Here is a 112,284-nt window from a genome sequence, read left to right as displayed (position 1 = left end):
CTCAAGGAACGGACGCTTCCTTTGTACTCACCCTCTCGGGCTTTCCTCCGGGCGCTTCCCTTCGGTATTTCGTGTTTCCAACCCTACCAGATCCGTTTTCCGTTCCGTTTCCGGTTCGGATTTCATTTCTGGTGGCCGTTGGAGGGCCTTTGCCTTTCGGCTGATCCGACTTTATCAGAAGTTTTCCGCCGGACTTACCGGCTTCGGATTCCGATTGATCGGGGTGGCTTCTCGTAATCGATGAAATTCGAGAAGCAGGCAGATGTTAACTGCCGCCACTGGACTCTGTCCAGCTCTAGGCAACTGTTCGAATCTACCTCCCCGGTCCTGCCGTGTCAACGGCTTTTCCGGGGCGAGAAGGAGACTAGCAGGCCTGGAGGGTCGAACGCACATCACGCTGCGAGTGGGACAGCGGCGCTGCGTTCGTGCTGGTCAACGTCGCCCGTCTCGCCCGCGCGCGCTGCTCTGCCGCCCAGCACGTAGACGTACGCGAGGAAGGTCAGCTCGGCGCCGACTCCGATCGCGATGCGGCCCCAGGTGGGGAGGCCGGAGGGGGTGACGAAGCCTTCGATGGCTCCCGAGACGAAGAGGACCAGGGCCAGGCCGATGGCCATGCCCAGGGCTGAGCGGCCTTCCTCCGCCAGGGCCGTGCGGCGGGTGCGGGGGCCCGGATCGATGACTGTCCAGCCGAGCCGCAGTCCTGTACCGGCGGCTACGAAGACGGCCGTCAGCTCCAGGAGGCCGTGGGGCAGGACGAGGCCCAGGAAGGTGTCGAGGCGGCCGGCGGACGACATCAGGCCGATGCCGACGCCGAGGTTGAGCATGTTCTGGAACAGGATCCAGACGACCGGGAAGCAGAGGAAAGCGCCCAGGACGAGGCACATCGCGGCGGCCTGGGCGTTGTTCGTCCAGACCTGGGCGGCGAAGGAGGCCGCCGGGTGGCTGGAGTAGTACGTCTCGTACTCGCCGCCCGGACGTGTCATCTCGCGGAGGTCGCCGGGGGCCGCGATCGAGGACTGGACCTCGGGGTGGGTGGCGATCCACCAGCCGATGACAGCGGCCAGGATCGTCGAGAGCAGGGCGGTGGGGATCCACCAGCGGCGGGAGCGGTAGACCGCCGCCGGGAAGCCGCGGGTCAGGAAGTGCGTCACGTCCCGCCAGGAGGCGCGGCGGGTGCCCGTGACGGCGCTCCGCGCGCGGGCCACCAGGTGCGTGAGGCGGCCGGTGAGCTGCGGGTCCGGGGAGCTGGACTGGATCAGGGAGAGATGGGTGGCGGTGCGCTGGTAGAGGGCGACGAGTTCGTCGGCCTCGGCGCCGGTGAGGCGGCGCCCGCGGCGCAGCAGGGCGTCCAGGCGGTCCCATTCGGCCCGGTGGGCGGAGACGAAGACGTCGAGGTCCATCGGATGGCTGCTCCTCGTACTGCGGCGCGGGATTGTTCAGCTTGGCAGACTGGCCACTCCTACGGCAGTGCGGGGAAGGGCGGCGGGCGTGAGTGAACTGGTGACAGGTGAGGCGGTGGCGTTGGAGCTGCGCCCCGCGAAGCTGCCGAGCCGGTCGCTCGCCGTGCTGATCGACCTGGCCGTGGCGTGGACGGTCTATCTCCTGGTGACCATCGGGGTTCTCGCCTCGACGGCCTCCCTGGACGACGCCGCCATCGCCGCCGTCGCGGTCGCCGGTTTCGTACTGATCCTGGTCGGCGGGCCCATCGCGGTGGAGACGCTCAGCCATGGGCGCTCGCTCGGGAAGCTCGCGTGCGGGCTGCGGGTGGTGCGGGACGACGGGGGGCCGATCCGGTTCCGGCACGCGTTGGTGCGCGGGGCCCTGGGTGTCGTCGAGATCCTGCTGACCTTCGGGGTCGTCGCGTGCATCGCGTCGCTGGTGTCCGCGCGCGGGCGGCGGCTCGGGGACGTGTTCGCGGGGACGCTGGTCGTACGGGAGCGGGTGCCCACGGTGCAGGCCGCTTTTGTGCCGCCGCCTCCGCCCTGGCTGGCGGGGCGGTTCGCCGGACTGGATCTGTCCGGCGTTCCCGAGGGGTTGTGGCTGGCGATCCGGCAGTACCTGTCGCGGATGCAGCAACTCGATCCGCAGGTGGGCTGGGCCATGGCCGAGCGTCTCGCCGGTGATCTGGTGCGGTGCACCGGGGCGCCCGCACCGCACGGCGTCCCGCCCGCCGCCTACCTGGCCGCCGTCGTGCACGAGCGACAGGCTCGGGACGCGCGGCGGGCGTTCGGGGGTGGGGGTGCGTTTGGTGGGGGTGTGTTTGGCGGGGAGGCCGGTTCGGTGAGTTCAGGCGGTGCGGGTGGTGCAGGTGGTACGGGTGCTTCCGCCGGTGCGACTCGTTCTGCCGGTACGGCTGGTTCTGCGGGCCCTGCCTCCTTCCCCGTCTCCTCCGCCCCTCCCGAATCCCCCAGTCGCCCCGCCCAGCCCGGCCCCGGCGGCTCCGGCGGCGAGTCCTCGCCTCCCGTCACCGGGTTCGTACCGCCCGCCTGAGCCCTGTGCGCAGGGAGCCTCACGTGAAGGTCGACGGTGGGGTTTCGAGGTGTTCGAGTTCGATACCGGGGGCCGCGAGGACCACGTCGCCGGTGAGGTGGACGGTGTGCTGTTCGCCGGTGTCCAGGGCTGTGACCTGGTATTCGTCGACGGTCAGCGGGCCGTTGTCAGTGGCGTGTGCTTCGCTTTTCAGCAGGGTCCAGGACTGGTCGAGGGTGCGGGGGGCCAGGACCGGGTCCGTGAAGGCGACCAGGCGGATTCGGGTCGCGGGGGACGCGGGGGTCAGGCGCAGGAGCCGGGCCGTCGCGATGAGGAAGGCGGGGGACGTGCCGGTGAAGGCGTGGGCGGGGGCGTTGTCTTCGGTGGCGTGTGCGCCGGTGGGGTCGGTGCGGACCCAGGTGACGCCGTTGAGGGCGCCTGCGCGCACCTGCCAGTCGCCCGCGCGGAGTTCGAGGCGGATGGGGCGTCCGCGGTCGTCGAGGGCAAGGTCGACGGAGCCGGCGGGAGTGGCCGAGGGGGTGGTCCGTTGGGCGACGTAGCGCCAGCCGGAGGGGCCCGGTGCGCAGTGGAAGTGTTCTTCGCCGAGGGGGGTGTGGTCGTGCGGGTCGTGGAGCGAATAGCGGCCGCGGGGCATGGGCTCTGTTCCTGGTCCTCGGGTGGGTGGCCGTCTCACAGGGGCAGGCCCCCGCCACGGGGGCGAGGGCCTGCTGAAGTGACGCTGACCGGCGGCCGGTCGGCCGGCGGCAGCGGTCTCAGTAGCGGTAGTGGTCGGGCTTGAACGGGCCCTCGACCTCGACGCCGATGTAGGCGGCCTGCTCCGGGCTGAGGGTGGTCAGCTTCACGCCGAGCGCGTCGAGGTGGAGACGCGCGACCTTCTCGTCCAGGTGCTTGGGCAGGACGTAGACGTCGGTCGGGTACTCCTCCTGCTTGGTGAACAGCTCGATCTGGGCCAGTGTCTGGTCCGCGAAGGAGTTGGACATCACGAACGAGGGGTGGCCCGTCGCGTTGCCCAGGTTCAGCAGGCGGCCTTCGGAGAGCACGATGAGGACCTTGCCGTCGGGGTAGGTCCAGGTGTGCACCTGGGGCTTGACCTCGTCCTTGACGATGCCCGGCGTCGCCGCCAGACCCGCCATGTCGATCTCGTTGTCGAAGTGGCCGATGTTCCCGACGATCGCCTGGTGCTTCATCTTGGCCATGTCCGCGGCCATGATGATGTCCTTGTTGCCCGTCGTGGTGACGAAGATGTCGGCCTTGTCCACGACCTCGTCCAGGGTGGTGACCTGGTAGCCGTCCATCGCCGCCTGGAGCGCGCAGATCGGGTCGACCTCGGTGACGATGACGCGGGCGCCCTGGCCGCGCAGGGACTCCGCGCAGCCCTTGCCCACGTCGCCGTAGCCGCACACGACGGCGGTCTTGCCGCCGATGAGGACGTCGGTGGCGCGGTTGATGCCGTCGATCAGCGAGTGGCGGCAGCCGTACTTGTTGTCGAACTTCGACTTCGTGACCGCGTCGTTCACGTTGATCGCCGGGAAGAGGAGGGTGCCGTCCCGGTGCATCTCGTAGAGACGGTGGACACCGGTGGTGGTCTCCTCGGTCACGCCGCGGATCTCCGAGGCCAGCTGGGTCCACTTCTGCGAACCCTCGGTGATCGTCCGGTTCAGCAGCTGCAGGATGACGCGGTGCTCGTCGTTCTCGGCGGTGTCCACCGAGGGGACCTTGCCGGCCTTCTCGTACTCCACGCCCTTGTGCACCAGAAGCGTGGCGTCACCGCCGTCGTCCAGGATCATGTTCGGGCCGCCGGTGGGGGTGTTCGGCCAGGTCAGCGCCTGCTCCGTGCACCACCAGTACTCCTCCAGCGTCTCGCCCTTCCAGGCGAAGACCGGGATGCCCTGCGGGTCCTCCGGCGTGCCGTTCGGGCCCACCGCGATGGCCGCGGCGGCGTGGTCCTGGGTGGAGAAGATGTTGCAGGAGACCCAGCGGACCTCCGCGCCGAGCGCGACCAGCGTCTCGATGAGCACCGCCGTCTGCACCGTCATGTGCAGAGAGCCCATGATACGGGCGCCGGCCAGCGGCTGAGTGGCGGCGAACTCCCTGCGGATCGCCATCAGGCCGGGCATCTCGTGCTCGGCGAGGGTGATCTCCTTGCGGCCGAAGGCGGCCAGGGAGAGATCGGCGACCTTGAAGTCCTGGCCGTTGATGAGAGTCATGAGTGAGCTGCTCCTCGTGTGTGGAGTCGAGGGTGGACATGGCTGACCTGCGGCGTCGGGCACATGGGTGCACGGACGCGCGCAGCGCAGTCCGTCGGAGGCCCTCTCTCCCTCGGACAGTCCGTGCGGGGACCGCCCGACCGCCATCAGCAGCGACGTCTGGCTCATCCCCAAGCTACACCGATCGGCCCAGTCCGCCCCAGCCCGCCTCCGGGCACCGCATGTCCGGCGGATAGGCCGTCAGACCCGGACGTTATGGGACCTTTGCGAGTTTGATCCTGGGCTTATGTGTTGCAGGATGCCTTGAGATCGGGAACATACGCGCGATCTCGTGCGGCAAAAGGTGTTAGGAGATCCACGTGACCAGTCCGGCCGATCCCCCCATAGGCGGGGCCAGCGGCGGGCAGCGGAGGCTGAAGCTGCTCGCCGTGACCGCCTGTCCGACCGGTATCGCTCACACGTACATGGCTGCGGAGAAGCTCTCGCAGGCGGCGGAGAGCCTCGGCGTCGACATGAAGGTGGAGACACAGGGGTCCATCGGGGCCGAGAACGTCCTCTCTGACAACGATGTCAGAGAAGCCGACGGCATCATCATCGCAGCCGACAAGGACGTGGACCGCGGCAGGTTCGCCGGCAAGCGCGTGCTGTCCGTCGGGGTGTCCGAGGGCATCAGCCATCCGGAGCGGCTGATCGAGCAGGTGCAGAGCGCGCCCGTGCACGGCGGGGGCGGGGCCGGCGGCGGTGCCGAGCGGCCGTCCGGCGGCGGTGCGGGCGGCGGAGGCGGTGGAGGCGGCCGGGAGCGGAGCGTCGCGTACAAGGCGCTGATGAACGGCGTCTCGTACATGATCCCGTTCGTGGTCGTCGGCGGTCTGCTGATCGCCGTCTCGCTGTCGCTCGGCGGGCACACCGACCCCAAGGGCGGGCTCGTCATCCCCGACGACTCGTTCTGGATGCACGTGAACCAGATCGGCACCATCGGGTTCACGCTGATGGTGCCGATCCTGTCCGGTTACATCGCCTACGCGATCGGGGACCGGCCCGCGCTGGTGCCGGGCATGATCGGCGGCTGGATCGCCAACACCGGTGAGCTGTACGACTCCAAGGCGGGCGCGGGCTTCATCGGGGCCATCGTCACCGGCTTCCTCGCCGGTTATCTGGTGCTGTGGATCAAGAAGGTCAAGGTCCCCAAGTTCGTCCAGCCGATCATGCCGATCATCGTGATCCCCATCATCGCGACGACGGCGCTCGGGCTGTTCTTCATCTACGTCATCGGCAAGCCCATCTCCTGGGTCTTCGAGCATCTGACGAGCTGGCTCAGCGGGATGACCGGGACCAGCGCGATCCTGCTCGGCGCGATCCTCGGCCTGATGATCGCGTTCGACATGGGCGGTCCGGTCAACAAGACGGCGTTCCTCTTCGGCACCGGGCTCATCGCGACCGGCAACCAGACCGTCATGGGCATGTGCGCCGCCGCCATTCCGGTCATGCCGCTGGGGCAGGGTCTCGCGACGCTGATCCGTAAGCGGCTCTACAGCGAGCAGGAGCGCGAGACCGGGCTCGCGGCGTTGTTCATGGGCTTCTTCGGGATCTCCGAAGGTGCGATTCCGTTCGCCGCGGCGCGGCCCGCGCAGGTCATTCCGGCCAACATGCTGGGCGGCGCGGTCGCCGGCGCCATCGCCGGCATGGCGGGCGTGAAGGACGCGGTGCCGCACGGTGGGCCCATCGTGGCGGTGCTGAGCGCCGTCGGCGGCGTACCGATGTTCTTCCTGGCGATCGCCGTCGGCGCGGTCGTCACGGCGCTCACGACCGTGACGCTGGTCGACCTCAGCGAGCGCAAGCGGCGCGGGGCTCCGCTCGTCGACGCCCCGGGCGGGCCCGAGCCGGTGCTCGCCGGGGTCGGGGCGGGCGCGGGCGCCGCCGCGGCGGGGGGCCTCCGCAAGGCACCGGAAGCGGCGGCTCCCGTACCGGTGGCGGCTTCCGAGCTGAAGCCGGAGCCGGAGACCGAGCCCGAGCCTGAGACCGAGCCCGCCGACGAGGTCCTCTCCGGTTACCTCACCGAGCAGACCGTCGCGGTCCGGCTCGCCGCCTCCGACAAGGAGGCCGCGATCCGCGAGATGGCCGCGCTGCTCGCCTCCACCGGCAAGGTCAACGACGTGGAGGAGCTGGTGCGGACCGCGCTGCGGCGCGAGGAGCAGGGCACCACCGGGCTCGGCGAGGAGATCGCCATCCCGCACGCCAAGACCGACGCCGTGGACTCGCCGCTCGTCGGGTTCGCCCGGTCGCCCGAGGGCGTCGAGTGGGGCTCGCTCGACGGTACGAAGGCCAAGCTGATCTTCATGATCTCGGTGCCGGAGGCCGCCGCCGGCGACGAGCACCTGCGGATTCTCGCGCTGCTCTCCCGGAAGCTGATGGACCCCGGCTTCCGCGGGCAGCTGGAGGCGGCGCCGGACGACGCCGCGATCCTCGACGTGCTGCGCGAGGTGCGGTAGCCGGTCGACGTGGGCCGGTCAGCGACGGCCGGGAGCGGCGGCCGGGGAGCGATGGCCGGCCATCGGACGCGCGTACGTGGAGGGGCCCCGCACCACACCGGTGCGGGGCCCCTCCACGGACGTACGGAACTGGCTCAGTGGCCGCCCGGCGCCTTCGCCGGGTTGGTGCCGGCGGCCGCCGCCGTCTCGCTGAAGATGTCCGGCTCCAGGTAGATGACGCGGGCGATCGGCACGGCGGTGCGGATGCGCTCCTCCGCGGCGTTGATCGCCGCGGCGACCTCGGCGGCGCTCTCGTCGTGCCGGACGGCGATCTTCGCGGCGACCAGCAGCTCCTCGGGGCCGAGGTGGAGCGTGCGCATGTGGATGACCTTGGTGACGGTGTCGCCGTCGACCACGGCCTCCTCGATCTTGGCGACCTCCGCGGTGCCCGCGGCCTCGCCGAGCAGCAGCGACTTGGTCTCGGCGGCCAGGATGATCGCGATCAGGATGAGCAGGACACCGATGCAGAGCGTGCCGATGCCGTCCCAGACGCCGTCGCCGGTGGCCAGGGCGAGGCCGACGCCGCCGAGTGCGAGGACCAGACCGACCAGCGCGCCGAAGTCCTCCAGGAGGACGACCGGCAGTTCGGGGGCCTTGGCGCGGCGGACGAACTGCGCCCAGCTCAGGCTGCCGCGCGTCTCGTTGGACTCCTTGATGGCGGTACGGAAGGAGAAGCCCTCCGCGATGATCGCGAACACCAGGACCCCGACGGGCCAGTACCAGTGCTCCAGCTCGTGCGGGTTCTTGATCTTCTCGTAGCCCTCGTAGATCGCGAACATGCCGCCGACCGTGAAGAGGACGATCGAGACGAGGAAGGCGTAGATGTAGCGCTCGCGGCCGTAGCCGAAGGGGTGTTGCGGGGTCGCCTCGCGCTGGGCCTTCTTGCCGCCGAGGAGGAGCAGTCCCTGGTTGCCGGAGTCGGCGAGGGAGTGGACGCTCTCCGCGAGCATCGACGAGGAGCCGCTGAAGATGAACGCGACGAACTTCGCCACCGCGATCGCGAGGTTCGCGCCGAGTGCCGCGACAATCGCCTTTGTTCCGCCTGACGCGCTCATGAGTGCCCGGGGTCCCTTCGCCTTCGTACGTTGTCGGCCATCGCGGGCGGGCCGTGCTTTGCCCGCCCTTTGCGGTGGGTCATTGTTGCAGCACGCGAGGGCAGCGGGGCGTCAGGCCACCACGGTGGCGCGGAATACCGTGCCGGTTCCGGACACTTCGGCCTTTTCGCCCGCGGGGACAAAGGCGGACTCACCGGGCTTCAGGGGCAGTTCGCCCGCCCGGACCGAGCCGGCGGTGCAGAGCAGGATCTGCGGGGTCGCCGCGGTGAGGTCGTGCGCGGCGCCGCCCTCGGGCAGCACGAAGCGGGAGAGGCGGAACTCGTCGATCGGGGTCTCGTAGACCTCCTCGCCGTCGACCGACGCCTCGGGGCGCAGGAGGCCGGGGTCGGTCGCCTCGAAGCGGACGACGCGCAGGAGTTCGGGTACGTCGACGTGTTTCGGTGTCAGGCCGCAGCGCAGCACGTTGTCGGAGTTGGCCATGATCTCGACGCCGAGGCCGTCGAGGTAGGCGTGCGGGACGCCGGCGCCGAGGAACAGGGCCTCGCCGGGCTGCAGTCGGACGTGGTTGAGGAGCATCGCCGCGATGACGCCCGGGTCGCCCGGGTAGTGGTGGGCGATGTCCGCGTACGGCGCGTAGACGCCGCCGAGGTGCCGGGCGGCGGCCGTGACCTCGGTGACCGTCTCGGCCATCTGCTCGGGGTCGGCGCTGAGCACGGCGGTCAGGACCTCGCGCAGGGCGGCCTCTTCGGGCTGGGCGTGCAGCAGGTCGACGTACGGCTTGAGGGAGTCGACGTCGAGGGCCTCCAGGAGGTCCGCGGTCTCGGCGGGGTCCCGGAAGCCGCACAGGCCGGCGAACGGCGTGAGGGCGCAGATCAGTTCGGGCTTGTGGTTGGCGTCCTTGTAGTTGCGGTGCGGGGCGTCGACCGGGACGCCGCGGCGCTCCTCGTCCTCGTACCCCTCCTTCGCCTGGGCGAGGTCGGGGTGGACCTGGAGGGAGAGCGGGGCGCCGGCGGCGAGGAGCTTGAGCAGGAAGGGCAGCCGGGGGCCGAACTTCGCGACCGTCGCCGGGCCGAGTTCGCGCTCCGGGTCCGCGTCGACGACCTCGTTCAGCGCGCCGCGACCGGTGCGCGAGGGTGCGCCCGGGTGGGCGCCCATCCACATCTCGGCCTGCGGCTCGCCGGTCGGCTCGGCGCCGACGAGCTCCGCGATGGCGGTGCTGGAACCCCAGGCGTAGGGGCGGATGGTGTTGCTGAGGCGGTCCACGGAGGGGTTCTCCCTTACGTACGCGAATGCTGAACTGCTGCCGGTGCGGCCGGGGTCATGATGGGTCCCCCGCGGCGAGCGCCAGGTAAACGGCCGCGAAATCCGTGACGGCGATCAGCTCCGCGAGGGCTTCGAGGTCGTCGCCGCTCTCCGGTTCGAGCTCGCTGATCGCGACGTCGTGGCCGTGCGCGAGCTCGCGGGCGGCGGGCGCCGCGGTGAGGCCGCCGGCGTCGGCCGGGGAGTCGCGGAGCAGCACCACGCGCGCGCGGAGGGCCGCGGGGTCCTCGACCCGGTCGCGGAAGAAGTCGTCGGTGGCGTCGCCGCCCGCGGGGTTGCCCGCGAGGAGGGCGCCGTGCGCGGGCAGCGCCTCGGGCAGTTCGGCGGCGAGCGCGGCGTGGCCGGCCAGCTCGGCGAGGGTGGCGGCGAAGCGGCGGCCCGCGGACGCGGCGGCGGGGCCCTCGGTCCAGATCAGCGGGAGGGCGTCGGCCAGCTCGGCGGCGAGCGTCTTGGCGGGGTTGCTGTAGGTCGCGATGGCCGGACCGCAGCGTTCCGCGACGTGGTCGAGCCGGTCGGCGACCTTCTGCAGGGCGTCGACGGGGGCGGCGATCAGCCCGGTGCGGTCGAGCAGCACGAGGAGCGGGACGAGCAGGGCCCACAGGGTGCCGGGGGCGCCGGGCGCGGCCTCGTCCTCGACGCGGCGTGCCTCGTACGTGGCCAGGTCGCGGTCGGCGTCGTCGTGCGCCCCTTCGTACGCGCCGTAGGGAGAGCAGGCCATGGGGACGGTGAGGCCGTGGCTGCCCTCGACGCTCTCGGCGAGCGGGGTGCGCGCGGGGGCCACCGCGACGACCGTGCAGCCGCGGCGGTAGGCCTGCTCGGCGAGGAGCGACAGGCCCGGCTCGGTGCCGTCGGGGGTGGCGATGAGCAGCAGGTCGACGGGGCCGGCCCAGCCGGGCAGCGCCCAGCGCAGGGCGCCCGCGGCGGGGGCGACGCCGGTCGGGGCGAGCCGGATGACGGGGCAGCCGGTGCCCGCGAGGCCGTCCAGGAGATCGGCGACGCAGGCGGCGGCGGTGCCCGGCCCCGCGATCAGGACGGCGCGGGGGCGCCCGTCGGGCTTGAGCTCGGTGAGCCCGGCCTCCGCGGCGTGCCGGACGGCGGTGCGGACGCGGGCACCCGCCTCCGCCGCGCCGCGCAGCAGTCCGCGGCGATCGGCGCGGGCCAGTGCCTCCGGGGCGTCCAGCAGCGACTCGTCGAGCATGGGATCGGGCCTTTCGATTCGCCGTGCGCGGTTTCCTGCGGGGTGCCGGTGCCGGCCGTTACGCGGGGCGGCGGGCCTCGTCGACCAGGAGGACGGGGATGCCGTCGCGGACCGGGTAGGCGAGGCCGCACTCCTTGGCGTCCGCCGTGCAGATCAGCTCGGTGTCCGTCTCCTTGAGGGGGGCGTGGCAGGCCGGGCAGGCGAGGATCTCCAGGAGGCCGGCTTCGAGCGGCATGGGGTGGGTCCCTTCGAGCTGATGTGATGGCGTTTCGAGCTGATGTGGACGGCGTTGGTGCCGGCCCGCGCGCTGCTCGCGCGCGGTGTCCGCGCCGGTGCCGCTCAGGATGCGGCCTGGTCAGCCTACCTCCGTGCGGGGCGGGGCGCGGGGGTGCGGAGGGGCCGGTGGGCGGGCCCCTCCGCGGTGTTCGCGGGGGTCGGTCCGGGAGGACCGGCGGGGTCAGCCGCGGATGATCGCCAGGGCCTCGTCGCGCACCTTGGCCATGGTCGCCTCGTCGCGGGCCTCCGCGTTGAGGCGCAGGAGGGGCTCCGTGTTGGACGCGCGGACGTTGAACCACCAGTCGGCGGCAGTCACGGTGAGGCCGTCGAGTTCGTCCAGGGTGACGCCGTCCCGGCTGCCGTACGCCTCCTTGATGGCGGCGAGGCGGGCGGTCTGGTCGTCGACGGTGGAGTTGATCTCGCCGGATCCCGCGTAGCGGTCGTACTGGGCGACGAGGGCGGAGAGCGTGCCCTGCTGGCCTCCCAGGGCGGCCAGGACGTGCAGCGCGGCGAGCATGCCCGTGTCCGCGTTCCAGAAGTCCTTGAAGTAGTAGTGCGCGGAGTGCTCGCCGCCGAAGATCGCGCCGGTCCGCGCCATCTCGGCCTTGATGAAGGAGTGGCCCACGCGGGTGCGCACCGGCGTGCCGCCGTTCTCCTTCACGACCTCCGGGACCGACCAGGAGGTGATGAGGTTGTGGATGACCGTGCCCTTGCCGCCGTGCCTGGCCAGCTCGCGGGAGGCGACCAGGGCGGTGACGGCGGAGGGCGAGACCGGGTCGCCGTTCTCGTCGACCACGAAGCAGCGGTCCGCGTCGCCGTCGAAGGCGACGCCGAGGTCGGCGCCCTCCTCGCGCACGCGCTGCTGGAGGTCGACGATGTTGGCCGGGTCCAGGGGGTTGGCCTCGTGGTTGGGGAAGGTGCCGTCCAGCTCGAAGTACATCGGCACGAGCTCCAGGGGCAGGCCCTCGAAGACGGTGGGGACGGTGTGGCCGCCCATGCCGTTGCCCGCGTCCACCACGACCTTCAGCGGGCGGATCGCGGTGAGGTCGACGAGGCCGCGCAGGTGGGCGGCGTAGTCGGTGAGGGTGTCGCGCCGCGTGAGGGTGCCGGTGGCCGGCGCGGGCTCGGGGGCGCCGGTGCGCAGCCAGCCCTCGACGAGGGCGCGGATCTCGGCGAGGCCGGTGTCCTGGCCGACGGGGGCGGCGCCCGCGCGGCACATCTTGATGCCGTTGTACTGGGCGGGGTTGTGCGACGCCGTGAACATCGCGCCCGGCAGGTCCAGCGCGCCCGAGGCGTAGTAGAGCTGGTCCGTCGAGCAGAGCCCGATCTCCGTGACGTCGACGCCGCGGGCGGCCGCCCCGCGCGCGAAGGCCCGCGACAGGCCCGGCGAGGAGGGGCGCATGTCGTGCCCGACGACGATCGCGTCCGCGGACGTGATCTGTGCGAAGGCCGCCCCGAACAGCTCGGCGAGCGACTCGTCCCACTGGTCCGGGACCACTCCGCGGACGTCGTACGCCTTGACGATCTGGGACAGATCAGCAGTCACGGCCAACCCTCTCTGCAGGTTCTGCGAGTTCAGCGAGTACGGAGAGCTCTCCGCGGTCACCACAAAACTACCCGCTGGCACCGACGGCGGGCCGGGCGTGGCCGGTCACCCGTCCCCCGGCGACGCCCCGTGCCCGGGGTCACGGCAGCATCCAGCCGAGCACCGCCGTGCTCTGCCCGACCACGATCAGACACATCACGAGGAGCAGCCCGAGGCTCCAGGGCAGCACCTTGCGCAGCAGGTCGCCCTCCTTGCCCGCGAGTCCGACGGCGGCGCACGCGATGGTCAGGTTCTGCGGCGAGATCATCTTGCCGAGGACGCCGCCCGAGCTGTTGGCGGCGGCGAGGAGCTCCGGGGAGAGCCCGGACTGCTGGGCCGCCGTCACCTGGAGGGCGCCGAAGAGGGCGTTGGAGGAGGTGTCGGAGCCGGACACCGCGACGCCGAACCAGCCCAGGACCGGCGACAGGAAGGCGAGCCCGGCGCCGGCGCCCGCCACGTAGTGCCCGATCGTGGCGGCCTGTCCGGAGAGGTTCATGACGTACGCGAGCGCCAGTACGGACGTCACGGTGAGGAGGGCGTGGCGCAGTTCGTGGACCGTGGCGGCCCATTCCCGTACCGCCACGCGCGCGTGCACCCCGATGACCGCCGCGGTGGCCACGCCGGCGAGGAGCACGAGCGTGCCGCCGGTGGAGACGAGCGGCAGCGAGAAGACGTTGCCGCCGACCGGCTTCCCGGAGGGGTCGCCGACGTTCAGGAAGGGCCAGTCGAAGGTGCGGGTGGCCCGGGCGAGGAAGTCCTTGACGGCGGGGATCTGGGCGAGCGAGAAGATGGCGACGATCAGGGCGTACGGGGCGTAGGCGCGCACCACTTCGGGGCGCGGGTCGTGGTGGTCGAGGTCCTCGCTGCGGGCGCCGGTGAGGACGGCCGCGCGGACGGGCTCGGCGGCCGGCCTGCGCGCGTGCGGCACGGCGAGGAGGGCGCCCGCGCCGGCGAGGGCCGCGCCGATGTCGGCGAGTTGCGCGGAGACGTAGTTGGCGGCCGCGAACTGCGCGGCGGCGAAGGCGAGCCCGCAGGCGAGGGCGGGCACCCAGGTCTCGCGCAGGCCGCGCCGCCCGTCCACGAGCGCCACCAGGAGCAGCGGCACGACCAGGGCGAGCAGCGGCGTCTGGCGGCCCACCACCGAGGCGACGGTGTCCAGCGGAAGGTCCGTCACCTGAGCGAGCGTCACCACGGGGGTGGCCATGGCCCCGAAGGCGACCGGCGCGGTGTTGGCGACAAGGGAGACGACCGCGGCGCGCACCGGCTCGAAGCCGAGGGCGACGAGCATGACGGCGCTGATCGCGACGGGCGCCCCGAAGCCGGCGAGCGCCTCCAGGAGCGCGCCGAAGCAGAAGGCGACGACGAGCGCCTGGATGCGGGGGTCGTCGGAGAGCCGTCCGAAGGAGCGGCGCAGGATGTCGAAGTGCCGGGTGCGTACCGTCATGCGGTACACCCACAGGGCGTTGACGACGATCCACAGGATGGGGAAGACGCCGAAGAGCGCGCCCTGTGCGGCGCTGGAGGCGGTCTGGCCGAGCGGCATGCCGAACGCGAGCCAGGCGACGAGGACGGCGACGGCGAGGCCGATGAGCCCCGCGCGGTGCGCCTTCATGCGGACGGCGCCGAGCAGCACGAGGACGGTCAGGAGGGGCAGGGTCGCGACGAGTGCGGACAGGCCGAGCGAGTCGGCCACGGGCTCCAGTTGCTGCACGAACACGGGGCGCCTCCCGGGCGATGGGATGGCGAAATCGTCATGTCCTCAACAAACGGACGTCAATGCTCCGGACGGAGAAGATCCGGTGCGGGCCCGGGCGGGGTGCTCCGCGGGCCGCGTCAGGAGTCCGGTGAGCGCAGCACCCGCAGATGGCCGCGGCGCGCGACCTCCATCGGGTCCGCCGCACGCGCACCGCCGCCGCCGGCCTCGGCCGTGCGCTCCTGCGGGCGGGCCGCCTCGCGCACCGCGTTGGCGAGCGCTTCGAGGTCGTCGCCGGAGGGGCGGGCCGGACCCGACGCGTCGGCGAGCCGGACGACGTCCCAGCCGCGGGGCGCGGTGAGCCGCTCGGAGTGCTCGGCGCACAGGTCGTAGCAGTGGGGTTCGGCGTAGGTGGCGAGGGGGCCGAGGACCGCGGTCGAGTCGGCGTAGACGTACGTCAGCGTCGCGACGGCGGGACGGCCGCAAGCGGTGCGCGAACAGCGACGTACAGGGCTCACGACGTTGGACGGTACCGCACTCTTGAGCGGGCCGCGACGACTCTCCCCGAGGTCACCCCACCGTGTCGTGTCCTGGCGCGCGTGCCGCGGTGGGCCGCACGGACCTCGCTGACCTGCGTGGACACCAGTGGCCCCAAGGGCCCATGGTGGTGAATCCGGTCACCACATGGCGCGGATCACGTCATTTGGCGCGGGCCCGACGGTCCCGGAGAGATGCGGAATCGAGTCCAAGCTCGGCCGGAACGGTCAGGAAGCGACATGTCGCGCACCGCGCGGAAAGGGCGATCTCGGGGACTACGCTTCGTCAGTGATGGACGACCCCGTACAGAGCCCGCCCGCCGACCCGAGGCCCCGCCGCCGCGACCGCCACGGCCGGGGCATGCGTGGCCCTGTGGCGCCGCCGCAGGTCCCGCTCTCCGCGAGCCGCGGCGAGGCCTTCACCGACCTCGTGCAGGACTCCGTGGAGCGCCTGGAGCGGCGCTGGCCCCAGCTGACGGAGATCGAGTTCCTGGTCCTCGAGGTGCCGCCCCCGGCGCGCCCCGACGCGGAGTGGCAGGACGAGGTGGTCCCGCTGGGCGGCACGACCACGGCGGCGGAGGGGCGGCCCGCCCGCGTCGTCATCTACCGGCGCCCGGTGGAGATCCGCACCAAGGGGCGCGAGGAGCGTGCGGCGCTGGTGCACGAGGTGGTCGTCGAGCAGGTCGCCGAGCTGCTCGGCCTCTCCCCGGAGTCGGTCGACCCGCGTTACGGGGACGAGGAGTAGCCCGCCCCGCCCCACCCCGGGAAGCCTCCGCGCCGCCCCTACTTCTGCAGCACCGACAGATCCCGCTCGGCCGTCGGCACCGCGACCGTCCCCCGGTCGTCGGGCAGCGTCTGGACGGTGAACATGGGGATGCCCTCCTCGGTCCGCGACAGCGTCCGCGACGCGTGGACCGCTCCTCCGGAGACCGGCTCGACGGTGAGGGCGTAGGCACCCTTGAGGCCGCTCGGCACCGGCGGGTGGTCGATCTCCAGGGTCGTGCCGCCCTTGACCGTGTACGTCTTCGAGGCCGGCGTGCCGCCCTCCGTACCGGCCGACGCCGTCACCTTCACCTGCGCCGACTTTCCCGGCGCGACCAGCGAGAGGGCCGAGCCCTTGGCGCGGTTGTCGGCGACCGTCGCGCGGGTGCCGACCGGCTCCGTCGCCGGGATGAACGCCGTCTCCTGCTTGCTGCCCTTGCCGCGGGTGACCCGCAGCGCCGCCACCACGGGCACCGGCTTGTCGGTCGGCGTCAGGAGCAGCGAGCCGGCCTCGCCCTTGGTGACGTCGTCGAGGTCGACGGCGGCCGTCATGCCGGACTTGACCTGGAGGCTCTCGTGCCCGGCCGGGGTGATCGTGCCGGTCGGCGAGGCCAGCTGGACCTTGAGGTCGGCGTCCTCGGCGCCGGGGGCGTAGGCCACCAGGCGCACCGAGGTGGCGTCCTTGGGGATGCCGGGCAGCACCAGGCTGTCGGCGGGGTCGGCGGAGGCGGGCAGCCAGTCGCCGCCCAGCTTGTCGTCGGAGGACTGCACGGCGGCCGCGACCCGGCCGCTGCGCGCGGTCACGTGCATCGTGAGGTTCGTGTACTGCTTGTCCGCGAGTGTGGAGAGCAGCACCGGGACGCTGGAGTGCGGCTGCACCTGGATCGAGTCGCCCACCTGGGAGGTGACCTCGCCGTCGGGGCCGAAGAGCTCCACGTCGACGACGGCGGCGGAGTCGTCCGGGTTGGTCAGGTGGATGTAGTCGCTGCGGCCCTTGGCGGTGCTCGCGCCCGGGAACCAGAAGTCGGTGTCCGGCGCGGTGCAGTTGGTGCCCTGCATGCCGCGCCCGCTGCCCGCGGCGTACGTGGTGGTCTGCTGCACGGTCCAGCCGGGGGCCAGCGCGCCGTCGGCCGTGCCGATCAGGGCGGGCGCCTCCGCGCCGGACTCCTCTCCCGCGACCGGCTCGCCCGGCGCCTTCTGGGTGAGGAACGGCTTGGTCTTCTTGCCGTCGTCCTTCGGCGCGTCCGTCAACGCCTTGGTCACGGGCACCAGTTCCGCCGTGCCCTTGGCCGCGCCGCCGCCGCTCCCCTTCGGGGTGTACGCGGTGTACGAGGTCTCGGCCAGGTCGGAGCCGCTGGGCACCGGGCAGAGCAGGCTGGTGCGTTCGACGGGCTGGTGCGCCGCGGTCTTCGCGCCGTCGTCGCCGGTGCCGTCCTGGCCGCCGAACGCGGCGAATCCGGTGACGGCGCCGAGCGCGACGGCCACGGCGATCAGGGACTGGGTGGTGCGGTTCACTGCTGGCTCCCGTCGGGGCGCTCACTGTCGGTGCCGTGCGGCGGTCGCGGGGGCGGCGGCGGCATCGGGGGCTGCTGTTCCTCGTACGAGGGGTCGTACGGCTGCCCGTACTGCTGCTCGCCGCCGTACGACTCGTTGCCGTACGCCTCACTGCCGTACGCCTCGTTGCCGTACTGGCCGCCGCCGTACTGCCCGCTGCCGTAGACGCCGCCCGCCCCGCCGTAGGACGCGTACGGGTCGTACTGGCCGCCCTGGTGGGCGTCCTGCTGGTACCCCTGCTGCTCGTAACTCCCGTCCGGGTAGGCGCCGTCCTGGTAGCCCCGGCCGCCGCCGTACGCGCCCTCTTCGGCGCCCGCGCGGGCGGGGGCCTCCCACGCCTCGTGGGACGCCGCCTGCTGCTGCGGGACCGAGGCCAGGGCCTCCTCCGAGGGAGGCGGCGGCACGTCCTGGCCCGCCTCCTGGGCGGCCTGCTCGCTCTGCGCCCGCAGCCTGCGCGCCCTGCGGCCCTCGCCCTCGACCGCCTGGGCCGGCACGACGGGCTCTTCGGGGAGGTCGTCGTCGACGTCGCGGCGGCGCCCCGGCAGGGCGAGCACCACGAGGACGACGCCGAGCGCGCCCTGCGCCCACAGCCAGGCCGTGTGCGTCAGCGGGGCGTCGAACGTGACGTCCAGGTGGCCGCCCGCGGCGGGCAGTTCGAAGCCCTGTGCCCAGCCGTCCACAGTGGTGCGGGGCAGCGGGCGGCCGTCGATGGTCGCCGTCCAGCCCGGGTCGGCCGAGTCGGCGAGCCGCAGGACGCGGCCCGCGTCTCCGGAGTCGATCTTCGTGTGCAGCTCGACGGGGCCGGCCGCGACCGGCTCCGGGTCGCCGGTCCTGGGCACGACGGCGGCGCGCGAGACCTGCCGGTCCACCCGCCACAGCGCGCTCCCGTCCTCCTGGCTGAGCCGGGTCAGGCCGGGGGTGGCGTCCAGGGTGCGGCCCATCTGGCGGGGCGCCCCGTCCCGCACCAGGACGTAGCGCACCGCGAAGCCGCCGAGCTGGTCGGCCTGGTCGGCGCCGGATCCCGCGACGAGGTGGGCGACGATCTTGTCCAGCCGGCCGTCGTCGGGGGCGGCCGCGGCGAGTTCGGCGTCGCCGAGCCGGCCGCCGGAGCCCCGTACGAGCGTGTAGGCGACCTTCGCGGCCGTGTCGCTGTCGAGGACGAGGGTGCGGGCCTGGTCCTCCGTGCCGCTCTCCTCGGCGACGAACGCGGGCACCTGCACCGGGTCCCGCCGCTCCAGGGGGCCGTCGGCGCCGTCGATCATCCATCCGACGGCGATGACCAGCGGCCCCGCGGCCGCGGCGAAGGCGATGAGCGCGGCCACCGGCTGACGCCAGCCGAAGCTCTGCTCGGCGACACGCGCGCGTGCCCCGTCCGCGCCGAGTGCGGCGGCGGCCAGGAGCGCGATGCCGTACACGAGGGTGGCCGGTCCGGCCCACGTCGAGCCGTTCGACAGGACGGCGAAGACCAGCGACACCAGCGCGGCGGCCCAGGCGGTGTGGACCGCGCGGCGGCGCTCCGTGCGCAGCAGGGCGCCGAGGGCGGCGAGGACGATGCCGATGAGCAGCAGCCCGTGCACGGTGCCGGGGCCGCCGGGGCCCGCGCCGAGCAGGTCGAGGGCGCCGGCCGAGTCGGCGCCGAACTCCAGGCCCGCCTCCCGGAAGAAGCCGAAGGGCAGCAGCGTCAGGGACCACGGCGCGAGGACGAGCAGCGGGGTGCCGAGCGCGGCGAGGAAGCGCAGGCCGTAGGCGGTGATGTCGCCGCGGCGCACCACCAGCAGGGCGAGGCCGAGCACCAGGGCGATCGGCCAGACGATCGGGGTGAAGGCCGTGGCGAGGGTCAGCAGCAGTGCGTACGCCCACGTGGCGCGCCAGGTGCCGCGGGTGCCCCGCGCGGTGGCCAGGCCGCTCGCCGCGATGCCCGCGCGCGCGATGAGCGGCAGCAGGACGGCGAGGACCGCGGTGCCGATGCGGCCGCCCGCGAGCGCGCCGGTGGCGGCGGGCAGGAAGGCGTACGCGATCGACGCCCACGCGCGCAGCAAGCGCGAGGTGACCAGCGGGCGGGAGGCGAAGTACGCGGCGAAGCCGGCCAGCGGCACCGAGCCGACCAGGAGCACGGTGACCGCGAGCCCGGTGGAGCCGAAGAACAGGGTGGACAGGCCCGCGACGAGTGCGACGTAGGGCGGCGCGCCCTGGGTGCCGCCGGTGCCGACGGGGTGCCAGCCGTCCAGGTAGCGCGCCCACAGCTCCGCGGAGTCGACGGGGGCGGGCAGCAGCGCGCCGCCCGCGAGCGCTCCGGTGCCCAGCAGTTCGCGGCAGGCCATGAGCGAGGCGAACAGGAGCACCACGAAGAGCATCGGTCCCGGTTTCCGGGCGATGCGCTTGAGGCGGGCGAACTGTTCGATCTCCAGGAAGTCGGCGTCGTCGCCGCCGGGTCCGGACTCGACGACTCCGTGCCGTCCCGCGCCCGCGGGGGCCTCGGCGTCGGCGCGGCCCATGAGGCCGCCCGCGGCCTGTTCGACGGTGGCGCGCACGGTGGCGCCGGGCGGCGGGAAGAGCTGGCGCAGCTCGCCCGCGTCCAGCGCGGACCTGCCGCGGGTCTTGCGGGCGGCGAGGACGCGCCCCGGCCGCAACAGCGTGGTGAGGAGGCCGGTGATCTCGTCGACGGCCTGTCCGGGCGCCTTGCCGACGAGGTAGGCGACGGTGCGCAGCAGGGTGCCGAGGACGATCCGGAGGAGGACCCACGGCAGCACGGCCGAGCGGGCGTTGACGAGCAGGGTGTAGGTGGCGCCGGCCTTGTCCACGCGGTGCGGGGAGGTCGCCGTGCGCCCGACGCAGTCGACGGTGCGGCGCTCGCGCGAGGAGGCCTCGGCGTGCCGCACGACGGCTTCGGGGGCGACGAGGACGCGGTGGCCCGCGGTGTGCGCGCGCCAGCACAGGTCGACGTCGTCGCGCATCAGCGGCAGTCGGCGGTCGAATCCGCCGAGCTCTTCGTAGACGTCGCGGCGGATGAGCATGCCGGCGGTGGAGATGGAGAGCACCGGGCGGACGTGGTCGTGCTGGCCCTGGTCCTGCTCGCGCCGGTCCAGGCCGGTCCAGCGGCGGCCGCTGTTGGCGATGGTGACGCCGACCTCCAGGAGCTGCCTGCGGTCGTACCAGCCGCGGAGCTTGGGGCCGACGACGGCGACGTCCTTGCCGAGCTCGTGTTCGTTCTCCACGACGCGCAGCAGCTCGGCGAGGGCGTCGGGGTCGGGCGCGCAGTCGTCGTGCAGCAGCCAGAGCCACTGCACGGGCTCGCCGTGCGGCAGCTCCGGCAGGTCGTAGGCGTCGTCGCGCCAGCTGCGGCTCACCGGGTCCCAGCCGCTGGGGCGTTTGAGGTACGGCAGCTCTTCGGGGGTGAGCACCTCGGCGGTGCGGACGGCCTCGTCGACGGCGGTGCCGAAGCCGGAGCGCCGGGCGAGGTGCAGCACGCGGTCGGCGCCGAGGGCCTCGGTGACCAGGCGGGCGGAGTCGTCCGCGCTGCCGGTGTCCGCGGCCACCGCGTTCTGCACGGGGCGCTCCTGGCCGAGGAGCCCGGCCAGGGCGTCGGGCAGCCAGCGGGCGCCGTCGTGGGAGACGAGCACGGCGGTCACGACGTGCCGCGGGAACTCGGGTGCGGCAGCGTCGTGGTGACGGGCTGCCGAATGGCTGTGCACGGACATCGAGGTACGGGCCCCGGTTCGATGGACTGCGGTGGACGCCTGCGCCCTGCGGGGGCGCCGGGGCGTCTCGGACGGGGCCCCACACTAACGGCTGGCATGAGGACGGCCCGCCGCCTGTGGATAACCCACGGGTGACGGGCCGTTCGTTGCGCATTGGTTGAGGGAGGTGTGTGCCGAATTGATCGGGCGGCACGTCCCGACGGGGCCGGGTCCCTTCACGTGCTTCCTTCGTCCTGTCTTCGCGCTGTCTTCGCGTACCGGCTTCTCGTCCGCGGGCGGGAGCGCTCGTGCTTCAGACGGCGGCCTTCTTCAGCCGGCGCCGTTCGCGCTCCGACAGGCCGCCCCAGATACCAAATCTCTCGTCGTTGGCGAGTGCGTACTCGAGGCATTCCGAACGGACCTCGCAGGCGAGGCAGACCTTCTTGGCCTCGCGCGTGGAGCCGCCCTTCTCGGGGAAGAAGGACTCGGGGTCGGTCTGGGCGCACAGTGCGCGCTCCTGCCAGCCGAGTTCCTCGTCCGCGTCCTCGACCAGCAGTTCCTGAACCAGCTCGGTCATGTGCGCCCCTCGTCTGTCTGTGCGTCCCCGTGGTGCTGCCGCTACCGATTTCGGCTGAACGACACGAGTGAAATTACAAGTGTGCCGATCCGGGCCAGTCAAGCCGAGATCTGCTATTGGGCCCCTTATTCACTCTGCGGAACCAAGGGTATGCGGAAAGTGTTCAAATCGGCATAAACCATGACACCGTCGACGGCCCGTCCGACGCTCAGCCGAACGTTCCCACTCGGAGGACCTCATGAGGTCTCATTAGGGAGGACGTCGATGTTTGAGAGCCGGTTGCTGCGCCATGTGTCCCCAGAGGTGGGTGCACAAACCTTTCGCCTGAGAGAACAACCGGATGAGGTGAACCATGTCCCACATACCGGACATTGATTTGACACCGAAGGTGTGAGCCGGTGTTCTGGTGGGCATGCTCGCGAACATGGCTCTTTCGATGACCCGCACCAGCGGGTCCATCGGTGCTGCCCACGCGCGTTGTCGCTGTTCCTGCTCCAGCTGTTGAGCCACTCCAGCTGTTGAGCCGTTTTCCCCGCTCCACCCCGTGACGGGCTTCTTCCGGTCCCGGTGCCGGTCTCCGCGACCGTGTCCGGCCGCACCGCCCTCCTCGCGCTCCACCCTTCTTCGCGCCACCCCAGCACTCTTACGTTGAGGAACCACCGCACGATGAACAGCGACAGCGACCTCCAGATCGCCGGCGACCTCCTCGAGGTCCCGCACCTCCTGCAGCCCGTCCGCGAGCACCCCGCCACCGTGGCCGGGTTCGTCGGCCTCGCCCGCGCCATCGCCGCCGACCGCTCCCAGTGGGAGCACCTCGTCGAGTACGACGCCACCAGCCGCTGGTACCACCGGCTGCGCACCGTTCCCCAAGCTCTCGGCTCCGCTCGAGCAGGGGAGGCCCCTATCGGCTACGAGGTGTGGCTGCTCTCCTGGGTGCCTGGACAGGGCAGCGGCCGGCACGACCACGGCCGCTCCTCGGGGATCCTCACCGTGCTGCAGGGCGAGTTGACCGAGCACACCGCGGGGGGCTCACGGGCGCTCGGCGCCGGCGCGCAGCGCGTCTTCGCGCCCGGCTATGTCCACGAGGTCGTCAACGACTCCCTCGAACCCGCCGTCAGCCTGCACGTCTACTACCCCGGCCTGACCGAGATGCCGATGCACGCCGCCCGGTGCGCCGCCGCGCTCGCCCCCGACACCACCGGGGATGCCGTGACCGCCTGACGCACTGTCGTACCCGCCTGACATGCTGGGGGCCATGCGCATTGTGGTTCTGGCCGGCGGCATCGGCGGCGCCCGTTTCCTCCGCGGGCTCAAGAAGGCCGCGCCCGACGCGGACATCACGGTCATCGGCAACACCGGTGACGACATTCACCTGTTCGGGCTGAAGGTCTGTCCCGACCTCGACACCGTGATGTACACGCTGGGCGGCGGCATCAACGAGGAGCAGGGCTGGGGGCGTACGGACGAGACGTTCAAGGTCAAGGAAGAGCTCGCGGCGTACGGCGTCGGGCCCGAGTGGTTCGGGCTCGGCGACCGGGACTTCGCCACACACATCGTGCGGACGCAGATGCTGGGCGCGGGCTACCCCCTCAGCGCCGTGACGCAGGCGCTGTGCGAGCGGTGGCAGCCCGGCGTGCGGCTCATCCCCATGTCCGACGACCGCGTCGAGACGCACGTCGCGGTCACGGTCGACGGCGAGCAGAAGGCCGTGCACTTCCAGGAGTACTGGGTGCGGCTGCGCGCCTCCGTGGACGCGCACGCCGTGGTGCCGGTCGGCGCCGAGCAGGCCAAGCCCGCGCCCGGGGTCCTGGAGGCCATCGCCGAGGCCGACATCGTGCTCTTCCCGCCGTCCAACCCGGTGGTGAGCGTCGGCACGATCCTCGCGGTGCCGGGCATCCGCGAGGCCATCGCCGACGCGGGCGTGCCGGTCGTCGGCCTCTCCCCCATCGTCGGCGACTCCCCCGTGCGGGGCATGGCCGACAAGGTGCTCGCCGCCGTGGGCGTGGAGACCAGCGCGGCGGCCGTCGCCGAGCACTACGGCAGCGGGCTGCTCGACGGCTGGCTCGTCGACACGGTCGACGCGGGCGTGGTGGAGCGGGTGGAGAGCGCCGGGATCCGGTGCCGGGCGGTGCCGCTGATGATGACCGACGTCGACGCCGCCGCCGAGATGGCCCGTCAGGCCCTCGCCCTCGCCTCGGAGGTACGCGCGTGACCTCGCCGTCCTACCGCGTGTGGGCCGTGCCGGGACTCCCGGAGGTGCGGGAGGGCGACGACCTCGCCAAGCTGATCGCGGCCGCCGAGCCGGGGCTCGCCGACGGTGACGTGGTCCTCGTCACCTCCAAGATCGCCAGCAAGGCGGAGGGGCGGGTCATCGAGGCGGCCGACCGTGAGGCGGCCGTCGACGAGGAGACCGTACGGGTGGTGGCGCGCCGCGGCACGCTGCGCATCGTCGAGAACCGGCAGGGGCTCGTGATGGCGGCGGCCGGGGTCGACGCGTCCAACACGCCCGCCGGCACCGTGCTGTTGCTGCCGTCGGACCCCGACGCGTCGGCGCGGGCGGTGCGGGAGGGGCTGCGGGACGCGCTCGGCGTGGACGTCGGCGTCATCGTGACCGACACGTTCGGGCGGCCCTGGCGGGCCGGGCTCACCGACGTCGCCATCGGGGCGGCCGGGGTGCGGGTCCTCGACGACCTGCGGGGCGGGACCGACGCGCACGGCAATCCGCTGAGCGCGACCGTCGTCGCGACCGCGGACGAACTCGCCGCGGCGGGTGACCTCGTGAAGGGCAAGGCCGCGGGGCTGCCCGTCGCGGTGGTCCGCGGGCTGCCGCACGCGGTGGCCGCCCGCGACGAGCCGGACGAGGGGGCCCGTCCGCTGGTGCGCGGTGCGCGCGACGACATGTTCCGGCTCGGTACGTCCGAGGCGGTGCGGGAGGCGGTGACGCTGCGGCGCACGGTCCGTGAGTTCACGGACGAGGAGGTCGACGGGGGCGCCGTGCGGCGGGCGGTCGCGGCGGCGCTCACCGCGCCGGCGCCGCACCACACGACGCCGTGGCGGTTCGTGCTCCTGGAGTCCGCCGAGGCGCGGGGGGAACTGCTCGACGCCATGCGGGACGCGTGGATCGCCGATCTGCGGCGGGACGGCAGGTCGGAGGAGTCCATCGCCAAGCGGGTGCGGCGCGGGGACGTGCTGCGCAGGGCGCCGTATCTGGTGGTGCCGTGCCTGGTGACGGACGGCTCCCACACGTACGGGGACGCGCGGCGGGACGGGGCGGAGCGCGAGATGTTCGTGGTCGCGGCGGGGGCGGGCGTCCAGAACTTCCTGGTCGCGCTGGCCGGGGAGCGGCTCGGCTCCGCGTGGGTTTCGTCGACGATGTTCTGCCGGGGGGTCGTACGGGACGTTCTCGGGCTGCCTGCCGGGTGGGACCCGATGGGGGCGGTTGCGGTGGGGCACCCGGCGGGTGAGCCTGCGGCTCGGGCTGGGCGGAGTGTGGGGGACTTCGTGGTCGTTCGCTGAGGGTCGCTTGTCGCTTGCGGCGGGCTTTGGCGGTGTTCTGCGCAGTTCCCCGCGCCCCTGAGCTCGTCCCCCCGGGCCGTCGCCTACTGCGGGCCGTCGTCGTTTTTTGCGCAGTTCCCCGCGCCCCTGAAGCCGGTCCCCCGGGTCCGTCGCCTGCTGCGGGCCGTCGTCGTTTTTTGCGCAGTTCCCCGCGCCCCTGAAGCGTGCCCCCGGCGCGTCATTCATCCGCCGCCCGCACCAAGCAGCGAACGGGACCCCCTCAGGGGCGCGGGGAACTGCGCGAGCAACCAACCTCCACCCGCACCAGGCAGCGAACAGGTCCGCCCTCAGGGGCGCGGGGAACTGCGCGAGCAGCCAGCGTGCTCCCGCACACGAAGAACGACCGGGGGACGGTTCAGGGGCGCGGGGAACTGCGCACGTGAAGGTTCGACAGCCGCGCTACCACCGCCGCGCTACCACGCCGCGATGTTCGTCCGTCTCATCCGCGGCTCCCGGCGCGGCGGCGTGTGGCCGCTCAGGCAGATCAGGCGGGTCGCCCGGTGCCGCTGGCCCGCGTAGGGCGTCAGCAGGCGCAGCATCTCCGCGTCGTCCGCATCGCGGTCGTCCGCGAGCGCGTAGCCCACGATGCCGGGCAGGTGGACGTCCCCCACCGTCACCGCGTCCGCCGCCCCGTTGCTCCGCTGCACCGTCTCCGCCGAGGTCCACGGGCCGATGCCCGGGATCACCTCCAGGCGGGCCTGCGCCTCCAGGGGCTCCATCGTCGCCGCCTCCTCCAGCCGCGACGCCCGCGCCACCGCGCGCAGAATCGTGGACGCCCGCTTGTTGTCCACGCCCGCCCGGTGCCACTCCCAGGAGGGGATCAGCGCCCAGGTGCGGGGCGCCGGCATCACATACAGGTGGGGGCCGGGGCCGGGGGCCGGCTCGCCGTACTTGCGGAGGAGCAGGCGCCACGCGCGGTACGCCTCGTCCGTGGTGATCTTCTGTTCCAGGATCGAGGGGATCAGCGACTCCATCACCAGTCCCGTACGGGTGAGCCGCAGGCCGGGCCGCCGATGTGCCGTCACCGCGAGCAGCCGGTGCCGCGGAGCGAAGGCGTCCGGGTCGTCCGACGCGCCGAGCAGGTCCGGCAGCCGGTCCAGGAACCAGTCCGCGCCCGGCCCCCACGCCTCCGCGTCGACCGTGCCCGAGCGGACGACGACCCGCAGCGTGCCGGGCCCCTCCGGCGTGCGGCTCGCCCGCCAGACGGAGCCGTCGGGGGTCGTGCGGAACGCCGGGTCGGCCGGTCCCCTGCGCAGCGCGCCGAGAGTCAGGCCGAGGTCGAGAGGGAAGGGGGGCTTCCAGGTGCGGGTCCGGGCCGACGGGCGGGGCGCCGTGTGCTGGTGCGGGACGCCCGCCGGTACGGCCGTCTCGCCACCGCGCACGGTGGTGCGGGTGGGGCGCGGGGCGAAACGGGACGACATCTGTATGAGGGTAGGCGACGGCCCGGCCCGGCGGGGCACCCGCGGGAGGGCCCGCCCTACTGGTCCGACGAGAAGCGGACCGCGCCCGCCGGCAGCGTCGCCCCGCACCAGACCCGTACGCCCTCGCGCAGTTCGTTGTCGGCGCCGACGACCGCCCCGTCGCCGATCACCGCGCCGGTGAGCGCCGAGCGGGCGCCGATCCGCGCGCCCGCGCCGACCAGGGAGTCCGTGATGACCGCGCCCGGTTCGACGACCGCGCCGGCGAGGATCGTGCTGCCGCAGACGCGGGCGCCCTCGCCGATCCGCGCGTTCTCGCCGACGACCGTGCCGCCGGTGAGCTTCGCGTCGGGGGCCACGAGGGCGGTGGGCAGGGTCAGGCTCTCGCCGCGGCGGCCGGGCACCGCCGGGGAGGGCGCGCGGCCGAGGACCAGGTCGGCGGAGCCCCGTACGAACGCCTGCGGGGTGCCGAGGTCCAGCCAGTACGTGGAGTCGACCATGCCCTGGAGGTGGGCCCCGGCGGCGAGCAGGCCGGGGAACGTCTCGCGTTCGACGGAGACCGGGCGGCCCTCGGGAATCGTGTCGATGACCGAGCGGCGGAAGACGTACGCGCCCGCGTTGATCTGGTCGGTGACGATCTCCTCGGGGGTCTGCGGCTTCTCCAGGAAGGCCGTGACGCGTCCGGTCGGATCGGTGGGGACCAGGCCGTAGGCGCGCGGGTCGTCGACCTTGGTCAGGTGCAGGGAGACGTCGGCGCCCGACTCCTCGTGGGTGGCGACCAGGGCGCGGATGTCCAGGCCGGTGAGGATGTCGCCGTTGAAGATCAGGACCGGTTCGCCGGGGCCCGAGCGCAGCCGGGACGCCACGTTGCGGATGGCGCCGCCGGTGCCGAGGGGCTCGGTCTCCGTGACGTACTCGATGTGCAGGCCGAGCGCCGAGCCGTCGCCGAAGTACGGCTCGAAGACCTCGGCGAGGTAGGAGGTGGCGAGGACGATGTGCTCCACGCCCGCGGCACGAGCCCGCGCCAGCTGGTGGGTGAGGAACGGCACGCCGGCCGCCGGGACCATCGGTTTGGGGGTGTGCACCGTGAGCGGCCTGAGCCGGGTTCCCTTGCCGCCGACCAGGAGGATCGCTTCTGTCACCTGTCGTCTCTGCTTCCTGCTGGGGCCGGCCGAACGGGGGTTTCGGCCGGCCAGTGTATGCAGACGGATGTGCAGATCGTGCGGTCCGGGCGGTGCGTCGGGGCTCAGCGACCCTGGAGTTTCGCCGAACTCGTCCGGGTGGAGCCGAGCTTCTTGTACAGGCGGTTTCCGGGACAGTCGGTGGCGAATCCGTCGCGATGCCCGGAGATCACGTGGAGCCGGACGTTCTTGCCCTTCTTGTACAGATTGCCACCCCCGGACTTCAGGACGGTAGTACCGCGCGGGTTGGCGCCGTACAGACCGAGCTTCCACGCGGTCAGTTTGGCGACGGCCTTGACGGCCGCCTTCGGCGGCGCGGTGTTGCTGTACGTGCCGAGGACCGCGATGCCCGTGGTGTTGCTGTTGAACCCGAGGGTGTGGGCTCCGAGGACCGGCTTGGTCACCCCTCCGGCGCGTCCCTCGTAGATGGTTCCGCACTTGTCGACGGCGAAGTTGTAGCCGAAGTCGCGCCAGCCGCTGCTCTTGACGTGGTAGCGGTAGATGCTGCGCAGTACGGACGCCGCCTGTGAGCAGCGGTAGTTGTTGCCGGACGCGCTGTGGTGCACGAAGGCCGCCTTGACGGTCCTGGTGTACGCGAAGTTCTTCTCGCGGAGCCGTTCGTCGGCGCCCCAGCCCTTCCGCGTGACGATGCGCGGCCGCGGTCCGATGTGCGGGCGCACCTTGCCGACCGCGTCCGGGCCGCCGCGGGCGGCGATCAGGTCGTCCTCCGACTGGCGTTTGGTCAGTTCGGGGATGACCGCGGCGCCGATCGGTGCGAGGTCGGCGTTGACCGCGGAGGACGCGGCGGACTCGGCGCTCAGCGCCGCGGCGTGGCCCACGTCGAGCTTGGCGCCCTGCGGCGGCGCCTCGTCGCCGGGGTCGACCAGTTCCAGGCGCAGGCCCTCGGGGAGCCGGGGCGGCGCGGAACGGTCCGCGCCCTGGGGCCGTTCGGGCCGTACGCGGATCTCGACGCCGTCGGACGCGCCGACCCACAGCGGCGCGGTGGAGCCGCGGACCGTGCCGGTGCCCCGCTCGGCGGTGTCGAGGTCGGCGGCGTGTTCGTGGTTGTGCGTCTCGACGTGCTGCCAGCCGGACCAGGTGCGGGTGCCGGTCGCACGGGTGCGGACCTGGACGGTGCCGAGCAGTTCGGCGTCGGGGTCGTTCCAGACGACGCCCACCAGGGAGAAGGGGCGCACATCGCGCTGGGCCAGGCCCTGTTCGCTCACCTCGGCCGGGCCGAGCGAGCGGTCGGAGCCGAGCGGGACGAGGGGCAGGGACTGGGTGCTGCCGGGCACCGCCGCGGGCCCGGCGGCCGACGGTGCGCCGGGCGTCGCGGCCCGGGCGCCGGACGACGGCAGGGTGAGGGGCAGGGCAAGGGCGGCCGCGCACGTGACGCCGATCGAGGAAGCAAGGAATCCACGCATACGACTGATAGTTGGCATATCCGTGCATATCTGTCCATCGGGAAACTGACGGGTCGTCGGCCGAGTGCGGGGGTTCGGATCGCTCGCGCTCCCCGCCACGCCGGGGCCCGGTACGCCGCCCGCGTACCCTTGCGCCCGTGAACGCCAACGACCGCACCCCTGCCGACCTGCTGCGATCCGCGCTCGCCTCGGACCCGGCCCGCCCCCTCGTCACCTTCTACGACGACGCCACCGGTGAACGCGTGGAATTGTCCGTGGCCACCTTCGCCAATTGGGTGGCCAAGACCGCCAATCTGCTCCAGGGCGATCTCGCCGCCGAGCCCGGCGACCGGGCCGTGCTGCTGCTTCCGGCGCACTGGCAGACGGCCGTGTGGCTGCTCGCCTGTTCGTCGGTGGGAGTGCTCGCCGATGTGGGGGGCGACCCGGCGTCGGCCGACCTCGTCGTCAGCGGCCCGGACGCGCTGGACGCCGCGCGCGCCTGCTCCGGGGAGCGCGTCGCGCTCGCGCTGCGCCCGCTCGGCGGCCGCTTCCCGCAGCCGCCGGCCGGCTTCGCGGACTACGCGGTGGAGGTGCCGGGCCAGGGCGACCGGTTCGCCCCGTACGCGCCCGTCGACCCGGACGAGCCCGCGCTCGCCGTGGGCGGCGAGGAGCTGACCGGCGCCGCCCTGGTGGAGCGGGCGGCCGCCGACGCGGAGCGGCTCGGCATCACGCCGGGCACCCGGATCCTGTCCGGTCTGCCGTACGCCACCTGGGAGGGGCTGAGCGCCGGGCTGTACGCGGCGCTCGCGGCGGGCGGCTCCGTGGTGCTCTGCCGCCACCTCGACCGGCTCGCCGAGGACGGCCTCCGCAAGCGGATCGAGGACGAGCTGGTGAAGGTCACGGCGGGCTGACCCCTCCGGCCCGCCCCCGTCCCGCCCCCGCCTCCCCCGTTTTGTCGCCCGTTCGGCCCACGCCGCCCCCGGGCCCGGAGGCCCCCGGCGCCGCGCCGGTCCATGGTCGTAGGAACCGACCACGCACCGACGCAGCCATGAGGGGTGGACGCTCACGTGACCGAGACCGCAGGCACGCCTTCCGGACCGGACGAGCCGCCGGCCCCGGAGGGCGCACCGCCTGAGCCGAAGGCCACGTACGGACCCGGGACCGGCGCGAGCGCCACCGGCACCGGCGTCGTCCGCCGCAGACGGCGCTGGCTGCGCTACACGGCGCTCGGCGTCGCCGTCCTGGTGCTCGGGGCGGGGGGCGTGGGCTGGGCGGCGTACCAGAAGCTCAACGGGAACATCACCACGGACACCGACGCCGCGGACGAGCTGGCGCGGTTCGAGAAGGAGCGTCCGACGGCGCTGGTGAGCGGCGCCCAGAACATCCTGCTGCTCGGCTCCGACACCCGCGCGGGGCCGGGCAACCGCGAGTACGGCAGGGACCCGGGCACCCAGCGCTCGGACACCACGATCCTGCTGCACCTCGCCGCCGACCGGCGCAGCGCGACGGCCGTGTCGATCCCGCGCGACCTGATGGTGGACATCCCCGGCTGCCTCCGCTCGGACGGCAGCCGCACCCAGCCCCAATTCGCCCAGTTCAACTGGGCGTTCGAATTCGGCGGGACGGCCTGCACGATCCGTACGGTCGAGAAGCTCACCCGGATCCGCGTCGACCACCACATGGTCGTGGACTTCGCGGGCTTCAAGGACATGGTCGACGCGGTCGACGGCGTCCAGGTCTGCATCAAGGCACCGATCGACGACACCGACGCCAAGGTGGCGCTCCCGCCGGGCCTGCGCTCGCTCGACGGCGAGCAGGCGCTGGGGTACGTCCGCGCCCGCAAGAGCCTCGGCAACGGCAGCGACACCGACCGGATGGACCGCCAGCAGGAGTTCCTCGCCGCGCTCGTCAACAAGGTGCAGAGCAACGACGTCCTGCTCAACCCGACGAAGCTCTATCCGGTGCTCGACGCGGCGACGTCCTCGCTGACCACCGACCCCGGCCTCGCCAGCCTGCGGGGCCTGTACGACCTGGTGCGCGAAATGCGCGACATCCCCACGGAACAGGTGCAGTTCCTGACCGTTCCCCGGCAGTCCTACACCTACGACGCCAACCGCGACGAGCTCGTCGAGCCGGCCGCGGACCAGCTCTTCACCCGGCTGCGCACGGACAGCCCGGTCGTGGTGGACCCGCGGCGGTCCGAGAGCTCCGGCCCCGGCGAGGCGCGGACCCCCACGGATCCGCCGGCCCCGCGACAGCCGTCCGCCTCCGAGCAGCCCTCCGCCGAGGAACAGCCCGCCACCGGTGAGGATGGCGAGGACTCCGGCGATGACGGGAGCGACGAGAAGCCCGACGACCCGGCGCCCACGCCGTCGCCCGTCCCGACATTCCGGGGCAACACGGCCGCCGGATCCACCTGTAAGTAAAACGATCCCCAAGGGATGGACCCGCCCCACAAAGAAATGCGGCGGATTGCCCAGTTGTAGGGGAGTGGAATTTGTCACCGGCGTCGTCCGACGCTGAACTGGGCGGATAGTGTGAGCGATCCGGTGCGCCGGGCCCTGACGGCCACGCACCGCTGGAACGACTGACCGAGCGCCTTCTTGAGGGGGTAAGGCGCCGCGTGGCCCCGACGGAGGACGCAAACAACCGTGGACGCGCAAGGCCGTGGGCGGGCGGAGAACATCGACCCCGCAGACCAGTGGGTGCTCAATCCGGACACCGGTGACTACGAACTGCGACTGAGCCCCTCCGCAGGGCAGTCGACCGTGCCGGGTCCCCGTGGCTCGTCACCCCGTAGAAGCGGCCGCGGCCGCACCGAACCGGGCCGTGAGCGCTCCCGTCAGGGCGAGCGCGACGAACGCCGCGAGGAGCGCCGCGAGGTGCCGGGGCAGCGCCGGCGGCGCGTCAAGGAACCGGAGCCCGGCTCGGGCGGCGGCCGGCGCAAGCAGAAGCCGCGCAAGTCCAAGGGCAAGAAGGTGCTCGTCTGGACGGGCGGCACGCTGGCGTTCCTGCTCGTCGCGGGATGCGCCGGCGGCTACCTCTACTACCAGCACCTCAACGACAACATCACGTCGATAGACGACGACGGCGCGGGCACCGGCGGCTTCAGCAAGGACCGGGCCATCAACATCCTGGTGATGGGCACCGACAAGCGCAGCGGCAGCGGCAACAAGGGGTACGGCGACGAGGGCAGCGTCGGCCACGCCGACACGACGATCCTGCTGCACGTCTCCAAGGACCGTACGAACGCGACCGCGTTGAGCATCCCGCGCGACATGATCGTCGACATCCCGGACTGCCCGACGAAGCAGGACGACGGCAGCACGAAGAACATCGACGGCACCCAGAACGCCCGCTTCAACGAGAGCCTCGGCCAGTCCGACCGCACGCCGAGCTGCACGATGCGCACGGTCAAGGCGATCACCGGCATCACGCCCGACCACTTCATGGTGGCCGACTTCAACGCGGTCAAGACGCTCTCCAGCGCGGTCGGCGGCGTCGAGGTCTGCCTCGCCAAGGACATCGACGACCCCAAGTCGCATCTGAAGCTGCCCAAGGGCAAGCACACGATCGAGGGCGAGGACGCGCTGGCGTTCGTCCGCACCCGCCACTCGGTGGGCACCGGCGGCGACTTGAGCCGGATCGAGCTGCAGCAGCAGTTCCTCAGCGCGCTGATGCGCAAGCTCAAGTCGAACGACACCCTCACCAGTCCGCAGAAGATGATCGAGCTCGCCGAGGCCGGCACCAAGGCGCTCACCGTCGACTCCAAGATCGCCGACATAATGAAGCTCAAGGACCTCGGCATGGAGCTCGGCAAGCTCGACGTGAAGAACCTGAGCTTCGCCACCGTCCCGGTCGTCGACAACCCCGCCGAGAAGGTCCACACCACGGTGGTCCCCGACCCGACCAAGGCGGAGCAGCTCTTCGCGATGATGCGCGCCGACCAGTCGCTGACGGCGGTGAAGAAGAAGCAGAAGAAGGAGAAGGCCGAGGTGGCCGCCCGCCTCAAGGGCCCCAAGGCCGACGCCTCCGAGGTACGGGTCGACATCTACAACGGCAGCGGCAAGACCGGCGCCGCTCAGACGACTCTCACCTGGCTGCAGAACAATGAGGGCGTGCTCAAGTCCAGCCAGCTGGGGAACGCGCCCTCGAACCTCAAGAAGACGACGCTCGAATACGCGCCGGACCAGGCGGACCAGGCCCGTCGGCTCGCCGACATCATGGGTCTGCCCGCCGCCGCCCTGAAGCCGGGCAAGAGCGAGAAGAACGCACAGGGTCTGCCGGCCATGAAGCTGACGCTCGGTGGCGACTTCGAGGGCGCGGGGGTGCCCATCGACGCCTCGGCGAAGGTGCCGAAGGACATCAAGAAGGTCGAGGCGGACAAGACTGTGTGTGCCAAGTGACCTGAAGCGGTCGTTCTGCATCTAACAGTGCGCCAAGGCGCCGCGGAGCGGCCGCAGTTCGGGAATGGGGCGGGGAGGGGCTGGGGATGAGGCAGAACAGCGTGCGTAAGGAGGGGACACGACGACGTGTCCCGCACGCGAGTGATCACGGCTGGGACGGCACGCACGAGGACGCGGCAGACCCCGGGAAGCCCGCGCGGAGCGGCGGCGAGCCGCCTCGGGGCGGCCACGGGCAGCGCGGGCGGCGGCGCGCCGGCGGCGACCGGCCACCGCGCCGCAAGCGCCGGGTCCTGCGCTGGTCGGCGACGATCCTCTCGGTGCTGATACTCGGCACGGCCGGCGCCGGATACCTGTACTACCAGCACCTCAACAACAACCTCGAGACGGACGACCTGAACCTCGGGGAGCACCGGGCGCCCGCGCCCACCCCCAACGCCGCGGGCCAGACCCCGCTGAACATCCTCCTCATCGGCTCGGACGCGCGGGACTCCAAGGCCAACCAGAAGCTCGGCGGGGCCAAGGACACCTTCGGCTCACCGCCGCTCGCGGACGTACAGATGCTGCTGCACCTGTCGGCCGACCGTTCCAACATGTCGGTCGTCAGCATGCCGCGCGACACCCTGCTCCAGATCCCCAAGTGCACCGACCCGGACGACGGCAAGGTCTATCCGCAGACCGGCCCGCGGAACATGACGAACGAGTCGCTGGGACGCGGGGGTCCCGGCTGCACGGTCGCCACCTGGGAGAAGCTCACCAACATCCACATCAACCACTTCATGATGGTGGACTTCTCGGGCGTGGTCTCCATGGCGGACGCCATCGGCGGCGTCCCGGTCTGCGTGGACCGCAACATCCACTCGCGGGACAGCCAGGGCCACGGCTCGGGCCTGAAGCTGAAGAAGGGCACCACCGAGGTCAAGGGCAAGCAGGCCCTGCAGTGGCTGCGCACCCGCTACGGCTTCGAGGGCGGCACCGACATCAGCCGCGCCAAGGCCCAGCACATGTACATGAACGCGCTGGTCCGCAAGCTCCGTGAGAACACCGGTCTGACCAGCCCCAACCAGCTGCGCAAGCTCGCCGAGGAGGCGACGAGCGCGCTGAAGGTCGACGACGGCCTCGGCACCATCAAGAAGCTGTACGACCTGGGCAACGAGCTCAAGAAGGTCTCGCCGAGCCGTACGACGATGACGACGATGCCGTTCGACTACGCGGGCGCACGCGTCGTCCCCAAGCCCGGCGACGCGGAGCAGCTCTTCCGGCTGGTCCGCGACGACATCCCGCTGGACGGCAAGGGCGTGAAGAAGCCGGCCAAGGAGAAGGCGTCGGACGATCCCGCCGCCGCCGACGACGAGATCGCGGTGCAGGTCCAGAACGGCACGCGGACCGACGCCGAGCCCCCGGTCAGCGGCCGGGCGGCGACGGTGGCGCAGCTCCTCGCGGGCCGGGGCTTCAAGAAGGCGACGCCGGACGCGGCCACCGCGCTGACCGAGGAGCGGACGGTCGTCCGCTATCCCAGCAAGGACCTGGAGGGCGACGCCCAGCGGGTCGCCAAGTCGCTCGGTCTGCCGCTGAGCTCGGCGAAGAAGTCGACGGACGTCTCCGGGGTGACCCTGGTCGTGGGCGCCGACTGGCGCGAGGGCGAGCGGCCGCCCAAGCCGAAGAAGAAGGACGACAGCACGCCGGACTCCGCGGACGCGCTCAGCGGCTCCGACAAGAAGGCGTGCATGAAGGTCGACCCGAACTTCAGCTGGTAGGCGGACGGGAACGCAGGCCTACGAGAACGCGGGCGTACGAAAACGCGAAGAGTCGGCCCGGACCCACCTCATTGGTGGGTCCGGGCCGACTCTTCAAGTACCGGGTGACCGGGGGCCGTCAGGCCTCCTGCGCGGTGCCGAGGACGGCCGGGCGGCGCGAGGCGATGACCCGCTTGGCGAGCGAGCGCGGGCTGGTCAGGAAGCCCCAGCCCCACGACATGTGCATGGTCGCGAGCGCCACCGGGATCTGGAGCCGTGCCTTCAGGGGCAGGCCCTTGCCCGCGGGGACCGACCCGGCGGCGATGGCCGCGAGGTAGCCGCCGGGGATCACGAAGCCCCACGGGGTGAGCGCCGCGCCCACCACGATGCCCGCGGCGATGGCGCAGACCGCGGTCGGCGGCGCGAGGTAGCGCAGGTTGATCGAGCCCTCGTGGTAGCGGGCGACGACGTGCCGCCAGCGGCCGTAGTCCTTGTACTGCTTGGCCAGCGCCTTCACGCTCGGACGCGGGCGGTACGAGACCTTCAGCTCGGGCGAGAACCAGATCAGGCCGCCGGCCTCACGGATGCGGAAGTTCAGCTCCCAGTCCTGGGCGCGGATGAACTCCTCGTTGTAGCCGCCCTGCCGCTCCAGGGCCTCGCGGCGGAAGACGCCCAGGTAGACCGTCTCGGCCTGCTGGGGTTCGCCGCCGGTGTGGAAGGCGGCGTTGCCCACGCCGATCTTCGAGGTCATGGCGGCGGCGACCGCGTGCTCCCAGTCGTTCTGGCCCTCGGCGTGCATGATGCCGCCGACGTTCATCGCGCCGGTCTCCGCCAGGAGCCGCACGGCGGTGGTGATGTACCCGGGCGAGAGCGCGGCGTGGCCGTCGACGCGCACCACGACGGGGTGCCGGGACGCCTTGATGGCGGCGTTCAGCGCCGCGGGCGTGCGGCCGGTCGGATTGGGCACCGTGTGGACCCGCGGGTCCTCGCGGACCAGCTCGGCGGCGATCTCGTCCGTGCGGTCGGTGGAGGGGCCGAGCGCGACGACGACCTCCATCTCGCCCGCGTACTCCTGCTGCAGGATCGCGTGCACGGCCTCACGCAGATGCCGCTCCTCGTTGAGGACGGGCATGATCACGGATACGGCTGGAGGCAGCGCCTCGGACTTCGCGTTCATCACGCGTCACGTTACCGCGAATGGGGGACACGGGTGCGCGCCGTCCGGGTCGCTACCCCGGGCCGCATTTCGTATGGCCTTACCTTTCTCGGGACCCCCGGCCCGTCTCCCACCCCCAGCCGCCCGTCACCGCGGAGGTGTTCCGCACGTGCCCACACCGCCCCGCTCCCCCGCCCCCGCGCCGCGCCGCCCCCGCCCACCGGCCCAGCGGTCCGGGCGGACGTCCGCCGGGCGGCGGAAACGGCCCCGCTGGGCGATGCGGGTGGCGTGCACCGTCTCGGTGACGGTCCTGGCCGCGGCGGGCATCGGGCACTCGGTCGTCACCAGCCTGGACACGGGCATCAGACGGGTGGACGTCTTCCGGGACATGAAGAACAGGCCCGAGTCGGGCCACGGCATCAACGTGCTGCTCGTCGGCACCGACGGCCGGGACAAGATCACGCCGGAGGAGAAGGCGAAGTACCGGCTCGGCGGCGCGCCCTGCCACTGCACGGACACGATCATGATCGTGCACATCTCGGAGGACCGGGACCGCGCCAGCGTGGTGAGCCTGCCGCGGGACAGCTACGCCGACCTGCCCGCGCACACCGACCGGAACACCGGCCAGAAGCACCACGAACACCCCAACAAGATCAACGCGGCGTACGCGGAGGGCGGCCCCAACCTGACCGTGCAGACCGTCGAGCACATGACGAAGGTCAAGATCGACCACTATCTGGAGGTCGACTTCCTGAGCTTCATGAAGACGGTGGACGTGCTCGGCGGGGTGGAGATCTGCACGGCGCGCCCACTCAGGGACTCGCACACGGGGCTCGACCTGGCGGAGGGGACCCACCAGCTGAACGGCGGCGCGGCGCTCCAGTACGTGCGGTCCCGTTACGTCGACGGGGCCTCCGACCTGGGCCGCATGCAGCGCCAGCAGCGCTTCCTCGCGGCCCTCATCGCGAAGGCGACGAGCAGCGGGGTGCTGCTGAACCCGGTCAAGTTCCGCGACGTGACGCGGACGCTGCTCGGCTCGGTCCGGGCCGACAAGGGCTTCGGCACCGGCGACATGCTGGACCTCGGGCGGGCGATGCGGGGCTTCTCGCCCTCCTCGTCGGAGTTCACGACGGTGCCGCTGGACGCCACCGGGCAGGTGGTGCCCGGCATCGGCTCGACGCTGAAGTGGCACCCGGTGAAGGCGGGGCGGCTCTTCGAGGCGCTGCGCCAGGACCAGCCGCTCGCGGCGCACCGCCCCAAGAGCAAGGCCACGATGGTCGACGTCTCGCCGCAGCAGGTCCGGGTCCAGGTGGACAACGGCACGGGGACCCCCGGGCTCGGCAAGAAGGTCGACGCGGCGCTGCGGGCGACCGGTTTCCAGACGACGGGGGCGCCGGCGGACGTGCCGGGCGCGGCGGCCCGGCCCGCCCCGCGGACGGTCATCGCCTTCGACCCGCGCTGGGACCGCTCGGCGAAGTCCCTGGCGACGGCGCTCCCGGGCGCGGAACTGCGCCCGGTCCCGGGCCAGGGCCCGACCCTGAAAGTGATCGCGGGCACGGACTTCAGGGAGGTCCGCAAGGTCCGCGCGGAAGACGCGCAACAGGGAGAGTTCGGAGCGATCAGGGGCGACGAGGTGACCTGCGGCTAGCGAGGCCCCGCAGGGGGCGCGGAGACGAGGGGGCGCCCCGTAAGGGGCGCGGGAGCGGGGGGCGCCCCGTAAGGGGCGCGGGGAACGGCGCGAGCAACCCCAAGAGACCCGCACGGAGAACACACCGGGGACCACCCTCAGGGGCGCGGGGAACTGCGCGACAAGCCACAACAAACCCGCACCACAGAACCCCCCGCAGCCCCCGCCCCCGCCCCCGCCTCCGGCCCCCATCCGCCCAAGGCCCAGGGGCCAGCGAGCTCAGTCCTCGAACCCCTCAGCCACCCGCGCCTCCCGCAACTCCTTGATCGCCCGGCGCCGCGCCAACCGGTGCGTGCGCCGGATCTGCGCCTCCTGGTAGCGGCGCCGGTCGCGGTCCGTCTCGGGCACGACCGGCGGAACCGTACGCGGCTTGCCGTCCGCGTCGACCGCCGCGAAGACGAGGTAGGCCGAGCCGACCTGCTGCGCGGGCGTCGACTCGTTCCAGCGCTCGGCGAGGACCCGCACGCCGACCTCCATGGAGCTGCGCCCGGTCCAGTTGACCTGCGCCTTCACATGAACGAGGTCGCCCACCCGCACCGGCTCCAGGAAGACCATCTCGTCCATGGACGCGGTGACCGCGGGCCCGCCCGAGTGGCGTCCGGCGACCGCCCCCGCCGCGTCGTCCACGAGTTTCATGATCACGCCGCCGTGCACCGTACCGAGGAGGTTGGTGTCGTTGTGGGTCATGATGTGGCTGAGCGTGGTGCGGGAGGCCGAAGTCGGCTTGCCCTCGATCGCCCCGCGGGCCTGGGGGTTCTCCCCCGGCCGGGACGCCGTCGGACTGGGAGCCTGGTCTGTCATGCCCTCCACCCTATGCCGGACTTCCGCCCACCCCCTCTCCGCCCGCTTTGCATCAGATCTGCTACAGCACTGCCTCGAATTCCCGACCGCCCTGTAAGGCGCGGGGTGCGAGGCGGCACACTGGGCCACATGAGCGATTGGCCTGACGATCAGGGCGGCGGCCGGGGGTACGGCCGTGGCAGCGGGGACTCCCAGCCCGACGGCGCCCGCGTGATGCGACATGTGCAGCGCGGCCCGGCGTCCCGTCCGGCCGGTCCGCCGCCGGGCGGGGTGCCGCAGCAGCCGGCGTACGACGACGGGTACGGCGAGGGGTACGGCGACGGCCGCCCGTACGGCGACGCCCGGGACGACGTCTTCGAGCCGCGCGCCCCGCGCCAGGGCTCGTACGGCCACAACCCCGACAGCGCGTACGACAGCGGTTACAACACCGGCCAGGTCTACGGCCAGGGGGGCGGCGGCAACGGCGGCGGCCCCGCCGCGGCGACGCGCGCCCCGCGCCCCGCGCCGAACTGGCGCAAGCGGCTCAAGTGGGGCGCCATCACCCTGGTCGCGGTGCTGGTCGTGGTCTCCGTCTCCACGTACTTCTGGGCCGACTCCAAGCTCAAGCGCGAGGTCGACCTCTCCAAGGTCATCGAGCGGCCCGAGGGCGGCGCCGGCACGAACTACCTGATCGTCGGCTCCGACAGCCGCGAGGGCATGACCGACGAGGACAAGAAGCGCCTCCACACGGGCTCGGCCGACGGCAAGCGCACGGACTCGATGATGATCCTGCACGTCGCGGACGACGGCGGGAACACGATGATCTCGCTCCCCCGCGACTCGAACGTCACGATCCCCTCGTTCAAGGGCGCCGAGTCCGGCAAGCTCTACCCCAACCAGGGCCGCCAGACGAAGCTCAACGCCGCGTACGCGGAGGACGGCCCCGAGCTCCTCGTGCGGACCGTCGAGTACAACACCGGCCTGAAGATCGACCACTACGCGGAGATCGGCTTCGGCGGCTTCGCCAAGATCGTGGACGCGGTCGGCGGCGTCGAGATGGACATCCCCAAGGCCTTCAAGGACAAGTGGTCGGGCGCCGACTTCGAGGCGGGCAAGCAGACGCTCGACGGCCAGGAGGCCCTGGCCTTCGTCCGCACCCGGCACGCCTTCTCCAGCGACCTGGACCGGACGAAGAACCAGCAGAAGTTCCTCGCGGCCCTGGCCCACGAGGCGGCGACGCCCGGCACGGTCATGAACCCCTTCAAGCTCTACCCCACGATGGGCGCGGGCCTGGACACCCTGGTCGTCGACAAGGACATGGGCCTGTTCGACGTGGCCTCCATGTTCTGGGCGATGAAGGGCGTGACCGGCGGCGACGGCAAGTCGATGAACATCCCGATCTCGGGCTCCGTCGGCGGCAACCTCGTCTGGGACAAGGCCAAGGTCAAGACGCTGGTCGAGGAGCTCAACAACGACGACGCGGTGACCGTCTCGGGCAACTGAGGCGCCCGTCCACCGCCGAAGGGCCCCGCCGATCCGTCGGCGGGGCCCTTCCGTGTGCGGCGGGCCGTCGGCCGGGGGGGGTACCCCGAACGCTCCGCCCGCCGAGAAGCCGCAGCCGCTCCGTGTCACGGTGGTGCGAACTGCCGCCCCCGCCGACGTCCGGAGCACCCGCCATGGCAGACCTGCAGGAGGACCTCTCCACCACCGCCGAGGCGGGGGAGCTCGACACGCCCCCCGCCCCGCCCGAATCCATCCCCTCGCCCGACACCGGGACCCTGCGCGAGCCGGTCACCGAACCCGCCCCCGTACGGGATCCGCTGCCGCTGCGGCACCCGCTCCCCACCCGCGAGCCGCTCCCCGTACGGGAACCCCTGCCCCTACGGGAGCCGCTGCCCGCCCGGGAGACCGGGACAGGTCCCGAGCCGGCGCGGTCCGCCGGGCCGGCTGATGGGGCCGATCCCGCCGAGCCCGCCGAGCGAGCCGATCCCGCCGACCCCGCCGAGCGGGCGCGCGCGCTGCTCGCCGCCCATCCGGTCGCCGACGGCTACAGCGGTCTGCCGTGGGCGCTGCGGCAGCTGTCCTGGCACGACTTCGAGACGGGTGACAGCGGTCTGGAGAGCGACGTGCCGCGGCTGCGCGCGGGACGGGTCGGCGCGCAGTTCCTCTCGGTGCACGTGCCCGAAGGCCCCCGTGCTGACCGGCCCGTCGGCGCGACGCTCGAACAGATCGACTTCGTACGGCACCTCATCGCCGCCCACCCCGAGGGGCTGCGGCTCGCCCGCAACTCCTCGGAGGCGGCCGACGCGCGCAACTGCGGCCGTATCGCCACGCTGATCGGACCGGCCTGCGGGGCCGCGCTCGGCGACTCGCTGGGGGCGCTGCGCGCGCTGCACAGCCTCGGCCTGTGCGCGGTGACGCTCTCCGGCACGTCGTGGGCGGGTCCTGGCGGGCTGACCCCGTTCGGCGAGGAGGTCGTCAGGGAGATGAACCGGCTCGGGGTCCTCGCGGACCTGTCCGGCGCGTCCGAGTCGACGGCGCGGCGGGTCCTCGCGGTCTCCAAGGCCCCGGTGATCTTCACCCGCTCCGGGGCCCGCGCCCTGCGCGACCATCCGGCGAACCTCACCGACGAGCTGCTGACGGCGGTGGGCGCCGCCAAGGCGCTGTGCCTGGTGCCGCTCTCCGCGGACCGGACGGGCCCCTCGGTGCGCGAGGTGGCGGACCACCTGGACCACGTGCGGCGGATCGCCGGACCGGAGTGCGTCGGCCTCTCGGGGACGTACGACACCACCGAGGCGCGGCCCGACGAGCTCGCCGACACGGCGAGTTACCCGAGGCTGATCGCTGAGCTCGTCGAACGCGGCTGGCCCGAGGCGGAGTTGGCGCTGCTCACCTGGGGCAACGTCCAACGCGCCCTGCGCGGCGCGGACTTCACGGCGCGGGCCGCACGGGACCGGCGGGCGCCGTCCACGGCGCGGATAGAGCGTCTGGACGGCTGAGCGGGACGGCTGGACGGCCGAGCGGACGGGCCGCCTCTTCTTCGAGTCCCCTAGGGGATCTTGCAGAGGCAGAAGGGGTGGCCCGCCGGGTCGGCGTACACGCGGAAGTCGCGCCTGCCGCCGTCGTCGTCCACGTCCAGCGGCCGGGCGCCGAGGGCGAGCACCTTCTTCTCGGCCGCCTCGATCTCCTCCGTGGTGCGCCCGGCGTCGAGGTCCAGGTGGACCTGCTGGGCGTTCACGTCGGAGCGGGGCCACTCCGGCGGGCGCAGGTCGCCCACCCGCTGGAACGACACCTTGACGCGGCCGGGGAGGACGAGGTCCACCCAGTCGCCGTCGTCCTCGATGGTGCCGCCGATGATCTGCGCGTAGAACTCGGCGAGCCGGCGCGGCTCGGGGCAGTCGAGGACGACGTTGCGCAGCCTGGCGAAGGGGGTGGTGGTGTCCTGGGCGTGGGCCTCGGTCATGTCTCGCTCCTTCGACGGGTGGAGGACGGGGGCGCGGAGGGCGGGGCGCGGAGGGCGGGGCGCGGAGGGCGGAAGCGCGGAAGGCGGCGGCGCCGGGCGCGGGGATCTTCTTCCCGCAGGGGCCCCGTCTTCCACTGTTTCCACTGTGACGTCCGGGTGGAACAGTCGCGAGCCGTCGGGGGACGGGGCTGCGGGCACCCCCGGGGGCAGGCCCCGGCGGCCTCGGCTCCGGCCCCGCAGGGCTACGCCTGGGGGCGGCCCATCGCCCGGTAGGTCCAGCCTGCCGCTCGCCACTTCGCCGGGTCCAGGGCGTTGCGGCCGTCCAGGATCAGGGGGGTCGTCGCCGCTGCCGCCAGCTCCGCCGGGTCCAGGTCGCGGAACTCCTGCCACTCCGTGAGGTGCAGGACGACGTCCGCGCCGCGGACCGCGTCCAGGGCCGTGTCCGCGTAGCCGAGCGTGGGGAAGAGGCGGCGGGCGTTCACCATGCCCTTGGGGTCGTACACCGTGACCTGGCCGCCCTGGAGGTGGATCTGGCCGGCGACGTTCAGGGCCGGGGAGTCGCGTACGTCGTCCGAGTCCGGCTTGAACGTCGCACCGAGCACCGCGACCCGCTTGCCGAGGAACGAGCCGCCGCCCAGCGCCTCCCGGGCCATCTCGACCATCTGGCCGCGCCGCCGCATGTTGATGGAGTCGATCTCGCGCAGGAAGGTGAGGGCCTGGTCGGCGCCGAGTTCGCCGGCCCGCGCCATGAACGCGCGGATGTCCTTCGGCAGACAGCCGCCGCCGAAGCCAATCCCGGCCCGCAGGAACTTCCTTCCGATCCGGTCGTCGTGCCCGAGGGCCTCCGCCAGCATCACGACGTCGCCGCCCGCCGCCTCGCACACCTCGGCCATGGCGTTGATGAAGGAGATCTTCGTGGCGAGGAAGGAGTTCGCGGAGGTCTTCACCAGCTCGGCCGTCGGGAAGTCCGTGACGACGAACGGGGAGCCCTCGGCGATCGGCGTCGCGTACACCTCGCGCAGCAGCGCCTCCGCCCGCTCGCTGCGCACGCCGACGACGATCCGGTCGGGGTGCAGCGTGTCCTTGACGGCGAAGCCCTCCCGCAGGAACTCCGGGTTCCAGGCCAGCTCGACCTGGTCGCCCGCCGGGGCCAGCTCCGCGAGGCGCGCCGCGAGCCGGTCCGCGCTGCCCACCGGCACGGTGGACTTGCCGACGACCAGCGACGGCTTGGTGAGGTGCTTGGCGAGGGACTCCAGGGCGCTGTCCACGTAACTCATGTCGCAGGCGTACTCGCCGTGCTTCTGCGGGGTGTTCACGCAGATGAAGTGGACGTCGCCGAAGTCCGCCGCCTCCGCCCAGTCCATGGTGAAGCGCAGCCGGCCGCTCGCGCCCTCGAAGCCCGCCACGTGCTTGCGCAGCAGCTCCTCCAGACCGGGCTCGTACATGGGGACCTCGCCCCGCGTGAGCATGTCGATCTTCTCGGGCACGACATCGAGCCCGAGCACCTCGTAGCCGAGTTCGGCCATGGCCGCGGCGTGCGTGGCGCCGAGATAGCCGGTGCCGATCACGGTGATCTTGAGGGCCATGCGGTGCTCCAGAGGTGCGGGGGCTTCGGTGCGCGGACCGAGCATAGTCCGGCGCGTCCCGCCCCTCACCTGCCCGGTTTCCCGCTGTCGGCAAGCTCACGTATCCGTCTCGCGGGCGCGCCACTAAAATTTGGGTTACTTAACGGTAATTAGCGTCCTTGGAGCGTGAGAGACCTTGGCCGGATCGGCTGATTTCGACCTGTACCGCCCGTCCGAGGAGCACGACATGCTCCGCGACGCGATCCGCTCGCTGGCCGAGGCGAAGATCGCGCCCTTCGCCGCCGCGGTGGACGAGGAGGCCCGCTTCCCCCAGGAGGCGCACGACGCGCTGGTCGCCAACGACCTGCACGCGGTCCACGTACCGGAGAGCTACGGCGGCGCCGGCGCCGACGCGCTCGCGACGGTCATCGTGATCGAGGAGGTGGCGCGCGTGTGTGCCAGCTCCTCGCTGATCCCGGCCGTCAACAAGCTCGGCTCGCTGCCCGTCATCCTCTCCGGCTCCGAGGAGCTGAAGAAGAAGTACATGTCGGCGCTCGCGGGCGGCGAGGGCATGTTCTCGTACTGCCTCTCCGAGCCGGACGCCGGTTCGGACGCGGCGGGCATGAAGACCAAGGCCGTGCGCGACGGCGACTTCTGGGTGCTCAACGGCGTCAAGCGGTGGATCACCAACGCGGGCGTCTCCGAGTACTACACGGTGATGGCCGTGACGGACCCGGAGAAGCGTTCGAAGGGCATCAGCGCCTTCGTCGTCGAGAAGGGCGACGAGGGCGTCTCCTTCGGCGCCCCGGAGAAGAAGCTCGGCATCAAGGGCTCCCCCACCCGCGAGGTCTACCTCGACAACGTCCGCATCCCCGCCGACCGCATGATCGGCGAGGAGGGCACGGGCTTCGCCACGGCGATGAAGACCCTGGACCACACCCGCATCACCATCGCGGCGCAGGCCCTCGGCATCGCGCAGGGCGCCCTCGACTACGCCAAGGGGTACGTCAAGGAGCGCAAGCAGTTCGGCAAGCCGATCGCCGACTTCCAGGGCATCCAGTTCATGCTCGCCGACATGGCGATGAAGATCGAGGCGGCCCGCCAGCTCACGTACGCCGCCGCGGCCAAGTCGGAGCGCGGCGACAGCGACCTCACCTTCCAGGGCGCGGCCGCCAAGTGCTTCGCCTCGGACGTGGCGATGGAGGTCACGACGGACGCGGTCCAGCTCCTCGGCGGGTACGGCTACACCCGTGACTACCCGGTCGAGCGCATGATGCGCGACGCGAAGATCACGCAGATCTACGAGGGCACGAACCAGGTCCAGCGGATCGTGATGGCCCGCAACCTGCCGTAGCCTGCGGCGCTTCGGCGGTGACGGTGCCCTCTCCCTGAGTCCAGGGAGAGGGCACCGTCGCGCGCCCCAGAAGGGGCACCCCGCGCCTCAGCCGTCCAGCTGCTCCAGCGTCGCGATCGACGGGCCCCTGCGGGACTGTTCCGCCCGGGCCACGTCCTCCGCCGCGCCCAGGACGCGGACCGCGTTCCGCCACGTCAGCTTGGCCAGGTCCGGCTTCGACCAGCCGCGGTCGATGAGCTCCGCTATCAGGTTCGGGTAGCCCGCCACGTCGTCCAGGCCGGACGGCGTGAACGCCGTGCCGTCGTAGTCGCCGCCGATGCCGATGTGGTCGATGCCCGCCACCTCGCGCATGTGGTCGAGGTGGTCGGCGACCGTGGCGGCGGTGGCGATCGGGCGGGGCGTCGACTCCTCGAAGGCCGCGTGGACCTTCATGCCCGCCACGGAGGTGTCGAGGTGGTGGAAGCCGTGCGCCCGCATGTTCTCGTCGGCGGCCGCCGTCCAGTCGACCGCCGCCTGGAGGACGAACTTCGGGACGAAGGTCGCCATCGCCACGCCGCCGTTGGCGGGCAGCCGCTCCAGGACGTCGTCCGGGATGTTGCGCGGATGGTCGCAGACCGCGCGTGCGGAGGAGTGCGAGAAGATCACCGGCGCCACCGACGTGTCCAGGGCCGCCCGCATCGTCGTCGCCGCGACGTGCGAGAGGTCCACCAGCATGCCGACGCGGTTCATCTCGCGCACGACCTCGTGGCCGAAGGCGGAGAGGCCGCCGACGCCCGGCTCGTCCGTCGCCGAGTCCGCCCACGCGATGTTGTCGTTGTGCGTGAGCGTCATGTAGCGCACGCCCAGTGTGTGCAACGCCCGCAGCGTGGCGAGGGAGTTGTTGATGGAGTGGCCGCCCTCGGCGCCCATCAGGGAGGCGATGCGCCCCTCGGAGCGGGCCTGCTCCATGTCCGCGGCGGTCAGCGCGCGGGCCAGGTCCGCCGGGTAGCGGGTGAGCAACTGATCGACGCAGTCGATCTGTTCGAGCGTGGCGCTGACCGCGCAGTCCCCGGTCAGGTCGGTGCGGACGTACACCGACCAGAACTGCGCGCCGACGCCGCCCGCCCGCAGCCGGGCGATGTCCGTGTGCAGACTGCCGGTCTGGTCGGCGGCGATGTCGAGGCGGCCGATGTCGTAACCGGCCTTCTCGCGCAGCGCCCAGGGCAGGTCGTTGTGGCCGTCGACGACCGGGAAGTCGGCGAGGAGTGCGCGTGCTTCGTCGAGGGCGCTCATGCGATCACGTCCGGAGCGTTCATGCGAGCGAGTCGGGAGTCCATGCGATCACTTTCCCGAACCGAAGCCGAATCCGGAACCCGCGCCCTCGACCTTGGCCCGCAGCCGCTTGCCCTTCTCCGTCGCCTGGTCGTTCAGCTCCTGCTGGAACTCCCGCATACGGGCGAGGAGTTCGGGGTCGTGGGCGGCCAGCATGCGGGCCGCGAGCAGGCCGGCGTTGCGCGCGCCGCCCACCGAGACCGTGGCCACCGGGACGCCCGCCGGCATCTGCACGATGGAGAGCAGGCTGTCCATGCCGTCCAGGTACTTCAGCGGGACGGGGACGCCGATGACCGGCAGCGGCGTCACCGACGCCAGCATGCCGGGCAGATGGGCCGCGCCGCCCGCGCCCGCGATGACCGCCTTGAGACCGCGGTCCGCGGCCTGCTCGCCGTACGCGATCATCTCGTGCGGCATGCGGTGCGCGGAGACGACGTCCACCTCGAAGGGGATCTCGAACTCGGCGAGGGCCTGCGCGGCCCCCTCCATGACGGGCCAGTCCGAGTCGGAGCCCATGACGATGCCGACGACGGGAGAGGTCACGGGAGAGCTCATTCGGTGATCGTTCCTCTGAGGTAGCCGGCTGCGTGGCGGGCGCGGTCGAGGACCTCGTCCAGATCGTCGCCGTAGGTGTTCACGTGACCGACCTTGCGGCCGGGCTTCACGTCCTTGCCGTACATGTGGATCTTGAGCTGGGGGTCGCGGGCCATGCAGTGCAGGTACGCGGCGTACATGTCGGGGTAGTCGCCGCCCAGGACGTTGGCCATCACCGTCCAGGTGGCGCGCGGGCGCGGGTCGCCCAGCGGGAGGTCGAGCACCGCGCGGACGTGGTTGGCGAACTGCGAGGTGATCGCGCCGTCCTGCGTCCAGTGGCCGGAGTTGTGCGGGCGCATCGCCAGTTCGTTGACGAGGATGCGGCCGTCGTGGGTCTCGAAGAGCTCGACGGCGAGGTGGCCGACCACGCCGAGCTCCTTGGCGACGCGCAGCGCGAGCTCCTGCGCCTCGCCCGCCAGGGCCTCGGACAGGCCGGGCGCGGGGGCGATCACCGTGTCGCAGACGCCGTCGACCTGCTGGGACTCGACGACGGGGTAGGCCACGGCCTGGCCGTGCGGGGAGCGGACGACGTTCGCCGCGAGCTCGCGCACGAAGTCGACCTTCTCCTCGGCGAGCACCGGGACACCGGCCCGGAAGGGGTCTTCGGCGTCCTCGACGGAACGGACGAACCACACCCCCTTCCCGTCATAGCCGCCCCGCACCGTCTTGAGGATCACGGGGAAGCCGTCGCCGCCGTCCACCGCGCCCTCGGCCGCGAAGGCGGCCACGTCGGCCGGGTCCTCCACGATCCGGTGGCGCGGGCAGGGCACGCCGATCTCCGTGAGCTTGACGCGCATCACGCCCTTGTCCTGGGCGTGCACCAACGCGTCGGGCCCCGGACGGACGGGGATGCCGTCCGCCTCCAGGGCCCTGAGGTGCTCGGTGGGTACGTGTTCGTGATCGAAGGTGATCACGTCGCAGCCCCGCGCGAAGTCACGCAGCGTGTCCAGGTCGCGATAGTCGCCGATGACGACATCGCCGACGACCTGGGCCGCGGAGTCCTGCGGGGTGTCACTGAGGAGCTTGAATTTCAGGCCGAGGGGGATGCCCGCCTCGTGGGTCATGCGGGCGAGCTGACCGCCGCCGACCATGCCGACTACCGGGAACGTCACACCCCCAGGGTATCGGCCGGTATCGGCCACCGGACATCGGCCGGATCCGGTGCCCTCCGTGACCCCGCTGTCACAGCGGCGCCACAGTGTCCGGGCGCCCGCGCGCGCCGGGCAGGCCCGCTGGTTAGCATGGCTGGGTCGACACGACCGAATCACCAATCCGTCGGCACGTACACGACCGGTACGCATCGACCGGTACGCATCGACGGGGGCTGGGGCGACGACCATGACGGAACGCGGCGCACTGCGGGTGCGGCTGAACAGCCTCAAGCGCGAGATCGCCAAGTTCGGAGCCGTGGGGGCGGTCGGAACCCTGGTGAACTTCGGGGTCTTCAACCTCGTGCGGCACGTGACGGATCTGCACGTGGTGCGGGCCAGCGTGATCGCGACAGTGGTGGCCATCGCCTTCAACTACGTGGGGTTCCGCTACTTCACCTACCGTGACCGCGACAAGAGCGGCCGCACCAAGGAGCTCACGCTCTTCCTGCTGTTCAGCGTGGTCGGCCTGGTGATCGAGAACGGCGTGCTCTACGCGGCGACGTACTGGTTCGGCTGGGACGGCAGGCTGCAGGCGAACTTCTTCAAGTTCCTCGGCATGGGCATCGCGACGCTCTTCCGCTTCTGGTCCTACCGCACCTGGGTGTTCAAGGCGCTGCCCGCCCGCGAGACCGTCGCGCATGCCGAATCGTTCCTGGAGGAGACGGAGAAGCCGCCGGCCGTACGACGGGCGAGCTGAGCGGTCCCTTCGTCCTCACTCACCGCACCGTCTTGTCCTCCGGCGCGTCGAGGTCGGCGCCCCTGGAGAGCGGCGTACGCGACAGGAAGAGGCCGAAGACCGGCGGCTTGGTCTGCAGCATCTCGAGCCGGCCGCCGTCCGCCTCGGCCAGATCCCGGGCCACCGCGAGGCCGATTCCCGTCGAGTTGCGGCCGCTGATGGTCCGCTCGAAGATCCGCGCGCCGAGGTCGGCGGGGACGCCGGGCCCCTCGTCGGTGACCTCGATGACCGCCTGGTTGCCGGTGACGCGGGTACGCAGCGCGACCGTACCGCCCCCGTGCATCAGCGAGTTCTCGATCAGCGCGGCGAGCACCTGCGCCACCGCCCCCGGCGTGCCCACCGCCTCCAGGTGCCGCTTGCCCGAGCTGACGACGGCGCGGCCCGCGCTGCGGTAGGCCGGGCGCCACTCCTCCAGCTGCTGCTTGACCACCTCGTCCAGGTCGAAGGCGACGGCCGAACCGGTGCGCGGATCACGGGAGTTGGTGAGCAGCCGCTCCACGACGTCGGTCAGCCGCTCGACCTGGGCCAGCGCGATCGTCGCCTCCTCCTTCACGGTGTCCAGCTCCTCGGTGACGGTGATCTCCTCAAGGCGCATGGAGAGCGCGGTGAGCGGGGTGCGCAGTTGGTGCGAGGCGTCGGCGGCGAGCCGGCGCTCGGCGGTCAGCATGCGTCCGATCCGCTCGGCGGAGGAGTCCAGGACGTCGGCGACCCGGTCCAGCTCCGGCACCCCGTACCGCTTGTGGCGGGGGCGCGGGTCGCCGGAGCCGAGGCGTTCCGCGGTCTCGGCGAGGTCGGTGAGGGGGGAGGCGAGGCGGTTGGCCTGACGCACCGCGAGGAGTACGGCGGCGACGATGGCGAGCAGCGCCACGGCGGCGATGATCAGGAGCGTGCGGCCGACCTCGCGGGTGACGGCGGCCTTCGGCTCCTGGACGGTGACCTTCTCGCCCTGCTCTCCGGGGCGGGTGACGCTGATGACCTCGCCGCCGGGGCGGGTGCCGATCTCGATGGGCGCGCGGCCCGGCAGCTCGATGCGGGCGTAACGGTCGGTGGCGACCTGGTCGCGCAGGATCTCGCCGGTGATCTTCTCCTCGCTGATCAGCCGGCTGTCGACGATGCTGGCCAGGCGCAGCGCCTCGGAGTCCACGCGCTCCTTGGCGCTGCTGCTGATCGTCTTGGTCTCGACGATGACGAGGCTGACGCCGAAGACGGCGATCACGACGAGGACCACGGCGAGGGTGCTGTTGATCAGGCGACGGCGCATGGGGCCAGTCTCTCGCGTGCGCCCCTCCCGGGGCATGGGGAACGGTGCCGAGCCGCGAGGCGTCCCTCAGGGGCGCGAGGAACTGCGCGGCCAGCCACCGACGGGCCGCACCCGCGTCTGCCTCCGGCGGTTCGACGGCGGGTGCGGGTCGCTCTGGCTCGCTCGCGCAGTTCCCCGCGCCCCTGACGGGGCCCGCCACCCCAGGGGCGCGAGGAACTGCACGCCCAGCCCTCCACAACCCGCAGACGCGGCTGCCTCCGGCGGTCCATCGGCGGCCGCGGGCCGTCCCCGCTTGCTCGCGCAGTTCCCCGCGCCCCTGACGGGGCTCGGCCCCCCGGAGGGGGTGCCGTCAGCTTTTTTCGAAGCGGAAGCCGACGCCCCGTACCGTCGCGATGTACCGCGGATTCGCCGCGTCGTCGCCGAGCTTCTTGCGCAGCCAGGAGATGTGCATGTCGAGCGTCTTGGTCGAGGACCACCACGTCGTGTCCCAGACCTCGCGCATCAGCTGGTCCCGGGTGACGACCCGGCCCGCGTCCCGCACGAGCACCCGCAGGAGGTCGAACTCCTTGGCGGTGAGCTGGAGTTCCTCGTCGCCCATCCACGCGCGGTGCGACTCGACGTCGATCCGCACGCCGTGCGTGGCGGGCGCCTCCTTGGGCTCGCTGGCCCCGCGCCGCAGCAGCGCCCGGACCCGGGCCAGCAGTTCGGCGAGGCGGAAGGGCTTGGTCACGTAGTCGTCGGCGCCCGCGTCCAGACCGACGACGGTGTCCACCTCGTCGGCGCGCGCGGTCAGGATGAGGATCGGCACCGTGAGCCCGTCGGCGCGCAGCCTGCGGGCCACCTCCAGGCCGTCCATGCCGGGCAGCCCCAGATCCAGCACGACAAGATCGACACCGCCCTGCAGACCGGCGTCGAGAGCGGTCGGGCCGTCCTCACGCACTTCGACCTCGTAACCCTCCCTGCGCAGGGCGCGAGCCAGTGGCTCCGAGATGGACGCGTCGTCCTCGGCGAGCAGTACACGGGTCATGGAGTGATGGTAGTCCGCACTGGACAGCCGTCGTGAGCTGCTCGCACAGTGGAGGTGCGGGCCTGCGTCCATGGGATGCGATTCTGAGAAACACCTTTGAATGTGTGCCGTTGGTTGCAGCGACACCTGTGATCCATGTCTCAAGTCCTTCCATATGCCTCCCTGCCGTGTCGTATGGTGACCCAACGCCTGATGCACTACTCAAGGACCTTTGGCCCGCTGTGCGCGCCTTAGGTCTCTTTTATGTGCGGGCCGGCTCCGGCCAGCCTTGAAAGGAATGACCTGTGGTCGGGCCCTGAGCGCGAGGATGCGCCAGGGTGTGGATCCCGGAGTCGCCGTCCCTCACCCCTCGATCAGGGGTGAATCTCCCCTGGGCGTGGGGTTGGACGCCGCGACAACGGTGCCGACCGCCCCCCACCGGGCGCGCACACGCTCCTGCCGCGCGTCCCGAACCCACGAGGATCGACCATGGCGTCCAGCCTGACGAAGGACTCCGCCAGTACCCCTGGCAGCGAGAAGACCTTCTTCGGCCACCCCCGCGGACTGGCCACACTCTTCATGACCGAAATGTGGGAGCGCTACAGCTTCTACGGCATGAAGGCCCTGCTCCCGCTCTACCTGATCGCCCCCGGCGGCATGAGCATGAGCGCCACGACGGCGACGGCGATCTACTCCGTCTACATGTCGATGGTCTACCTGCTCGCCATGCCCGGCGGCTGGATGGCGGACCGCTTCTGGGGGCCGCGCAAGACGGTCGTCATCGGCGCCGCCGTCGTCATCCTCGGACACATCACGCTCGCGCTGCCGACCTCGGCCTCCTTCTTCGCCGGCCTGGCGCTCGTCGCCATCGGTTCGGGCCTGCTGAAGGCGAACATCTCCGTGATGGTCGGCCACCTCTACAAGGGTCCGCAGGACCCGCGCCGTGACGGTGGCTTCACGCTCTTCTACATCGGCATCAACCTCGGCGCCTTCCTCGCCCCGCTGTCCATCGGCACGGTCGGCGAGAACGTCAACTGGCACCTCGGCTTCGCGCTCGCCGCGGTCGGCATGGCGCTGGGCCTCGCCCAGTTCATGCTCGGCTCGCGCCACCTGAGCGAGCAGAGCAGCGTGGTCTCCCAGCCGGCCACGCCCGAGCAGCGCCGCTCCGCCCTGCGCAACGGCCTCATCTGGCTGATCGTCGCCGCCGCGCTCTACACGCTGATGGGCGTCACCGGCAGCTTCGCCGACTGGGCGCTGATGCCGCTGATCATCGCCGGCCTGGTCATCCCGGTCACGGTCCTCGCCCGCATGAAGCGCGACAAGGAGCTCTCGCAGCTGGAGCAGTCGAAGCTGTCCGGCTACATCTGGTTCTTCCTGGTCGCCGCCGTCTTCTGGATGATCTACGACCAGAACGGCTCGACGCTGTCGATCTTCGGCAAGGGCTCGACGACCAACAACCTGCTCGGGTTCGACTTCCCGACCTCCTGGTACCAGTCGCTGAACCCGATCTTCATCATGGCGCTGGCCCCCGTGGTCGCCTCGGCCTGGCTCTGGCTGAACAAGCGGGGCAAGGAGCCGAGCACGGCCGTCAAGTTCGCCTCCAGCCTGACGCTGATCGGCATCTCCTTCGCCGTCTTCCTCATCCCGCTGATCGACACCGCCAACAACGGCGGCCGGGTCAGCCCGATGTGGCTCGTGGCGATCTACTTCATCCAGACCGTCGGCGAGCTCTGCCTCTCCCCGGTCGGCCTCTCGCTCACCACGAAGATGGCGCCGGAGAAGTACAGCGCGCAGATGATGGGTGTCTGGTTCCTCGCGGTCACCGCGGGCGACTCGGTGACGGGTCTGCTGACCTCTCCGCAGCTCGGGGTGGACCTGAACAACTCGGGCGCGGTCGCGGTCGAGGCGATTCTCGCGGTCCTCGCGGGCTTCGGGATCTGGACGTCGCGCAAGAAGGTCAAGCGACTCATGGGTTCGGTCAACTGACCGTCGCCGGCCCAGGCCGGTGAGCCCGGGAAAGGGCCGCTGCTCCGTTCGTCGGGGCGGCGGCCCTTCGCCGTTGCCTCCCGCGGCATGCGAACAGAGGGCCGTTCGGCCACTCGCGGTGGTGGTGCGGAGCGTTTCTGCGGGTGCGGGGCGGGCGGGGCGTGGAGCATCTGGCCATGCGTCGTACGTTGCTGTCCCTCGCCCTCTCGCTGTCCCTCTGCGGAGCGTTCCTGTCGTCCGGTGCGGCGGCCGGGGCGACCCCCGAACTCCCCTCGCGGCCCGCCACGAAGCCGTCCTCCGGCCCCGTGCCGTCCCTCGGCCCCGTGCACTCCTCCGGCCAGGTCTTCCGGTACGGAGGTCATCCGCGCCAGAACATCACCGTGTACGGGCGGAAGGGCCCCGCGCTGGTGATCCTGCACGGCGGCTACTGGGCGCAGGACACGGACTGGAGCGGGCGGGCGCGGTGGTTCGCGGCGCGCGGGTTCACCGTGTACGACACCGACTACCGGCTGACGTCGGACGCGGTGTGGCCCGCGCAGCGGGACGACGTGCTCGCGGCGCTGCGGTGGGTACGGCGGCACCAGGGCGGTGGGCGTCCTCTCGTGCTCGGGTCGTCGGCGGGCGGGCACCTCGCGCTGCAGGCCGGTGCGTACGGGGCCGGGCGGGACCGGGTCCGCGGGGTCGTGGCCCTCTCCCCCGTGGCGTCGCCGTACCGCGCCTGGCGTGACGGGGCGCGGCTCGGGGCGTCGGCCGAGCGGCGGAAGCTGCGGGGGGCCGCGGAGCGGCTCGCGGGGTGTGTGCCGGGGCTGGGGGCGGGGCGGGGGTGTACGCGGAGGTGGGACGACCTGGGCGTCGCGTCCCATGCGTCGGGGGTGCGTGACGCGCCGTTGCTGTTCGTGCACTCCGTGGGGGACTTCGTGCCGGTGGCCCACTCCGTGGAGGTGGCGAAGGCGGAGCGGGGGGCGGGGGCGCGGGCGGGTGACGTCAGCGTGCGGACGGTTTCCGGGTCCGCGCACGGGGGTGCGTTGCTGAAGGGGCGGGGGGTGTCGGGGGTGGTCGTGAGGTGGCTCAAGACGCGTTAGCCCTGCGGTGGGCTTGGGCGGTGTGTCTTTGCGCAGTTCCCCGCGCCCCTCAGCGTCTGCCCCCACCGGTCCGGTTTCGGGTGCGGGTCGAGTTCGGTTGCTCGCGCAGTTCCCCGCGCCCCCCAGCGTCTGCCCCGGGCCGCTCTCTCTCGGGTGCGGGTCGAGCCCCGTTGCTCGCGCAGTTCCCCGCGCCCCTCAGCGTCTGCCCGCGCCGGTCCGGTTTCGGGTGCGGGTCGAGTTCGGTTGCTCGCGCAGTTCCCCGCGCCCCTTAGCGTCTGCCCTCGGCGCCTTGTCTTCGGCTGCGGGTTTCGTCTTTGGTTGTTCGCGCAGTTCCTCGCTCCCCTTGGGGGCCTCACCGAGGAGGCCTCAGGGGCGCGGGGAACTGCGCGAACTGCCCCCGCGGCGCCGCGGACGTACAGCCAACGGGAAGCCCCCAAGCTCTCGCGACGTTCCCCGCGCCCTCGGCGAGGGCCTCGCGGGCGCTCCCTCAGGGGCGCGGGGAACTGCGCAGGCACGAGCCTCAGCGCGCGGCGCCACGCCTCGGCAGGAACGTGAAGACCGCGCCGCCCAAGAGGATCACCGTGCCGGCCACCAGGCCGAGCGCCCTCAACGCGCCGTTGTCCTCCGCACCCGTCTCCGCGAGACCGCCTCCGCCGGAGGTGGAAGCTCCACCCGAGGCGGAAGCGCCGCCCGCCGCGGAGCCGCCCCCCGTGGCGGAGCCGCCGGACGCCCCGCCCGGCTGGGCCTTCGTGTCGATCTCCAGGGAGACCTCGCTCTTCGTCGGCGTGCACGTCGTCGTCGTACCCAGCGCCTTCACCGTCAGGACACCCGGCGACAGCGTCGACCTGCCGTCCGCGCCCGGCTTGTACGTGCCGGTCAGGTCGGGGATCGTCATCGGGTCACCGGACTTGATGGGGTCCTTGTTGGTCGGGCCCTCCACATGCACCGTGCCCTTGTCCGCGCCGCCCAGCTTGACCTCCATGGACGGCTTCACCGAGTCCGCCGGGATGTCGGCGGGGCTGTCCATGACGGCCTTCTTGAACTGGACCGTGAGGCCGTAACCGCCGCCGTCCTTCTTGGCGTTGATCTGGACCGGAGACGTGGCTTCCTTGTCACCGATGGGCGTCTTGCACTTGTAGGGGGTCTGGACCTCCTTGCCCGGGAAGTCGGTCCGGCCGTCGCCGCCCCCCGTGGTGCCGCCCCCGGAGGTGCCACCGCCCGAGGTCCCACCGCCGGTGGTCCCGCCGCCCGGGGTGCCCCCACCGGTGGTCCCGCCACCCGAGGTGCCACCGCCCGACGAGCCGCCCGTCGAGCCGCCGCCGGCCTCCGTCACCTTGATCGTCGCGCCCGCCTTCACCTGCTCCTCGGGCTTGCACTTCGTGTCCGTCGAGATCGGCTTGCTGACGTTGATGTCGTACGCGTCCGGCGTGAGCGTCACCTCCCCCGGCGCCGTCAGCTTCAGCTTGCCCTTCATGTCCGACAGGATCATGGGGCTGTTCTTCTTGATGGGCGGATTCGTGCGCTCACCCGCCATCGCGACGTCCCCGGTCTGGCCGCCCGCCACCTTCAGCGTGCCGGTCGGCTTCACCGTGTCCTTGTCGAGGTCGAGCACGTCCGGGTTGCTGGACGCGGCCTGCGTCGTCTTCCAGACGATGTCCACCTCGTCGCCGACCTTCGCCGTGGCGGGCGCGGTGATCTCCACCTTGGTCGTGCCGTGCACGGGCGGCAGACCGGAGATCGACGGGGGAATGCACTCCGTCTTGTAGGCGACTTCGGCGGCCTGTGCGGGGCCCGCGGTCAGCAGGATGCCCGCTCCGCCCAGCAGGAGCGCGACCGAGGCCGCGCCCGCTCTCCGTCGATGCGTGATCACGTGGTTCCTTTCGTCGGACTGTTGTCGGACGGTGCGGAGAGCCGGCCTGCGGGTGCGCCGGGGTCTGTGTCGGGGGTGAACCAGGGCAGCGACGAGGTCGCCGGCTCACCGGCTGCGGAGCCGCTCGTGCCGGAGCCGCCCGTACCGTGGCTGCCCGCGCCGGGGCCGGGCCCGGCCGCGCCTGTGTCCCCGAGGGAATGCGTGCGGGGCGTCGGCGCCGCGTGCGCCGCCCGGTGGTCCGCCGCCAGCGCCCCCTGCGGCAGCCCCAACCGCGGGACACGACGGGCGAGTTCGGCCAGCCGGCCCGTGCGGTGCCGGCCCGCCCGCGCGGAACGGCGCCGGTGCGGGCGGAGCCGGTCGACGGCCGCCATGCCGATGCGGAAGACGGCCGCGGGCACCACGACGCAGAGCAGGATCCAGAAGACGGTCACGCCCCACGGGCGCCCCACGCCCCACGGCTGCTCGGCGAGGACCTTCCCGCCGAACTTCAGCGAGACCAGGTAGTCGCCGTGCGCGCCCGCCGAGAGCTCCACCGGCAGCGTGATCCGCGCCTTCTTGCCCGGCGCGACGGTGCCCCGCCACTGCTGCTCCTCCCACTGCGGCGCGAACACACCGTGGGAGGTGCCGACTTGGAAGACGGGATCCTTGACGGGGGCCGAGCCGACGTTGCCGACGGTGAACTCCAGCTTGCGCTGCGGCGGTGCGCCGAACCAGGTCAGGACCCCGCTGGAGCCTTCGAGGCCGGTGTCCGTCAGGACGGAGAGCCGGCCGCCGCCGGCCTGTTCGGGCAGCGCCTTCACGGGGTGGCCCGCGACCTTCAACACCGCGTCGACCTGCTGGGTGTCACCCGTCACCGTGGCGACGTGCACCACGCAGGGGCAGGGCGCGGGCGGCTCCGCCACGGGGAGCTTCTTGCCGAAGGCGCCGGACTTGTCCGTGGTGACCGCGCGCCCCTCGGAGTTGGCGCAGGAGTTGGTGCCGCCGACCACACCCTTGCCGGGCTCGGCCTGGCCGCAGACGAGCATCATCAGCAGGGCGTCGGGCCGCCATCCCGTGCCCTTGACGGTGACGGACCCTCCCTTGCCCGCCTGCGACGCGGAGAGCCGCACGGCGGGCTTGTCGCCGGCCGCCGCCGCCCGGGTCTGCGGCAGCAGCAGGAAGCCGAGCACGGCCAGCGCGGCCAGGGCGGCGAGTACGGCGCCGGCCGCGGGGCCGGACCTGTTCTTCCCGTTCACAGCTCTTCTCCCGTCCCCGCTCGGGCCAACTCCCGCGCGCCGTTCTCCTGTTGGGCCTCCGGTCCGGGCTGTCCGGGCTCTTCGGGCTCTTCGGTGCGCCGCCACCGTCTGCGTACGAGAGCGACGGCGCCGCCCGCGGCACCGAGCAGCAGCGCGCCCACGCCCGCCACGGCGCCCCACGGCACGAGGCGGGCCGAGGCCGACGCGGTGTCCCGGGCGCCGCCCGCCGCCGTGGCCGTGAGCTCGACGTCGACCGCGTCGAGCGCCGGGGCGTCCTTCCACGGCTCGGTCAGCGAGACCCGGCGGCCGGGCAGCAGCTCGACGGGCAGCGTCCGCGCGGGGCGGTCGAGGAGGGTGCCGAACAGACCCTCCGCGCGCACCGCGAGCCGCGGGGTCAGCACGGTGTTGCCGCGGTTGACCAGGTCGTACGTGATGCGGCCCGCGTCGGCGTCGAGCCCGACGCGCTCCACGGTGAGCGCGGAGAGCGTCGGCCCGCCCACCCGCAGGTGCACCCGCACGCCCACCGTGCGCCCGCCGCCGCTCGCGACGATCGCGCCCGGGTGGTCGCCGGGCAGCGCGCCGGTGGGGACGGTCACCGTGAACGGCACCTCGGCGCGGGTCCGCGCGGGCACCCTCACCTGCCGTCGTGCGAAGGTGATCCACGCCCCGGTGCCCTTCGGCCGACCCTCGGCCGGGGTGACGGAGACCGCCCCGGACGCGGTGTTGTCCGCGTCCGCGCCCCGCAGCGAGACGGTGCGGGGCTTCGGCCCCGGGTTGGTGACGGACAGGGTGTCCTGGAGCACCGAGCCGGGGGTGCCCTCCGCGTAGAAGGCGGGCCGTCCGTCCCGCACGGGCCGGGTGCCGCCGCCGGCGGAGGGCGCGACCGTCCACGGCGCCGAGCCGCCGCCGTCCGCGTGCGCGGGAACCGCGGCCGCCGCCATCAGGGCGACGGCGCACAGCGCGGCCCGCGCGGAGGACGTCATGGGCGGCTTCGGCGGCATGGGCGGCTTCGGCGGCATCGGCGGCTCCTGGTCCGGCGTACGCGGTCGGTCGTCTGCGGTCCGGGCGCGCTACCGCGTGCGTGCCGCCTGGTTCCTGCGGGTCAGCCAGAGCGCGCCGGCCGCGCCGGCGAGCAGCACGGTGCCGCCGAGGGTGCCGAGCGCGACGGCGGAGTCCGCGGGTCCGGTCTGCGGGAGCTCCTCGCCGCCGGAGGGAGCGCTGTCCGAGCCGCCGGAGGTGCCGGAGCCGCCGGTCCCGCCCGAGCCGCCCGTCGTACCGCCGCTGCCGGAGTCGGAGCCGCCGCCGGATCCCTTCACGTCGAGTTCGAGGGAGGGCTTGGGGTTGTTGGACGGCGTGCACGTGGTGGTCGTGCCGAGCGCCTTGATGGTCAGGACGCCCGCGGTGAAGGTGACCTTGCCGCTCTTCCTGGGCGTGTACGTCCCCGACAAGTCACTGATCTTGATGGGGGTGTTGGCCGGGATCGCCGCCGAGTTCGGAGCGCCGGAGACCGGCACGGTGCCGCTGTCGGCCCCGCCCACCTTGATCACCGCACTTGGCTTCATCGCGCCCTTGCCGAGCTCCACCGGGCTGGAGGAGACGCCCTTCTGGAAGGACATGGTGAGCTTGTAGCCGCTGCCGCTCTTGACGCTCTTGATGTCGATCGGCGAGACCGCCCCCTTGTTCCCGATGGGCGTCTTGCACTGGTAGTTGACGTCCTGGACGGTGGCCTGCGCGGCGGGGGCGGCCATCAGCACCGCTGAACCGCCGGCCAGGGCGGCGGCAAGCGCGAGCGCGGCCGATTTCTTCGTGTGCGACACCTCGTTGTCCCCTCATGCCGGTCGTGGCGTGCCGCGGTGCGGAGTTACCTGTGTTGCTGACGGCACATCAGATTGGGCGCTCAAGGTACGCCCGGGACCTTGCCGAGGGAAGACAAAGGACGCGCCGGATCCAGGTGATCCGGCGCGTGTGAGAACCGTGGGTAACAGCGGCGGCCCCGGGCCTTCGGGCACCCGGCCGCGCGGGCCCGGCACCGCCGGGGCGGGACCGGCCCCCACCCGCGGGTGGGGGATCCGGCCTGAGGCGGGCGGAAGGGGATCCGGCCCGATGCGGGCGGACGGCACTAGGCGGGAGCGCCCAGCTCCGCCCACACCGTCTTGCCCGTGACCCCGGGGGTCCGCTGGACGCCCCAGTCCAGGCAGAGCCGCTGGACGATGAACATGCCGTGGCCGCCGGGCCGGCCCGCGCGGTGCGGGGTGCGCGGCGTGGGCTGGCCCGCACCGCGGTCGGAGACCTCGATGCGCAGCACCTTGCCGTCGCAGGAGAGCCAGAGCTCGTCGGGTCCCTCGGCGTGCAGGCAGGCGTTGGTCACCAGCTCGGAGACGACCAGGAGCACGTCCTCGGCGGCGGCGCGCCGCTCGGCACCCTCGGCGGGCAGCCAGCCCCACGCCTGGAGCGCCTCGCGGGTGTAGTCCCGGGCGAGCGGAACGATGCCGCTCGCCCCGTCCAGGCTGAGTCTGCGGACCTGACGGCCCGCAGACGATCCGGAGACCTGGTCCGCGGGAGCGTCCGCGACAGCGGCCTCGGACTCCGGGCCGCGGTCGCCCGGCGAGTAAGGCCGGGTGGTGCTCATCAGCGCTTCACCTCACCGACAAGAGGACTGAGGACTCTGGATGGGTAGAGAACTCTGGGCGAGTAGGGGACATCGGCTGCTTGCCGTTCTGACGGTTGACTCGAGGTCCGTTGTCGACGGATCCAGGTCTCTCCTGCCCGGACGAACCGTGAGAACACCCACTTGTTCCACACGGCCCCTGTGACTCCGGTAACGCCATGATCACACAGAGACAACCGACGCGTAACTTTCGCGTGTGGCCTTCGTGGGTTCACTCACCGTCGCCATGTCACTCACCGAGAGCTTCCGCGAGGGTGTCGTGGACGGTGAAGACGGCCTCGGCCCCGGTGATCTCGAAGACCCGGGCGACCACCGGCAGCATTCCGGCGAGGTGCACGCCACCGCCCGCGGACTCGGCCTTGAGCCGCGCCCCGAGGAGGACGTTGAGCCCCGTGGAATCGCAGAACTCCAGGCGCGAGCAGTCGACGACCAGGCGCCCGTACCCCTCTTCCAGGCACTTCTCGAGTGGCTCACGCAACACGTCGGCGGTGTGGTGATCCAGCTCACCCGCCGGGGTCACCACGGCGCTGGTGCCCGTCTTTCGCACTTCGACCAGAAGCCGGCCCCTGTGCGCGCTGCCGACCGTCCCGCGGTCCATCGTCACTCTCTTCCGACCGTCGTGGCTGTTGATGACGCCCCTGAACATTACGCCCTCCTCACGCTCCCCGGTAGCCGAACATCCCCCTGAATTCGGACATTTCACCGTCAAACGCACTTGCGACCGACGCGCGGAAGCGGGTAGGGGTAGTAGAGACAGCAATCGACACGGACGGCTTCGGAGGCGCCGCACACCGCAGTGCACCGTATGGGCATCGGCAGCCATATGCCGAGAACGATGGAGGACACCCATGTCACCCCGGCTCGACGAATCGCATACTGACCAGGCGTCGTCGACATTTCCGCCGCACCACTCCGCGACCCTGACCCCGGACCCCGCCGACACGTCCCTGTCGGCCCCGGACGCCGTGGCGGAGACCCACGATCTTCCCGAGCTCCCGGAGATCCCACCGTACGACTCGGTGGGCCCGGTGGACGCGAGGGCCCTGTCCAAGACCCTCTTCGAGCGCTTCGAATCGCTGGAAGAAGGCACGCACGAGCACGCGTACGTCCGCAACACCCTGGTCGAACTGAACCTCGCCCTGGTGAAGTTCGCGGCCTCCCGGTTCCGCTCCCGCAGCGAGCCGATGGAGGACATCATCCAGGTCGGCACCATCGGCCTCATCAAGGCGATCGACCGCTTCGAGCTCAGCCGCGGGGTGGAGTTCCCCACCTTCGCGATGCCGACGATCGTCGGTGAGATCAAGCGCTTCTTCCGTGACACCAGCTGGTCGGTGCGGGTCCCGCGCCGCCTGCAGGAGCTCCGACTGGACCTCGCCAAGGCGGGCGACGAGCTCGCCCAGCAGTTCGATCGCGCCCCCACGGTGGGCGAGCTCGCCGAGCGCCTGGGCATCTCCAAGGACGAGGTCGTCGAAGGGATGGCCGCGTCCAACGCCTACACGGCGAGTTCCCTGGACGCGCAGCCCGAGGAGGACGACTCCGAAGGCGCGCTCGCGGACCGCATCGGCTACGAGGACCACGGCCTCGAAGGCATCGAGTACGTCGAGTCGCTGAAGCCGCTGATCGCCGAACTGCCGCCGCGCGACCGGAAGATCCTCTCGCTGCGCTTCGTCGCCAACATGACGCAGTCCGAGATAGGCGAGGAGCTGGGCATCTCCCAGATGCACGTCTCGCGCCTGCTCTCGCGCACCCTCGTCCGCCTCCGCAAGGGGCTGACGGTCGAGGAGTGAGGGCGCGCTGCGCTGCGCTGTGACGGCACACCGTGCTGTGCTCGAACGGCCTTGTGGGGCCCGCCTGTTGAAGAAGGCGGGCCCCACAGCCATTCCCCTGCCCGTACCGCCCGCCCCTACACCCCCGGCGCCCCGCGACCTCCTCCCGCTCACCCCTCCCCCAGCTCGCACCACACGGTCTTGCTGTCGGGCCCCTGCTCCACGCCCCAGCGCAGCGAGACCGCATCCAGCAGGGCGAGACCGCGCCCCGTCTCGTCCTCGCCGTCGGCGCGGCGGAGCACGGGCCAGGCGCGCGGGTCGGGGTCGGTCACGGCCACGCGGATCCGCCCCGCGCCGCCGGTGACCCGCACCGTGACGGGGGTGCCTTCGCCCAGGTGCCGGATGACGTTGCCGAGGAGCTCGCTGACGCAGAGCTGGAGGTCGTGCCGGGGGCCGTAGGGGTGGGCGCTCAGGGCGCGGCGCAGTTCGGGTACGGCCTTGGGCACGGCCAGGAGGTCGAGCGTGAGGTCGGGATCCGGATCGTGCATGGGGTACGCCTTCCGTGCGCTCTGTGATGGAACGGTCACACAGTGGCGTGGGCGCGGCGTAGCGTGCCAGGGGTTCGGGTTGCGCAGGGCAACCGGCGAATGGCGGTGGTGAGTTGTGCCCCCTCGTAAGGACCCCGACGCGTCGGCGAGCGTGCCGGCCTTCTACGGCGCGGAGTTGCGCTTCAAGCGGGAGGCGGCGGGCCTCACGCTCGAAGGCCTGGCCGAGGGCAGCTACCGCGGCGTCTCGTTCCTCAGCCAGATCGAGCGCGGTGAGCGGCGCATGCCGGGCGATCTGGCCCGCCACGTCGACGAGAAGCTGTCGACGGACGGCTTTTTCCAGCGGCGCTGCGACGATGCGCGGAAGGCGCGGCAGGGTGGGCACGCGGAGTACTTCGCGGATGTCGCGGAGATGGAGCGGTATGCGGAGTCCATCGAGGACTGGGCTCCCATGCTGGTGCCTGGGCTCTTGCAGACGCGGGCGTACGCGGAGAAGGTCGTACGGACCTCGTTGCCCTGGCTGCCACCCGCCACCGTGGAGAAGCAGGTCACCGCCCGTATGGACCGTGCGGCTCTCTGGCGGCGCGAGGAGCGCCCTGCCTTCTGGGCGATCGTGCACGAGGCGCTGATCCGCAAACCAATCCTGCCGCCGGGGCAGATGGCAGACCAACTGCACAACATCCTGACCGTCGTCCAGGACGCGCAGGGCGTTCTGCAGATCCTCCCGGAAACGGCGGCATCCCACCCCTTCATGATGGGCATGACCAGGACCATGACCTTCCCGGACGCTCCCCCGGTGGTGTACACGGAGGGTCTGCACAGCGGCCAACTCATCGATTACCCACGGCTCGTGAAGGACTACCGCAGGTCGTACGATCTGCTCAGGGCCGCCGCACTGCCGCCGGAGGCATCCCTGGCCCTGATCGAGGAAGCGGCTGAGGGTTATCGAAATGGCAAGCCACAACATTGACTTGAGCTCCGCCCGCTGGCGCAAGAGCAGCTACAGCAACGGGTCCGGCGGCGAGTGCGTCGAGGTCGCCGGCGGCGTGCCCGGTGTCGTTCCCGTACGGGACAGCAAGGTCGCGGGCGGACCCGTCCTGGTGATCGCGGCGACCGCGTGGGCCCCCTTCGTCGACGCCGTTACACGGGGCGGGCTGTCCGCCTGACGGGCGGGACCGGCAGGCGCCCGGGCCCAGGGACTCGGTGTCTTCGGTGGGCCGGGGCCTTCGGAGGGCACCGGGGCCGCCCGGGTGAGAGCGGAGTGTGGCGCCTCCGGGCCGGCAGTAAAGGGCGCTCCTTCGTCGCGTCGGCTTCGCCGATTCCGCTCCGCTCCACCCTTGACTCCCGCCCCTCCACCGCAGCGAAACGTCCGACCCGGCCGGCCAGGGTGAGGCGACGGACTCCTCTTGTCGGGTCATCACCTTTCGCTGCCGGGTGCGGCCCGGCCCATCGCGAGCCGACGCCCCGGTGCGAGCTCGGCCAGCCGCCCGGCCACGCCGCTCGGGCCATCGGCTTTCGCGGCCGGGTGCGGTCCGGCCCATCGTGGGCGGATGCCACGGTGCGAGCTCGGCCCACGGCCCGGCTGGTCGGGTCATCGGCTCACGCTGCCGGGTGCGGACCGGTCCATCGTCGGCGGACGCCACCCTCGATGGCCCGATGTCCCGCCGGGGGGTCTGGCACCTACTTCGGGAAAGTTGCGAAAGAGGACGCCGCGCGCCCCCCTGCCACACCCCAAGCGCCCCCGGAACCAGCCAACCCGCTGGCAGTTGATGGGGTGGATGAGTTGAGTGGGGCTGCTGGGCTCGCGTAGGGGGTGGGATCCTGCGACCGCCCCACCCGCCCGGCAGCGCACAGGGTGCGGGAAGGGGGCGCACGGGGAACTGCTTCGCAACTTTCCCGAAGTAGGTCCCCTACCCCGAGAGCCAGGTCCGCGCCCCCGCCCCCTCGACCGGGACGGCCGGACCGACAGGCCGGTCGGCACTCGGCAGTGAGGGCGGATGGCCGGAGCGGCATGGCCGCGTAGTTGGCCGAGCCCGGATCCTGACGTCGGCCGACGATGGGCCGGTCCGCACCCGGCAGCTAGGACTGATGACCCGCGCGACGTACCCGCGTGGGTGGCCAAGCCCGGATCCCGCGATCCGACCGACCGCCCGCCGGGCGGCGCACGGAGCGCGGGAAGGGGGCGCGCGGAGATCTGCTTCGCAACTTTCCCCAAGTAGGTGCCTGACGCCGAGCCCCCCGCCCCACACACCCGACCCCGCCACCTCGACGAGGACGGCCGGGCACGACGAGCCGGTCCGCACCCGGCAGCGAGAGGGGGACGGTCCGAGCTGGGATGCCGGGCCCGCTGGCCGAAGCCCGCACCGTGGCGTCGGTCCACGATGGGCCGGGCCGCACCCGGCCGCGCGAGCCGATGACCCGACCAGACCGGCCGTGGACCGAGCTCGCACCGTGGCATCCGCCCACGATGGGCCGGACCGCACCCGGCCGCGAAAGCCGATGACCCGAGCGGCGATGCCGGACGGCTGGCCGAGCGCGCACCGGGGCTCCCGCCCACGATGGACCGGGCCGCACCCGGCAGCGAAAGCTGATGACCCGAGCAGAGTCGCCCGCCGCCTCACCCCTGGCCGTCCGGGTCGAACGTCAACGTGCGGTGGAGGGACGGGAGTCAAGGGTGGAGCGCAGCGGAATCGGCGAAGCCGACGCGACGAAGGAGCGCCCTTTACTCCCGGCCCGGAACCGCCACACTCCGCAACAACCCGGGCGGCCCCGGTACCCATCAACGCCCCCGGCCCACCGAAGTCCCCGCCCCAAACGGCCACCGACAATGGCGCCGCCCCCCGCGTCACGCCACCCGCACCCCCCGCCGCCACACCCCACTCACCAACGGCACCCCCGGCCGGTAAGCCAGATGAACGTGGCTCGGAGCGTTCAGGAGGGCCAGGTCGGCCCGCGCGCCCGCGCGGAGCACGCCGATGTCGTCCCGCCGCAGCGCCGCCGCGCCACCCGCCGTCGCCGACCAGATCGCCTCGTCCGGCGTCATGCCCATGTCCCGTACCGCCAGGGCGATGCAGAAGGGGACCGAGGACGTGAAGGACGAGCCCGGGTTGCAGTCCGTGGAGAGGGCCACCGTCGCGCCCGCGTCCAGGAGGCGGCGCGCGTCCGGCCACTCGGCGCGGGTGGAGAACTCCGCCCCCGGGAGCAGCGTCGCCACCGTGTCGCCGTTGGCGAGCGCGTCGACGTCCGCGTCCGTGAGGTGCGTGCAGTGGTCCGCCGACGCCGCGTCCAGTTCCACGGCCAGCTGGACGCCGGGGCCGTACGAGAGCTGGTTGGCGTGGATGCGGGGGTGCAGGCCCTTCGCCTTGCCCGCGGTCAGGATCGCGCGGGCCTGGTCGCCGTCGAACGCGCCCTTCTCGCAGAAGACGTCGATCCAGCGGGCGTGCGGGGCGCAGGCCTCCAGCATCTCGCCGGTGACGAGGTCGACGTACGCCGCCGGGTCCTCCGCGTAGTCCGGGGAGACGATGTGCGCGCCGAGGAAGGTGACCTCCTCGGTGTGGTGGGCCGCGATGCGCAGGGCGCGGGACTCGTCCCGCGTCGACAGGCCGTAGCCCGACTTCGTCTCGAAGGTGGTCGTGCCCTGGCGCAGCGCCTCCGCCAGGTAGTGGGTGAGGTTCGCCTCCAGTTCCGCGTCCGTGGCCGCGCGGGTCGCCGCGACGGTCGTGCGGATGCCGCCGGCCGAGTACGCGCGGCCCGACATGCGGGCGTTGAACTCCTGGGTGCGGTCGCCCGCGAAGACCAGGTGGGAGTGGGAGTCGACGAAGCCGGGGATGGCCGCCCGGCCCGCCGCGTCGTGGCTCTCGTCCGCCGCGGGGGCCTTGACGGCGGGGCCCACCCAGGCGACCTTCTCGCCGTCCAGGACGACGGCCGCGTCCGTCAGGAGGCCGAGGGGGCTGCCGTCGCCCTGGGACGGGTCGTTGGTGACGAGGCTCGCGATGTTGGTGATCAGAGTGGTGGGCATGGGGTCCTCTGCGGGTTGGTGGGGGCGGGCGAAGATCCGTCGCCGCCCGCGCCGGGTTCTTCCTGGAGTGCCGGACGCGCTGACATCGCGTCGTCAGTCTCTCAGCGCCGCGATCGCCTCCGAGAGCGCCGACGCCACGTCGGGGACCAGCGCGTGCGCCCCGTCGCGCACGACATGCCGGCCCCCGGCCACCGTGTGGCGCACGTCCGCCGCCGTCGCCGCGAACACCGCCGTCTCGGCGGCGAGGCGCGGCACCGGGCCCGCCGTGCGGACCGAGTCCAGGGCGATGGTCGTCAGGTCCGCCAGCGCGCCCCGCTCGATGGTTCCCGCGTCCGGCCAGCCCAGCGCCGCGTGGCCGTCCGACGTCGCCGCACGCAGCAGCGCCGCCGCCGTCCAGTGGCCGCGCGTGTGCGAGCGGAGGCGTTCGTTCAGCTCCATCGCCCGCGCCTCTTCGAGGAGGTCGATCACCGCGTGGCTGTCGCTGCCCAGGGAGAGCGGGCTGCCCGCGCGCTGGAGGCGGACCGCGGGGCCGATGCCGTCCGCGAGGTCCCGCTCCGTCGTCGGGCACATGCACGTGCCCGTGGCGGAGCCGCCGAGGAGCGCGATGTCCTCGTCCGTGAGGTGGGTGTTGTGGACGCCCGTCGTGCGCGCGCCGAGTACGCCGTGGTCCGCGAGCAGCCGCGTCGGGGTGCGGCCGTGGACCGCGAGGCACGCGTCGTTCTCCGCCGTCTGCTCGGAGAGGTGGACGTGCAGGGGGGCCTCGCGGGCCGCCGCCCACTCCGCCACCGTGCCCAACTGCCGTGCCGGGACAGCCCGTACGGAGTGGATGGCCGCGCCGATCCGGGCGTGCGCGCGGTCCTTGAGGGAGGAGACGCGCTCCGCCCAGCCCTGCGTCGTACCGTCGGAGAAGCGCAGCTGGTGGCGGTCGGGCGCCTTGCCGCGTTCCGCGTCGAGCAGGCCGGACGCCACGTACGCCGTGTCCAGGAGCGTGATGCGGACGCCCGCGTCGGCGGCTGCCTGGATCAGCGCCTCGCCCATCGCGTTGGGGTCGGCGTACGGCGTGCCGCCGGGGGCGTGGTGCAGGTAGTGGAACTCGCCGACCGTGGTGATGCCGGCCAGCGCCATCTCCGCGTACACCGCCCGCGCCAGCGCGTGGTACGTCTCGGGGGTGAGGCGGTCCGCCACCGAGTACATGACCTCGCGCCACGTCCAGAACGTGCCGGAGCCCACCTGGACGGTGGAGCGCAGCGCCCGGTGGAAGGCGTGCGAGTGGGCGTTGGCGAGGCCGGGGAGGGTCAGGCCGCGCAGCACCGTCGCGCCGGGCGGTGGCGCGTCGACGTCCGTGCGGACGGCCGTGATCCGGTCGCCCGTCACGTCGACCGCGACCCCCGGCTCGACGTGCGTGCCGAGCCAGGCGTGCTCCAGCCAGTAGGTCCCCGTCGCGCTCTCCGTCGTCACGTGCACGCCAGCCCTTCCAGTACGTCGGCCAGTGCGGTCACCCCGGCCAGGCAGTCGTCCTCGGCGGCGTACTCGGCCGGGGAGTGCGAGACGCCCGTGGGGTTCCGTACGAACAGCATGGCGGTGGGGATCGACCCGGACAAAATACCCGCGTCGTGTCCGGCGCCCGTGCCGAGGACGGGGAGCGGGCGTTCCGTGCGGGCGCCGAGGATCCGGCCCAGCTCGTCGCGGAGGGCGTCCTCGAACTCGATGACCGGCGTGAAGGACTCCCGGACCACGTCGAGGTCGATGCCGTGCCGGTCCGCGTAACCGCGGGCCGCCTTCTCGATGCCCGTGACGACCGTGTCGAGGGTGGCCTGGTCGGCCGCCCGCGAGTCCAGCCAGCCGCGGACCAGGGACGGGATCGCGTTGACGCCGTTCGGTTCGACGGAGATCTTACCGAACGTGGCGACGGCACCGGCGAGTTCGGCCTCGCGGCGGGCGGCGAGGACGGTCTCCGCGTACGACAGCATCGGGTCGCGGCGGTCCACGAGGCGGGTGGTGCCCGCGTGGTTGGCCTCGCCCCGGAAGTCGAACCGCCAGCGGCCGTGCGGCCAGATGGCGGAGGCGATGCCGACGGGGTCCCCGGTGAGGTCGAGGGCGCGGCCCTGTTCGACGTGCAGCTCCACGAACGCGCTGATGCGGGCGAGCCGTTCGGGGTCGGGGCCGATGCCGTACGGGTCGTACCCGGCCGCCTCCATCGCCTGCGGCAGGCTCACGCCGTCGCCGTCGCGCAGCTTGTGCGCGGCCTCGACGGTGAGCTGTCCCGCGGTGAGCCGGGAGCCGACACAGGCCAGGCCGAAGCGGGCGCCCTCCTCGTCGCCGAAGTTGGTGACGGCGAGCGGCCGGGTGAACGCGGCGCCACGGGAGCGGAGTTCGTCGAGGGCCGCGAAGGAGGTGACGACGCCGAGCGGGCCGTCGAAGGCGCCGCCGTCGGGGACGGAGTCCAGATGGGAGCCGGTGACGACGGCGTCCCCGGCCGCGGGGTCGCCGAGCCAGGCCCACTGGTTGCCGTTGCGGTCCAGCTCGTAGGTGAGCCCGCGCCGGTCGGCCTGTGCCTTGAACCAGGCACGGCAGTCGGCGTCGGCGCCGGTCCAGGCGTAGCGCCGGTAGCCGCCGGTGCCGGTGTCCCGTCCGATGGGTTCCAGGTCCCGCCACATCTCCAGGAACGACGGGGGCCGCGCCCCCTCAGGGGCGCGGGGAACTGCGCGACCAGCCACGACGGGCCGTGAGTCGCTCACGCGCCCTCACCCTCCCGCATGGGAACCCGTACACCCTTGTCGTCCGCCACGGACTCCGCGATGTCGTATCCCGCGTCGACGTGCCGGATGACGCCCATGCCGGGGTCGTTGGTGAGGACGCGCCGGATCTTCTCGCCGGCGAGCTTCGTGCCGTCGGCGACCGAGACCTGGCCGGCGTGGATGGAGCGGCCCATGCCGACGCCGCCGCCGTGGTGCAGGGAGACCCAGCTGGCGCCGGAGGCGACGTTGACCATGGCGTTGAGCAGCGGCCAGTCGGCGATCGCGTCGGAGCCGTCGAGCATGGCCTCCGTCTCGCGGTACGGGGAGGCGACCGAGCCGCAGTCGAGGTGGTCGCGGCCGATGGCGAGCGGGGCCTGGAGCTCGCCGGACGCGACCATGTCGTTGAAGCGCTCGCCCGCCTTGTCGCGCTCGCCGTAGCCGAGCCAGCAGATGCGGGCGGGCAGGCCCTGGAAGTGGACGCGCTCGCCGGCCATCTTGATCCAGCGGTGCAGCGACTCGTTCTCCGGGAAGAGTTCGAGGAGCGCCTTGTCCGTCTTGTGGATGTCGGACGCCTCGCCGGAGAGCGCCGCCCAGCGGAAGGGGCCCTTGCCCTCGCAGAAGAGCGGGCGGATGTAGGCGGGCACGAAGCCGGGGAAGTCGAACGCCCGCCCGTAACCGGCCAGTTGGGCCTCGCCGCGGATCGAGTTTCCGTAGTCGAAGACCTCGGCGCCCGCGTCCATGAAGCCGACCATGGCCTCGACGTGCCGGGCCATGGACTCCCGGGCGCGGGTGGTGAAGCCCGCCGGGTCCTTCGCCGCGTACGTCTGCATGTCGTCGAAGTCGACGCCGACGGGGAGGTAGGAGAGCGGGTCGTGGGCGGAGGTCTGGTCCGTCACGATGTCGATCGGGGCGCCCTCGGCGAGCATGCGCGGCAGGAGGTCCGCGGCGTTGCCGAGCAGGCCGATGGAGAGCGGCTTGCGCTGGTCGCGCGCCTCGACCGCCAACTGAAGGGCGTGCTCCAGGGAGTCGGCCTTCACGTCCAGGTACTTGTGCTCGATGCGGCGCTCGATGGCGCGCGGGTCGACGTCGATACAGAGGGCGACGCCGTCGTTCATGGTGACGGCGAGCGGCTGGGCGCCACCCATGCCGCCGAGTCCCGCGGTGAGGGTGATGGTCCCGGCGAGCGTGCCGCCGAACTTCTTCGCGGCGACGGCGGCGAACGTCTCGTAGGTGCCCTGGAGGATGCCCTGCGTACCGATGTAGATCCACGAACCGGCCGTCATCTGGCCGTACATGGTGAGGCCGAGCTGCTCCAGGCGGCGGAACTCCTCCCAGTTCGCCCAGTCGCCGACCAGGTTGGAGTTGGCGATCAGGACACGCGGGGCCCACTCGTGGGTCTGCATGACGCCGACGGGGCGGCCGGACTGGACGAGCATCGTCTCGTCCTGCTTGAGGGTGCGCAGGGTGCGGACCATGGCGTCGAAGGAGCGCCAGTCGCGGGCCGCCTTGCCGGTGCCGCCGTAGACGACGAGCTTGTCGGGGTGCTCGGCGACCTCGGGGTCGAGGTTGTTCTGCAGCATCCGCAGGGCGGCTTCCTGCTGCCATCCCAGGGCGCTCAGTTCGGTGCCGCGCGGCGCTCGTACGGGGCGGGGTCCTGACATGGCGGTGCCTCCTCGGAACTGTGACCTTGTTATTCACATCCTGGGGTCCTGAATAGAGCTAGTCAATAGCGAACGAATGCGCGAGTACGGCAGCGGGGGCGGGCGGCGGGTGATTGGCTGGATCACATGGGCCACGACGAGGAAACCGACCGGACCGACGAGCGGACCGGGGACCGCACCGACGACCGGTCCGAGGACCGCACCCAGCACCTGCGTGCGGGCACCGCCCCCCGGACCGCCCTCGGCGCCGACGCGGCGGCCCGCCGCGACCAGGCCGTCCGTGCCGCCGTCGAACAGGGCGTCGTCGGCCCCTCCGCGCCCGTCGTGGGCCTGCTCGACGTCGTCGGGATCCGGGCGAGCGCCGCGGCCCTGCACGCCGCCTTCGAGGCCGTGACCCCGCCGGGCACCCCCGTCCTGCACGCCTTCGCGGTGAAGGCGGCCCCGCTCGTCCCCGTCCTGCGGCTGCTGCGGTCGGCCGGCATCGGCGCGGAGGTGGCGAGCCCCGGGGAGCTGGCCCTGGCGCGGGCCGCCGGGGTGCCGCCCGCCAGGACCGTCCTGGACTCGCCCGCCAAGACCCCCGCGGAACTGCGCGAGGCGCTGGCGCTCGGCATCGCCGTGAACGCGGACAACCCGCAGGAGCTGGACCGGATGGACGCGATGGCCCGCTCGGCGGTGACCGGCTCGCCCCTCGGCATCCGCGTGAACCCGCAGATCGGCGGCGGGGCGATCGGCGCGCTCTCGACGGCGACGCCCACCTCCAAGTTCGGGGTGCCGCTGCGCGACGAGGACGCCAGGGAGTGGGTGGTCCGGGCGTTCCTGGACCGCCCGTGGCTGACCCGCCTGCACACGCACTCCGGGTCGCAAGGCATGCCCCTGGAGATGATGGTGCGGGGCGTGGCGGCGACGTACGAACTGGCCGAGGAGATCAACGGACGCGCCGGGCGCCGGCAGATCGACACCATCGACATCGGCGGCGGCCTGCCGGTCAACTTCGGCTCGGAGGAGGAGACCCCGACCCACGCGCAGTACGCGCGGCGCCTCAAGGCCCGGGTGCCGGGGCTGCTCGACGGACGGTACGGCCTGGTCACGGAGTTCGGCCGCTCGCTGCTGGCCAAGCACGGCACGATCCTCGCGCGGGTGGAGTACGCGAAGCGGGCGGGCGGCAGGCCGATCGCCGTGACGCACGCGGGCGTTCAGGTGGCGACCCGGACCGTGTACATGCCCGCGTCGTGGCCGCTGCGGATCGGGGCGTACGACGGGAAGGGGCGCCCCAAGGGCGGGGCGGCCGTCGGCCAGGACATCGCGGGGCCCGCCTGCTTCGCGGGCGACCTGCTCGCCGAGAACAGGCCGCTGCCGCTCCTGGAGGCGGGGGACCACATCACGGCGCTGGACACGGGCGCGTACTACTTCGCGCACCACTACTCGTACAACAGCCTCGGCAGGCCCGGCGTCTACGGCTTCGCGGAGCACGCGGACGGGGTGCGGTTCGCCGTGGTACGGGAGCCGCAAACGCTGGAGGAGATCGTGAGGGAGGCGGGCGGAGGCCCGGAACGCGACGGCTTGCGCCAGCTGTAACCCTTCCCCCACGCCGACGTCCACCGCGGCCCCGGTGGGGGTTGTTCGCGCAGTTCCCCGCGCCCCTAAGCCGCACCCACGTCCCGTCCCACGCTTGGTGCAGGGCCACGAGGACCACTCAGGGGCGCGGGGAACTGCGCGATCAGCCCCGCACCACCCGCACCCATACACGAACGCGCCCCACCCACCCCCGAAATCCTCTGAGGTTGCTCACATCGCGCATGGGCGCGAAAGCGGCGGGCAGACCCACGCACCAGGACGTGTTCCCGGTCCCAGGGAAGGCTGGCCCCACGTGACCGAACCCAGCACCGCTCCATCGCCCGCCGAACACACACTGCACCGCGCCATCGGGCCCAAGCTCCTGATCCTCTTCGTGGTCGGCGACATCCTCGGCACCGGCATCTACGCCACCACCGGCAAGGTGGCCGGCAAGGTCGGCGGCGCGCTCTGGCTGCCGTTCGCCATCGGGTTCGTCGTCGCCGTCCTGACGGCCGCCTCGTACGTCGAACTCGTCGGCAAGTACCCGAAGGCCGCCGGCGCCGCGCTCTACACGCAGAAGGCGTTCAAGACGCCGTTCCTCACCTTCATCGTCGCCTTCATGGTGATGTGCTCCGGGCTCTCCTCGGCGAGCGCCGCGGCCCGCGCCTTCAGCGGGGACTACCTCGGCGAGCTCACCGGGGACGCGCTGCCGCCGACCCTCGTCGCCATCACCTTCATCGTGCTGCTGGCCGCGCTGAACCTGCGCGGCGTCTCGGAGTCGGTCAAGGCCAACGTCGTCCTCACCCTCGTCGAGCTGACCGGCCTGGTCATCATCCTCGCGATCGGCGCGTACGCGGTCCTGACGGGCGACGGCGAACCGTCCCGCCTCACGCAGTTCGAGACCGGCGACGGCACCGGGTTCGCCCTGATGACCGGCGTCCTCGGGGCGACAGCCCTCGGCTTCTTCGCCTTCGTCGGCTTCGAGGACTCGGTGAACATGGCCGAGGAGACCAAGGACCCCGTCCGCACCTTCCCCCGCGCCATCTTCATCGGCGTCGCGGTGACCGGCACGATCTACGTCCTGGTGGCGCTGGTCTCGTCCCTCCTCGTCGACCACAAGACCCTGGAGGGCTCCAGCGGCCCGCTCCTGGAGGTCGTCAAGGCGGGCGGCGTCGACTTCCCGCACAAACTCTTCGCGCTGATCGCCCTGTTCGCGGTCACCAACTCCGCCCTGATCAACATCATGATGGCCTCGCGGCTCTGCTACGGCATGGCCAACGAACGCATCCTGCCGCGCACCATGGGCCGCGTCCTGCCCCGCCGCCGCACGCCGATCGTCGGCATCGTCTTCGTCTCGCTGCTGGCGATCGGCCTGGTGTCGACCGGCGAGATCGAGGGCCTCGGCGACACCACGGCGTTCCTGCTCCTGTGCGTGTTCGCGGTGGTCAACGTGGCCGTCCTGGTGCTGCGCCGCGACCCCGCCGGGCACCGGCACTTCCGCGCGCCGACCTTCATGCCCGTACTCGGCGCGATCACCGCCCTGATCCTCGCGAGCCCGCTCGCCGACCGGCCCGCCGAGGTCTACATCCGGGCCGGCGTCCTGGTCGCGATCGGCATCGGCCTGTGGGCGGTCAACAAGGTGGTGCTGCGGGCCAGGGGCGAGGAGTAACCGCCACCCGTCCCCTACCCGGCCGCCATCGCACCGCGGCGCCGCGCCCCGCCAGGTGCGCACGCTCACGCCCCGGCTCTGCGGCACGTCGCACGTCGTACTTCCCGGCCCGCACCACCACCGGCACCCTCACCAGCCCCTGCCCCCCGCGTCCCGTGCCGCCTCCCGCGCCCTCCGCGTCCCGTGCCGCTACGCCGAGCCCGCCAGGGAGCGGGCGATACGGAACTGCCGCTCCGCCTCCGCCGGGTCGCCCGCCGCCGCGTACGTGCGGCCGAGCCTGCGGCGGACCTCCACCTCCAGGGGCCTGCTGGTGTGCTCGGTGAGCGTGGCCAGGGCCTCCCGCTGGAGGGTGAGGGCCGAGGGCAGGTCTCCGCGGCCGTGTTCCGCGGCGCCGAGCAACGACAGGCTCGTCGCGCGCAGTTGCAGGTCGCCGACCTCCTGGGCCAGCTCCGCCGCGCGCCGCGCCAGGTCCTTGACCTCGGTGTGCCGGCCGAGTGCCAGGTGGGCCTCCGCGGTGAAGCACAGCGTCTTGCTGATCATTCTGGGCCGGCCGATCTTCTCGGCGAAGGTGAGCGAGGTGGCGTAGTACGTGAGCGCCTTCTCGTGCCGGCCCTCCTGGTCGTGCAGGGCGCCGAGCTGGCAGCTCGACATCCCGGCCAGCCAGTCGTCGTCGAGCCGGGACGCGAGCCCCATGACCTCGCTCAGGTGCGCGGCCGCCTCCGGGAGGCGGCCCAGCGCACGTTCCGCGGCGCCCATGACGGCGATCGCGCGGGCCTGCTCGCGCAGGTCGCCCCGGGGGCGGGCGATGCCCAGCGCGTCCGCGCACCAGGCGTACGCCTGCCGGAAGCGCCCCTGGTAGATGTCGGCGATGGCCAGGCAGTTGCGCAGGGAGGAGGGCATCCGCCGGTCCTCGGCCAGGTCGGCGCCGGGCAGCGCGAGCTCCAGGGCGGAGCGGCACTCGTGGAAGCGGCCCTGGCGGACCAGCGGGTCGACCAGGGACTCGGCGATCCAGCAGGCGTCGTCGCGCAGCCCGGCGGCCGCCGCGAAGGCGACCACGTCGAGCAGTTGGCCGCCCGCGGCCTCCAGCCACGCGTCGGCCTCCCGCCAGTCCGCGAAGGGGGAGCCGGAGACGTCGGGGCCGGTCGGGTACCCCTCGGGGCCCCAGTCGCTGGCGATGCGCCCGGCGGCCGTGTAGAGGTGCAGGACGGCGGCGCGGTCCGCCGCGGCCTCCGCGGGCGCGGTGGCGGCGAGGCGCCGCGTGTGGTCGCGTACGAGGTCGTGCAGCCGGTAGCGGCCGGGGCGCGGCTGCTGCAGCAGGCTCGCGTCGACCAGCCGCTCCAGGAGGTCCTCGGCGTCGTGCGGCGAGCGGCCCAGCATGACCGCGGGGGTGAGCCCGTCGAACTCCGCGGTCGGCGCCTGGCCCAACGCCCTGAAGCACCGCCGCAGTTCGGGGGCGAGCAGGTCGTAGGACATCCGGAAGGCGGCTTCCACGCTGCGGTCCTCCGCGCGGAGCTCGCCCAGCCGGCGTTCGTCGCCCGACATCCGGCCGACCAGGTGGGCCACCGTCCAGGACGGCCGGTTCTGCAGCCGGGCCCCGGCGATCCGCAGCGCCAGCGGGAGGCCGCCGCAACGGCGGGCGAGCTCCTCGGCGGCCTCCGGTTCCTGTCCGGCGCGCGTCCCGCCGAGGAGGCGCGAGAGCAGGGCGACCGCGTCGCCGGTGTCCAGCGGCTCCACGGTGATCCTGCGGTCGGCGTCGAGGCCGGGCAGGCGCTGGCGGCCCGCCACGAGGACCCGGCTGCCGGGGCCCGCGGGCAGCAGGGGGCGCACCTGCTCCGCGCTGCGGGCGTCGTCCACGACGAGGAGAAGCCGCAAGGAGCTGGTGGCGACACGCCAGGCAGTGATCAACTCGTTGATGTCGTCGGGGAGTTCACCGTCGGCGCCGTTGACGGCACGGAGCAGCTGGTGCAGGGCGCGCTGCGGGCGCAAGCCCTCGTGCGGGGCGCCGTGCGTGTGCAGGTCCACGAACAGACAGCCGTCCGGGTACTGGTCGTGCAGCGCCCAGGCGGCGCGGACCAGGAGCGCGGTCTTGCCGACGCCCGCGGTGCCGTCGACGGCGGCCACGGAGACGGAGCCCGCGGGCACCGGCGCGGTGAGCCGGGCGAGCTCCGGCTCCCGGCCGACGAGCCAGGCGGTGTCGCCGGGGAGTTCGTTGCGGCGGGGGCGCGGAGTGTGCGGGGAGGAGGCGGGGGCGGGTGTCGCGGCCGGGGGCGGGGACCCGGTGGCGGGGGTGACCGTGGTGCGGGTCGGCGGGTCCGTGCCGAGCAGCGCCGGATCGTCCCGGCGCAGCACGGCCTGGTGCACCCGGCGCAGTTCCTCGCCGGGTTCCACGCCCAGTTCGTCGCGGAGCCGGTCCCGGGTCTCCCGGTAGGCGGCGAGCGCTTCGGCCTGCCGGCCGCCGCCGTACAGCGCGCGCATGCGCAGGGCGGCGAGCGGTTCGTCGTACGGCTGTGCCGTGGGCGCGGTCAGCAGCTCGTCCAGGGCGTCCGCGTACCGGCCGAGGAGCACCAGGCACTCCACCCGCTCCTGGTGCAGGGTGCGGCGCTGCCGGGCGAGGCGCCGCCGCTCGGCGTCGGCGACCGGTCCGGGCAGGCCGGCGAGCGGCTCCCCGCGGAACAGGTGCAGGGCGCGGGTGCAGCCGTCGAGGGCGGCGGCGAGGTCACCCGCGGCCTTCGCGGCGCGTACGGCGCCTCCGTGCGCGGCCAACTCCCCTATGTCGGTGCGGACTTCGCCGGGCACGAAACGGTAGCCGCCGCGCTCACCGCGGATCACGGAGGCGGTGGGTCCGGTGCCGGGCGCGTCCAGTGCCTTGCGCAGGGGGTAGACGTAGCTGGGCAGGACGCGGCGGCCCGTGCCCGGGGGTTCGAGTCCCCATACGTCGTCGAGGAGTTGCTGGTGGGTGACGAGCGTCTCCGCGCGCAGGACCAGCGCGGCGAGGACCGCCTGCCGGCGCACGGGCCCGAGATCGAGGGGGTTCTCGCCGCGGTGGGCGGTGACGGGGCCGAGCAGGGTGAGCCGGAACGGGACTTCGGCGATCTCGGCAGCCCCAGCGGCTTCGACGGCTTCGACGGTCCGGGCGGCTTCGACGGCTTCGGCGGTCCGGGCGGCTTCGACGGCTGCGGCACCGGCCGTGCCGGGCCTGCCCCGCGTACCCACTCCGTTGGTCCTCACTGCGAACTCCCCCATGGTCTCCGCGTTTTCCCGCGGTTCCCCGTTTTCCCCGCGGTCACCGAGTTCCCCGCTTCAGCAGAATTTCATCGGCATTGCAGTGTCTCGCGAGAGGGTTCGGCGCGTCGTGTCCGGTCCCGGTCGATCTCCGTTCCGGCCTGCCCCGGGACGGGTTCGCGCCGGTCCCGAGGGCGTGAACCGTAGGAAAGCGAGCTGCTCCGTGAGTGAGAACCCGCAGGTGGACCCCCGGCAGGGCTTCGGCGAGGCGCACCAGGGCGCCGGCCAGGCGTACCAGGGCCCCGGCCAGGCGCCGCCCCCGATGCCCGGGCAGGCGCCGCCGCCCGTCCCGCCGCAGGCGCCCGGCGCGCCCTCGGCCTGGTCGCAGCCGGTACCGCCCGGCGGCGCGGGTGGCCCCGGCGACTCGGGGTCCGGCCGGGGCCGTTCGCGCGCCTGGCTGATCGGTGGTGCCGCGGCGCTCGTCGTGGCCGTGATCGTCGGCGTGGTCGTCGCCACGTCGGGGGACGACGACAAGGACACCGCGTCGGGCAAGCCCGCCGGCCTGCCGGGCGGCGTCGCCAAGCCGAAGGGGCCATCGGACGAGGAGCCTTCGGGGGGCAAGGCGTACACCAAGGTGCCCGACGGCTGCGAGCTGATCAAGGCGTCGACCATCGAGAAGATCGCGCCCGGCGGCATGTGCACGCCCAACGCGATGGACAAGGGCGAGGCCGACCTGGCGACGATGATGACCAGGATGCCGAGGTGGGAGCCGGCCGACCACGGCGGCTCCTATCAGAGTCTGTCGGTGAGCCTCACGGTCGGCGCCAGCGTCAAGGGCCAGTACGACCTCAAGAAGCAGAGCGCTCTCGGCGACGTCAACGGCATGCGGAAGGTGGAGGGTTCCCGGCCGGTGAGCGGGCTCGGCCAGGAGGCCCTCGTCGTCGACACCATCGACACCCGGGAGGGCACACTGGCCCAGGCCGAGGTGGTCGTCATGGACGGCAACGCCGCGCTCAGCGTGGAGTTCACCTACAGCCGGGACACCTCCGACACCACCCAGAAGCAGGCCGACGCCGCCGTCGTCACCGCCGCCCGCGACGTACTCGGCTCCCTGAGCTGACCACCGCGGCGACGACCGTGCCCACCCACCCCTACGCAGGCGGCGACCCCACGGCCGTACAGGCCCCGCACACCACCGTGCCGCAGCCGCCCGCCACCCCGACCCGGCCGCTCACCGCCGTCCCGGAGCCGCCGGGTCAGGCCCACCGCGTCCACCCGTCGCAGCAGGGCCCCACCCGCATCGGCCCCTACGAGGTCTTCCAGCTCCTCGGCGAGGGCGGCATGGGCCGGGTGTTCCTGGCCAGGTCGCCGGGGTCGCGGCTGGTCGCCCTGAAGGTCATCCGGCCCGAGTACGCCGAGGCGCCGAACTTCCGCGGGCGGTTCCGGCGCGAGGCCGAGGCCGCCCGCCGCGTCAGCGGTTTCTTCACGCCGCCCGTGCTCGACGCCGACGCCGACGCCCCGCGGCCCTGGCTGGCCACGGCCTACGTCCCCGCGCCCTCGCTGCACGATGTCGTACGCGGCTTCGGCGTGCTGTCCGAGGCGGGGCTGCGGGCCCTGGGCGCCGGCCTCGCGGAGGCGCTGCCCGCCATCCACGACGCCGGAATCGTGCACCGCGACCTCAAGCCCGGCAATGTCCTCATCACCGAGGACGGGCCCCGGGTCATCGACTTCGGGATCAGCAGCGCGGTGGACGCGACCCAGGTGACGCGCACCGGCGCCGTGATGGGGACGCCCGGGTTCATGGCGCCCGAGCAGATCGTGTCGAGCCGCGACGCCGGTCCTGCGGCCGACATCTTCTCGCTGGGCTGCGTCCTGGTCTTCGCGGCCACCGGGCACGGCCCCTTCGGCTCGGGAGGGACGGCCGAGATCCTCTACCGGGCCGTCCACCAGCCGCCCCGACTCGACGGCGTGCCGCACGCGTTGGCCCCGCTCGTCGTCGCCTGCCTGGACAAGGACCCCGGCCGCAGGCCGGCCGCCGCCTCCGTCCTCGCCGCGCTGGGGGCCACCGATCCCGCCGCGCTGCTCACCCCGGGCCTGCGCGAGGACCTGGCGCGGCGGCGGGCGCACGCCGACATCCTGGTGTCCGCGCCGCCCGTGCCCGTGGCGTCCCTCGCAACGCCGGCCGGCCCGTTCGAGACCGCCACCCGCAATGGGCCCAGCCGTCGCAGGTTCCTGTGGATCGCCGCGGCCGGCACCACCGTGGCGGCGGGCGGCGGGGCCGCGGCGCTCGTCGGGTGGCGGTCGGAGCCCGGCACGGACCCGGCCCGTGACGGCGACAGCGGCGGCGGAAGCGACGGCGCGGGCAGCACCGGCCGGGCCGCGCCCAAGGTCCCGGCCGGCCCGAAGCCGCGCTGGTCGACCCCGCTGAAGAAGCTGGCGAGCCCGCGCCTCCAGCTCCTCGGCGACGTGCTGGTGCACTGGGAGCAGCGGCGCGCGACCGCCTACGGCACCGCTGACGGGAAGGAACGCTGGGAGGGGGAACTGCGCCTGCCCTCCGGCGTCTCGGGGACCACGACGTGGCTGGGCGTGGGCGGGTCGACGCTGTTCGCCTCGGTCTGGAGCGGCGAACGCGGTCTCCTGTTCGGCCTCGACGCCACCGGCAAACAGAAGTTCACGCACACGGTCACCGAGTCGAAGGCCGGTGCGCTCTCCGCCGACTTCGTCGAGAGCGTCCTGTCCGTCGCCGGTGCGGTCGCCGTCGTCGGCACCAGCGGCCACAAGGGGTACGGGGTGGCCGCGGTCGACGTCGGCTCGGGCGAGGTGCTCTGGTCGCGCAAGGTCAAGGGCAGCGACTTCCAGGCGTACGCCGACGGGGACCGCTGTTTCCTCCAGGACAACGGCACCCTCCGCGGCCTCGGCCTGCGCTCGGGCGACGAACGGTGGAAGGTCGGGAACGTCATCGAACCGGGCGCCTACCCCCGGCTCTCCACCGACGGCAAGACCCTGCTCGTCGCGAGCACCAAGGTGCAGGCCTTCCGTGGCGCCGACGGCAGGAAGCTGTGGACCGCCGTCAACGAGACGACCACCGTCAGCGCGGCCCGGGTCCGGGGCGAACGGGCCTACCTCTACGACGGGCCGGGCACCGTGTTCGCCCTGGACACGCGCACCGGCGAGCAGGTCTGGCACAGGGCGAGCCCGGTGCACCTGACGACCACCGGCGGCGCCCAGGACCAGGGGCCCGCCGTCTCCTCGTCCGTCCTGGCCATCCCCACCTGGGCCACCGGCGACGTCCCGGGCTTCATCGTCCTGCGCCCCTCCGACGGGAAACCGCTCTGGGCGCACCAGCCCTCCGGCGACGGAGCCGACGGCAAGGGCGCGAGCAAGAACGGCGGCAAGAGCAGCTGGTTGCTGCAGCTCACCGGCACCACGGTCTACGCCGCGTCCGACACCACCCTCCACGCCTTCCGGAGCGACACGACGTGACCATGCCGCCCACCCCGCCCCTGCCACCGTCCGCCCCGACGCCGCCCGGGCCCACGCCGCCCGGGCCCGCGCCCACGCCGCCCCCACAGGCCGCCCCGCCCGCCCCCGCCCCGTACATCGGCCCCTACCGGGTGATCCGGGAGCTCGGCGCGGGCGGCATGGGCCGTGTCCACCTCGCCGCGTCGCGCAGCGGCCGCGCGGTGGCCGTCAAGGTCGTCCGGCCCGAACTGGCCGCGGACCCCGACTTCCGGCGCCGCTTCAGGGCCGAGGTCGACGCCGCCCGCGCGGTGTCCGGCGCCTTCACCGCGCCGGTCGTGGACGCCGACCCCGACGGGCCGCAGCCGTGGCTCGCCACCGCGTACATCCCCGGCCCCTCCCTCACCGACGCCGTGGACGCCCACGGGCCGATGCCCGAGCCCACCCTGCGCGTGCTCGGCGGCGGCCTGGCCGAGGCGCTGGCCGCGATCCACCGCGCCGGGCTCATCCACCGCGACCTCAAGCCCTCCAACATCCTGCTCACCCTCGACGGGCCCCGGGTCATCGACTTCGGCATCAGCCGGGCCGTCGACGGGACCGTGCTCACCGCCGAGGGCCAGGTCGCGGGGTCGCCCGGTTTCATGTCGCCCGAGCAGTCCAGGGGCGGTGAACTCACCGCCGCCTCGGACGTGTTCGCCTTCGGCGCCGTGCTCGCCTTCGCGGCCACCGGCGTGCCGCCCTTCGGCACCGGCGCGGTGCACGCCCTCCTCTACCGGGCCGCCTACGAGGAGCCGGAGCTGACCGGCGTCCCGCACGCCCTGCTCGGCATCGTCACCGCGTGCCTCGCCAAGGACCCCGCCCGCCGCCCCACCGTCGAGCAGCTGCAGGGCCGGCTGCGCCCGGAGACCACCGCGGGCTGGCTCGGCGCGGTCGAGCTCCGGGTCACCGAGGACCAGCGCACGCTGGCCGGCGCGCTGCGCGGCCCGCTGCTCGGCCGCCGCCGGCTGCTGACCGGCGGCGCCGCGCTCGCCGTGACCGCGGCGGCGGGCGGCACCGCCTGGTTCCTGCGCTCGCGCGGCGGGGACGGCGCGGACTCGGCCACGCCCGAACTCGTCTGGACCGAGGAACTTCCGCGGCCCGGCATGTTCCTGAACGACGTGACCAGGTCCACGCTGCTGTGCACCGAGAAGGCCGCCGGCGCCTGCTTCGACCGGAGCACCGGCAAGCTCCTGTGGAAGGACCTCGGCGGCCAGAACACCGACGCCCTCGCCGACGACGAGCGCGTCTACACGGTGCGCACCGACGGCAAGGTGTACGGCTTCGACGGCCGGTCGGGGAAGAGGCTGTGGGACGCGCCGGGCGGCGAGGACGCGCCCCGACTGGACTTCACCGACGGCGATGTGGTGCTGACCACCAGCCGCGGCCGGTTCCGGGCCCTGGAGGCGTCGAGCGGCGACGAGCGGTGGACCTCACGCGAGGTGAAGGAGGTCGGCTCGGTCGTCGGCGTCACCCCGGCGGGCGCGCCGCTCGCCGGGGGCAGCCCGTCGAAGGTCAACCCGGCCGCGATGCTCACGGGTTACTCCGCACTCGATCGCCGGACCGGCGAGCGGGTGTGGGCGAAGGACCTCGTCACCCTCTATCCGCCGGAGGAGAGCACCAAGAGCAAGGTGCTCTACGGCATCGACGCCGGCATGAAGCTGCTCGCCCTGGACCCCGACGCCGGCCGGACCCTGTGGAGCAGGCCGACCCGGCTGCCGCCGACGAACAGCGAGATCCTCGGCTACACGCGGTCCCTGAGCCTGCTCGACGGCACCCTGTTCTGCTATCCGAGCACCGGCTTCAACGGCTCGACCCGCGGCCTCTTGGCCGCCTTCGACCCCGGCTCGGGCAAGACCCTGTGGACGGTGCGGACCACCGCCCGCGGCAACCGCGGTTTCGCGCGCGCCGGTGCGACCGTCTGCTACCTGGACAAGAAGGTCCTGTACGGCCTCGACGCCGGGACCGGCGCGAGGCGCTGGACGGCCGGGGCGGGCCTCGGCGACCTCGACCTGCTCGGCGCCGTGCGCGGACTCTTCTTCGCTGCGGGCACGAAGGGGCTCTACGCCTTCCACGCCGGGACCGGCAAGCAGGTCTGGCATCACCGGGCCTCCGGCGGCGCGGGGAACTGGTCGGGGCGGGCCGTCGGCGGCGATCTGTACGCCGCCTGGTCGGGCAGGCTGTTCCGCTTCAGGGTGCCGCAGGCGTAGCGGCGGCGCCTCGCCGTACCGGCGGCTGCCCCGGCCCGGCGGGCTCACTCCACGAACAGCCCCCGCGCCGCCGCCCCCGCGTCGAACTCCTCCAACCGGGCCTGGGCGTCGGGGAGGTCGTCGCACATCGCCTCCAGCAGGACGCGGCCCAGGAGCATCGGGGCGCACGCCGTGTCGAAGGCGAGGCCCGTGCCGACCGCGGCCGGCAGGAGGAGGTCGGAGTGGGCGGCGACCGGGGCGAACGCGGAGTCGGCGACGGTGACCACCGTCAGGCCCGCGGCCCGCGCGTGGGCGAGCGCGTCGACGACCTCGCGGGGGTGGCGCGGCAGCGCGAAGCAGAGCAGGGTCGTGGCGCCGGCCCGCACCGCCGCGTCGACGCGGTCGGCCAGCATCGTGCCGCCCTCGTCGAGGAGGCGCACGTCGGGGTGGACCTTCGCGGCGAAGTACGAGAAGCCGTACGCCTGGGACGCGGCGGCCCGCAGCCCGAGGACGAGCAGGGGGCGGGACGCGGCGAGCAGCCGGCCCGCGCGCTCGACCGGCGCGGGATCGGCGAGGACCTCCGCCAGGTGCCGGAGGTTCTCGATCTCCGCCTCGACGGCCTGCTGGTACTCGTTGGCGGCGCCCGCCCCCGAGCTCTCCGCGGGGGCCACGTCCCGCAGGTGCCTGCGCAGCGCCGGGTAGCCGTCGAAGCCGAGGGCGACGGCGAAGCGGGTGACCGACGGCTGGCTCACCCCGGCGAGTTCGGCCAGCTCCACGCTGGAGAGGAAGGGCGCGTCGGCGGCCCTGCGCACCATGCAGTGCGCGATGCGCCGCTGGGTGGGCGTGAGCCGGTGGCCCTCGAAGAGCACCTGCAGTCGCGCGGCAGGGCTGTCAGTCATGCCGTCCCCCTCAGAAGGTCCGTACCCGCACTCGTTCCGGCGCCGAGCTCCGACCACAGTCCGGCGAACCGGTCGAGCAGCCCGGTCGCCGCTGTCACATCATCCGTCAACGGCCGGTCGGCGAGCTCCGCGTCCAGGACCGAGTCGGCGAGGTCGAAGGCGCGGGCGAGCGGGGTGCGGGGGTCGAGGCGCAGGTCGCGTTCGCGCAACGCCCGTGTCGCCGCGACCAGTTCACAGCCGACGACCAGGCGGTACGCCGCGCAGGCGCGCAGGGTCTGGCGGGCGGCGAGGGAGGCGAAGCTGGCCTGTTCCTCGACGCCCCGGGAGAGCACCGCGTGGCCGAGGGAGGCGGGCGCGGAGAGGGCGCGCAGGTCGCCGAGGGCGGCGCCGGCCGCGTATTCGAGGATCATCACGCCCGAGGAGGCCGGTTCGCCGTCGGCGAGGAAGGGGCGCAGGCGGGTGAAGGCCGGTTCGTTCAGGGTGGAGAGGCGGGAGGTGGAGAGCCGGGCGACCTGGGTGGTGGCGAGCCTGAAGTGGTCGAGCGCCAGGGTGAGTTGGGCGAGGTAGAAGCCGCCGTGGTGGTAGGCGGCCAGGCCCTCGGGGCAGATCAGCGGGTTCTCGGCGGCCGCGTTGATCTCGACGGTGAGGACGTCCTCCAGGGCGGTGGCCGCGTCGTGCGCGGGGCCGTGGATCTGCGGCAGGCAGCGGAACCCGTAGGGGTCCTGGATGCGGCCGAGCGGCGGAGTGGGGCGGTCGGGGGCGCCGAGCAGGCGGCGCATGCGCGCGGCGACCGCGTGCGACCCGGGGTGGCGGCGCGCCTCGTGGACGGGCAGCGCGTACGCCTCGTACGACCCGTCGACCGCCATCAGGGACAGCGCGGCGACCACCTGGGTGGCGCCGATCAGGCCGCGCAGTTCGTGCAGGGCGAGCGCGGACTGGCCGAGGGTGAGGGCGTTGCTGCTGATCAGGGCGAGGGCGTCGTTGTTGTCGAGAGGCTGGGGCGCGGGTGGCTTTCCGGGGCCCTGCCAGGGGTGTTCGCCGGCGAGCGCGAGGCCCAGCTGAGCGAGGGCGGCGATGTCGCCGGTGCCGACCGAGCCGAACTCGTTGACCGTGGGGTGGGCGCCGGCCTCCAGGGCCTCGCAGAGCGCGGTGACGACGCTGGGGCGCAGGCCCGCCCCGCCGGCGAGGAGCTGGTTGGCGCGGACGGCGAGCATCGCGCGGACCTCGCGGGCGGGCAGTTCCTCGCCGATCGCCCCGGCGTGCGAACGCAGCAGCCGCAGGCCGTGGTCGGCGGCCGCCTCGGTGGGCACGTCCTCGTTCCGGTTGGCGCCCACACCGGTGGAGCGGCCGTAGACGCGGCCCCACGCGGCGATCTCGCGGGCGGCGTTCCAGGAGTTCTCGGCGCGCTGCATCCCGTCGGTGGCGGGCACCGGACTGGCGTCGGATTCGGCCAGGCGTACGACGTCTGCGACCATCATTCCCCGGCCGTCGAGAATGACGACCGCTCCCCTGTCGTCGGTCGCTGTGTCCGCGATACGAGACGACTTCACTCGCATTCCCTCCTCAATCGGACGTCCTGTCTTGCCCATCGGCCACTTGTTACCAGGGATTTCCACCGGAGGCGCCGAGAACTATTGACAACCTATTCAGACAGCAAGAACTCTGCATGACGATATACAGCCGGGCAAGGGACTCCACATGATCCAGTTCGACACGGTCCACAAACGCTTCCCGAACGGCACGACAGCGGTCCACGACCTCACCCTGGAGATGCCGGAAGGCGGCGTGACCGTCCTCGTCGGATCTTCCGGTTGCGGCAAGACGACGACGCTCCGCATGATCAACCGGATGGTCGACCCGACCTCGGGCACCATCCGCGTCGGCGGCCGCGACATCCTGGAACAGGACGCGGCGGAGCTGCGCCGCTCCATCGGCTACGTCATCCAGCAGGCCGGTCTCTTCCCGCACCGCACGGTCCTCGACAACGTCGCCACGGTGCCGCTGCTGCTCGGCTGGGGCCGGCGCAAGGCCCGCGCCCGCGCGGCCGAGCTCCTGGAGACGGTGGGGCTCGCCCCGGACGCGGGCAGGCGCTACCCGCACCAGCTCTCCGGCGGACAGCAGCAGCGGGTCGGCGTGGCCCGCGCGCTCGCCGCGGACCCGCCGGTGCTGCTCATGGACGAGCCGTTCGGCGCGGTCGACCCGGTGGTCCGCACCCAGCTCCAGGACGAACTGCTGCGTCTCCAGCAAGAGTTGAACAAGACGATCGTCTTCGTCACGCACGACATCGACGAGGCGGTGCGGCTCGGGGACCGGATAGCCGTCTTCCGCACGGGCGGGCACCTCGTGCAGTGCGCCGATCCCGCGGAGCTCCTTGCCCGCCCGGCGGACGACTTCGTCGCGGACTTCCTGGGCGCGGAGCGGGGCCTGAAGCTGCTGTCCCTGACGACGGTCGGGGACGTCCCTCAGGGGCCGGCCCCCGAGGGCGGGGCGTGGACGCTCCGCCTCGACGCGGCGGGTGCGCCGCTCGCGTGGCGGCACGTGGACGGGGCGGTGCCGGACGTTCCGGTCCGGCCGCTGCGCGACACCGACTCGCTGCTTGCCGCGCTGGACGAGTCCCTCGCGTCGCCCGCGGGTCTGGTGGCCCGCGTGGACGTGGCGGGGCGCCTGACGGGGGTGTCGTCGCGGGGCGACCTCCACGAGCACGCTGGCGCTGTGCATGAACGGGGGCGTTCGGCTTCCCGCCGGGTGGAGTCCACCGATCCGGCCTCCGGCCGGGTGGGGGTGGCTTCTTCGGCTGCCGGTTCGGTGGGGGCTGGTCGCGCAGTTCCCCGCGCCCCTGGGTCGACCGCCGGGCCCGGCGCCGAGGGGTCCCGCCCAGAGGTGCCGGCCGAGGAGGACCCCCTAGGGGCGCGGGGAACTGCGCGACCAGCCGAAAACGACCCGCACCCCAAGGCCCAGGGCACCGCATGAGCATCGACTGGTCGTGGATCGGCGACCACACCGACGACCTCACCACCCTCACCCTCTCCCACCTCCAGGCCGCCCTCTCGGCCGTGGCCCTGGGACTGCTGATATCCCTCCCGCTGGCCGTGGTCGCCCACCGCGTCCGCCCCCTGCGCGGACTCCTCCTCGGGCTCTCCAACGTCCTGTTCACCATCCCCTCCATCGCCGTCTTCGTCCTGCTCCTGCCGGTCAGCGGACTCACCCGCACCACCACCGTCACCGGCCTGACGATCTACACGCTCGTCGTGCTGCTGCGGAACACCGTCGAGGGCCTGGACTCCGTGCCGGTGAAGACCAAGGAAGCCGCCAAGGCCATGGGCACCCGGCCGCTGCGCACCCTGCTCACCGTCGAACTCCCCCTCGCCCTGCCGGTGATCATGGCGGGCGTGCGGATCGCGACGGTCATGTCGATCTCCCTCGTGTCCGTGGCGACGTACATCGGCGACGGCGGGCTCGGACAGCTCTTCACCGACGGCTTCCAGCGCAACTTCCCCACCCCGGTGATCGTCGGCGTCGTCCTCACGCTGCTCCTCGCGCTCGTCGCGGACGCCCTGCTCGTCACCCTCCAGTACGTCCTGACGCCCTGGACCCGCCGCCGCAGGAGTGCCTGACATGTACGAACTCTTCAAGGACCTCGGCGCCTGGCTGACCAGCGGCGAGCAGTGGACCGGACCCGACGGGATCGCCCACCGCCTCGCCGAGCACCTGCAGTACTCACTGCTCGCCACCCTCATCGCCGCCGCCATCGCGCTGCCGCTCGGCCTGCTCATCGGGCACACCGGCCGCGGCGCGTTCGTCGCCATCAACCTGTCGTCGTTCGGCCGGGCGCTGCCCACCGTCGGCCTCGTCGTGCTGGTCTTCCTGGCGAGCGGGCTCTCCATGTGGCCCGTCTACATCGCGCTCGTCGCCCTCGCGGTGCCGGCCATCGTCACCAACACCTACGCGGGCATGACCGCCGTCGACCCCGAGGTGAAGGACGCGGCGCGCGGCCAGGGCATGCGCGCCCACCAGGTGCTGTTCCAGGTCGAGTTGCCGCTCGCGCTGCCGCTGATCATGACCGGTCTGCGGCTCGCGCTGATCCAGGTCGTCGCGACGGCCACCATCGCCGCGTACGTCTCCTTCGGCGGGCTCGGCCGGTACGTCTTCGACGGGCTCGCCCAGCGCGACCTCGTCCAGGTGCTCGGCGGCGCCGTGCTCGTCGCGCTCGTCGCCGTCGTACTCGACCTCGCGCTCGCCGCCCTGCAGCGCGCCCTCTTCCGCCACCGTCCCGCCCGACAGGCCTAGGAGCACACCAGATGGCCCCCATATCCCGCAGGAACCTCATCGGCGGACTCCTCGCCACCGCCTCCGTCCCCGCGCTCGCCGCCTGCAGCGGCGGCATCACCTCGCTGAACGGTGACGGGTCCGGCGGCGGCGGAGGCGGCTCCAGCAAGAACGGCGTCACCATCGGCACCGCCAACTTCACCGAGAACCAGGTCCTCGGGTACCTGTACGCCGCCGCCCTGGAGGCGGCCGGCGTAAAGACGAGCGTGCGCCCCAACCTCGGCACCCGCGAGATCCTCATCCCCGCCCTCAAGGGCGGCGACATCGACCTGCTGCCCGAGTACCAGGGCGCGCTCCTGCACTACCTGGACCCCAAGGCGAAGGCCACCGAGGAGGGCGAGATGCAGAACGCGCTCGCCGTGCGCCTCCCGCGCGGCCTGCAGATCCTCCCCTACGGGCGGGCCGAGGACTCCGACGCGTTCGTCGTGACCCGCGAGACCGCGAAGGAGTACGGCCTGAAGTCCCTCGCCGACCTGGCGAAGCACAACGGCAAGCTCGTCATCGGCGCCGCCGCCGAGGTGAAGAAGCGCACCGTCGGCGCGGTCGGCCTGAAGGACGTGTACGGCGTCGAGTTCAAGGAGTTCAAGTCGCTCGACTCCTCGGGACCGCTGGTGAAGGGCGCGCTGCGCAAGGGCGACGTCGACGTGGCGAACCTCTTCACCACCGACACCGACATCGCCGCCGAGCACTGGGTCGTCCTCACCGACCCCGAGCACCTCGTCCCCGGCCAGCACGTCGTCCCGCTCATCGCCGACCGCAAGGCCGACTCGACCGTGCGCAGGGCGCTCGCCCGGCTCGGCGCGCTCCTGACCACCGCGCAGCTCACCGAGCTCAACCGCCTGGTGGACAAGGACAAGAAGGACCCCGAGGACGTCGCGCAGGACTGGGCGGAGCGGCACGGCCTCACGAAGAAGTAGGCGTACGCCCGGACGCAACCGGCGTACCGAAAAGGGGAGTTGACGCGCATGGCAGCCGAAGACCTGGTGGAGCGGCGCTCCATCGACGTCGTCCCGGACGACGAACGGCACGGCACGGCGTTCAGCCAGTTCACGCTCTGGCTCGGCGCCAATCTCCAGATCACCGCGGTCGTCACCGGCGCACTCGCCGTCGTCTTCGGCGGCGACGTGGTGTGGTCCCTCGTGGGCCTGGTCCTCGGCAACCTGCTGGGCGGCGCGGTGATGGCCCTGCACTCGGCGCAGGGGCCGAAGCTCGGCCTGCCGCAGATGATCCAGTCGCGGGCCCAGTTCGGCGTGAAGGGCGCGGTCGTCCCGCTGCTCCTCGTCATCCTCATGTACGTGGGGTTCTTCGCGAGCGGCAGCGTGCTCGCCGGACAGGCCACCGCGGAGCTCACGCACACGAACGACACCATCGGCATCGCCCTCTTCGCCGCGGTCACGGCGGTGATGGCGGCGGTCGGCTACCGCGTCATCCACACCCTCGGCCGGGTGGCGAGCGTGATCTGCGCGCTCGCCTTCGTCTACCTCGGGATCCGGCTCCTGGACCGCGTGGACCTGTCGGCGCTGCTCTCCGACGCCCACTTCGACCTGCCGATGTTCCTGCTCGCGATCTCCCTCTCCGCCTCCTGGCAGCTGGCCTTCGGCCCGTACGTCGCCGACTACTCGCGCTACCTGCCGCGCACCACCTCCGCGAAGGCGACCTTCTGGTGGACCCTGTCGGGCTCGGCGCTCGGCTCGCAGTGGTCGATGACGTTCGGGGTGCTCGTGGCGGCGAGCGCGGGGGACGCCTTCCTCGCCGACCAGGTCGGCTATGTGGTCGGCCTCGGCGGCACCGGACTGATCGCCTCCTTCCTGTACTTCGTGATCGCGCTCGGCAAGCTCACCATCAACGTGCTCAACACCTACGGCGGGTTCATGTCGATGGTGACGAGCATCAGCGGCTTCCGCGGCCAGCGCGTCCTCGGGCAGCGCGGGCGGGCCGCGTACATCGCGGTGATCATGGTGGCGGGCACGGCGGTCGCGCTGCTCGGCAAGGACAGCTTCCTGACGTCGTTCAAGGACTTCCTGCTGTTCCTGCTGACCTTCTTCACGCCCTGGTCGGCGATCAACCTGGTCGACTACTACCTGATCTCGCGCGAGCGGTACGACATCCCCGCCCTCTTCGACCCGCGCGGCCGCTACGGCGCCTGGCGCTGGGACGCCCTCGTCGTCTACGCCGTCGGGGTCCTCGCCCAGCTCCCCTTCCTCGCCACGCACTTCTACACCGGCCCGCTGGTCGACCCGCTGGGCGGCGCCGACGTCTCGTGGATCGTGGGGCTCGTGGTGCCCGCGGTGCTGTACTGGGCGCTCGCCCGCCGGAACCGGCCGGTTCCTGGGGATGGTGCCCGGACGGAAAGGGGGGTTAGCCCCACCGCGACCGAGGCGTCCGCGCCGTAACGTAACCGGGTATGGAAGCCCGTGACCCCGAACTCAAGAAGGAACTCGACGCCACTCTGCACGCCCGCAGAGAGCTCGGCGAAGAGTACGACGCCGCTTTGGTCGACTCGTTCCTGGGGAAGATCGAGCAGCGCCTGGACGGCACGGTCGACCGCCGGATGCGCCGCCACCTGGCCGAGCAGCAGATGGTGGTCGCCCGGGGCGCCCGCACCCCCGGCAGCCCCGTCGACTCCTGGAGCGAGCGCTTCGGATTCGGCGTGATCTCGCTGATCCTGGCGATCCCGCTGTCCGCCATCGCCGTGGTCAACGCCGACCTGACCGGGCTCTTCGTGTGCTGGGCCGGCATCTTCGGCGTGAACGCGGTGCACGCCCTGCGCGGCGCCGACCTGGGACGGCGGCGCAGGGAGCGCTCCTCGGAGTGGGACGACTGAGGCCGCACCGCGCCCCGGCGGCTCACGCCTGGCGGGTGGGCAGCACGATCAGCTGACGCAGGTTGACGTGGCGCGGCCGACTCGTCGCGTACGCGATGAGGTCGGCGACGTCGTCTGCGGCCAGCGAGCCGATCGCGCCGAACATGCCGTCCAGCTGTCCGCTCAGTTCCGTGTTGTCGATGTGCCCGCGCAGCTCGGTCTCGGTGAGGCCCGGCTCGACGTTGGTGACGCGCACGTCCCGCGGGCCGAGCTCGGTGCGCAGCGACTCCGACAGATAGGTCAGCGCGGCCTTCGTCGCCCCGTACACCGCGTAGTGCGGGAAGGTGATGTGGGCGCCGACCGACGAGATGTTCACCAGGTCCGCCGTCCCGCCGTCGGCGGCCGCGGCGACCAGGTCCGGGGTGAAGGCGCCGATGATCCGCAGCGCGCCCGCCACGTTGGTGTCCAGCATGCGCTGCCACTCGTCGGTGCGCCGGTCGGTCACCGGGTTCGGCAGCATCACGCCCGCCGCGTTCACCACCAGGTCGACGCGTCCGTACGCCGCGTGCACACGCTCCACGGCGGCGTCCACCGACGCCTGGTCCGTGACGTCGGCGGTGACGGCGAGGGCCCGGCCGCCGTCCGCCCCGATCTTCCCGGCCAGTTCCTCGAGCCGCTCCGCGCGCCGGGCCAGCAGGACGACGCGGGCGCCCCGGGCGGCGAGCAGCCGGGCCGTGGCCTCGCCGATGCCGCTGGCGGCGCCGGTGACGAGGGCGGTGCGGTCCGAGAGGTTCTCGTACGACATGGCTGAACTCCCTGTGCGAGCAGTGGGATCGATACCGGTCCGGGGCGTTCCCCGGCGGCGAGAACCACTCTGCGCGTCCCGCGCCGCGCTACCCAGGGCTGTGCTTTTCCTGGGTCCGGCAGTACCAGGCTGGAATCCGGCCACCCCTCTAGGATCGACCGCATGGACGGCGACCTCGGAGACTTCCTGCGCTCACGGCGCGGCCGCATACAGCCCGCGGACGTGGGCCTCACCGCGCACGGGCGGCGCCGCGTGCCGGGCCTGCGCCGCGAGGAGGTCGCACAGCTGGCGGGCGTCAGCGTGGACTACTACATCCGCCTGGAACAGGGGCGCGGGCCCTCGGTGTCCGACGCGGTCCTCGACGCGATCGCGCGCGTGCTGCGCCTGGACGAGACGGAACACGCGTATCTGCGCACCGTGGCCCGTCCCCGGCCGCGCCCGCGGCGGGCCCGGCCCGCCGCGCAACGGGTCCGCCCCGGCCTGCGGCTGCTCCTGGACACCATCGACCGCGCACCGGCGTTCATCTTCGGCCGCCGCATGGACGTGCTGGCCTGGAACGCCCTGGCCGACGCCCTCAACGGCTTCTCCGCGCTGTCACCCGCCGAGCGGAACGTCCCGCGCCAGGTGTTCCTCGACGGCCCCGGACGCGACTGCTACCCGGAGTGGGAGGCGGTGGCCGCGGAGACGGTCGCGTATCTGCGCCTGGACGCGGCGCGCTATCCCTCGGACGGTGAACTCTGCTCCCTGGTGGGCGAGTTGTCCGTCAAGAGCGAGGATTTCCGGCGGCTGTGGGCCGACCACGAGGTGAAGGAGAAGACCCACGGCGTGAAGCGGATGAACCATCCGGTGGTGGGGGAACTCGTCCTCCCCTACGAGACGTTGGCGCTGCCCGGCGATCCCGACCAGCTCATGGTCGTCTACACCCCCGAGCCGGGCTCGGAAAGCGCGGACCGCCTGTCTCTGCTGGCCAGCTGGTCCGCCGGGGCGGAACCGTCGCGTCCCTGAGCGGTTCTCTCGCCTGGGGGCGGGTGGGGGTTGCCCGCGCAGTTCCCCGCGCCCCTGACCAGTCCACATCGGCCCCGACTCATCGCACCGCCACCCGGGGTGTTTGCGCAGTTCCCCGCGCCCCTGGGTGGGCCCCGTGGCCGTCCGCCTGCAAGGTGCCGTCACCCGGAGGTGCCCTCAGGGGCGCGGGGAACTGCGCGAGCAACCCCCACCCACCCGCACCCGCAGACCGCAGGTCAAAGGCCGCTCACAGGGACCACCGCACCCCCGGAGGGAACCCCCCAGGGGGCGGGACGACGGTGGTCCCCGTGAGGGACGCGCGGCCGGGTCAGAGCCGGACGCGCGTCCAGACGTACGAGGAGGTCCGGGAGCCGCTCCGGAGTTCCTGACGCCGACAACCACCACTGTGCCGGAGCCGTGTTAAGCGAGTGCTGCGCGCACATGACACCCGCGTACCACTTCGGAGAAGCCCCGCGTCAGCGCCCCGGCTGCTCCGCCAGGAACGCGAGCAGGTCCTGCCGGCTCACGACCCCCGTCGGCTTGCCCTCGACCAGGACGATCGCCGCGTCGGCCGCACCCAGCACCGACATCAGGTCCGCCACCGGCTCACCGGAGCCGACCTGCGGCAGCGGCGCCGACATGTGCTTCTCCAGCGGGTCGGAGAGCGAGGCGCGCTGCGTGAACAGCGCGTCCAGGAGCTCGCGTTCGACGACCGAGCCGATGACCTCCGCGGCCATCACGTCGGGGTGCCCCGCGCCCGGCTTCACGATCGGCATCTGCGAGACCCCGTACTCCCGGAGCACCTCGATCGCCTCGCCGACCGTCTCCTCGGGGTGCATGTGCACCAGCGAGGGCAGTTCGCCGCCCTCCTTGCGGCGCAGCACGTCGCCGACGTCCGGCTGGTCGCCGTCCTGCTCCAGGAAGCCGTAGTCGTTCATCCACTCGTCGCTGAAGATCTTGCTCATGTAGCCGCGGCCGGAGTCGGGCAGGAGCACCACCACGACGTCGTCCGGGCCGAGCCGCTCGGCGACGCGCAGCGCCGCGACGACGGCCATGCCGCAGGAGCCGCCGACGAGCAGCCCCTCCTCCTTGGCCAGGCGGCGGGTCATCTGGAAGGAGTCCTTGTCGGACACCGCGATGATCTCGTCCGTGACGTTCCGGTCGTACGCCGTCGGCCAGAAGTCCTCACCGACGCCCTCGACGAGGTAGGGCCGTCCGGAGCCGCCCGAGTACACGGACCCCTCGGGGTCGGCGCCGACGATGCGGACGCGGCCCTCGGAGATCTCCTTCAGGTAGTTGCCGGTACCGGAGATCGTGCCGCCGGTGCCGATGCCCGCGACGAAGTGGGTGATCTTCCCCTCCGTCTGCTCCCAGAGCTCGGGGCCCGTGGAGTGGTAGTGGGAGAGCGGGTTGTTGGGGTTGCTGTACTGGTCGGGCTTCCAGGCGCCGGGCGTCTCGCGGACGAGGCGGTCGGAGACGTTGTAGTACGAGTCCGGGTGCTCGGGGTCGACGGCGGTCGGGCAGACGACGACGTCGGCGCCGTACGCCCGCAGCACGTTGATCTTGTCGAGGGACACCTTGTCGGGGCAGACGAAGATGCACTTGTAGCCCTTCTGCTGGGCCACGATGGCGAGACCGACCCCGGTGTTGCCGGAGGTGGGCTCGACGATGGTGCCGCCGGGCTTCAGCTCCCCGCTCTGCTCCGCCGCCTCGATCATGCGCAGGGCGATGCGGTCCTTCACGGATCCGCCGGGGTTGAAGTACTCGACCTTGGCCAGGACGGTCGCCTGGATGCCCGCGGTCACGTTGTTGAGCCTCAACAGCGGGGTGTTGCCGACGAGGCTGATCATCGAGTCGTGGAATTGCACCGTTGTCTCCGGGCTGCGATGTAGTGCGACGAATTGGTGCGGTCAGCCTAAGGGTCCGCCTCATCCGTTCACCTCCGCTTGCGATTGGCCGACCGTGCTTACGGGGCAATGAGTGGATGTACGGCCCTTTGGAGCGGTACGGCACGAGGAGGTGGCTGCAGGGCATGTCGAGGGCGAGGGTGGCACGGCGGATCGCGGCGGGCGCGGCGTACGGCGGAGGAGGCATCGGTCTGCTCGGGGCCGCCGCGGTGGGCGTGGTGCTCGCCGAGGTGCAGCTGGCGAAGCGGAACGTGGGCAACGGCGGGCACGCGGATCCGCCGCGTGCGGACGGCCGCTACGGCGGGGCGTTCGCCGACAGCGCGGCGCGGGCCACCGGCCTGGAACCGGTGCGGTTCGCGATGCTCGGGGACTCCACGGCGGCCGGGCAGGGCGTCCACCGGGCCAAGCAGACGCCGGGCGCGCTGCTCGCCTCCGGGCTCGCCGCGGTCGCGGAGCGCCCCGTCGACCTGCGGAACGTGGCGCTGCCCGGCGCCCAGTCGGACGACCTCGACCGGCAGGTGACGCTGATCCTCTCCGACCCGTCCTGGGTGCCGGACGTCTGCGTGGTCATGATCGGCGCGAACGACGTGACGCACCGGATGCCGCCGACCCGTTCGGTGCGCCATCTCTCTGCGGCCGTCCGCAGGCTCCGTACGGCGGGAGCGGAGGTCGTCGTCGGCACGTGTCCCGACCTCGGCACGGTGGAGAACGTCTACCAGCCGCTGCGGTGGATGGCCCGACGTGTCTCGCGCCAGCTGGCCGCGGCGCAGACGATCGGCGTGGTGGAACAGGGCGGCCGGACGGTGTCGCTCGGGGACCTGCTCGGTCCGGAGTTCGCGGCGAATCCGCGGGAGCTGTTCGGTCCGGACAACTACCACCCCTCCGCGGAGGGGTACGCGACGGCGGCGATGGCGGTCCTGCCCACGTTGTGCGCGGCGCTCGGCGTGTGGCCCGAGGAGGAGCGGCCCGACGTCTCGCGGCGCGAGGGCTTCCTGCCGGTCGCCCGGGCGGCGGCGCAGGCGGCGTCCGAGGGCGGTACGGAGGTCACGGCCGCGATGCCCACGGGCCCCCGGGGCCCGTGGGCCCTCCTCAAACGCCGGCGCCGCCGCCGCATCCACGCCCCCGAGCCGTCCCCGCTCCCCCACTGAGGCCCCGGGGGGGCGGGGACCGGGGGGCGCCTTCCCTGCGGGCGCAGGGTGGCTGCTCGCGCAGTTCCCCGCGCCCCTGGGTGGTCCCCGTGGCCATCCGCCTTCAGGTGCCGTCGCCCGGAGGTGCCGTCAAGGGGCGCGGGGAACTGCGCGACAAGCCCCCCCCGGGCCGCAGACGAAACACGAGGCACACCCCCAGGGGCGCGGGGAACTGCGCGAGCAACCCCCACCCACCCCGCAGACGAGACCCGACCCCCGTACCCCCAGTCCGCTCAGGGCCCCGCGGCCTGAGCGCCCGCTTAGAAATGCGTCCCGTCTCACACCCCCCACCCGATGACCCACAGCAATACGTGCAGGTAACTTCCCAGGGAGTTCCGTAGGAGTTCCGTCCCGCCGCCCTCTCGTCACAGGAGCACTCGATGCCCGAAGCCGTGATCGTCTCCGCCGCCCGCACCCCGATCGGCCGCGCCTTCAAGGGCTCCCTGAAGGATCTGCGTCCGGACGACCTGACCGCCACGATCATCGAGGCCGCCCTCGCCAAGGTCCCCGGCCTCGACCCCCGCGACATCGACGACCTGATGCTCGGCTGCGGCCTGCCCGGCGGCGAGCAGGGGCACAACCTGGGCCGCATCGTCGCCGTGCAGATGGGCATGGACCACCTGCCGGGCTGCACCATCACCCGTTACTGTTCCTCCTCGCTGCAGACCAGCCGCATGGCCCTGCACGCCATCAAGGCGGGCGAGGGCGACGTCTTCATCTCCGCCGGCGTGGAGATGGTCTCGCGCAGCAAGAAGGGGAGCAGCGACGGCCTCCCGGACACCCACAACCCCCTCTTCGCCGACGCCGAGGCCCGCACCGCCGCCGTCGCCCAGACCGAGGGCTCCACCTGGCACGACCCGCGTGAGGACGGCCTGCTCCCGGACGCGTACATCGCGATGGGCCAGACCGCCGAGAACCTCGCCCGCGCCAAGGGCGTCACCCGTGAGGACATGGACGAGTTCGGCGTCCGTTCGCAGAACCTCGCCGAGGAAGCCCTGAAGAACGGCTTCTGGGAGCGGGAGATCACCCCGGTCACCACCCCCGACGGCACCGTCGTCAGCAAGGACGACGGGCCGCGCGCCGGCGTCACCCTCGAAGGCGTCCAGGGCCTCAAGCCCGTCTTCCGCCCCGACGGACGCGTCACCGCGGGCAACTGCTGCCCGCTGAACGACGGCGCCGCCGCGCTGGTCATCATGAGCGACACCAAGGCCCGCGAGCTCGGCCTGACCCCGCTCGCCCGGATCGTCTCGACCGGCGTCACCGGCCTCTCCCCCGAGATCATGGGCCTCGGCCCGGTCGAGGCGAGCAGGCAGGCGCTGCGGCGGGCCGGCCTCACCGTCGACGACATCGACCTCTTCGAGATCAACGAGGCCTTCGCCGCCCAGGTGATCCCCTCCTACCGCGACCTGAACATCCCGATCGACAAGCTCAACGTCAACGGCGGTGCCATCGCGGTCGGCCACCCCTTCGGCATGACCGGCGCCCGCATCACCGGCACGCTCATCAACTCCCTGCAGTTCCACGACAAGCAGTTCGGCCTGGAAACGATGTGCGTCGGTGGCGGCCAGGGCATGGCGATGGTCATCGAGCGCCTCAGCTGATCGAGCGGCCCGGCCGGCGGGGCGGGACCCCCGATTTCGTCGACACACAGTTCGCGGTGTTGACCCTCAGTCCCTGCATCACTTCGTGACCCAATCTCCCCCAGGATGTGACCTATCTCCTGGGGGAGATACATATGCCCAGCTCAGCGCGGTTACGGGGGTAAACCCCGGGTCCAAAGACCTGTCCAATTCGTGACGTAATGCACTGACAGGTGGATCGTGCAGGCTTCAAGCTGATGTAGGAAGTCGGGGGTCGACTTGAAACCGGGAGTACGTCAGTGAGCGCCTTGCCTCTTGCCCTGCTGCTCTCCACGGCCGCTGCCACGGCCGTGGGCGCCGCTGCCCTGCACACGGTGCACGGACTGCGGAAGCAGCTCGCCGAGATCACAGCCCTGCACACCGAACTGGCCGAAAGTCGTGCCACGAGCGGTCCGCATCCCACGGTGCCGGCCGCCCGCACCACCGTGGACACCGACGAGATACGCGCGGCCGTCTCCGAGGCCCTCGCCGAGGAGCGCGAGCGCGAGCTCGCCGAGGCCCGCGCGTTCTGGGCCGCCCAGGAGGCCCGCGAGGGCTCCGACGGCGCCGCGCTGCTCGGCGGGCTGCCCGGCCTGCCCGAGAGCATCGCCGACGAGCTGTTCCTGCCGCGCCAGGCGGACTTCGCCGGCCTGGAGTCGGACAGCCTGGAACCGGTCACCGAGCCCTTCGCCGACCCGGGCGCCGACGAGTTCGCCGGAGACTCCCCGGAGCTGGCCGCGGCCCGGCGCCGGCACCCCTCGCACCCGGACTTCGTGCCGGTGCAGTCGCCGGTGTCCCCGGACCAGGACGCCCACGGCGACCACGAGCGCACGGTCGCCTGCCTGGAGGAGCTGGCCGACGCCCGCACCGCCCTCGCCGACGTCCGTCCCGGCCCGCTGGGCACGCTGGACGTGTACGTCTTCGCGGACGGCACGACGCTGTGCATGACGCCCGGCCACCGCGAGACCGCGGAGCTGCTCGCCGCCGCGCTGCGCGAGGGCCGCACCCCGTTCCTGCTGGGCGGCTCCGGCATCTCGGGCGCGTACGCGCTGACCTTCGAGTGCGGCAGCGAGAACGTCTACATCCTGGCCGACCGCGTCATCGCGTCGGTCTGACGAGACCGGCCACGGGCGTGGCCGGCAGGCCCCGGGCCGAGGTCCCAGGGTCTTTCGTCCGGATCGGGCCGGATCAGTGAGCGGGGTCTGATCCGGACGAAAGACCCTAGACCCCGGCCCTCTTCTGCGCCTCGGCCACGAGCTCCAGCGCCCGCGCCAGCTCCTCGGGCCCCGTCAGGACGAGGGCGAGATCGCGCCCCGCGACGGTGATCTGGTCGGCCGCGGCGAACATGCCGGCGTCCGGCATCTCCCGCGGCTCCGCCGCCGGTTCCTCCACGGCTTGCGTCCACCGCGCCAACTCCCTGGCCAGCGCCAGCGCTTCGGCCGCCGCCCCGCGTTGCAGGCGGCTCTGCGGCGCGGCCCGCAGGCGGTCGGCGAACTGGTCCACTGCGGCCGTCAAAGGCGTCGTATCGAGCACCACGCGAGCCTATGTGCCTTTCCGGGGCTGTTGCCAACGCCCCGGCGCTCAGGCACGGTGACGTAAAGGACGGAACACATCGCGACGCGTCCGGAGGCGCCGATGTCCCAAGTCTTCTCCGAGGAGACCCACCGCAACCTGCTCGCCCGTATCCCCCAATGCACCGGTCGTGAAGTGTCCGACTGGCTCCGTGCCGTGGACGAAGGCCCCTCTCTCTTCCGCTTCGAGGAGAAGGTCAGCTGGCTCCGCGCCGAACACAACCTCGCGTACGGCCACGCGAAGGCGATCATCCACGAGTACGACCTCAGGCGGGCTGCCCGCAAACTGCTCTGACCGCGCTCCCTCACCCCCGCACGGCGAAGGGCCCGCGGACCGTCTCCGGTCCGCGGGCCCTTCGGTGGTACCCGTCCTGCTACGACCCGGGTCAGTCGTTGCCCGAGAAGATCGCGATCAGGCGCAGGAACTCCATGTAGATCCAGACGAGCGTCATCGTCAGACCGAACGCGGCCAGCCAGGCCTCTTCCTTCGGCGCGCCGTACGCGATGCCGTCCTCGACCTGCTTGAAGTCCAGGGCCAGGAAGCACGCGCCGAGCAGGATGCCGACGATGCCGAAGACGATGCCGAGGCCGCCGGAGCGGAAGCCCAGGCCGTCGCCGCCGCCGAAGACCATGAACAGCAGGTTCACGGCGGTCAGCAGCAGGAAGCCCATCGCCGCGGCCATCACGAAGCCGTAGAAGCGGCGGTTGACGCGGATCCAGCCCGCCTTGTACGCCACGAGGACGCCGATGAAGACGGCCATCGTGCCGAGCACGGCCTGCATGGCCGCGCCGCTCGCGATGCGGTTGTCGACGACGCTGGAGACGACGCCGAGGAAGACGCCCTCCAGCGCGGCGTAGGTCAGGATCAGCGCGGGCGAGGCCTTGCGCTTGAACGCCTGGACCAGGCCCAGCACCATCGCGACGAGACCGGCGCCGATCGCGATGCCGTACGACTTGCTGATGTTGGCGTCGTCCACCGGCAGCAGCGCCCAGGCGAGCGCGGCGGTGACCACGAGCGTGCCGAGCGTGGTGGCGGTGCGCATGACGACGTCGTCCATCGTCATGCGGCCGGTGCCTACGGGTGCCTGGGGGGCGCCGTGCTGCACGTCCTGCTGGGCGTACGGATTGGTGGCGTAGGGGTTGCCCGCGGGGGCCTGCTGGCCTCCGGCGTACGGATTGCCCTGCGCGTACGGATTGCCCTGGTGGGTCTGGGTCGCGCTCGCGGGGCCCCCGGCCTGCGGCTGCCCGCCGAAGCCGGCGTAGCCGTTGTCGCGGCTGAACCCCCGTCGCGAGAAGACCGGGTTACTGCTCCTCATTTCACTCCTCCATGGCCACCGTGCGTGGCTTTGCCTCAAGAGTAATGCGTAGGCAAAAGGATGGACCTAGTGCTTGGGGAGGATCTTTCCCTCTCCGTGACCGAGAACGCGCGGGGAGGCCCGCACTGTTCCCGTATCGGAATCGTTCGGCCGCGCGAGTGGCACCAGCGAGACGGCGACCGCCCCGAGGACCGCGGCGACCGCGAAGGTGGTGAAGCCGAGCGAGGCGTCGCCGTCCGTGACCACCGCGCCACCCAGCCAGGGTCCGACGACCGCCCCGGTGCGGCCGACGCCGGTGACCCAGCCGAGCCCCGTGGCGCGCTGCGCGGGCGGATAGACCGAGGGGGTGGCCGCGTAGACCATGACCTGCGCGGAGAAGAGCCAGACGCCGGTGACGAAGACGACGGCGTAGGCGACGGCCGGCGGCAGCTGGGCCTTGAGCAGGAAGGCGCCGCAGGCGGTGAGCAGGAACCAGACCGCCGAGACCCGGACGGCGCCGAAGCGGTCGGCGGTGCGCCCGGCGATCAGCATGCCGACGATGCCGCCCGCGTTGATCACCATGAGGAAGGTGACGGAGGAGGAGAGCGAGTAGCCGGAGGCCCGCATGAGCTCGGGCAGCCAGGTGGAGACGCCGTAGACCAGGAGCAGCCCGGCGAAGGAGGCGGTCCACAGCAACGGGGTCGCCAGGCGCCGGCCCGGCGCGAAGAGCGCGAGGACGGCGGTGAAGCGTCCCCGGGCGCCTGCCTCGGGGGCCTCGGCCGGGGTCGGGGCGGGCAGCAGATAGCGGGCGGCGACCGTCTCCGCCTCGCGGGTGCGGCCCTTGGCGAGCAGCACGCCGGGCGACTCGGGCAGCCATCGGAGGACCAGCGGGACCGCGACGAGGGCCGGGACGGCACCGGCCCAGAAGACGACGCGCCAGCCGTGGCCGGGGCCGAGCGCGAGGCCGAGGCCCGTCGCCGCCATGCCGCCCGCGTGGTAGGAGGTCATCATCAGGCCGGTGGCGAGCGCGGCCCGGCGCGGCGGCGCGAACTCGGCGACGATCGCGAGCCCGATCGGCATCAGGCCGCCGAGCCCGAGCCCGGAGACGAAGCGCCCGGCGCCGAAGAGGGCGACGTTCGGCGCGAGCGCGCACAGCGCGGAGCCCAGCGAGAAGACCGCGACGCTGCCCGTCACCATCGGCTTGCGCCCCAGCCAGTCGGTGAGGGTGCCGCAGCCGAGGGCCCCGACGAGCATGCCGAAGGTGGTCCAGGAGCCGACGGTGCCCGCGGTGGACGCGGTGAAGCCGAGGTCCGCGTCGTCGATGAGGTGCGGCAGGACGGCGCCGTAGATGTTCACGTCCATGCCGTCGAAAAAGACGACGAGCCAGCACAGGGCGATGACGGGCGCGACGGCCCGGAAGGTGCGCTCAGGGGGGTTCACCGGCTGTTCCTCCCGGTCTCCGTCAGGGGGAAGCCGGTGTAGGCCTCCGCGAGGTCGGTCTCGGCGGAGCGCGCCGTGGCGATCCGGTCGAGCCGGGCGAGCTGGATGCGGTCGTCGAAGGGGGTGGCGTCGGGCGCGCGGTGCAGCAGGGTCGTCATCGCGTAGCTGAAGCGCTCGGCCTGCCAGACACGGCGCAGACAGGTCGCGGAGTACGCGTCGAGGGGGCCCGGATCGCCCGTGTCGCGCTGGTGGACCAGCGCGCGGGCGAAGGTGGTGACGTCGCCGACGGCGAGGTTGAGGCCCTTGGCGCCGGTCGGCGGGACGATGTGCGCGGCGTCCCCGGCGAGGAAGAGCCGGCCGTGCCGCATGGGCTCGTGGACGTAGCTGCGCATGGGGGTGACGGTGGTGGCGGTGAGGGGGCCGCGGCGCAGCGTCCAGGCGGGGTCGTCGGTCTCCAGGCGGCGGTCGAGCTCGTCCCAGATCCGCGGCCCGGTCCACTCGCGCGGGTCGGTGCCGTCGGGAACCTGGAGGTACGCGCGCGTGACGGTCGGCGAGCGCATGGACAGCAGGGCGAAGCCGCGCTCGTGGCGGGCGTAGACGAGCTCGTCGTGGGAGGGCGCCACGTCGGCGAGGACGCCGAGCCAGGCGAAGGGGTACGTGCGCTCGAAGGTCCGGGAGAGCGCTTCGGGGACGGCCGCGCGGGACACGCCCCAGAAGCCGTCGCAGCCCACCACGTAGTCGCACACCAGGGTGGACTCGCGGCCCAGGTGACGGAAGTGCACGCACGGCCGGTCGGTATCGGCGCCGGTCACCTCCAGCGCCTCCGCCTCGAAGAGCAGCGGCCCGCCCTCCGCGAGTCGCAGCGCGATGAGGTCCTTGCAGACCTCGGTCTGGGCGTAGACCATGACCGACCTGCCGCCGGTCAGCGCGGGGAAGTCGACGCGGTGTCTGCGGCGGTCGAAGCGGAGCTCGATGCCGTCGTGCGGCAGGCCCTCGCGGTCCATGCGGGCGGCCGCGCCCGCCTCGCGCAGCACGTCGACGGTGCCCTGTTCCAGGATCCCGGCGCGCTGGCGCCGTTCCACGTACGCGCGGTCCCGGCTCTCCAGGACCACGGAGTCGATGCCGGCCCGGTGCAGGAGGCGGGCGAGGAGCAGCCCGGCCGGTCCGGCCCCGATGATCCCGACGGTCGTGCGCATCGCTCGATCCCCTCCCGCGTCCACCCCGCGCCCGTCCCACCCTTGTTCGCCTGGTGAACTTTCGTTCATAATGTGTTGCCGGGAGTCTCTGGCCGCGCCTGTGCGCTGTCAACGGTCGTGCGGCATCCGTTTTCCCGGGCTCCGACGGCCCTCCCGGGCTCCCGGATGTCCCGCGCTCCCGGATGTCCCGGCTTTCCGGCAGCGAGGAGCACGGCGCCATGCCCGACGAGTCCGTACGTCCCCTGGAGCGCGGTCTCGCCGTGCTGCGGGCCCTCGCCCCCGCGGAGCCCGGCCGGCCGCGGGCCGGGGATCTCGTGCGCGCCACCGGCCTCGCCCGCTCCACCGTCGACCGGGTCGTGGCGACACTGGCCCACCTCGGATACGTGCGCGTGCGCGGCCAGGAGCTGCACCTCACCCCCCGCCTCATGGAGCTCGGCAACGCCTACCTCGCGGCCTGCGGCCTGACCGGCGAGGTGGCGGCGCGCACCGCCCGGCTCGCGGACGAGCTCGACGAATCGGTGTCGCTCGCGGTGCCCGACGGCGACGGGGTGCGCTTCGTGACGCAGGCCGCCCGGCGCCGCGCGATGTCGGTGGCGTTCCGCATCGGCGACCTGCTGCCGCCCGAGCGGTGCGCGCCCGGCGCGCTCTTCGCACAGGAGTGGGACGAGGCGCGGTGGGCGGCCCGGCGGGCCCGCACCGCCGCCGAAGACGCCCCCGGGGCCACCCGGGACGCGCGCGCCGCCTACCCCGCGCTGCCGCCCGGCCCCGCCCCGCACGGCCTCCCCGACCTCGCCGACCGCGTCGCCCGCTCCCGCGCGACGGGCTGGGCCCTGGACGACCAGCTGATCGAGCCGGGCCTGATCGCGGTGGCGGTCCCGGTGCGCGACGGCTCGGGCCGCATCCGGTACGCCCTGTCGGCGGTGAGCCACACCAGCAGGCACACGGCGGACGGCCTCGCCGACGCGGTGCTGCCGCGGCTGCGGGCGGAGGCGGCGCGGCTCGCCCGCCTGTCGGCCGCGCCTCCGCCGCCGCCCGCCGACGAGCCGGCCCGCGCCTCCGCCACCGACGCCGCGACCGCCAAGGCGGACCTCGGCCCGGGCTTCCTGCAGTCCCTGGCCCGGGGCCTCGCGGTGCTGCGCGCCCTGGGCGGGGCGCGCGGCGACGGCCTGCCGCTCACCGCGCTCGCCGCGGCCACGGAGCTGCCGAGGGCCACCGCGCGGCGCTGTCTGCACACCCTGGAGCGGGCCGGGTACGCCGCCCACGACGGCCGCCTGTACCGCCCGCTCCCCCGCATCCTGGAGCTCGGCCACGCCCCGCTGTCCGGGCTCGCCCTCGCCGAGATCGCCGAGCCGCACCTGCGCGACCTCACCGACCGGGTGCGCCAGTCCGCGTCGCTCACCGTCCTGGACGGGAGCGACATCCGGTACGTCGCGCGGGCGGCGGCGGCACGTGTCATGAGCGTGCACATCACCGTCGGGACCCGCTTCCCCGCGTACGCCACCGCGATGGGCCGGGTCCTGCTCGCCGGACTCCCCGGACCCGAGCGCGCCCGGCTCCTCGCCGCCGCGCCGCCCCGCGCCCTCACCGCGCGGACCGTGACGGACCCCGGCGCCCTCACCCGGATCCTCGACCGGGTCGCCGCCGACGGCCACGCCACCGCCGACGAGGAACTGGAGGAGGGCCTTCGCTCGGTCGCCGTGCCGGTCAGGGACGCGCGGGGGCGGGTGGTCGCGGCGCTGAACGTCGCACAGCACGCGGGCACCGGTCCGCTCGCCGAGGCCCGCGACGCGCTGCTGCCCGTCCTGCGCGAGACGGCGACGGCGATCGAGACCGATCTGCACACGGCGGCGCGCTTCAACCCCGTACGGCTGTCCTGAGCGGACGAGGGGAGCGGAGGAGGAGTGCGCGGCCTGGGGCATATGCCTGACGGCGCGTCAATTCATGCGTACAGCAAGGGATGTGGCGGCATCCCACGGCAGGACAGCGGAAGTGCCCGGAGCCGGACTCGAACCGGCACGCCCCCGAGGGGCAGCGAGGTTTAAGCTCGCCGTGTCTGCATTCCACCATCCGGGCAGGCCATGGGCTCCGCATCGAGGCTTCGACCCTATCGGGAGGCGTCCCCCGAACAGTGGAAGGTCAGCCCGATGTTGTCTTATTTTATTGACGTCTGAGGGTGCATCAGCCCTCGGCACAGTCCATCGGTACATGCCGGAGGCCTGTCCTCGGGCTCGGCCGGTCTCGTGGGCCTCTGCACGGAATGACGGAATTTAGCCGCCCTGAGGTTCCCGTCGCCGCTGTCACCCGCTTTCCGGATCGGACCCGTCTGTCCCCCTTCCGTCTCAGGGACGCGTGTCATCCCCAGGTATGACAGGAGCTCCTCAAGTCCGACTGGAGAGGGCCCCCGGAACCGGATCAGCGGGTGACTCCACCGCGCTGATCGGCCGGGACGATGGAGTACGTCCCCACTCGTCGTCCCGACAGGAGCACCCTCCCGTGACCACCACCCCCTTCGCCACCCGCGCCACCGCCGTGGCGGCCCGCGCCACGGAACTGTCCAAGGTGTACGGACAGGGCGAGACCCAGGTGGTCGCCCTGGACCGGGTCTCCGTCGACTTCGGGCAGGGCGAGTTCACCGCGATCATGGGCCCCTCGGGCTCCGGCAAGTCGACCCTGATGCACTGCGTCGCCGGTCTGGACAGCTTCAGCTCCGGCTCGGTGCGGCTCGGCGAGACCGAGCTGTCGACGCTCAAGGACAAGCAGCTCACCAAGCTCCGCCGGGACAAGATCGGCTTCATCTTCCAGGCGTTCAACCTGCTGCCGACCCTGACGGCCCTGGAGAACATCACGCTCCCCATGGACATCGCGGGCCGCAAGCCCGACAAGCGGTGGGTCGAGCAGGTCATCGAGATGGTCGGCCTCTCCGGCCGCCTCAGCCACCGCCCCACCGAGCTCTCCGGCGGCCAGCAGCAGCGCGTCGCCGTGGCCCGCGCCCTCGCCTCCCAGCCGGAGATCATCTTCGGCGACGAGCCGACCGGAAACCTCGACTCGCGCTCGGGCGCCGAGGTCCTCGGCTTCCTGCGCAACTCGGTGCGCGACCTCGGCCAGACCGTCGTCATGGTCACCCACGACCCGGTGGCCGCCTCGTACGCGGACCGCGTGATCTTCCTCGCCGACGGGCGGGTCGTCGACGAGATGCACGGGCCGACCGCGGACGGGGTGCTCGACCGGATGAAGCACTTCGACGCGAAGGGTCGGACGAGCTAGTTCGCGGCTCGGCTCCGGGCGGTCCCTCCCCTCCGCCGTCGGGGCCGGTCCTTCATCGGGACTGCGGGCCGTCTGTGGCTTGTCGCGCAGTTCCCCGCGCCCCTGAAGAGGCCCCGCGGGCTCTTCCTCCCCTCACCTCACCCTGGACTCACACCCATGTTCCGTACCGCCCTGCGCAATGTGCTCGCGCACAAGGCCAGGCTGCTGATGACCGTGCTCGCCGTCATGCTCGGCGTCGCCTTCGTCTCCGGCACCCTGGTCTTCACCGACACCTTCGGCAACGCCTACAAGAACAAGTCGGCGAAGAGCTTCGACCACGTCTCCGTCGCCATCCAGTCGGACGGCGGCTCCTCCGACGACGCGTCGAAGCAGAAGCCGAAGCTCACCGACTCGCTGCTGAAGAAGGCGCGGGGGCTGCCCGGCGCGGACTCCGCCATCGGCTCCGTCTCCGGCTTCACCGCCCTCGCCGACAAGGACGGCAAGCTGGTCGGCGGCGAGTGGGGCACCACCGGCACCAACTACTACCCGGGCAAGGACGGCAAGGACCCGCGCTACGACTTCGTGCGCGGCGCCGCCCCGAAGTCCGCCGGTGACATCGCCCTGGACAGCCGCACCGCCGAGCGCACCGGCTACAAGGTCGGCGACACCGTCCGCTACTCCACCGACGGCCCGGTACGGACCGCCAAGGTCAGCGGCGTCTTCGACACCGACGACGGCAGCGTCGTCGCGGGCGGCAGCCTCGCCGTCCTTGACAACGCGACCGCGTTCAAGGCGCTCAACAAGACCGAGTACGACGAGATCGACGTGAAGGCCGCCGCGGGCACCCCCGAGTCGGCCCTGAACGCCTCCGTCGAGAAGATCCTGCCGAAGGACATCTCGACGATGACCGGCGCCGAGCTCAAGACCCAGCAGGACGACATGATCGAGCGGCAGACCAGCTCCATGAGCCAGGTCCTGCTGATCTTCGCCGGCATCGCCCTCTTCGTCGGCATCTTCATCATCGCCAACACCTTCACCATGCTGGTCGCCCAGCGCACCAAGGAGCTCGCCCTCATGCGGGCCGTCGGCGCCTCGCGCCGCCAGGTGACCCGCTCCGTGCTCATCGAGGCGTTCGTCGTCGGCCTGATCGCCGCCGTCGCCGGCTTCGGGCTCGGCATCGGCGTCTCCGTCGCCCTGCAGGCCCTGATGAACTCCGGCGGCGCCTCGCTGCCCGACGGGCCGCTGGTCATCGCCCCGACGACGATCGTCGTGGCGCTCCTGATCGGCGTGGTCGTGACCATGCTCGCCGCCTGGCTGCCGGGCCGGCGCGCCGCGAAGATCCCGCCGGTCGCCGCGATGAACAGCGTCCACGCCACGCCGACCGTGCGCGGCCTGGTGGTCCGCAACACCATCGGCTCGCTCGTCGTCGCCCTCGGCACCCTCATGCTGTTCATGGAGGACAACTACGTGATGGCGGGCGGCGCGGGGATCATCCTCATCGGCGTCATCGTGCTGACCCCGCTGCTCTCCCGGCCGTTCATCGCCGCCTCCGCACCGCTCCTGAAGCCGTTCGGCGTCACCGGCAAGCTGTCGCGCCTGAACTCGGTGCGCAACCCGCGCCGCACCGCGTCCACCGCCGCGGCCCTGATGATCGGTCTGACCCTCATCACCGCGATGACGGTCGTGGCGACCTCCATGGGCAGCGCCATCAACAAGATGGCGGCCGGCTCCATGAAGGCCGACTACAGCGTCTCCATGGCGAACTTCGAGCCGCTGACCCCCGAGGTCCGCCAGAAGCTCGACAAGATCCCGGACGTCGAGTCGACCACCCCGCTGCGCACCGCGTACGGCGAGGCCGACGGCAGCTACACCGACGTCAACGGCGTCGACCCCAAGACCTTCGGCGACCTGGTGGGCCTGGACCTCACCAGCGGTTCGGTGGCCGGCCTCAAGGACGGCACCGCGCTGATCGACACCGACACGGCGAAGGACAAGGGCCTCACGACGGGCGACACCTTCCCGCTGAAGTTCGAGGACGACGACAAGACCGTCAAGCTGAAGGTCGCGGGCGTCTACGAGCGCAACGAGATGCTCAGCGGCCTCTTCACGCCGACGTCCGTCGTCGACCCGCACGTCACCAAGGTCCTCGACAAGCAGGTCCTGGTGAAGATGAAGGGCGGGGCCTCCGACCGCGCCGAGGACGCCATCGTCAAGGCCCTCGGCGACAACCCGGCCATCACCATCCAGGACAAGGACGCGATCAGCAACGCGGTCGCGGGCGGCATCAACATGATCCTGAACATGCTGTACGGCCTGCTCGCCATGGCGATCCTCATCGCGGTGCTCGGCGTCATCAACACGCTGGCCATGTCGGTCTTCGAGCGCAAGCACGAGATCGGGATGCTGCGGGCCATCGGCCTGGACCGGGCGAAGGTCAAGCAGATGGTGCGGCTCGAAGCGGTCATCATCTCGCTGTTCGGCGCGGTGCTCGGCATCGTCCTCGGCCTCTTCATGGGCTGGGTCGTGGGCGGCAGCATCGCCGAGAAGGTCACCACGTACTCCATGGAGGTCCCGGTCGGCCGGATCGTGATCTTCCTGGTCATCGCGGCGGTGGTCGGTGTCCTCGCGGCGGTGTGGCCGGCGCGGAGCGCCGCGCGGCTCAATCCGCTGATGGCCATCAAGGCGGAGTAGCTCCCGCTGGGGGTAGCAGGGGAAGGGCCCCGGACGAGGAAACTCGTCCGGGGCCCTTCGGGTTGCCGCCCATCGCCGCTTCGCGGCTCGTCCTCAAACGCCGGACGGGCTGACAGTTCGCCGCTCGTTCGTGAACCTCCTGCTATGCCGTCCAGTCCCTCGCCCTCAGCGGCAGGCCCGACGTCCCGCTCTCCTTCGTCTTCACCGCCAGGACCTGGTTCACGCCGATGCGGTTGCGTTCGAAGGCCAGGGCGGAGGCGGCCATGTACAAGCGCCAGATGCGGGCCCTGCCCGGGGAGGTCAGGCGCTGGCCCTGCGGCCAGTGGGCCTCCAGGTTGGCGACCCAGCGGCGCAGCGTGAGGGCGTAGTGCTCGCGGATGGCCTCCAGGTCGCGCACCTCGAAGCCGGCCCGTTCCAGGAGCCCGACCGTGCTGCCGACGGGCGCCAGCTCCCCGTCGGGGAAGACGTACGCGTCGATGAACTCGTCCACGCTGTACGCCGACTCGTCCGTCTGCGGGCGCCGCGCGATCTGGTGGTTGAGCAGCCGCCCGCCCGGTTCGAGCAGGGCGTACAGGTCCTTCGCGTACTCCAGGTAGCGCTCGGCGCCGACGTGTTCGGCCATGCCGATGGAGCTGATGGCGTCGTACGGGCCGTCGCGCACGTCGCGGTAGTCCTGGACGCGGATCTCGACGCGGTCGGTCAGGCCCTCCTCGGCGATCCGCTTCCTGGCGTACGCGGCCTGCTCCTGCGAGAGGGTGACGCCGACGACGCTCACGCCGTGCTCGCGGGCGGCGTGGATCGCCATGGAGCCCCAGCCGCAGCCGACGTCGAGCAGGCGCATGCCGGGCTTCAGGGCGAGCTTGCGGGCGACGAGTTCGAGCTTGTCGCGCTGGGCGCTCTCCAGGGTGGCGTCGGGCGACTCCCAGTAGGCGCACGAGTAGACCATCGAGGGGCCGAGGACCAGCTCGTAGAAGTCGTTGCCGACGTCGTAGTGGTGGCTGATGGCCTGCCGGTCGCTGCCCTTGGTGTGGCGGTGCGGCCTGCCGTGTCTGCGCATCTCCTCGGGCGGCGGGGACGGCGGCAGGAAGGGGGCGGAGAGGGCGAGCAGCGAGCGAGCGGCGGCCCGGACCTTGGGGTCGCGCAGCGACTCCCACAGGCCGCGGGCGTCCTCGCCGCGCTCCCAGATGAACTCCGCGAGCAGGTCGAGGGCGGCGTACAGATCGCCGTCGACGTCCAGGTCACCGGCGACCCAGGCGCGGGCCAGGCCCAGTTCGCCCGGCTTCCAGAGCATATGGCGCAGGGCACGGCGGCTGCGTACGACCAGGACGGGGGTGCCCGGCGGGCCCGCCTCCGACCGGTCCCAGGCGCGGATGCGCACCGGCAGGGGAGCTCCGATGAGCTGCTCGGCGAGATTCTTCAGCCGCAGTGCGGCGTCCTGCATGACGCACACCTCCGAATGGTGCCTCCCCCGCCGACGGGGGTCGAGGGCGCGAGGAGGCGGGTCCCGGAACGGTCCAACACCACGTAAACACCGAAGGCCCCCGGACGCAGTCCCGTCGCGGCGTCACGGAACGGCAAAATAGATGCCCACCCCATCTACTTGTCGCGGGGCCGGCCCCCGGGCACGCCGAAGGGGGCCGTCCGCACCACGGATGGCGGACGGCCCCCTTCGGGGTGGATCAGTGACGCGAGGTCAGGAGGCCTTGGCCTTCTCCTCGGTCTTCACCGCGGGCGCCGGCTCGGCGGCGGCAGCGGGCTTCGGGGCGGGCTTGGCCGCCTCGTAGAACTCCTCGCGCGGCGTCTCCATGGCGCCGAGCGAGACGACCTCGCGCTTGAGGAACATGCCCAGCGTCCAGTCCGCGAGGACGCGGATCTTGCGGTTGAACGTCGGCATCGCCATGCCGTGGTACCCGCGGTGCATGTACCAGGCGAGACGGCCCTTGAGCTTGATCTTCATCTTGCCCATGACGATCATCGCGACGCCCTTGTGCAGGCCGAGACCGGCGACCGCACCCTTGTTGGCGTGGCTGTACTCCTTCTGCGGGAAGCCCCGCATGCCGGAGATCACGTTGTCGCCGAGGACCTTCGCCTGCCGCAGCGCGTGCTGGGCGTTCGGCGGGCACCAGGCGTTCTCGTTGCCGGCCTTGCGGCCGACGACGTCCGGCACCTGGGCGTTGTCGCCCGCGGCCCAGATGTAGTCCGTGCCCTGCACCTGGAGCGTCGTCTGGGTGTCCACGTGGCCGCGCGGGCCGAGCGGCAGACCGAAGCGGGACAGCGCCGGGTTCGGCTTGACGCCGGCGGTCCACACGATGGTGTTGGAGTCGACCTCGAGGCCGTTGTTCAGGACCACGTGGCCGTCCACGCAGGAGTCCATGCCGGTCTTGAGGTAGACCTCGACGCCGCGGCTCTCCAGGTGCTCCTTGCCGTAGGCGCCCAGCTTCGGGCCCACCTCGGGCAGGATCTTGTCGGCCACGTCGACGAGGACGAACCGCATGTCCTCGCGCTTGACGTTGTTGTAGTACTTGGCCGCGTCGCGGGCCATGTCCTCGACCTCACCGACGGTCTCCGCACCCGCGAAGCCGCCGCCGACGAAGACGAAGGTCAGCGCCTTGCGGCGGACCTCCTCGTCGGTCGTGGAGTCAGCCTTGTCGAGCTGCTCGAGGACGTGGTTGCGCAGGCCGATGGCCTCCTCGATGCCCTTCATGCCGATGCCCTGCTCGGCGAGGCCGGGGATCGGGAAGGTGCGGGAGACCGCGCCCATCGCGATGACCAGGTAGTCGAAAGGCAGCTCGTACGCCTCGCCGACGAGCGGCGCGATCGTGGCGACCTTGCGGTCCTGGTCGATGGTGGTGACCCGGCCGGTGAGAACCTCGGCCCTCGGCAGCACGCGTCGCAGCGGTACGACGACATGCCGGGGCGAGATGTTGCCGGCGGCGGCTTCGGGGAGGAAGGGCTGGTAGGTCATGTACGACCGGGGGTCGACGACCGTGACGGTCGCCTCTCCGAAGCGCATCTTCTTGAGAATGCGCCGAGCTGCGTACAGGCCTACGTACCCACCGCCTACTACGAGGATCCTGGGACGCTCCGTGGTGCTCATGCCATCGAGTATCCACCTGCCCGGCGGGGGTCGCTCGTGCGCCCCTTCACAAGCATGCGCAGGGCCTCTGCTACACTTCGCCGCCCACGTGACGGAGGTCATGGCGCCGAAGGGGAACCAGGGTGTCACACGAGTCGTTGTTCACCCCTTGTGAGCTGCCCGTCCTGGCTACGCGACGGGGTGGACCACCGGCCGCGCCCACTCCCGGCCGCCGCCCCGGAACCTCTGATCCGGAGGCCGTAAGGCCCTTCCAGGAACCCTTTCGGGGGCCAAGTGACCCCGAA

General features: G+C 72.5%; 85 protein-coding genes, 1 tRNA gene and 1 pseudogene. 39 read left to right on the top strand and 48 right to left on the bottom strand.

Translation table 11 applies throughout. From position 1 onward, the window contains the following. Nucleotides 1-392: 392 nt before the first annotated feature. Nucleotides 393-1,400 (bottom strand): stage II sporulation protein M, encoded by a 1,008-nt coding sequence (locus ACZ6B8_RS33075; RefSeq protein WP_471609577.1) that lies wholly within the window; start codon nt 1,398-1,400, stop codon nt 393-395. An 88-nt stretch (nt 1,401-1,488) separates the two neighbouring features. Here ACZ6B8_RS33075 and ACZ6B8_RS33070 point away from each other — a divergent pair, with 88 nt between their 5' ends. After that, on the top strand, nt 1,489-2,490 hold the full coding sequence (locus ACZ6B8_RS33070) for an RDD family protein (protein WP_471609576.1): 1,002 nt from the start codon (nt 1,489-1,491) through the stop codon (nt 2,488-2,490). Between the two features lie 19 nt (nt 2,491-2,509). Here ACZ6B8_RS33070 and ACZ6B8_RS33065 read toward each other — a convergent pair whose 3' ends face one another. Continuing rightward, entirely contained in the window at nt 2,510-3,124 is a 615-nt protein-coding gene (locus tag ACZ6B8_RS33065) for a hypothetical protein (protein WP_471086015.1), read from the bottom strand. A 118-nt stretch (nt 3,125-3,242) separates the two neighbouring features. Next, entirely contained in the window at nt 3,243-4,697 is a 1,455-nt protein-coding gene (gene ahcY, locus ACZ6B8_RS33060) for an adenosylhomocysteinase (RefSeq protein WP_471086012.1), read from the bottom strand. A 359-nt stretch (nt 4,698-5,056) separates the two neighbouring features. Between ahcY and ACZ6B8_RS33055 the strand changes: the two genes are divergently transcribed. Further along, complete coding sequence (locus ACZ6B8_RS33055; RefSeq protein WP_471609575.1) at nt 5,057-7,186, top strand: fructose-specific PTS transporter subunit EIIC; 2,130 nt, start codon at nt 5,057-5,059, stop codon at nt 7,184-7,186. A 134-nt stretch (nt 7,187-7,320) separates the two neighbouring features. Here the strand turns inward: ACZ6B8_RS33055 and ACZ6B8_RS33050 are convergent, their stop codons facing one another. The 7 genes from ACZ6B8_RS33050 to ACZ6B8_RS33020 form a co-directional block, all read right to left on the bottom strand. Further along, nucleotides 7,321-8,280, bottom strand: a complete 960-nt coding sequence (locus ACZ6B8_RS33050; RefSeq protein ID WP_471086006.1) for a cation diffusion facilitator family transporter — start codon at nt 8,278-8,280, stop codon at nt 7,321-7,323. 111 nt (nt 8,281-8,391) lie between these two features. After that, the gene (gene manA / locus ACZ6B8_RS33045) at nt 8,392-9,543 is read right to left on the bottom strand and encodes a mannose-6-phosphate isomerase, class I (RefSeq protein WP_471609574.1); all 1,152 of its coding nucleotides are present in this window, start codon (nt 9,541-9,543) and stop codon (nt 8,392-8,394) included. Nucleotides 9,544-9,598: 55 nt separating this feature from the next. Continuing rightward, on the bottom strand, nt 9,599-10,798 hold the full coding sequence (locus ACZ6B8_RS33040; RefSeq protein WP_471609573.1) for an SIS domain-containing protein: 1,200 nt from the start codon (nt 10,796-10,798) through the stop codon (nt 9,599-9,601). A 58-nt stretch (nt 10,799-10,856) separates the two neighbouring features. Beyond that, nucleotides 10,857-11,033 (bottom strand): Trm112 family protein, encoded by a 177-nt coding sequence (locus ACZ6B8_RS33035; protein ID WP_098242904.1) that lies wholly within the window; start codon nt 11,031-11,033, stop codon nt 10,857-10,859. A gap of 222 nt (nt 11,034-11,255) precedes the next feature. After that, on the bottom strand, nt 11,256-12,620 hold the full coding sequence (locus tag ACZ6B8_RS33030; RefSeq protein WP_471085997.1) for a phosphomannomutase/phosphoglucomutase: 1,365 nt from the start codon (nt 12,618-12,620) through the stop codon (nt 11,256-11,258). A 139-nt stretch (nt 12,621-12,759) separates the two neighbouring features. Further along, nucleotides 12,760-14,376, bottom strand: coding sequence for an L-lactate permease (locus ACZ6B8_RS33025; protein WP_471609572.1), 1,617 nt, complete (start codon nt 14,374-14,376; stop codon nt 12,760-12,762). A gap of 116 nt (nt 14,377-14,492) precedes the next feature. Then, a complete protein-coding gene (locus tag ACZ6B8_RS33020) occupies nt 14,493-14,870 on the bottom strand; it encodes a DUF3499 domain-containing protein (RefSeq protein WP_355820241.1) in 378 nt (125 codons plus the stop codon). A gap of 310 nt (nt 14,871-15,180) precedes the next feature. On the opposite strand from ACZ6B8_RS33020, the gene ACZ6B8_RS33015 reads away from it, so the two are divergent. After that, entirely contained in the window at nt 15,181-15,633 is a 453-nt protein-coding gene (locus tag ACZ6B8_RS33015; RefSeq protein WP_471086064.1) for a metallopeptidase family protein, read from the top strand. Nucleotides 15,634-15,671: 38 nt separating this feature from the next. Here the strand turns inward: ACZ6B8_RS33015 and ACZ6B8_RS33010 are convergent, their stop codons facing one another. The 3 genes from ACZ6B8_RS33010 to ACZ6B8_RS33000 form a co-directional block, all read right to left on the bottom strand. After that, the gene (locus ACZ6B8_RS33010) at nt 15,672-17,165 is read right to left on the bottom strand and encodes a DUF5719 family protein (RefSeq protein ID WP_471609571.1); all 1,494 of its coding nucleotides are present in this window, start codon (nt 17,163-17,165) and stop codon (nt 15,672-15,674) included. Beyond that, nucleotides 17,162-20,902 carry a glycosyltransferase gene (locus ACZ6B8_RS33005; protein ID WP_471609570.1) on the bottom strand — a complete coding sequence of 1,247 codons (3,741 nt, stop codon included), beginning with the start codon at nt 20,900-20,902 and terminating at the stop codon, nt 17,162-17,164. The genes ACZ6B8_RS33010 and ACZ6B8_RS33005 overlap by 4 nt, the downstream gene beginning before the upstream one ends. 292 nt (nt 20,903-21,194) lie before the next feature. Next, nucleotides 21,195-21,458, bottom strand: coding sequence for a WhiB family transcriptional regulator (locus ACZ6B8_RS33000; protein ID WP_016642094.1), 264 nt, complete (start codon nt 21,456-21,458; stop codon nt 21,195-21,197). A gap of 666 nt (nt 21,459-22,124) precedes the next feature. On the opposite strand from ACZ6B8_RS33000, the gene ACZ6B8_RS32995 reads away from it, so the two are divergent. Genes ACZ6B8_RS32995 through ACZ6B8_RS32985 form a run of 3 tightly spaced genes read left to right on the top strand, consistent with a single transcriptional unit; the run spans nt 22,125 to nt 24,974 of the window. Continuing rightward, a complete protein-coding gene (locus tag ACZ6B8_RS32995) occupies nt 22,125-22,679 on the top strand; it encodes a cysteine dioxygenase (RefSeq protein WP_471085984.1) in 555 nt (184 codons plus the stop codon). A 34-nt stretch (nt 22,680-22,713) separates the two neighbouring features. Beyond that, a complete protein-coding gene (gene cofD, locus ACZ6B8_RS32990; RefSeq protein ID WP_471085981.1) occupies nt 22,714-23,670 on the top strand; it encodes a 2-phospho-L-lactate transferase in 957 nt (318 codons plus the stop codon). Further along, the gene (locus tag ACZ6B8_RS32985) at nt 23,667-24,974 is read left to right on the top strand and encodes a coenzyme F420-0:L-glutamate ligase (protein WP_471609569.1); all 1,308 of its coding nucleotides are present in this window, start codon (nt 23,667-23,669) and stop codon (nt 24,972-24,974) included. The genes cofD and ACZ6B8_RS32985 overlap by 4 nt, the downstream gene beginning before the upstream one ends. Before the next feature lie 452 nt (nt 24,975-25,426). Here ACZ6B8_RS32985 and ACZ6B8_RS32980 read toward each other — a convergent pair whose 3' ends face one another. The 3 genes from ACZ6B8_RS32980 to ACZ6B8_RS32970 form a co-directional block, all read right to left on the bottom strand. Beyond that, the gene (locus tag ACZ6B8_RS32980) at nt 25,427-26,434 is read right to left on the bottom strand and encodes a DNA-3-methyladenine glycosylase family protein (protein WP_471085975.1); all 1,008 of its coding nucleotides are present in this window, start codon (nt 26,432-26,434) and stop codon (nt 25,427-25,429) included. Nucleotides 26,435-26,490: 56 nt separating this feature from the next. After that, on the bottom strand, nt 26,491-27,573 hold the full coding sequence (gene manB / locus ACZ6B8_RS32975; protein WP_471085972.1) for a mannose-1-phosphate guanylyltransferase: 1,083 nt from the start codon (nt 27,571-27,573) through the stop codon (nt 26,491-26,493). 104 nt (nt 27,574-27,677) lie between these two features. Then, a complete protein-coding gene (locus tag ACZ6B8_RS32970) occupies nt 27,678-29,036 on the bottom strand; it encodes a peptidoglycan recognition protein family protein (protein WP_471085969.1) in 1,359 nt (452 codons plus the stop codon). A 137-nt stretch (nt 29,037-29,173) separates the two neighbouring features. On the opposite strand from ACZ6B8_RS32970, the gene ACZ6B8_RS32965 reads away from it, so the two are divergent. From ACZ6B8_RS32965 to ACZ6B8_RS32950, 4 genes are all read left to right on the top strand, one after another. Continuing rightward, nucleotides 29,174-29,926, top strand: a complete 753-nt coding sequence (locus ACZ6B8_RS32965; protein ID WP_471609568.1) for a TIGR03089 family protein — start codon at nt 29,174-29,176, stop codon at nt 29,924-29,926. Nucleotides 29,927-30,082: 156 nt separating this feature from the next. Next, the gene (locus ACZ6B8_RS32960; RefSeq protein WP_471085963.1) at nt 30,083-31,441 is read left to right on the top strand and encodes an LCP family protein; all 1,359 of its coding nucleotides are present in this window, start codon (nt 30,083-30,085) and stop codon (nt 31,439-31,441) included. Between the two features lie 225 nt (nt 31,442-31,666). Beyond that, the gene (locus tag ACZ6B8_RS32955; RefSeq protein ID WP_471085960.1) at nt 31,667-33,421 is read left to right on the top strand and encodes an LCP family protein; all 1,755 of its coding nucleotides are present in this window, start codon (nt 31,667-31,669) and stop codon (nt 33,419-33,421) included. A gap of 86 nt (nt 33,422-33,507) precedes the next feature. Beyond that, nucleotides 33,508-35,175, top strand: coding sequence for an LCP family protein (locus tag ACZ6B8_RS32950; protein WP_471085957.1), 1,668 nt, complete (start codon nt 33,508-33,510; stop codon nt 35,173-35,175). Between the two features lie 118 nt (nt 35,176-35,293). On the opposite strand, the gene ACZ6B8_RS32945 is transcribed toward ACZ6B8_RS32950, so the two are convergent. After that, the gene (locus ACZ6B8_RS32945; RefSeq protein ID WP_471085954.1) at nt 35,294-36,331 is read right to left on the bottom strand and encodes a glycosyltransferase family 2 protein; all 1,038 of its coding nucleotides are present in this window, start codon (nt 36,329-36,331) and stop codon (nt 35,294-35,296) included. 148 nt (nt 36,332-36,479) lie between these two features. Between ACZ6B8_RS32945 and ACZ6B8_RS32940 the strand changes: the two genes are divergently transcribed. Then, on the top strand, nt 36,480-37,958 hold the full coding sequence (locus tag ACZ6B8_RS32940; protein ID WP_471085951.1) for an LCP family protein: 1,479 nt from the start codon (nt 36,480-36,482) through the stop codon (nt 37,956-37,958). Between the two features lie 258 nt (nt 37,959-38,216). On the opposite strand, the gene ACZ6B8_RS32935 is transcribed toward ACZ6B8_RS32940, so the two are convergent. Beyond that, complete coding sequence (locus ACZ6B8_RS32935; protein ID WP_471085948.1) at nt 38,217-38,798, bottom strand: acyl-CoA thioesterase; 582 nt, start codon at nt 38,796-38,798, stop codon at nt 38,217-38,219. A gap of 129 nt (nt 38,799-38,927) precedes the next feature. Between ACZ6B8_RS32935 and ACZ6B8_RS32930 the strand changes: the two genes are divergently transcribed. Beyond that, a complete protein-coding gene (locus tag ACZ6B8_RS32930) occupies nt 38,928-40,280 on the top strand; it encodes an LCP family protein (protein WP_471609567.1) in 1,353 nt (450 codons plus the stop codon). 173 nt (nt 40,281-40,453) lie between these two features. Beyond that, nucleotides 40,454-41,776, top strand: a complete 1,323-nt coding sequence (locus ACZ6B8_RS32925; protein ID WP_471609566.1) for a membrane dipeptidase — start codon at nt 40,454-40,456, stop codon at nt 41,774-41,776. Nucleotides 41,777-41,826: 50 nt separating this feature from the next. Here the strand turns inward: ACZ6B8_RS32925 and ACZ6B8_RS32920 are convergent, their stop codons facing one another. Both ACZ6B8_RS32920 and ACZ6B8_RS32915 read right to left on the bottom strand, forming a co-directional pair. Then, nucleotides 41,827-42,240 carry a VOC family protein gene (locus tag ACZ6B8_RS32920; protein ID WP_471085939.1) on the bottom strand — a complete coding sequence of 138 codons (414 nt, stop codon included), beginning with the start codon at nt 42,238-42,240 and terminating at the stop codon, nt 41,827-41,829. A gap of 242 nt (nt 42,241-42,482) precedes the next feature. Then, the gene (locus ACZ6B8_RS32915; protein ID WP_471085936.1) at nt 42,483-43,826 is read right to left on the bottom strand and encodes a UDP-glucose dehydrogenase family protein; all 1,344 of its coding nucleotides are present in this window, start codon (nt 43,824-43,826) and stop codon (nt 42,483-42,485) included. A 175-nt stretch (nt 43,827-44,001) separates the two neighbouring features. On the opposite strand from ACZ6B8_RS32915, the gene ACZ6B8_RS32910 reads away from it, so the two are divergent. Beyond that, nucleotides 44,002-45,159: an acyl-CoA dehydrogenase family protein gene (locus tag ACZ6B8_RS32910; RefSeq protein WP_471085933.1), complete on the top strand. Its 1,158-nt coding sequence runs from the start codon at nt 44,002-44,004 to the stop codon at nt 45,157-45,159. A gap of 87 nt (nt 45,160-45,246) precedes the next feature. On the opposite strand, the gene ACZ6B8_RS32905 is transcribed toward ACZ6B8_RS32910, so the two are convergent. Genes ACZ6B8_RS32905 through ACZ6B8_RS32895 form a run of 3 tightly spaced genes read right to left on the bottom strand, consistent with a single transcriptional unit; the run spans nt 45,247 to nt 48,176 of the window. After that, the gene (locus ACZ6B8_RS32905) at nt 45,247-46,431 is read right to left on the bottom strand and encodes a dipeptidase (protein ID WP_471085921.1); all 1,185 of its coding nucleotides are present in this window, start codon (nt 46,429-46,431) and stop codon (nt 45,247-45,249) included. Nucleotides 46,432-46,479: 48 nt separating this feature from the next. After that, nucleotides 46,480-47,025: a 5-(carboxyamino)imidazole ribonucleotide mutase gene (gene purE / locus ACZ6B8_RS32900; RefSeq protein WP_471085918.1), complete on the bottom strand. Its 546-nt coding sequence runs from the start codon at nt 47,023-47,025 to the stop codon at nt 46,480-46,482. After that, on the bottom strand, nt 47,022-48,176 hold the full coding sequence (locus tag ACZ6B8_RS32895) for a 5-(carboxyamino)imidazole ribonucleotide synthase (RefSeq protein WP_471085915.1): 1,155 nt from the start codon (nt 48,174-48,176) through the stop codon (nt 47,022-47,024). Before ACZ6B8_RS32895 ends, purE begins: the two co-directional genes overlap by 4 nt. 226 nt (nt 48,177-48,402) lie before the next feature. Between ACZ6B8_RS32895 and ACZ6B8_RS32890 the strand changes: the two genes are divergently transcribed. Then, nucleotides 48,403-48,912, top strand: a complete 510-nt coding sequence (locus ACZ6B8_RS32890) for a GtrA family protein (protein ID WP_471085912.1) — start codon at nt 48,403-48,405, stop codon at nt 48,910-48,912. A gap of 19 nt (nt 48,913-48,931) precedes the next feature. On the opposite strand, the gene ACZ6B8_RS32885 is transcribed toward ACZ6B8_RS32890, so the two are convergent. Next, nucleotides 48,932-50,212, bottom strand: a complete 1,281-nt coding sequence (locus ACZ6B8_RS32885) for an ATP-binding protein (RefSeq protein WP_471085909.1) — start codon at nt 50,210-50,212, stop codon at nt 48,932-48,934. Nucleotides 50,213-50,561: 349 nt separating this feature from the next. Then, nucleotides 50,562-51,239, bottom strand: coding sequence for a response regulator transcription factor (locus ACZ6B8_RS32880; protein WP_150168682.1), 678 nt, complete (start codon nt 51,237-51,239; stop codon nt 50,562-50,564). 468 nt (nt 51,240-51,707) lie between these two features. On the opposite strand from ACZ6B8_RS32880, the gene ACZ6B8_RS32875 reads away from it, so the two are divergent. Both ACZ6B8_RS32875 and ACZ6B8_RS32870 read left to right on the top strand, forming a co-directional pair. Then, complete coding sequence (locus ACZ6B8_RS32875; protein ID WP_471085905.1) at nt 51,708-53,204, top strand: peptide MFS transporter; 1,497 nt, start codon at nt 51,708-51,710, stop codon at nt 53,202-53,204. A 176-nt stretch (nt 53,205-53,380) separates the two neighbouring features. Beyond that, nucleotides 53,381-54,286: an alpha/beta fold hydrolase gene (locus tag ACZ6B8_RS32870; RefSeq protein WP_471085902.1), complete on the top strand. Its 906-nt coding sequence runs from the start codon at nt 53,381-53,383 to the stop codon at nt 54,284-54,286. Between the two features lie 520 nt (nt 54,287-54,806). Here ACZ6B8_RS32870 and ACZ6B8_RS32865 read toward each other — a convergent pair. The 6 genes from ACZ6B8_RS32865 to ACZ6B8_RS32840 form a co-directional block, all read right to left on the bottom strand. After that, nucleotides 54,807-56,153 (bottom strand): hypothetical protein, encoded by a 1,347-nt coding sequence (locus ACZ6B8_RS32865; protein ID WP_471609583.1) that lies wholly within the window; start codon nt 56,151-56,153, stop codon nt 54,807-54,809. Beyond that, nucleotides 56,153-57,391 (bottom strand): hypothetical protein, encoded by a 1,239-nt coding sequence (locus ACZ6B8_RS32860; protein ID WP_471609565.1) that lies wholly within the window; start codon nt 57,389-57,391, stop codon nt 56,153-56,155. Before ACZ6B8_RS32860 ends, ACZ6B8_RS32865 begins: the two co-directional genes overlap by 1 nt. Next, nucleotides 57,388-58,410 (bottom strand): COG1470 family protein, encoded by a 1,023-nt coding sequence (locus tag ACZ6B8_RS32855; protein ID WP_471609564.1) that lies wholly within the window; start codon nt 58,408-58,410, stop codon nt 57,388-57,390. The genes ACZ6B8_RS32860 and ACZ6B8_RS32855 overlap by 4 nt, the downstream gene beginning before the upstream one ends. A gap of 51 nt (nt 58,411-58,461) precedes the next feature. Continuing rightward, complete coding sequence (locus tag ACZ6B8_RS32850) at nt 58,462-59,208, bottom strand: LPXTG cell wall anchor domain-containing protein (protein ID WP_471609563.1); 747 nt, start codon at nt 59,206-59,208, stop codon at nt 58,462-58,464. Nucleotides 59,209-59,510: 302 nt separating this feature from the next. Further along, nucleotides 59,511-60,020, bottom strand: a complete 510-nt coding sequence (locus ACZ6B8_RS32845) for an ATP-binding protein (protein WP_471085890.1) — start codon at nt 60,018-60,020, stop codon at nt 59,511-59,513. Nucleotides 60,021-60,288: 268 nt separating this feature from the next. Then, entirely contained in the window at nt 60,289-60,657 is a 369-nt protein-coding gene (locus ACZ6B8_RS32840; RefSeq protein ID WP_471085887.1) for an STAS domain-containing protein, read from the bottom strand. A 250-nt stretch (nt 60,658-60,907) separates the two neighbouring features. On the opposite strand from ACZ6B8_RS32840, the gene ACZ6B8_RS32835 reads away from it, so the two are divergent. Beyond that, nucleotides 60,908-61,846 carry an RNA polymerase sigma factor SigF gene (locus ACZ6B8_RS32835; RefSeq protein WP_471085884.1) on the top strand — a complete coding sequence of 313 codons (939 nt, stop codon included), beginning with the start codon at nt 60,908-60,910 and terminating at the stop codon, nt 61,844-61,846. A 149-nt stretch (nt 61,847-61,995) separates the two neighbouring features. Here the strand turns inward: ACZ6B8_RS32835 and ACZ6B8_RS32830 are convergent, their stop codons facing one another. Beyond that, on the bottom strand, nt 61,996-62,373 hold the full coding sequence (locus ACZ6B8_RS32830; protein ID WP_471609562.1) for an ATP-binding protein: 378 nt from the start codon (nt 62,371-62,373) through the stop codon (nt 61,996-61,998). 115 nt (nt 62,374-62,488) lie between these two features. On the opposite strand from ACZ6B8_RS32830, the gene ACZ6B8_RS32825 reads away from it, so the two are divergent. Then, complete coding sequence (locus ACZ6B8_RS32825) at nt 62,489-63,340, top strand: helix-turn-helix domain-containing protein (protein ID WP_471609561.1); 852 nt, start codon at nt 62,489-62,491, stop codon at nt 63,338-63,340. Between the two features lies 1 nt (nt 63,341). Beyond that, on the top strand, nt 63,342-63,536 hold the full coding sequence (locus ACZ6B8_RS32820; RefSeq protein ID WP_471609560.1) for a DUF397 domain-containing protein: 195 nt from the start codon (nt 63,342-63,344) through the stop codon (nt 63,534-63,536). A gap of 1,679 nt (nt 63,537-65,215) precedes the next feature. On the opposite strand, the gene hutI is transcribed toward ACZ6B8_RS32820, so the two are convergent. The 4 genes from hutI to hutU form a co-directional block, all read right to left on the bottom strand. Next, nucleotides 65,216-66,388: an imidazolonepropionase gene (gene hutI / locus ACZ6B8_RS32815; RefSeq protein WP_471609559.1), complete on the bottom strand. Its 1,173-nt coding sequence runs from the start codon at nt 66,386-66,388 to the stop codon at nt 65,216-65,218. A gap of 93 nt (nt 66,389-66,481) precedes the next feature. After that, nucleotides 66,482-67,846, bottom strand: a complete 1,365-nt coding sequence (locus ACZ6B8_RS32810) for a formimidoylglutamate deiminase (RefSeq protein ID WP_471609582.1) — start codon at nt 67,844-67,846, stop codon at nt 66,482-66,484. Continuing rightward, entirely contained in the window at nt 67,843-69,045 is a 1,203-nt protein-coding gene (locus ACZ6B8_RS32805) for an allantoate amidohydrolase (RefSeq protein ID WP_471086055.1), read from the bottom strand. The genes ACZ6B8_RS32810 and ACZ6B8_RS32805 overlap by 4 nt, the downstream gene beginning before the upstream one ends. A 77-nt stretch (nt 69,046-69,122) precedes the next feature. Continuing rightward, complete coding sequence (hutU, locus tag ACZ6B8_RS32800) at nt 69,123-70,787, bottom strand: urocanate hydratase (protein WP_471085869.1); 1,665 nt, start codon at nt 70,785-70,787, stop codon at nt 69,123-69,125. 126 nt (nt 70,788-70,913) lie between these two features. Between hutU and ACZ6B8_RS32795 the strand changes: the two genes are divergently transcribed. Next, the gene (locus tag ACZ6B8_RS32795) at nt 70,914-72,362 is read left to right on the top strand and encodes a type III PLP-dependent enzyme domain-containing protein (RefSeq protein ID WP_471085866.1); all 1,449 of its coding nucleotides are present in this window, start codon (nt 70,914-70,916) and stop codon (nt 72,360-72,362) included. Between the two features lie 292 nt (nt 72,363-72,654). Continuing rightward, nucleotides 72,655-74,010: an APC family permease gene (locus ACZ6B8_RS32790; protein ID WP_471609558.1), complete on the top strand. Its 1,356-nt coding sequence runs from the start codon at nt 72,655-72,657 to the stop codon at nt 74,008-74,010. Between the two features lie 189 nt (nt 74,011-74,199). On the opposite strand, the gene ACZ6B8_RS32785 is transcribed toward ACZ6B8_RS32790, so the two are convergent. Beyond that, the gene (locus ACZ6B8_RS32785) at nt 74,200-77,238 is read right to left on the bottom strand and encodes an AfsR/SARP family transcriptional regulator (RefSeq protein WP_471609557.1); all 3,039 of its coding nucleotides are present in this window, start codon (nt 77,236-77,238) and stop codon (nt 74,200-74,202) included. 217 nt (nt 77,239-77,455) lie between these two features. Between ACZ6B8_RS32785 and ACZ6B8_RS32780 the strand changes: the two genes are divergently transcribed. Genes ACZ6B8_RS32780 through ACZ6B8_RS32770 form a run of 3 tightly spaced genes read left to right on the top strand, consistent with a single transcriptional unit; the run spans nt 77,456 to nt 82,937 of the window. Further along, nucleotides 77,456-78,352 carry a hypothetical protein gene (locus tag ACZ6B8_RS32780; RefSeq protein WP_471609556.1) on the top strand — a complete coding sequence of 299 codons (897 nt, stop codon included), beginning with the start codon at nt 77,456-77,458 and terminating at the stop codon, nt 78,350-78,352. Nucleotides 78,353-78,369: 17 nt separating this feature from the next. Beyond that, entirely contained in the window at nt 78,370-80,715 is a 2,346-nt protein-coding gene (locus tag ACZ6B8_RS32775; protein ID WP_471609555.1) for a protein kinase domain-containing protein, read from the top strand. 2 nt (nt 80,716-80,717) lie between these two features. Then, nucleotides 80,718-82,937, top strand: coding sequence for a protein kinase domain-containing protein (locus ACZ6B8_RS32770; protein WP_471609581.1), 2,220 nt, complete (start codon nt 80,718-80,720; stop codon nt 82,935-82,937). 44 nt (nt 82,938-82,981) lie between these two features. On the opposite strand, the gene ACZ6B8_RS32765 is transcribed toward ACZ6B8_RS32770, so the two are convergent. Both ACZ6B8_RS32765 and ACZ6B8_RS32760 read right to left on the bottom strand, forming a co-directional pair. After that, nucleotides 82,982-83,815: a MurR/RpiR family transcriptional regulator gene (locus tag ACZ6B8_RS32765; RefSeq protein WP_471085852.1), complete on the bottom strand. Its 834-nt coding sequence runs from the start codon at nt 83,813-83,815 to the stop codon at nt 82,982-82,984. After that, nucleotides 83,812-85,371: an aromatic amino acid ammonia-lyase gene (locus ACZ6B8_RS32760; RefSeq protein ID WP_471609554.1), complete on the bottom strand. Its 1,560-nt coding sequence runs from the start codon at nt 85,369-85,371 to the stop codon at nt 83,812-83,814. The genes ACZ6B8_RS32765 and ACZ6B8_RS32760 overlap by 4 nt, the downstream gene beginning before the upstream one ends. Before the next feature lie 142 nt (nt 85,372-85,513). Here ACZ6B8_RS32760 and ACZ6B8_RS32755 point away from each other — a divergent pair. The 6 genes and pseudogenes from ACZ6B8_RS32755 to ACZ6B8_RS32730 form a co-directional block, all read left to right on the top strand. Further along, nucleotides 85,514-86,554: pseudogene (locus ACZ6B8_RS32755) on the top strand (ABC transporter ATP-binding protein); the annotation flags it as partial. Between the two features lie 227 nt (nt 86,555-86,781). Next, nucleotides 86,782-87,429 carry an ABC transporter permease gene (locus tag ACZ6B8_RS32750; RefSeq protein ID WP_471609553.1) on the top strand — a complete coding sequence of 216 codons (648 nt, stop codon included), beginning with the start codon at nt 86,782-86,784 and terminating at the stop codon, nt 87,427-87,429. Between the two features lies 1 nt (nt 87,430). Next, nucleotides 87,431-88,102, top strand: coding sequence for an ABC transporter permease (locus ACZ6B8_RS32745; RefSeq protein WP_471085840.1), 672 nt, complete (start codon nt 87,431-87,433; stop codon nt 88,100-88,102). Between the two features lie 20 nt (nt 88,103-88,122). Next, nucleotides 88,123-89,058, top strand: coding sequence for an ABC transporter substrate-binding protein (locus tag ACZ6B8_RS32740; RefSeq protein WP_471609580.1), 936 nt, complete (start codon nt 88,123-88,125; stop codon nt 89,056-89,058). A gap of 48 nt (nt 89,059-89,106) precedes the next feature. Continuing rightward, nucleotides 89,107-90,534, top strand: coding sequence for a purine-cytosine permease family protein (locus ACZ6B8_RS32735; RefSeq protein WP_471609552.1), 1,428 nt, complete (start codon nt 89,107-89,109; stop codon nt 90,532-90,534). A gap of 11 nt (nt 90,535-90,545) precedes the next feature. Beyond that, on the top strand, nt 90,546-90,965 hold the full coding sequence (locus tag ACZ6B8_RS32730; protein WP_358711518.1) for a hypothetical protein: 420 nt from the start codon (nt 90,546-90,548) through the stop codon (nt 90,963-90,965). 22 nt (nt 90,966-90,987) lie between these two features. Here ACZ6B8_RS32730 and ACZ6B8_RS32725 read toward each other — a convergent pair whose 3' ends face one another. Next, nucleotides 90,988-91,749: an SDR family oxidoreductase gene (locus tag ACZ6B8_RS32725; RefSeq protein WP_471609551.1), complete on the bottom strand. Its 762-nt coding sequence runs from the start codon at nt 91,747-91,749 to the stop codon at nt 90,988-90,990. A gap of 162 nt (nt 91,750-91,911) precedes the next feature. Between ACZ6B8_RS32725 and ACZ6B8_RS32720 the strand changes: the two genes are divergently transcribed. Continuing rightward, on the top strand, nt 91,912-92,754 hold the full coding sequence (locus tag ACZ6B8_RS32720; RefSeq protein ID WP_471609550.1) for a helix-turn-helix transcriptional regulator: 843 nt from the start codon (nt 91,912-91,914) through the stop codon (nt 92,752-92,754). A gap of 476 nt (nt 92,755-93,230) precedes the next feature. Here the strand turns inward: ACZ6B8_RS32720 and ACZ6B8_RS32715 are convergent, their stop codons facing one another. Further along, nucleotides 93,231-94,622: a cystathionine beta-synthase gene (locus tag ACZ6B8_RS32715; protein ID WP_471085830.1), complete on the bottom strand. Its 1,392-nt coding sequence runs from the start codon at nt 94,620-94,622 to the stop codon at nt 93,231-93,233. 164 nt (nt 94,623-94,786) lie between these two features. Here ACZ6B8_RS32715 and ACZ6B8_RS32710 point away from each other — a divergent pair, with 164 nt between their 5' ends. From ACZ6B8_RS32710 to ACZ6B8_RS32700, 3 genes are all read left to right on the top strand, one after another. Next, nucleotides 94,787-95,809 (top strand): SGNH/GDSL hydrolase family protein, encoded by a 1,023-nt coding sequence (locus ACZ6B8_RS32710; RefSeq protein WP_469251553.1) that lies wholly within the window; start codon nt 94,787-94,789, stop codon nt 95,807-95,809. Between the two features lie 419 nt (nt 95,810-96,228). Further along, nucleotides 96,229-97,449 (top strand): acetyl-CoA C-acetyltransferase, encoded by a 1,221-nt coding sequence (locus tag ACZ6B8_RS32705; protein WP_471609549.1) that lies wholly within the window; start codon nt 96,229-96,231, stop codon nt 97,447-97,449. A 278-nt stretch (nt 97,450-97,727) separates the two neighbouring features. Then, nucleotides 97,728-98,582, top strand: a complete 855-nt coding sequence (locus ACZ6B8_RS32700) for a hypothetical protein (RefSeq protein ID WP_471085824.1) — start codon at nt 97,728-97,730, stop codon at nt 98,580-98,582. A 106-nt stretch (nt 98,583-98,688) separates the two neighbouring features. Here ACZ6B8_RS32700 and ACZ6B8_RS32695 read toward each other — a convergent pair whose 3' ends face one another. Next, entirely contained in the window at nt 98,689-99,000 is a 312-nt protein-coding gene (locus ACZ6B8_RS32695) for a hypothetical protein (RefSeq protein ID WP_471085821.1), read from the bottom strand. 102 nt (nt 99,001-99,102) lie between these two features. On the opposite strand from ACZ6B8_RS32695, the gene ACZ6B8_RS32690 reads away from it, so the two are divergent. Next, nucleotides 99,103-99,333: a DUF4287 domain-containing protein gene (locus tag ACZ6B8_RS32690; RefSeq protein WP_355807324.1), complete on the top strand. Its 231-nt coding sequence runs from the start codon at nt 99,103-99,105 to the stop codon at nt 99,331-99,333. A 91-nt stretch (nt 99,334-99,424) separates the two neighbouring features. On the opposite strand, the gene ACZ6B8_RS32685 is transcribed toward ACZ6B8_RS32690, so the two are convergent. The 3 genes from ACZ6B8_RS32685 to ACZ6B8_RS32675 all read right to left on the bottom strand — a co-directional run bounded on the left by ACZ6B8_RS32685 (nt 99,425) and on the right by ACZ6B8_RS32675 (nt 102,969). Further along, complete coding sequence (locus ACZ6B8_RS32685) at nt 99,425-100,354, bottom strand: Bax inhibitor-1/YccA family protein (RefSeq protein ID WP_471085816.1); 930 nt, start codon at nt 100,352-100,354, stop codon at nt 99,425-99,427. Between the two features lie 66 nt (nt 100,355-100,420). Further along, nucleotides 100,421-101,773, bottom strand: coding sequence for an MFS transporter (locus ACZ6B8_RS32680; RefSeq protein ID WP_471085813.1), 1,353 nt, complete (start codon nt 101,771-101,773; stop codon nt 100,421-100,423). After that, entirely contained in the window at nt 101,770-102,969 is a 1,200-nt protein-coding gene (locus ACZ6B8_RS32675; protein WP_471609548.1) for a 4-hydroxybenzoate 3-monooxygenase, read from the bottom strand. The genes ACZ6B8_RS32680 and ACZ6B8_RS32675 overlap by 4 nt, the downstream gene beginning before the upstream one ends. Before the next feature lie 218 nt (nt 102,970-103,187). Here ACZ6B8_RS32675 and ACZ6B8_RS32670 point away from each other — a divergent pair, with 218 nt between their 5' ends. After that, on the top strand, nt 103,188-104,846 hold the full coding sequence (locus tag ACZ6B8_RS32670; protein ID WP_471609547.1) for an IclR family transcriptional regulator domain-containing protein: 1,659 nt from the start codon (nt 103,188-103,190) through the stop codon (nt 104,844-104,846). 113 nt (nt 104,847-104,959) lie between these two features. Here the strand turns inward: ACZ6B8_RS32670 and ACZ6B8_RS32665 are convergent. Next, nucleotides 104,960-105,042 (bottom strand) — tRNA-Leu (locus tag ACZ6B8_RS32665). Nucleotides 105,043-105,462: 420 nt separating this feature from the next. Between ACZ6B8_RS32665 and ACZ6B8_RS32660 the strand changes: the two genes are divergently transcribed. Beyond that, nucleotides 105,463-106,233 (top strand): ABC transporter ATP-binding protein, encoded by a 771-nt coding sequence (locus ACZ6B8_RS32660; protein ID WP_362376927.1) that lies wholly within the window; start codon nt 105,463-105,465, stop codon nt 106,231-106,233. 156 nt (nt 106,234-106,389) lie between these two features. Further along, nucleotides 106,390-108,903, top strand: coding sequence for an ABC transporter permease (locus ACZ6B8_RS32655; protein WP_471609546.1), 2,514 nt, complete (start codon nt 106,390-106,392; stop codon nt 108,901-108,903). A gap of 142 nt (nt 108,904-109,045) precedes the next feature. On the opposite strand, the gene ACZ6B8_RS32650 is transcribed toward ACZ6B8_RS32655, so the two are convergent. Continuing rightward, nucleotides 109,046-110,344, bottom strand: coding sequence for a class I SAM-dependent methyltransferase (locus ACZ6B8_RS32650; protein WP_471609545.1), 1,299 nt, complete (start codon nt 110,342-110,344; stop codon nt 109,046-109,048). Nucleotides 110,345-110,596: 252 nt separating this feature from the next. Continuing rightward, on the bottom strand, nt 110,597-112,000 hold the full coding sequence (locus tag ACZ6B8_RS32645; protein WP_471085796.1) for an NAD(P)/FAD-dependent oxidoreductase: 1,404 nt from the start codon (nt 111,998-112,000) through the stop codon (nt 110,597-110,599). Nucleotides 112,001-112,284: the final 284 nt, after the last annotated feature.

Source organism: Streptomyces sp. NPDC041122 (genome assembly GCF_055592445.1).
This window is presented reverse-complemented; position numbering and strand designations above follow the sequence as displayed.

Excerpts from the sequence above, each read along its gene's own strand:
- ACZ6B8_RS33075 (WP_471609577.1), bottom strand. The coding sequence starts at position 1,400 with ATGGACCTCGACGTCTTCGTCTCCGCCCACCGGGCCGAATGGGACCGC.
- ACZ6B8_RS33065 (WP_471086015.1), bottom strand. The coding sequence starts at position 3,124 with ATGCCCCGCGGCCGCTATTCGCTCCACGACCCGCACGACCACACCCCC.
- ahcY (WP_471086012.1), bottom strand. The coding sequence starts at position 4,697 with ATGACTCTCATCAACGGCCAGGACTTCAAGGTCGCCGATCTCTCCCTG.
- ACZ6B8_RS33050 (WP_471086006.1), bottom strand. The coding sequence starts at position 8,280 with ATGAGCGCGTCAGGCGGAACAAAGGCGATTGTCGCGGCACTCGGCGCG.
- ACZ6B8_RS33040 (WP_471609573.1), bottom strand. The coding sequence starts at position 10,798 with ATGCTCGACGAGTCGCTGCTGGACGCCCCGGAGGCACTGGCCCGCGCC.
- ACZ6B8_RS33035 (WP_098242904.1), bottom strand. The coding sequence starts at position 11,033 with ATGCCGCTCGAAGCCGGCCTCCTGGAGATCCTCGCCTGCCCGGCCTGC.
- ACZ6B8_RS33015 (WP_471086064.1), top strand. The coding sequence starts at position 15,181 with ATGGACGACCCCGTACAGAGCCCGCCCGCCGACCCGAGGCCCCGCCGC.
- ACZ6B8_RS33005 (WP_471609570.1), bottom strand. The coding sequence starts at position 20,902 with ATGTCCGTGCACAGCCATTCGGCAGCCCGTCACCACGACGCTGCCGCA.
- ACZ6B8_RS33000 (WP_016642094.1), bottom strand. The coding sequence starts at position 21,458 with ATGACCGAGCTGGTTCAGGAACTGCTGGTCGAGGACGCGGACGAGGAA.
- ACZ6B8_RS32995 (WP_471085984.1), top strand. The coding sequence starts at position 22,125 with ATGAACAGCGACAGCGACCTCCAGATCGCCGGCGACCTCCTCGAGGTC.
- cofD (WP_471085981.1), top strand. The coding sequence starts at position 22,714 with ATGCGCATTGTGGTTCTGGCCGGCGGCATCGGCGGCGCCCGTTTCCTC.
- ACZ6B8_RS32980 (WP_471085975.1), bottom strand. The coding sequence starts at position 26,434 with ATGTCGTCCCGTTTCGCCCCGCGCCCCACCCGCACCACCGTGCGCGGT.
- ACZ6B8_RS32970 (WP_471085969.1), bottom strand. The coding sequence starts at position 29,036 with ATGCGTGGATTCCTTGCTTCCTCGATCGGCGTCACGTGCGCGGCCGCC.
- ACZ6B8_RS32950 (WP_471085957.1), top strand. The coding sequence starts at position 33,508 with ATGAGGCAGAACAGCGTGCGTAAGGAGGGGACACGACGACGTGTCCCG.
- ACZ6B8_RS32945 (WP_471085954.1), bottom strand. The coding sequence starts at position 36,331 with ATGAACGCGAAGTCCGAGGCGCTGCCTCCAGCCGTATCCGTGATCATG.
- ACZ6B8_RS32935 (WP_471085948.1), bottom strand. The coding sequence starts at position 38,798 with ATGACAGACCAGGCTCCCAGTCCGACGGCGTCCCGGCCGGGGGAGAAC.
- ACZ6B8_RS32930 (WP_471609567.1), top strand. The coding sequence starts at position 38,928 with ATGAGCGATTGGCCTGACGATCAGGGCGGCGGCCGGGGGTACGGCCGT.
- ACZ6B8_RS32925 (WP_471609566.1), top strand. The coding sequence starts at position 40,454 with ATGGCAGACCTGCAGGAGGACCTCTCCACCACCGCCGAGGCGGGGGAG.
- ACZ6B8_RS32920 (WP_471085939.1), bottom strand. The coding sequence starts at position 42,240 with ATGACCGAGGCCCACGCCCAGGACACCACCACCCCCTTCGCCAGGCTG.
- ACZ6B8_RS32915 (WP_471085936.1), bottom strand. The coding sequence starts at position 43,826 with ATGGCCCTCAAGATCACCGTGATCGGCACCGGCTATCTCGGCGCCACG.
- ACZ6B8_RS32905 (WP_471085921.1), bottom strand. The coding sequence starts at position 46,431 with ATGAGCGCCCTCGACGAAGCACGCGCACTCCTCGCCGACTTCCCGGTC.
- purE (WP_471085918.1), bottom strand. The coding sequence starts at position 47,025 with ATGAGCTCTCCCGTGACCTCTCCCGTCGTCGGCATCGTCATGGGCTCC.
- ACZ6B8_RS32890 (WP_471085912.1), top strand. The coding sequence starts at position 48,403 with ATGACGGAACGCGGCGCACTGCGGGTGCGGCTGAACAGCCTCAAGCGC.
- ACZ6B8_RS32885 (WP_471085909.1), bottom strand. The coding sequence starts at position 50,212 with ATGCGCCGTCGCCTGATCAACAGCACCCTCGCCGTGGTCCTCGTCGTG.
- ACZ6B8_RS32880 (WP_150168682.1), bottom strand. The coding sequence starts at position 51,239 with ATGACCCGTGTACTGCTCGCCGAGGACGACGCGTCCATCTCGGAGCCA.
- ACZ6B8_RS32875 (WP_471085905.1), top strand. The coding sequence starts at position 51,708 with ATGGCGTCCAGCCTGACGAAGGACTCCGCCAGTACCCCTGGCAGCGAG.
- ACZ6B8_RS32870 (WP_471085902.1), top strand. The coding sequence starts at position 53,381 with ATGCGTCGTACGTTGCTGTCCCTCGCCCTCTCGCTGTCCCTCTGCGGA.
- ACZ6B8_RS32855 (WP_471609564.1), bottom strand. The coding sequence starts at position 58,410 with ATGCCGCCGAAGCCGCCCATGCCGCCGAAGCCGCCCATGACGTCCTCC.
- ACZ6B8_RS32845 (WP_471085890.1), bottom strand. The coding sequence starts at position 60,020 with ATGAGCACCACCCGGCCTTACTCGCCGGGCGACCGCGGCCCGGAGTCC.
- ACZ6B8_RS32840 (WP_471085887.1), bottom strand. The coding sequence starts at position 60,657 with ATGGACCGCGGGACGGTCGGCAGCGCGCACAGGGGCCGGCTTCTGGTC.
- ACZ6B8_RS32835 (WP_471085884.1), top strand. The coding sequence starts at position 60,908 with ATGTCACCCCGGCTCGACGAATCGCATACTGACCAGGCGTCGTCGACA.
- ACZ6B8_RS32830 (WP_471609562.1), bottom strand. The coding sequence starts at position 62,373 with ATGCACGATCCGGATCCCGACCTCACGCTCGACCTCCTGGCCGTGCCC.
- hutI (WP_471609559.1), bottom strand. The coding sequence starts at position 66,388 with ATGCCCACCACTCTGATCACCAACATCGCGAGCCTCGTCACCAACGAC.
- ACZ6B8_RS32805 (WP_471086055.1), bottom strand. The coding sequence starts at position 69,045 with ATGTGGCGGGACCTGGAACCCATCGGACGGGACACCGGCACCGGCGGC.
- hutU (WP_471085869.1), bottom strand. The coding sequence starts at position 70,787 with ATGTCAGGACCCCGCCCCGTACGAGCGCCGCGCGGCACCGAACTGAGC.
- ACZ6B8_RS32795 (WP_471085866.1), top strand. The coding sequence starts at position 70,914 with ATGGGCCACGACGAGGAAACCGACCGGACCGACGAGCGGACCGGGGAC.
- ACZ6B8_RS32770 (WP_471609581.1), top strand. The coding sequence starts at position 80,718 with ATGCCGCCCACCCCGCCCCTGCCACCGTCCGCCCCGACGCCGCCCGGG.
- ACZ6B8_RS32765 (WP_471085852.1), bottom strand. The coding sequence starts at position 83,815 with ATGACTGACAGCCCTGCCGCGCGACTGCAGGTGCTCTTCGAGGGCCAC.
- ACZ6B8_RS32760 (WP_471609554.1), bottom strand. The coding sequence starts at position 85,371 with ATGCGAGTGAAGTCGTCTCGTATCGCGGACACAGCGACCGACGACAGG.
- ACZ6B8_RS32750 (WP_471609553.1), top strand. The coding sequence starts at position 86,782 with ATGAGCATCGACTGGTCGTGGATCGGCGACCACACCGACGACCTCACC.
- ACZ6B8_RS32745 (WP_471085840.1), top strand. The coding sequence starts at position 87,431 with ATGTACGAACTCTTCAAGGACCTCGGCGCCTGGCTGACCAGCGGCGAG.
- ACZ6B8_RS32735 (WP_471609552.1), top strand. The coding sequence starts at position 89,107 with ATGGCAGCCGAAGACCTGGTGGAGCGGCGCTCCATCGACGTCGTCCCG.
- ACZ6B8_RS32730 (WP_358711518.1), top strand. The coding sequence starts at position 90,546 with ATGGAAGCCCGTGACCCCGAACTCAAGAAGGAACTCGACGCCACTCTG.
- ACZ6B8_RS32725 (WP_471609551.1), bottom strand. The coding sequence starts at position 91,749 with ATGTCGTACGAGAACCTCTCGGACCGCACCGCCCTCGTCACCGGCGCC.
- ACZ6B8_RS32720 (WP_471609550.1), top strand. The coding sequence starts at position 91,912 with ATGGACGGCGACCTCGGAGACTTCCTGCGCTCACGGCGCGGCCGCATA.
- ACZ6B8_RS32710 (WP_469251553.1), top strand. The coding sequence starts at position 94,787 with ATGTCGAGGGCGAGGGTGGCACGGCGGATCGCGGCGGGCGCGGCGTAC.
- ACZ6B8_RS32705 (WP_471609549.1), top strand. The coding sequence starts at position 96,229 with ATGCCCGAAGCCGTGATCGTCTCCGCCGCCCGCACCCCGATCGGCCGC.
- ACZ6B8_RS32690 (WP_355807324.1), top strand. The coding sequence starts at position 99,103 with ATGTCCCAAGTCTTCTCCGAGGAGACCCACCGCAACCTGCTCGCCCGT.
- ACZ6B8_RS32685 (WP_471085816.1), bottom strand. The coding sequence starts at position 100,354 with ATGAGGAGCAGTAACCCGGTCTTCTCGCGACGGGGGTTCAGCCGCGAC.
- ACZ6B8_RS32675 (WP_471609548.1), bottom strand. The coding sequence starts at position 102,969 with ATGCGCACGACCGTCGGGATCATCGGGGCCGGACCGGCCGGGCTGCTC.
- ACZ6B8_RS32670 (WP_471609547.1), top strand. The coding sequence starts at position 103,188 with ATGCCCGACGAGTCCGTACGTCCCCTGGAGCGCGGTCTCGCCGTGCTG.
- ACZ6B8_RS32655 (WP_471609546.1), top strand. The coding sequence starts at position 106,390 with ATGTTCCGTACCGCCCTGCGCAATGTGCTCGCGCACAAGGCCAGGCTG.
- ACZ6B8_RS32650 (WP_471609545.1), bottom strand. The coding sequence starts at position 110,344 with ATGCAGGACGCCGCACTGCGGCTGAAGAATCTCGCCGAGCAGCTCATC.
- ACZ6B8_RS32645 (WP_471085796.1), bottom strand. The coding sequence starts at position 112,000 with ATGAGCACCACGGAGCGTCCCAGGATCCTCGTAGTAGGCGGTGGGTAC.